This is a genomic window from Acinetobacter sp. ANC 4648 (assembly GCF_002135345.1).
GTDB lineage: Bacteria > Pseudomonadota > Gammaproteobacteria > Pseudomonadales > Moraxellaceae > Acinetobacter.
This window is the reverse complement of sequence record NZ_NEGI01000005.1, coordinates 173,014-288,356: the sequence shown is the minus strand read 5'-3', so window position 1 is coordinate 288,356 and position 115,343 is coordinate 173,014. Positions and strand designations below refer to the sequence as shown.

General features: G+C 37.5%; 98 protein-coding genes, 3 tRNA genes, 1 other RNA gene and 1 pseudogene (2 of these 103 only partly in view). 54 read left to right on the top strand and 49 right to left on the bottom strand.

The annotated features are described in order from the left end of the window. The 5 genes from odhB to B9T27_RS10835 all read left to right on the top strand — a co-directional run. Nucleotides 1-131, top strand: partial view of a 2-oxoglutarate dehydrogenase complex dihydrolipoyllysine-residue succinyltransferase gene (gene odhB / locus B9T27_RS10855; protein WP_086206837.1) — the 3' end only. 1,075 nt of this gene lie to the left of the window's left edge; 131 of the gene's 1,206 nt are visible here — the last part of the coding sequence; its start codon lies beyond the left edge, outside the window; its stop codon occupies nucleotides 129-131. A gap of 63 nt (nucleotides 132-194) precedes the next feature. Further along, a complete protein-coding gene (lpdA, locus tag B9T27_RS10850) occupies nucleotides 195-1,628 on the top strand; it encodes a dihydrolipoyl dehydrogenase (RefSeq protein WP_086206836.1) in 1,434 nt (477 codons plus the stop codon). A gap of 170 nt (nucleotides 1,629-1,798) precedes the next feature. Next, nucleotides 1,799-2,965, top strand: a complete 1,167-nt coding sequence (gene sucC, locus B9T27_RS10845; RefSeq protein WP_086206835.1) for an ADP-forming succinate--CoA ligase subunit beta — start codon at nucleotides 1,799-1,801, stop codon at nucleotides 2,963-2,965. Nucleotides 2,966-2,977: 12 nt separating this feature from the next. Beyond that, on the top strand, nucleotides 2,978-3,868 hold the full coding sequence (sucD, locus tag B9T27_RS10840; RefSeq protein WP_086206834.1) for a succinate--CoA ligase subunit alpha: 891 nt from the start codon (nucleotides 2,978-2,980) through the stop codon (nucleotides 3,866-3,868). Between the two features lie 238 nt (nucleotides 3,869-4,106). After that, nucleotides 4,107-4,460: a hypothetical protein gene (locus B9T27_RS10835; protein WP_143222578.1), complete on the top strand. Its 354-nt coding sequence runs from the start codon at nucleotides 4,107-4,109 to the stop codon at nucleotides 4,458-4,460. Between the two features lie 39 nt (nucleotides 4,461-4,499). On the opposite strand, the gene rsmD is transcribed toward B9T27_RS10835, so the two are convergent. Both rsmD and mrdA read right to left on the bottom strand, forming a co-directional pair. Beyond that, entirely contained in the window at nucleotides 4,500-5,060 is a 561-nt protein-coding gene (gene rsmD / locus B9T27_RS10830; protein ID WP_228146207.1) for a 16S rRNA (guanine(966)-N(2))-methyltransferase RsmD, read from the bottom strand. Further along, nucleotides 5,053-7,098, bottom strand: a complete 2,046-nt coding sequence (gene mrdA / locus B9T27_RS10825; RefSeq protein ID WP_086206831.1) for a penicillin-binding protein 2 — start codon at nucleotides 7,096-7,098, stop codon at nucleotides 5,053-5,055. The genes rsmD and mrdA overlap by 8 nt, the downstream gene beginning before the upstream one ends. A 239-nt stretch (nucleotides 7,099-7,337) precedes the next feature. Between mrdA and B9T27_RS10820 the strand changes: the two genes are divergently transcribed. The 4 genes from B9T27_RS10820 to B9T27_RS10805 all read left to right on the top strand — a co-directional run bounded on the left by B9T27_RS10820 (nucleotide 7,338) and on the right by B9T27_RS10805 (nucleotide 10,306). Then, nucleotides 7,338-7,856 (top strand): hypothetical protein, encoded by a 519-nt coding sequence (locus tag B9T27_RS10820; protein WP_086206830.1) that lies wholly within the window; start codon nucleotides 7,338-7,340, stop codon nucleotides 7,854-7,856. A gap of 62 nt (nucleotides 7,857-7,918) precedes the next feature. Further along, entirely contained in the window at nucleotides 7,919-9,235 is a 1,317-nt protein-coding gene (locus B9T27_RS10815; protein ID WP_086206829.1) for a hypothetical protein, read from the top strand. Nucleotides 9,236-9,330: 95 nt separating this feature from the next. Beyond that, the gene (gene adk / locus B9T27_RS10810) at nucleotides 9,331-9,984 is read left to right on the top strand and encodes an adenylate kinase (protein ID WP_086206828.1); all 654 of its coding nucleotides are present in this window, start codon (nucleotides 9,331-9,333) and stop codon (nucleotides 9,982-9,984) included. A 106-nt stretch (nucleotides 9,985-10,090) separates the two neighbouring features. Continuing rightward, nucleotides 10,091-10,306 (top strand): hypothetical protein, encoded by a 216-nt coding sequence (locus B9T27_RS10805; protein ID WP_086206827.1) that lies wholly within the window; start codon nucleotides 10,091-10,093, stop codon nucleotides 10,304-10,306. Between the two features lie 24 nt (nucleotides 10,307-10,330). Here B9T27_RS10805 and nth read toward each other — a convergent pair whose 3' ends face one another. Beyond that, entirely contained in the window at nucleotides 10,331-11,026 is a 696-nt protein-coding gene (gene nth / locus B9T27_RS10800; RefSeq protein WP_086206826.1) for an endonuclease III, read from the bottom strand. Nucleotides 11,027-11,028: 2 nt separating this feature from the next. After that, on the bottom strand, nucleotides 11,029-11,823 hold the full coding sequence (locus B9T27_RS10795; RefSeq protein ID WP_086206825.1) for an RnfABCDGE type electron transport complex subunit B: 795 nt from the start codon (nucleotides 11,821-11,823) through the stop codon (nucleotides 11,029-11,031). A 350-nt stretch (nucleotides 11,824-12,173) separates the two neighbouring features. Between B9T27_RS10795 and gdhA the strand changes: the two genes are divergently transcribed. After that, entirely contained in the window at nucleotides 12,174-13,517 is a 1,344-nt protein-coding gene (gdhA, locus tag B9T27_RS10790) for an NADP-specific glutamate dehydrogenase (protein WP_086206824.1), read from the top strand. 59 nt (nucleotides 13,518-13,576) lie between these two features. Here the strand turns inward: gdhA and B9T27_RS10785 are convergent, their stop codons facing one another. The 6 genes from B9T27_RS10785 to B9T27_RS10760 form a co-directional block, all read right to left on the bottom strand. Then, nucleotides 13,577-14,353 carry an META and DUF4377 domain-containing protein gene (locus B9T27_RS10785; protein WP_086206823.1) on the bottom strand — a complete coding sequence of 259 codons (777 nt, stop codon included), beginning with the start codon at nucleotides 14,351-14,353 and terminating at the stop codon, nucleotides 13,577-13,579. Nucleotides 14,354-14,491: 138 nt separating this feature from the next. Further along, nucleotides 14,492-15,268: a dioxygenase gene (locus tag B9T27_RS10780; protein ID WP_086206822.1), complete on the bottom strand. Its 777-nt coding sequence runs from the start codon at nucleotides 15,266-15,268 to the stop codon at nucleotides 14,492-14,494. 140 nt (nucleotides 15,269-15,408) lie between these two features. Next, nucleotides 15,409-15,891 (bottom strand): 23S rRNA (pseudouridine(1915)-N(3))-methyltransferase RlmH, encoded by a 483-nt coding sequence (rlmH, locus tag B9T27_RS10775; RefSeq protein ID WP_086206821.1) that lies wholly within the window; start codon nucleotides 15,889-15,891, stop codon nucleotides 15,409-15,411. 579 nt (nucleotides 15,892-16,470) lie between these two features. Beyond that, on the bottom strand, nucleotides 16,471-16,848 hold the full coding sequence (locus B9T27_RS10770) for a VOC family protein (protein WP_086206820.1): 378 nt from the start codon (nucleotides 16,846-16,848) through the stop codon (nucleotides 16,471-16,473). 137 nt (nucleotides 16,849-16,985) lie between these two features. Further along, nucleotides 16,986-19,412 (bottom strand): endopeptidase La, encoded by a 2,427-nt coding sequence (lon, locus tag B9T27_RS10765; RefSeq protein WP_086206819.1) that lies wholly within the window; start codon nucleotides 19,410-19,412, stop codon nucleotides 16,986-16,988. A gap of 134 nt (nucleotides 19,413-19,546) precedes the next feature. Continuing rightward, nucleotides 19,547-20,146 (bottom strand): 5-formyltetrahydrofolate cyclo-ligase, encoded by a 600-nt coding sequence (locus tag B9T27_RS10760; protein ID WP_086206818.1) that lies wholly within the window; start codon nucleotides 20,144-20,146, stop codon nucleotides 19,547-19,549. Nucleotides 20,147-20,574: 428 nt separating this feature from the next. Between B9T27_RS10760 and B9T27_RS10755 the strand changes: the two genes are divergently transcribed. From B9T27_RS10755 to B9T27_RS10725, 7 genes are all read left to right on the top strand, one after another. Beyond that, complete coding sequence (locus B9T27_RS10755; RefSeq protein ID WP_143222577.1) at nucleotides 20,575-21,837, top strand: putative solute-binding protein; 1,263 nt, start codon at nucleotides 20,575-20,577, stop codon at nucleotides 21,835-21,837. A 504-nt stretch (nucleotides 21,838-22,341) separates the two neighbouring features. Then, the gene (hutC, locus tag B9T27_RS10750) at nucleotides 22,342-23,097 is read left to right on the top strand and encodes a histidine utilization repressor (RefSeq protein ID WP_086206817.1); all 756 of its coding nucleotides are present in this window, start codon (nucleotides 22,342-22,344) and stop codon (nucleotides 23,095-23,097) included. Beyond that, nucleotides 23,094-23,678 carry a HutD family protein gene (locus B9T27_RS10745; protein WP_086206816.1) on the top strand — a complete coding sequence of 195 codons (585 nt, stop codon included), beginning with the start codon at nucleotides 23,094-23,096 and terminating at the stop codon, nucleotides 23,676-23,678. The genes hutC and B9T27_RS10745 overlap by 4 nt, the downstream gene beginning before the upstream one ends. Before the next feature lie 205 nt (nucleotides 23,679-23,883). Then, entirely contained in the window at nucleotides 23,884-25,557 is a 1,674-nt protein-coding gene (gene hutU, locus B9T27_RS10740; RefSeq protein ID WP_086206815.1) for a urocanate hydratase, read from the top strand. A 169-nt stretch (nucleotides 25,558-25,726) separates the two neighbouring features. After that, complete coding sequence (gene hutI, locus B9T27_RS10735; RefSeq protein WP_086206814.1) at nucleotides 25,727-26,932, top strand: imidazolonepropionase; 1,206 nt, start codon at nucleotides 25,727-25,729, stop codon at nucleotides 26,930-26,932. 50 nt (nucleotides 26,933-26,982) lie between these two features. Continuing rightward, a complete protein-coding gene (gene hutG / locus B9T27_RS10730; RefSeq protein ID WP_086206813.1) occupies nucleotides 26,983-27,906 on the top strand; it encodes a formimidoylglutamase in 924 nt (307 codons plus the stop codon). Nucleotides 27,907-27,947: 41 nt separating this feature from the next. Further along, nucleotides 27,948-29,219: a Glu/Leu/Phe/Val family dehydrogenase gene (locus B9T27_RS10725; RefSeq protein ID WP_086206812.1), complete on the top strand. Its 1,272-nt coding sequence runs from the start codon at nucleotides 27,948-27,950 to the stop codon at nucleotides 29,217-29,219. A gap of 433 nt (nucleotides 29,220-29,652) precedes the next feature. On the opposite strand, the gene B9T27_RS10720 is transcribed toward B9T27_RS10725, so the two are convergent. The 4 genes and pseudogenes from B9T27_RS10720 to B9T27_RS10705 form a co-directional block, all read right to left on the bottom strand. Next, nucleotides 29,653-29,937, bottom strand: coding sequence for a hypothetical protein (locus B9T27_RS10720; protein WP_086206811.1), 285 nt, complete (start codon nucleotides 29,935-29,937; stop codon nucleotides 29,653-29,655). Nucleotides 29,938-30,321: 384 nt separating this feature from the next. Continuing rightward, nucleotides 30,322-31,211: pseudogene (locus B9T27_RS10715) on the bottom strand (LysR substrate-binding domain-containing protein). Nucleotides 31,212-31,550: 339 nt separating this feature from the next. Beyond that, nucleotides 31,551-32,843 (bottom strand): salicylate 1-monooxygenase, encoded by a 1,293-nt coding sequence (gene salA, locus B9T27_RS10710; RefSeq protein ID WP_086206879.1) that lies wholly within the window; start codon nucleotides 32,841-32,843, stop codon nucleotides 31,551-31,553. A 296-nt stretch (nucleotides 32,844-33,139) separates the two neighbouring features. Continuing rightward, nucleotides 33,140-34,156 carry a zinc-dependent alcohol dehydrogenase family protein gene (locus B9T27_RS10705; protein WP_086206810.1) on the bottom strand — a complete coding sequence of 339 codons (1,017 nt, stop codon included), beginning with the start codon at nucleotides 34,154-34,156 and terminating at the stop codon, nucleotides 33,140-33,142. Between the two features lie 116 nt (nucleotides 34,157-34,272). Here B9T27_RS10705 and B9T27_RS10700 point away from each other — a divergent pair, with 116 nt between their 5' ends. Continuing rightward, nucleotides 34,273-34,626 (top strand): winged helix-turn-helix transcriptional regulator, encoded by a 354-nt coding sequence (locus tag B9T27_RS10700; RefSeq protein ID WP_086206809.1) that lies wholly within the window; start codon nucleotides 34,273-34,275, stop codon nucleotides 34,624-34,626. Between the two features lie 336 nt (nucleotides 34,627-34,962). On the opposite strand, the gene B9T27_RS10695 is transcribed toward B9T27_RS10700, so the two are convergent. From B9T27_RS10695 to B9T27_RS10675, 5 genes are all read right to left on the bottom strand, one after another. Beyond that, a complete protein-coding gene (locus B9T27_RS10695; RefSeq protein WP_086206808.1) occupies nucleotides 34,963-36,375 on the bottom strand; it encodes an amino acid permease in 1,413 nt (470 codons plus the stop codon). Nucleotides 36,376-36,448: 73 nt separating this feature from the next. Beyond that, nucleotides 36,449-37,981, bottom strand: a complete 1,533-nt coding sequence (gene hutH / locus B9T27_RS10690) for a histidine ammonia-lyase (protein ID WP_086206807.1) — start codon at nucleotides 37,979-37,981, stop codon at nucleotides 36,449-36,451. An 856-nt stretch (nucleotides 37,982-38,837) separates the two neighbouring features. Continuing rightward, nucleotides 38,838-39,019: non-coding RNA, 6S RNA (gene ssrS, locus B9T27_RS10685), on the bottom strand. 100 nt (nucleotides 39,020-39,119) lie between these two features. Beyond that, nucleotides 39,120-39,404: a cell division protein ZapA gene (locus B9T27_RS10680; protein WP_086206806.1), complete on the bottom strand. Its 285-nt coding sequence runs from the start codon at nucleotides 39,402-39,404 to the stop codon at nucleotides 39,120-39,122. Next, a complete protein-coding gene (locus tag B9T27_RS10675; RefSeq protein WP_086206805.1) occupies nucleotides 39,401-39,958 on the bottom strand; it encodes a hypothetical protein in 558 nt (185 codons plus the stop codon). Before B9T27_RS10675 ends, B9T27_RS10680 begins: the two co-directional genes overlap by 4 nt. Nucleotides 39,959-40,023: 65 nt before the next feature. Between B9T27_RS10675 and B9T27_RS10670 the strand changes: the two genes are divergently transcribed. Beyond that, complete coding sequence (locus tag B9T27_RS10670; RefSeq protein WP_086206804.1) at nucleotides 40,024-40,656, top strand: UPF0149 family protein; 633 nt, start codon at nucleotides 40,024-40,026, stop codon at nucleotides 40,654-40,656. Nucleotides 40,657-40,777: 121 nt separating this feature from the next. Continuing rightward, entirely contained in the window at nucleotides 40,778-42,094 is a 1,317-nt protein-coding gene (gene pepP / locus B9T27_RS10665; RefSeq protein ID WP_086206803.1) for a Xaa-Pro aminopeptidase, read from the top strand. Nucleotides 42,095-42,189: 95 nt separating this feature from the next. On the opposite strand, the gene B9T27_RS10660 is transcribed toward pepP, so the two are convergent. After that, nucleotides 42,190-42,798: a hypothetical protein gene (locus B9T27_RS10660; protein ID WP_086206802.1), complete on the bottom strand. Its 609-nt coding sequence runs from the start codon at nucleotides 42,796-42,798 to the stop codon at nucleotides 42,190-42,192. Nucleotides 42,799-43,197: 399 nt separating this feature from the next. Here B9T27_RS10660 and ubiH point away from each other — a divergent pair, with 399 nt between their 5' ends. The 4 genes from ubiH (at nucleotide 43,198) to B9T27_RS10640 (ending at nucleotide 46,771) form a co-directional block, all read left to right on the top strand. Further along, complete coding sequence (gene ubiH, locus B9T27_RS10655) at nucleotides 43,198-44,409, top strand: 2-octaprenyl-6-methoxyphenyl hydroxylase (RefSeq protein ID WP_086206801.1); 1,212 nt, start codon at nucleotides 43,198-43,200, stop codon at nucleotides 44,407-44,409. Then, a complete protein-coding gene (locus B9T27_RS10650) occupies nucleotides 44,406-45,659 on the top strand; it encodes an FAD-dependent monooxygenase (protein WP_086206800.1) in 1,254 nt (417 codons plus the stop codon). The genes ubiH and B9T27_RS10650 overlap by 4 nt, the downstream gene beginning before the upstream one ends. A 176-nt stretch (nucleotides 45,660-45,835) precedes the next feature. After that, nucleotides 45,836-46,087, top strand: coding sequence for a hypothetical protein (locus B9T27_RS10645; RefSeq protein ID WP_086206799.1), 252 nt, complete (start codon nucleotides 45,836-45,838; stop codon nucleotides 46,085-46,087). A gap of 60 nt (nucleotides 46,088-46,147) precedes the next feature. Further along, the gene (locus B9T27_RS10640; RefSeq protein ID WP_086206798.1) at nucleotides 46,148-46,771 is read left to right on the top strand and encodes a glutathione S-transferase; all 624 of its coding nucleotides are present in this window, start codon (nucleotides 46,148-46,150) and stop codon (nucleotides 46,769-46,771) included. Nucleotides 46,772-46,930: 159 nt separating this feature from the next. Here the strand turns inward: B9T27_RS10640 and rsmI are convergent, their stop codons facing one another. Then, complete coding sequence (gene rsmI, locus B9T27_RS10635) at nucleotides 46,931-47,773, bottom strand: 16S rRNA (cytidine(1402)-2'-O)-methyltransferase (RefSeq protein ID WP_086206797.1); 843 nt, start codon at nucleotides 47,771-47,773, stop codon at nucleotides 46,931-46,933. 12 nt (nucleotides 47,774-47,785) lie between these two features. On the opposite strand from rsmI, the gene B9T27_RS10630 reads away from it, so the two are divergent. From B9T27_RS10630 to B9T27_RS10615, 4 genes are all read left to right on the top strand, one after another. After that, complete coding sequence (locus B9T27_RS10630) at nucleotides 47,786-48,736, top strand: penicillin-binding protein activator (protein ID WP_086206796.1); 951 nt, start codon at nucleotides 47,786-47,788, stop codon at nucleotides 48,734-48,736. Further along, nucleotides 48,737-49,174 carry a YraN family protein gene (locus tag B9T27_RS10625; protein ID WP_086206795.1) on the top strand — a complete coding sequence of 146 codons (438 nt, stop codon included), beginning with the start codon at nucleotides 48,737-48,739 and terminating at the stop codon, nucleotides 49,172-49,174. An 89-nt stretch (nucleotides 49,175-49,263) separates the two neighbouring features. Then, a complete protein-coding gene (locus B9T27_RS10620) occupies nucleotides 49,264-49,935 on the top strand; it encodes a BON domain-containing protein (protein ID WP_416224402.1) in 672 nt (223 codons plus the stop codon). Continuing rightward, complete coding sequence (locus B9T27_RS10615) at nucleotides 49,925-50,815, top strand: alpha/beta hydrolase (protein ID WP_086206793.1); 891 nt, start codon at nucleotides 49,925-49,927, stop codon at nucleotides 50,813-50,815. Before B9T27_RS10620 ends, B9T27_RS10615 begins: the two co-directional genes overlap by 11 nt. Before the next feature lie 31 nt (nucleotides 50,816-50,846). On the opposite strand, the gene nudC is transcribed toward B9T27_RS10615, so the two are convergent. From nudC to dnaQ, 3 genes are all read right to left on the bottom strand, one after another. Continuing rightward, a complete protein-coding gene (gene nudC / locus B9T27_RS10610; protein WP_086206792.1) occupies nucleotides 50,847-51,602 on the bottom strand; it encodes an NAD(+) diphosphatase in 756 nt (251 codons plus the stop codon). Beyond that, nucleotides 51,602-53,245: a chemotaxis protein gene (locus tag B9T27_RS10605; protein WP_086206791.1), complete on the bottom strand. Its 1,644-nt coding sequence runs from the start codon at nucleotides 53,243-53,245 to the stop codon at nucleotides 51,602-51,604. Before B9T27_RS10605 ends, nudC begins: the two co-directional genes overlap by 1 nt. Before the next feature lie 124 nt (nucleotides 53,246-53,369). Next, nucleotides 53,370-54,773 carry a DNA polymerase III subunit epsilon gene (gene dnaQ, locus B9T27_RS10600; protein WP_086206790.1) on the bottom strand — a complete coding sequence of 468 codons (1,404 nt, stop codon included), beginning with the start codon at nucleotides 54,771-54,773 and terminating at the stop codon, nucleotides 53,370-53,372. Between the two features lie 216 nt (nucleotides 54,774-54,989). Here dnaQ and B9T27_RS10595 point away from each other — a divergent pair, with 216 nt between their 5' ends. The 6 genes from B9T27_RS10595 (at nucleotide 54,990) to B9T27_RS10570 (ending at nucleotide 65,171) form a co-directional block, all read left to right on the top strand. After that, entirely contained in the window at nucleotides 54,990-58,265 is a 3,276-nt protein-coding gene (locus tag B9T27_RS10595; RefSeq protein ID WP_086206789.1) for a lytic transglycosylase, read from the top strand. 31 nt (nucleotides 58,266-58,296) lie between these two features. After that, on the top strand, nucleotides 58,297-60,141 hold the full coding sequence (locus tag B9T27_RS10590) for an extracellular solute-binding protein (protein ID WP_086206788.1): 1,845 nt from the start codon (nucleotides 58,297-58,299) through the stop codon (nucleotides 60,139-60,141). A gap of 30 nt (nucleotides 60,142-60,171) precedes the next feature. Further along, nucleotides 60,172-61,248, top strand: a complete 1,077-nt coding sequence (locus tag B9T27_RS10585; protein WP_086206787.1) for a microcin C ABC transporter permease YejB — start codon at nucleotides 60,172-60,174, stop codon at nucleotides 61,246-61,248. Further along, nucleotides 61,248-62,261 carry an ABC transporter permease gene (locus B9T27_RS10580; RefSeq protein ID WP_086206786.1) on the top strand — a complete coding sequence of 338 codons (1,014 nt, stop codon included), beginning with the start codon at nucleotides 61,248-61,250 and terminating at the stop codon, nucleotides 62,259-62,261. Before B9T27_RS10585 ends, B9T27_RS10580 begins: the two co-directional genes overlap by 1 nt. Next, nucleotides 62,236-63,822, top strand: a complete 1,587-nt coding sequence (locus B9T27_RS10575; RefSeq protein ID WP_086206785.1) for an ABC transporter ATP-binding protein — start codon at nucleotides 62,236-62,238, stop codon at nucleotides 63,820-63,822. Before B9T27_RS10580 ends, B9T27_RS10575 begins: the two co-directional genes overlap by 26 nt. 104 nt (nucleotides 63,823-63,926) lie before the next feature. Then, entirely contained in the window at nucleotides 63,927-65,171 is a 1,245-nt protein-coding gene (locus tag B9T27_RS10570; protein ID WP_086206784.1) for an NADH:flavin oxidoreductase/NADH oxidase family protein, read from the top strand. A gap of 4 nt (nucleotides 65,172-65,175) precedes the next feature. Here B9T27_RS10570 and B9T27_RS10565 read toward each other — a convergent pair whose 3' ends face one another. From B9T27_RS10565 to B9T27_RS10535, 7 genes are all read right to left on the bottom strand, one after another. Further along, nucleotides 65,176-65,886 (bottom strand): glutathione binding-like protein, encoded by a 711-nt coding sequence (locus tag B9T27_RS10565; protein ID WP_086206783.1) that lies wholly within the window; start codon nucleotides 65,884-65,886, stop codon nucleotides 65,176-65,178. 137 nt (nucleotides 65,887-66,023) lie between these two features. After that, nucleotides 66,024-66,099 (bottom strand) — tRNA-Glu (locus B9T27_RS10560). 42 nt (nucleotides 66,100-66,141) lie between these two features. Continuing rightward, nucleotides 66,142-66,217 (bottom strand) — tRNA-Glu (locus tag B9T27_RS10555). A 116-nt stretch (nucleotides 66,218-66,333) separates the two neighbouring features. After that, on the bottom strand, nucleotides 66,334-67,248 hold the full coding sequence (locus tag B9T27_RS10550) for a hypothetical protein (protein ID WP_086206782.1): 915 nt from the start codon (nucleotides 67,246-67,248) through the stop codon (nucleotides 66,334-66,336). A 123-nt stretch (nucleotides 67,249-67,371) separates the two neighbouring features. Beyond that, nucleotides 67,372-68,808, bottom strand: coding sequence for an amino acid permease (locus tag B9T27_RS10545; protein WP_086206781.1), 1,437 nt, complete (start codon nucleotides 68,806-68,808; stop codon nucleotides 67,372-67,374). A gap of 95 nt (nucleotides 68,809-68,903) precedes the next feature. Further along, nucleotides 68,904-68,979 (bottom strand) — tRNA-Glu (locus B9T27_RS10540). 168 nt (nucleotides 68,980-69,147) lie between these two features. Then, complete coding sequence (locus tag B9T27_RS10535) at nucleotides 69,148-70,578, bottom strand: amino acid permease (RefSeq protein ID WP_086206780.1); 1,431 nt, start codon at nucleotides 70,576-70,578, stop codon at nucleotides 69,148-69,150. 383 nt (nucleotides 70,579-70,961) lie between these two features. Between B9T27_RS10535 and B9T27_RS10530 the strand changes: the two genes are divergently transcribed. Next, complete coding sequence (locus B9T27_RS10530; protein WP_086206779.1) at nucleotides 70,962-71,432, top strand: YaiI/YqxD family protein; 471 nt, start codon at nucleotides 70,962-70,964, stop codon at nucleotides 71,430-71,432. Between the two features lie 25 nt (nucleotides 71,433-71,457). After that, nucleotides 71,458-72,369 carry a DMT family transporter gene (locus B9T27_RS10525; protein ID WP_086206778.1) on the top strand — a complete coding sequence of 304 codons (912 nt, stop codon included), beginning with the start codon at nucleotides 71,458-71,460 and terminating at the stop codon, nucleotides 72,367-72,369. On the opposite strand, the gene B9T27_RS10520 is transcribed toward B9T27_RS10525, so the two are convergent. After that, entirely contained in the window at nucleotides 72,366-72,938 is a 573-nt protein-coding gene (locus tag B9T27_RS10520; RefSeq protein ID WP_086206777.1) for a PilZ domain-containing protein, read from the bottom strand. The genes B9T27_RS10525 and B9T27_RS10520 overlap by 4 nt on opposite strands. A gap of 23 nt (nucleotides 72,939-72,961) precedes the next feature. On the opposite strand from B9T27_RS10520, the gene B9T27_RS10515 reads away from it, so the two are divergent. From B9T27_RS10515 to B9T27_RS10505, 3 genes are all read left to right on the top strand, one after another. Next, complete coding sequence (locus tag B9T27_RS10515) at nucleotides 72,962-74,197, top strand: lipoprotein-releasing ABC transporter permease subunit (RefSeq protein ID WP_086206776.1); 1,236 nt, start codon at nucleotides 72,962-72,964, stop codon at nucleotides 74,195-74,197. Continuing rightward, nucleotides 74,190-74,879, top strand: coding sequence for a lipoprotein-releasing ABC transporter ATP-binding protein LolD (gene lolD / locus B9T27_RS10510; protein ID WP_086206775.1), 690 nt, complete (start codon nucleotides 74,190-74,192; stop codon nucleotides 74,877-74,879). Before B9T27_RS10515 ends, lolD begins: the two co-directional genes overlap by 8 nt. 88 nt (nucleotides 74,880-74,967) lie before the next feature. Then, entirely contained in the window at nucleotides 74,968-77,424 is a 2,457-nt protein-coding gene (locus B9T27_RS10505) for a DNA internalization-related competence protein ComEC/Rec2 (protein WP_228146206.1), read from the top strand. 3 nt (nucleotides 77,425-77,427) lie between these two features. Here B9T27_RS10505 and B9T27_RS10500 read toward each other — a convergent pair whose 3' ends face one another. After that, the gene (locus B9T27_RS10500; protein ID WP_086206774.1) at nucleotides 77,428-78,366 is read right to left on the bottom strand and encodes a lysophospholipid acyltransferase family protein; all 939 of its coding nucleotides are present in this window, start codon (nucleotides 78,364-78,366) and stop codon (nucleotides 77,428-77,430) included. A 136-nt stretch (nucleotides 78,367-78,502) separates the two neighbouring features. Between B9T27_RS10500 and sppA the strand changes: the two genes are divergently transcribed. Beyond that, nucleotides 78,503-79,525, top strand: a complete 1,023-nt coding sequence (sppA, locus tag B9T27_RS10495; RefSeq protein WP_086206773.1) for a signal peptide peptidase SppA — start codon at nucleotides 78,503-78,505, stop codon at nucleotides 79,523-79,525. A 46-nt stretch (nucleotides 79,526-79,571) separates the two neighbouring features. Next, the gene (locus B9T27_RS10490) at nucleotides 79,572-80,378 is read left to right on the top strand and encodes an alpha/beta fold hydrolase (protein ID WP_086206772.1); all 807 of its coding nucleotides are present in this window, start codon (nucleotides 79,572-79,574) and stop codon (nucleotides 80,376-80,378) included. Between the two features lie 195 nt (nucleotides 80,379-80,573). On the opposite strand, the gene B9T27_RS10485 is transcribed toward B9T27_RS10490, so the two are convergent. The 5 genes from B9T27_RS10485 to ahcY all read right to left on the bottom strand — a co-directional run bounded on the left by B9T27_RS10485 (nucleotide 80,574) and on the right by ahcY (nucleotide 87,810). Beyond that, complete coding sequence (locus B9T27_RS10485) at nucleotides 80,574-81,815, bottom strand: multifunctional CCA addition/repair protein (RefSeq protein WP_086206771.1); 1,242 nt, start codon at nucleotides 81,813-81,815, stop codon at nucleotides 80,574-80,576. A gap of 85 nt (nucleotides 81,816-81,900) precedes the next feature. Further along, the gene (locus B9T27_RS10480; RefSeq protein ID WP_086206770.1) at nucleotides 81,901-84,180 is read right to left on the bottom strand and encodes an NADP-dependent malic enzyme; all 2,280 of its coding nucleotides are present in this window, start codon (nucleotides 84,178-84,180) and stop codon (nucleotides 81,901-81,903) included. Nucleotides 84,181-84,631: 451 nt separating this feature from the next. Continuing rightward, complete coding sequence (locus B9T27_RS10475; protein WP_086206769.1) at nucleotides 84,632-85,351, bottom strand: 16S rRNA (uracil(1498)-N(3))-methyltransferase; 720 nt, start codon at nucleotides 85,349-85,351, stop codon at nucleotides 84,632-84,634. 81 nt (nucleotides 85,352-85,432) lie between these two features. Next, a complete protein-coding gene (metF, locus tag B9T27_RS10470; protein WP_086206768.1) occupies nucleotides 85,433-86,269 on the bottom strand; it encodes a methylenetetrahydrofolate reductase [NAD(P)H] in 837 nt (278 codons plus the stop codon). Between the two features lie 158 nt (nucleotides 86,270-86,427). Continuing rightward, nucleotides 86,428-87,810 carry an adenosylhomocysteinase gene (gene ahcY / locus B9T27_RS10465; RefSeq protein WP_086206767.1) on the bottom strand — a complete coding sequence of 461 codons (1,383 nt, stop codon included), beginning with the start codon at nucleotides 87,808-87,810 and terminating at the stop codon, nucleotides 86,428-86,430. Nucleotides 87,811-88,059: 249 nt separating this feature from the next. On the opposite strand from ahcY, the gene B9T27_RS10460 reads away from it, so the two are divergent. Then, complete coding sequence (locus B9T27_RS10460; RefSeq protein WP_086206766.1) at nucleotides 88,060-88,599, top strand: cysteine peptidase family C39 domain-containing protein; 540 nt, start codon at nucleotides 88,060-88,062, stop codon at nucleotides 88,597-88,599. 174 nt (nucleotides 88,600-88,773) lie between these two features. Here the strand turns inward: B9T27_RS10460 and B9T27_RS10455 are convergent, their stop codons facing one another. Continuing rightward, nucleotides 88,774-89,283, bottom strand: a complete 510-nt coding sequence (locus tag B9T27_RS10455) for a tetratricopeptide repeat protein (RefSeq protein ID WP_086206765.1) — start codon at nucleotides 89,281-89,283, stop codon at nucleotides 88,774-88,776. A 247-nt stretch (nucleotides 89,284-89,530) separates the two neighbouring features. Between B9T27_RS10455 and B9T27_RS10450 the strand changes: the two genes are divergently transcribed. Next, nucleotides 89,531-90,874, top strand: coding sequence for an amidohydrolase (locus B9T27_RS10450; protein ID WP_086206764.1), 1,344 nt, complete (start codon nucleotides 89,531-89,533; stop codon nucleotides 90,872-90,874). Nucleotides 90,875-91,029: 155 nt separating this feature from the next. Here B9T27_RS10450 and B9T27_RS10445 read toward each other — a convergent pair whose 3' ends face one another. Both B9T27_RS10445 and lipA read right to left on the bottom strand, forming a co-directional pair. Then, on the bottom strand, nucleotides 91,030-91,416 hold the full coding sequence (locus tag B9T27_RS10445; protein WP_086206763.1) for a carboxymuconolactone decarboxylase family protein: 387 nt from the start codon (nucleotides 91,414-91,416) through the stop codon (nucleotides 91,030-91,032). A gap of 187 nt (nucleotides 91,417-91,603) precedes the next feature. Beyond that, complete coding sequence (gene lipA / locus B9T27_RS10440) at nucleotides 91,604-92,617, bottom strand: lipoyl synthase (protein WP_086206762.1); 1,014 nt, start codon at nucleotides 92,615-92,617, stop codon at nucleotides 91,604-91,606. Between the two features lie 199 nt (nucleotides 92,618-92,816). Here lipA and sthA point away from each other — a divergent pair, with 199 nt between their 5' ends. After that, on the top strand, nucleotides 92,817-94,232 hold the full coding sequence (gene sthA, locus B9T27_RS10435; RefSeq protein ID WP_086206761.1) for a Si-specific NAD(P)(+) transhydrogenase: 1,416 nt from the start codon (nucleotides 92,817-92,819) through the stop codon (nucleotides 94,230-94,232). A gap of 143 nt (nucleotides 94,233-94,375) precedes the next feature. Here the strand turns inward: sthA and purN are convergent, their stop codons facing one another. Together purN and purM are read right to left on the bottom strand one after the other, a co-directional pair. Next, nucleotides 94,376-95,008: a phosphoribosylglycinamide formyltransferase gene (purN, locus tag B9T27_RS10430; RefSeq protein WP_086206760.1), complete on the bottom strand. Its 633-nt coding sequence runs from the start codon at nucleotides 95,006-95,008 to the stop codon at nucleotides 94,376-94,378. A gap of 10 nt (nucleotides 95,009-95,018) precedes the next feature. After that, on the bottom strand, nucleotides 95,019-96,089 hold the full coding sequence (gene purM, locus B9T27_RS10425; RefSeq protein WP_086206759.1) for a phosphoribosylformylglycinamidine cyclo-ligase: 1,071 nt from the start codon (nucleotides 96,087-96,089) through the stop codon (nucleotides 95,019-95,021). A 134-nt stretch (nucleotides 96,090-96,223) separates the two neighbouring features. Here purM and cxpE point away from each other — a divergent pair, with 134 nt between their 5' ends. From cxpE to ahpF, 8 genes are all read left to right on the top strand, one after another. Further along, the gene (gene cxpE / locus B9T27_RS10420; protein WP_086206758.1) at nucleotides 96,224-97,426 is read left to right on the top strand and encodes a chloramphenicol efflux transporter CxpE; all 1,203 of its coding nucleotides are present in this window, start codon (nucleotides 96,224-96,226) and stop codon (nucleotides 97,424-97,426) included. Nucleotides 97,427-97,442: 16 nt separating this feature from the next. Further along, nucleotides 97,443-98,150: a DnaA regulatory inactivator Hda gene (gene hda / locus B9T27_RS10415; RefSeq protein WP_086206757.1), complete on the top strand. Its 708-nt coding sequence runs from the start codon at nucleotides 97,443-97,445 to the stop codon at nucleotides 98,148-98,150. 112 nt (nucleotides 98,151-98,262) lie between these two features. After that, nucleotides 98,263-100,080, top strand: coding sequence for a rhombotarget A (rbtA, locus tag B9T27_RS10410; RefSeq protein WP_086206756.1), 1,818 nt, complete (start codon nucleotides 98,263-98,265; stop codon nucleotides 100,078-100,080). A 13-nt stretch (nucleotides 100,081-100,093) separates the two neighbouring features. Beyond that, nucleotides 100,094-102,508 (top strand): CSLREA domain-containing protein, encoded by a 2,415-nt coding sequence (locus B9T27_RS10405; RefSeq protein WP_086206755.1) that lies wholly within the window; start codon nucleotides 100,094-100,096, stop codon nucleotides 102,506-102,508. A gap of 174 nt (nucleotides 102,509-102,682) precedes the next feature. Beyond that, nucleotides 102,683-103,465, top strand: a complete 783-nt coding sequence (locus tag B9T27_RS10400) for a tellurium resistance protein (protein WP_086206754.1) — start codon at nucleotides 102,683-102,685, stop codon at nucleotides 103,463-103,465. Between the two features lie 8 nt (nucleotides 103,466-103,473). Next, complete coding sequence (locus B9T27_RS10395; protein ID WP_086206753.1) at nucleotides 103,474-104,601, top strand: toxic anion resistance protein; 1,128 nt, start codon at nucleotides 103,474-103,476, stop codon at nucleotides 104,599-104,601. Nucleotides 104,602-104,629: 28 nt separating this feature from the next. Next, nucleotides 104,630-105,544 carry a hypothetical protein gene (locus tag B9T27_RS10390; RefSeq protein ID WP_086206752.1) on the top strand — a complete coding sequence of 305 codons (915 nt, stop codon included), beginning with the start codon at nucleotides 104,630-104,632 and terminating at the stop codon, nucleotides 105,542-105,544. 428 nt (nucleotides 105,545-105,972) lie between these two features. After that, entirely contained in the window at nucleotides 105,973-107,538 is a 1,566-nt protein-coding gene (ahpF, locus tag B9T27_RS10385) for an alkyl hydroperoxide reductase subunit F (RefSeq protein WP_086206751.1), read from the top strand. Between the two features lie 136 nt (nucleotides 107,539-107,674). Here the strand turns inward: ahpF and B9T27_RS10380 are convergent, their stop codons facing one another. The 3 genes from B9T27_RS10380 to B9T27_RS10370 all read right to left on the bottom strand — a co-directional run bounded on the left by B9T27_RS10380 (nucleotide 107,675) and on the right by B9T27_RS10370 (nucleotide 110,932). Beyond that, complete coding sequence (locus tag B9T27_RS10380) at nucleotides 107,675-107,923, bottom strand: YfhL family 4Fe-4S dicluster ferredoxin (protein ID WP_086206750.1); 249 nt, start codon at nucleotides 107,921-107,923, stop codon at nucleotides 107,675-107,677. 16 nt (nucleotides 107,924-107,939) lie between these two features. Further along, nucleotides 107,940-109,337 carry a tRNA 5-hydroxyuridine modification protein YegQ gene (gene yegQ, locus B9T27_RS10375; protein ID WP_086206749.1) on the bottom strand — a complete coding sequence of 466 codons (1,398 nt, stop codon included), beginning with the start codon at nucleotides 109,335-109,337 and terminating at the stop codon, nucleotides 107,940-107,942. Between the two features lie 1,190 nt (nucleotides 109,338-110,527). Further along, nucleotides 110,528-110,932, bottom strand: a complete 405-nt coding sequence (locus B9T27_RS10370; protein ID WP_086206877.1) for a Cd(II)/Pb(II)-responsive transcriptional regulator — start codon at nucleotides 110,930-110,932, stop codon at nucleotides 110,528-110,530. 88 nt (nucleotides 110,933-111,020) lie between these two features. Here B9T27_RS10370 and B9T27_RS10365 point away from each other — a divergent pair, with 88 nt between their 5' ends. After that, nucleotides 111,021-111,653, top strand: coding sequence for a cation transporter (locus B9T27_RS10365; protein ID WP_086206748.1), 633 nt, complete (start codon nucleotides 111,021-111,023; stop codon nucleotides 111,651-111,653). Nucleotides 111,654-111,760: 107 nt separating this feature from the next. Here the strand turns inward: B9T27_RS10365 and B9T27_RS10360 are convergent, their stop codons facing one another. Continuing rightward, entirely contained in the window at nucleotides 111,761-112,600 is an 840-nt protein-coding gene (locus tag B9T27_RS10360) for a hypothetical protein (protein ID WP_086206747.1), read from the bottom strand. A gap of 264 nt (nucleotides 112,601-112,864) precedes the next feature. Between B9T27_RS10360 and B9T27_RS10355 the strand changes: the two genes are divergently transcribed. Beyond that, nucleotides 112,865-113,437 carry a TetR/AcrR family transcriptional regulator gene (locus B9T27_RS10355; RefSeq protein ID WP_086206746.1) on the top strand — a complete coding sequence of 191 codons (573 nt, stop codon included), beginning with the start codon at nucleotides 112,865-112,867 and terminating at the stop codon, nucleotides 113,435-113,437. Between the two features lie 426 nt (nucleotides 113,438-113,863). Here the strand turns inward: B9T27_RS10355 and B9T27_RS10350 are convergent, their stop codons facing one another. Together B9T27_RS10350 and B9T27_RS10345 are read right to left on the bottom strand one after the other, a co-directional pair. Beyond that, nucleotides 113,864-114,646 carry a DUF2071 domain-containing protein gene (locus B9T27_RS10350; protein WP_086206745.1) on the bottom strand — a complete coding sequence of 261 codons (783 nt, stop codon included), beginning with the start codon at nucleotides 114,644-114,646 and terminating at the stop codon, nucleotides 113,864-113,866. A gap of 128 nt (nucleotides 114,647-114,774) precedes the next feature. Beyond that, nucleotides 114,775-115,343, bottom strand: the 3' portion of a protein-coding gene (locus B9T27_RS10345; protein ID WP_086206744.1) for a ferredoxin--NADP reductase. Its footprint extends 211 nt past the window's final position; the window shows 569 of its 780 coding nt (coding positions 212-780); its start codon lies off the right edge, out of view — the gene reads right to left on this strand; its stop codon occupies nucleotides 114,775-114,777.

The following is a 115,343-nucleotide window of genomic DNA, read 5'->3' as shown; positions in this document are numbered from 1 at the left end:
AAATCTTGCCAATGATGTATCTAGCACTTTCTTATGATCACCGTTTAATCGATGGTAAAGAAGCTGTAGGTTTCCTTGTAACAATCAAAGAATTGTTAGAAGAACCAGCTAGACTTATTCTTGATCTTTAATACCGACCATTAAAATAATATCCAAGATAGGGCGATCCTCTATCTTGGTTTATGGAGATAAAAATGTCTCAACAGTTTGATTTAGTTGTAATTGGTGGTGGGCCTGGTGGTTATGAAGCAGCAATTCGTGCGGCTCAACTGGGTTTTAAAGTTGCTTGTATTGAAAAACGTATTCATAAAGGTAAACCATCTTTAGGTGGTACTTGCTTAAACGTGGGTTGTATCCCATCTAAAGCATTACTTGATTCTTCACATCGTTATGAAGATACAGTACATCACTTAGCAGATCACGGTATTACCACGGGCGACGTGAAGTTTGACCTTGCAAAATTACTTGCTCGTAAAGACAAAATTGTTGACCAATTAACGATGGGTATCGATGGCCTTTTAAAAGGTAACGGTATCGAGTGGTTAAAAGGTACAGGTAAATTGCTTGCGGGTAAAAAAGTTGAGTTTGTATCTCACGAAGGCGAAACTCAAGTTTTAGAACCGAAATTTGTCATTCTTGCGACGGGTTCTGTACCAATCAATATCCCATCAGCACCTGTTGATCAAGATATCATTGTTGACTCAACTGGCGCACTTGAATTCCAAGAAGTACCTAAGCGTTTAGGTGTGATTGGTGCTGGTGTAATTGGTCTTGAGCTTGGTTCTGTTTGGCGTCGTTTGGGTGCGGAAGTTGTTGTATTTGAAGCAATGGACGCATTCTTACCAATGGCTGATAAAGCATTGGCAAAAGACTACCAAAAACTGCTGACTAAACAGGGTCTTGATATCCGTGTAGGCGCGAAAGTTGCTGGCACAGAAGTAAATGGTTCTGAAGTTACTGTTCAGTACACACAAGGTGGCGAAGATAAAACTCAAACTTTCGATAAGTTGATTGTTTGTGTAGGCCGTCGTGCCTATGCTGAAGGTTTATTGGCAGATGATTGTGGTATCAAATTAACTGAACGTGGTTTGGTTGAAGTCAATGATTGGTGTGCGACTTCAGTTGAAGGCGTATACGCAATTGGTGACTTGGTGCGTGGTCCAATGCTTGCACATAAAGCAATGGAAGAAGGCGTAATGGCTGTTGAACGTATGCACGGTCACGCAGCACAAGTGAACTACGACACCATTATTTCAGTCATCTACACACACCCAGAAGCGGCGTGGGTAGGTTTAACTGAAGAACAAGCTAAAGAGAAAGGCCACGAAGTGAAAACTGGTCAATTCGGTTTCGCTGCAAATGGTCGTGCAATGGCAGCTGGTGAAAATGCTGGTTTCGTGAAGTTTGTTGCTGACGCGAAAACAGATCGTTTGCTTGGTATGCATGTGATTGGGCCTGCTGCGTCTGATATCGTTCACCAAGGTATGATTGCACTTGAATTTGTATCTTCTGTTGAAGATTTACAATTAATGACTTTTGGTCATCCGACATTCTCGGAAGTGGTTCATGAAGCTGCTCTGGCAGTGGATGGGCGTGCAATTCACGCGATACAGCGTAAACGTAAATAAGAAAAAAAGAGCGGCTTAGGTCGCTCTTTTTTGTTTTGGTGGTTGTGTTTAATTGAAAAATCATCTAAAAATAAAGATAAGAATTTTTAAAAATACCAATATTTATAAAGATAGACGTTTAAGTATTGGTAAGTAATAACAACGTAAATAAGTAGTAAAAAGGTAAATAAATGAATCTACACGAATATCAAGCTAAAGCACTGTTAAAAAAATATGGTATGCCCGTTCAAGAGGGTATTCTTGCACGTAATGCAGAAGAAGCAGTAGCAGCATTTGAACAATTGGGCGGTAAATTTGCAGTCATGAAAGCCCAAGTTCATGCCGGTGGTCGTGGGAAAGCGGGTGGTGTGAAAGTTGCTAAATCCAAAGAAGAAGTTGCTAATTATGCAAATAGTATTATTGGTACACGGCTGGTAACTTATCAAACCGATGCCAATGGGCAACCTGTGAATAGTCTTTTAATTTGCGAAGATGTCTATCCTGTAGTGCGCGAATTATACCTTGGTGCAGTGGTGGATCGTTCATCCCGTCGTGTGACTTTTATGGCATCGACTGAAGGTGGTGTTGAAATTGAAAAAGTTGCCGAAGAAACCCCTGAAAAAATTATAAAAGTTGAAGTCGATCCCTTAGTTGGATTGATGCCTTTTCAAGCTCGTGAAGTCGCTTTTGCTCTAGGTTTGAAAGACAAGCAAATTAATCAATTTGTGACGATTATGACTGGTGCATATAAAGCATTTGTTGAAAATGATTTTGCATTATTCGAAATTAATCCACTATCTGTTCGTGAAAATGGCGATATTCTTTGTGTTGATGCCAAAGTAGGGATTGATTCCAATGCTTTATATCGTTTACCTGAAATTGCAGCAATGCGTGATAAATCACAGGAAAATGAGCGTGAGCTAAAAGCTTCTGAATTTGACCTTAACTATGTGGCACTTGAAGGTAATATTGGCTGTATGGTCAATGGTGCTGGTCTTGCTATGGCAACGATGGACATCATTAAACTATATGGAGGACAACCAGCAAACTTCCTAGATGTTGGTGGTGGTGCAACGAAAGAGCGCGTGATTGAAGCCTTTAAAATTATTTTGTCAGATACATCTGTGCAAGCTGTTCTGATTAATATTTTTGGTGGAATTGTACGTTGTGACATGATTGCAGAAGCAATTATTGCAGCGGTTCAAGAGGTAAATGTAACAGTACCTGTGGTTGTTCGCTTGGAAGGGAATAATGCTGAATTGGGTGCTAAATTACTGGATGAATCGGGTCTTAAATTGATTTCTGCGAATGGCTTAGCCAATGCCGCAGAAAAAGTTGTTGCTGCAGTGAAAGCGTAAGGAGTATCAATCATGAGCGTATTAGTTAATAAAGACACCAAAGTATTGGTACAAGGTTTTACCGGTAAAAATGGGACATTTCATTCAGAACAAGCTATTGCTTATGGAACAAAAGTTGTCGGTGGTGTAACACCCGGAAAAGGTGGTCAAACACATATTGGCTTACCTGTATTTAATACTATGCAACAAGCTGTGAAAGAGACAGGTGCAGATGCTTCTGTAATTTATGTACCTGCGCCTTTTGTTTTAGATTCAATTGTTGAAGCGGTTGATTCAGGCATTAGTCTTATTGTTGTGATTACTGAAGGTGTACCTACTTTAGATATGCTTAAAGCAAAACGATATTTGGAAACATATGGCAATCATGCACGATTAATCGGACCAAATTGTCCAGGGATTATTACACCAGGCGAATGTAAAATAGGTATTATGCCAGGTCATATTCATCAACCGGGTAAGATAGGGATTATTTCACGTTCAGGTACTTTGACTTATGAAGCTGTTGCGCAAACAACTAAGCTAGGTTTAGGTCAGTCTACGTGTATCGGTATTGGGGGAGATCCAATTCCAGGGATGAATCAGATTGATTGCTTGAAATTATTCCAAGAAGATCCTCAAACTGAAGCCATTATTATGATTGGTGAAATCGGTGGGACTGCCGAAGAAGAAGCTGCAGAGTATATTAAGTCTCATGTAACGAAACCTGTTGTGGGCTATATTGCTGGTGTAACAGCACCGAAAGGAAAGCGTATGGGGCATGCAGGGGCGATTATTTCTGGTGGTCAAGGAACTGCCGAAGAGAAGTTTGCTGCATTTGAGAAAGCAGGAATGGCATATACACGCAGTCCAGCAGAGCTTGGTTCAACCATGTTGAAAGTACTTCAAGAAAAGGGTTTAGCTTAAATCACTAATATATAAAAAAGCCCTTACGGGCTTTTTTATTGATTTAATTTAATATTCGGATAGTGTGCAATATGATGAAAACTAATGTACATGTTTAAAGCAAGAAAATAAGTTTTAACTTAAAAACTTTTCGAACAAATAATAAACAGCTTGGTACAATAAAAAACTAAATACGCAGGAATTTTACACCTCTTCGGCTTATGTTAGAAAGATACAAGGTAGTAGTCGAGTATGCGCAATGATCAAAATAATTTTATTATTAGGTTTAGTTGCCGTTTCGTTAACTGGTTGTGTGTCATCACCTTATGATAATTATTCAAATGGTTATGATTATGGTAGTTATGGCGGTTATAATCTTTATGATTTTGGCGGTTATGACCGTGGTCATTACCAACCTGATTGGCATAATCATGAAAATAGATCGAGTCAATCGGAAGACAGAGATCATGACCGATCAAGTCATGATGGAGATAGATCAGACGGAGATGGAAACCGCTCTGGTGGAGGCCATTATGATGGAAGTGGAGCTCATTCAGGTGGAAGTTATTCTGGTAGAGGTGAAGGCAATTCAGATGGAGAGCGTGGACGATAATTCTAAATGTTGTAAAAAAGGCCCAATGAGAGCCTTTTTTTAAGTGTTTTGCTTTTGAAATAGGCCAGCTCGAACAGCTCCAGCTTTAGTTTGCTTGATCAACTGCCAACTGTTGGGAAGTTGTAAGTAGCGTAAATCACGATCTGCTTCAACATAAATATGACCCTGATTTTTAATGAGAGGATCTACAAGAGTTGCGAGTTGTTGCCATAAATCTAAGCTGTAGGGTGGGTCTAAAAAAACTAAATCGAAGTCAGTTTTTAATGTTGGAAGAGCCTGTTGTGCCGTTGTTAGCATTACTTGGCAATTTGACGATTTTAAGAGTTGAATATTTTCTTTTAAAATTTTAGCTTGGTTGTGATTCGGCTCAATCATCACCACATTTGCAGCACCACGAGATAATGCTTCAAAACTTAATGCACCTGAACCAGCGCATAAGTCTAATACTTGAGCATTTTGTACATCCCACATCAGCCAGTTAAACAGTGTTTCTCGAACACGATCAGGAGTTGGTCTTAGCCCTTCAATACTGGCAAAAGGAAGAACACGACGTTTCCATTCGCCACCAATAATACGAAGTTGATTTTTTCCCTTATTCACTAATTTCTGCCTGAGTCGTCTGTGCTGATGATTGAGTTTGAGTAGTCGGTTGATTTTGTATTGATGGAACATGCATTTGTGGTTTAGGTTTTGTTACCGTATTTGGCTGTGCATTTAAACTTACATCAGTACTTGCTAATTCGCCTGGTTTAATACCAGCAGTCATTAAGCCACCGCTGACCTCATGATTGGTCGGTAATACTGGATTCTTTTTCTTTTGCAATAACCAATAGTCGAAAATAGGTCGAGCCAATTGAGCCGCGGACCCACCATGCTTCCCATTTTCCCAAATCACGGAAATTGCAATTTCAGGATTTTCAGCGGGAGCAAATCCAACGAATAAGCCATGGTCAAGCTGACGTTCATTTAGTAATGCTTCGTTATAGCGTTTGCCTTGTGCAATACTTTTGACTTGGGCTGTCCCTGTTTTTCCTGCAATTTGATACATTGGTGTGCGAATACCACGTCCAGTACCAGATTGAATTACATCAACCATGGCATCACGCATTTTAATCCAATCTTCTTCAGTACCACTGAAATTAATTTTACCAGTAGGCGCATTCAATACTGGATGAATTTTTGCACCTTTTGTTGCACGTAAGACATGCGGAATAACATGTGCACCATGATTGGCAGTAATGGCAGTTGCCATGGCGAGTTGTAATGGTGTCGCGGTAAAAGCCCCTTGGCCAATACTCACAGAAATGGTTTCACCTTTAAGCCATTTGCTCTTTCGGGTACGCATTTTCCATTCAGGACTTGGATATAGACCTTCACTTTCACTCGGTAAGTCGACGCCTGTTTTTGCACCAAAACCAAACTGGCGCATCCAGTCGTTCATTTTCTCAATACCCATTTGATACGATAAAATATAAAAATAGGTATCACATGAAATAATAATCGATTTATGCATATTTACGCTGCCATGACCGGTTTTCTTCCAGTCACGGAATTTATGAGAATCGCCAGGTAGATGAAAATACCCGGGATCAGCAATAGCTGTTGACCAATCTACAATTTTATAATGAATACCACCTAGCGCTTCCATCGGTTTAATGGTTGAGCCGGGTGGATAGGAACCTTGCACGGCTCTGTTATAAAGCGGTTGATCTAAATTATCTCTTAAAGCACTATAGTCATCGTGACCAATACCCGTCACAAAAAGATTCGGGTTAAAACTAGGACTAGAGACTAAGGCCAGAATTTCACCTGTCCGTGGATCTATCGCGACGATTGCACCACGGCGACCCGCGAGTTGTTCTGCAGCTACAGTTTGTAATCCATAATCTAAAGATAGATATAAATCGTTCCCTCGAGTCGATTCTTTGCGGCCTAAATGACGTAATACATTACCATGAGCATCGGCTTCAATAGATTCGTAGCCGGGTGTGCCATGTAAAAGATCTTCATAGGATTTTTCAACCCCAATTTTCCCAATCAGGTTCGTGCCAGCATAAGATTCTTTGTCTATGGCTTTTAATTCTTTATCGTTAATACGCCCAACATAACCGACCACATGCGCAAACAATTCACCATGTGGATAATAACGCGTCATCTGCGTTTCAATATCTACACCAGGAAATTGAAATTTAATCTCACTGAAGCGTGCGATATCAGTTTCTGTTAAATTGAGTTTAAGGGTGACTCGCTCGGTTTTTTTTGCAGTTTTAATTCGACTATGAAAACGTTCGATATCTTCTTCAGACAAACCAATAATAGGGGTTAAGCGTTTTACAGTATCATCAGTATCCTCAACATCGGCTTTACTTAATGTCGCGGTGAAAACTGGATAGTTGTCTGCCAGTAAAATACCGTTACGATCGTAAATATAACCACGAGCCGGTGCTATGGGTTGCAAACGGATTCGATTTTTGTCTGCGGCTTCACTAAATTCTTGATGATGCACAATTTGTAAGTAGGCATAGCGCACCACCAGTAAGATCAAAAAGAATGAAACGATACCAATGGCAAAAAAGACACGACTACGAAAGATGCGCTTTTCTTGTTGAACATTTTTAAGAGGAAACTGCTGCTTCATACGTATTGGCTTTCGAACTGAATTTGAGGACTATGCGGGGCGCAACATTTTACCTCAGAATGAGAACAATGAATGTAAATAAAATAAAATACTTCTCGGTCAGAATATAGGTGACTTTGACTTTGCAGACAGTAAAATTCTAGCATTTTGTATATGAGTAGCGTGATAATTCTGTTAAAGTCAAAAAATTAAGGAAAATAGACTTGACCCATAAAATAAAAGGGACAATGGAGAAAATAATGAGAAAAATCTTTCCTTTAATTCTGCTTTTAGCAGTAGGGAACTGGGCACATGCTGAAATTTCCGATTATTTACCTGAAGCTAAATTAAAATCTGAAGATGCCGCTATGTTTAATATAGGTGCAGGCATGACGATGAAATTAGTGCATGTAAATGGTGAGTGGGTAAATCCTTATGGTATTGCCTATGTAAAACTTGGTGCATTTACGAATGATGATCATGAGTTTGGTGGTCAATTAGGCTTTCGATATCCTACTTTTCTTAATGGGACGGATAAAAATGGCTTCTATGTAGGTGCATATGCGGGGCAGATTAAAAGTAAATCTACAGGCAAAACTGGCGATAAGACCCAATTGGGAGTAGGTGCCGATTTAGCTTATGTTTTATTAAATAAAGAACGTATTAGCACTTTTAGTATTGGTATGGGTGCTGGTAATAAAGTTACTTCAGGGAATACTATCGTATTTGAGGCTCGACCAGAATTTCAAGCGTCTTATTCATTAAGTTTTGGATTTTAGTTACTTATTAGAATTGATAATCCGTCATCGACCGCAAATAGAAATAAATACGAGAGTCATGCATGTTTGAATACGTTAGTGATTTGTGGCAAGCCTTTACAAGTAGACCAGATCATCTCGCAATTTTAAGTATTATTCCTGTCACAGCATTTGTCACTTGGGCACATGTTTGGATGGCACTTAAAATGGTATTTTATCCAATTAAGTTCTGGGGCTTTCACATTGGACCATTACCTGTAGGGTGGCAGGGGATTGTGCCACGTAAAGCGGGACGTATATCGGGCATTATTACAGACAATACCTTATCTAAATTGGGGTCGTTGAATGAATTTCTTCAAGCGATGGATCCTGAGGATATGGCACGTATCATTGGTGAACAAGTCGGTTTTGAACTTGAACACTTAATTGACGAAGTGATGCTTGAGCGGAATGCAGTATTGTGGGAAAACTTACCGTATTCAATTAAGCGCCGAATTTATTCTCAAGCACAACGAGAAATGCCTGAAATTTTAAAAGGCCTAGTGACTGAATTAACTATGAACGTTGAGTCACTGGTGAACATGAAAGAAATGATTGTTCGTCAAATGGAAGGTGACCGTCGTTTAATGGTGCGAATGTTCCTAAAAGTGGGACAGAAAGAAATTAATTTTATTTGGCATATTAGTGCTGTGATTGGTAGTTTCTTTGGTATTTTCCAAATGTTTGTATATGTGTATGTGCCACAACATTGGACTGTGCCATTTTTTGCTGCCGTTTGGGGTTTTCTAACCAACTGGATTGCCATTTGGATGGTATTTAATCCCATTGAACCACATTTAGTACGTTATCCACAGTTTTTTGCACGAACTCAAGATCATAAATTTCCTTGGATTAAGCCTATAATTCCACGTATTGGTACGTATAATGTACAGGGTGCATTTATGAAACGCCAAGAAGAAGTATCAGATGTCTTTGCAAGTGTAGTGACAGAAGACTTGATCACGCTAAAATCCATTATGACTGAAATGATGTATGGGCCAAAGAAAGATAAGACACGCCGTATTATCAAACGTCATGTCAATGGTATTATGGAAACTCCATTAATTCGTACGGCATTACAATTGTCAATAGGGCCAACTGAGTATGCTAAGTTAAAGACAGACTTGATTGATCGCTCAATTGAAATTACGATGGTACCTGTATGCGACCCCGCCTTTAATGCGAGCCGTGCACAGAAAATTTTTCAAATGTTTAGAGAGCGAATTCGTGAATTAACACCCAAGGAATTTCAGAACTTATTGCGTCCTGCATTTCAGGAAGATGAATGGATTTTGATTGTACTCGGTGGTGTAACTGGATTTTTTGCAGGCTTAATACATTTGTTTGTGGCTTTCTTATAATTAGATGCTGAGGCGATGTTGATTTTTTCTTATAGAGTGAAAGTCAACATCGTGAAAGTTATCATACACATTGTTTTAAATGAGGATGTTTTTTTATGCGCATTATATTACTCGGACCACCTGGGGCAGGTAAAGGTACACAAGCTCAGTTGATCTGTAAGCGCTACGATATCCCACAAATTTCAACCGGTGATATGCTCCGTGCTGCAATTCGTGAAGGTACTGAATTAGGTCTTAAAGCTAAAAGTGTAATGGATGCTGGCGGTCTAGTATCTGATGAACTGATTATTGGTTTGGTGAAAGAACGTATTGCACAACCTGATTGTGTCAATGGTTGTATCTTTGACGGTTTCCCGCGCACGATTCCTCAAGCTGAAGCGCTTGAGAGTGAAGGGATTACGATCGATCACGTAATTGAAATTGAAGTCCCTGATGAAGAAATCGTAAAACGTCTTTCAGGACGTCGTCAGCATGCAGCATCAGGTCGTATTTACCACACCATCTATAACCCACCTAAAGTGGAAGGTAAAGATGATGAAACGGGTGAAGATCTAATTCAGCGTCCAGATGATCTAGAAGCAACAATTCGTAAGCGTTTAAGTTCGTATCATACAGAAACTGAACAATTGGTTGGTTTCTATCAAGGTCGTGCTGCTTCAGGTGAAAATGCACCGACTTATGACAAACTTGATGGCCTACGTGCGATTGACGATGTGCAAAAAGAATTGTTTGCGATCTTAGATAAATAAGACGACATACATAAAACAATTAAAGCGTTTGATTGAATGCTTTGACAATAAAAGAGTCCTAAGTCATATTAGGGCTCTTTTATTTTGATGATGTGGAGTAAAGGCTTTGTTGAAAGTTGCACTTATGGTGATGGTGGTCTTAAGTATCGCATTATTACTTTTTTTATTTTATCAAAGTCAAAAATTACTTCGACAAACACAGAAACAAGCAGTGCAGGAACGACGTCAGTTAAAAGGGAATTATCAGATTCATCCTCAACTTGCAGAAGAGCAAAAAAAACTTGAACAAATGAAAAAGAAAAAGGCGGATAAAAACCAGTGAGCCGAACGGGCTAAATACTAAAATTTAGCCTACATTCTCAATATTATGAATCTTGATTGGACGCGCAGCGCCAAAGTCAAACCGATCTGGCCAATTACACACATCTGAAACAATGCATTCATTACATTTAGGTTTGCGAGCAATACAACAATAGCGGCCATGTAAAATCAGCCAATGATGTGAGTCTAGAATAAATTCTTTGGGAATGACTTTCATGAGTCGTTGTTCCACTTCTAAGACATTTTTTCCGACTGCAAGTCCAGTCCGATTCCCGACACGAAAAATATGGGTATCTACAGCCATGGTCGGTTGACCAAAGGCCGTATTCAGCACCACATTCGCCGTTTTACGGCCTACACCGGGTAAGGCTTCTAAATCTGCACGATTATTGGGAACTTGGCTATTATGCTTTTCAATGAGTATTTTGCAGGTCTTAATAACATTCTCAGCTTTGGCGTTATATAAACCAATCGTTTTAATATATTGTTTAAGACCTTCCACACCGAGTGCATATATGGCCTTAGGTGTATTGGCAACAGGGAAAAGCTTATCTGTTGCTTTATTGACGCTGATATCGGTGGCTTGTGCAGACAGGGTAACAGCAACCAAGAGTTCAAATGGGCTAGAATAATTCAGTTCAGTTTTGGGGTGTGGACGTTGTTCGCGTAAGCGTTCAAAAAATATTTGAATCTGCTTTTTAGTCATATTCTTTACAGCCATACTTATACTTCCTGTAAAGCTAATAATTGTAGTTGTAATTCATGTAGTTGCTGTTGTTTTTTAGCATCAGCACGGACGCTTAATTGTTTTTCTAACTTTTTAATGTGCGTACGTAATTTTGCCAGTTCGATGGTGGTTTTAGCATCAATTTGTGGGGGTGTGATTTCTACTTTTTGTATCACTTTAATTGTAGTTAATGCTTTATTTTGCTGAGTCATTTGGGAAAAAAGTGCGGAATCAATTGCAGCACGAACGACAGGTCCTTTACGATGAGTATGTCGTTTTTCTTCACGTTGGATGTGAGCATAATAGCGATTGCGTAAATCATTTTCCTCTATAATTCGAATATGTTCCATCGGCACTGGTCGAGTATCTTCAATTAAATCAATACAATCGACCGGACAGGGGGGAATACACAGTTCACATCCAGTACATAGGTCTGTCAATATCGTATGCATAAGTTTGCCTGAACCAATAATCGCATCGACAGGGCAAGCACTGATGCATTTGGTACAACCAATACATTCATCTTCACGTATAACTGCTTTCATTCTCTGTGGTCGACCATCAGACTGAATTGGCCAAATACTTTCTTCTGCAATGAGTGCTTCTCTATGGAGTAATAGAGCCAATGCATCTGCGACAGGTTGTCCACCTGGAATGCATTTATTTGCCGCTTCGCCTTCAGCAATAGATTTTGCATAAGGTAAACAACCATCTCTATGCCCACAGAGCCCACATTGGGTTTGAGGAAGTAAGACATCAATTTGTTGAATGAGTGAAATTTGCAGTGTCATGATGAGAATAAAACTTATAAAAAACGAAAAAATTCTGAACCGAATAGTTCAAAAATATGAGGGAATATTAGCATGATTTAGCAGACTTTGCTGTGCGCTATTTCGGATCTAAAAATGCGCTATTTTAAAACAATAAAATCAATCAGTCATACAACGAAAATTGATCAAATTGACAAAAATGACTCGTTAGATTGAAAATTAAGTTATTGAAATATAATATTATTGAAAAATACTTGTTAAAAAGTGTTGTAGATTGTGTACAAAAGATATTAAATACTTTGCGCCAAAATATTACATACATTTGAATAGTTTGACCAATTTTGATACACCCTTTTGCTGAGGATTGAGCGTTGAAATATACTAACCTGAATGACTTCTTAAATTACGTGCAATCACGTGATCCAAACCAACCAGAATTTTTACAAGCGGTTGAAGAAGTAATGACCAGTTTATGGCCATTTATTGAAAAGCACCCACAATATGCAGACTATGGTTTACTTGAACGTTTAGTCGAGCCTGAACGTGCAATTCAATTTCGTGTGTCATGGATTGATGATCAAGGACAAACTCAAGTTAATCGTGCTTTCCGCGTTCAATATAATTCTGCAATTGGCCCATTTAAGGGGGGGATGCGTTTCCATCCATCCGTGAATTTGTCTATTCTTAAATTTTTAGGCTTTGAGCAAACCTTTAAAAATGCTTTAACGACATTGCCTATGGGTGGTGGTAAAGGTGGTTCTGATTTTAACCCTAAGGGTAAATCAGAAGGCGAAATTATGCGTTTCTGCCAAGCATTAATGGTAGAACTTTATCGCCATTTAGGTTCAAATACTGATATCCCAGCGGGTGATATTGGTGTGGGTGGTCGTGAAGTTGGTTACATGGCAGGTATGATGAAGAAGCTCAGCAATGACACTTCATGCGTATTTACGGGTAAAGGTTTATCTTTTGGTGGTTCATTGGCACGTCCTGAAGCCACTGGTTTTGGTACAGTTTACTTTGCTGAAGAGATGCTTAAAACACGTGGTGAAAGCTTCCAAGGTAAAGTTGTTGCTATTTCAGGTTCTGGTAACGTTGCACAGTATGCAGCTGAAAAAGCAATATTTTTAGGTGCGAAAGTGGTTTCACTTTCAGATTCTAACGGTACTGTATATTTGAAAGATGGTTTCACGGATGAACTTCTGGTTGAAGTGATGGATCTGAAAAATGTAAAACGTGGTCGTATTTCTGAATTTGCATCTAAGCACGGGTTTGAATATTTTGAAGGACGTCGTCCTTGGGGTATTAAGTGTGATATCGCATTACCATGTGCAACTCAAAATGAATTGACTGAAGAAGATGCGGTTACGCTTCTTGAAAATGGTGTGATTTGTGTGGCTGAAGGTGCAAACATGCCTTCAACTTTAGCAGCTGTTGAAAAATTCGTAGAAGCGAATATTCTTTATGCGCCAGGTAAAGCATCAAATGCAGGCGGTGTTGCAACCTCTGGTCTAGAAATGTCGCAAAATTCATTGCGTTTAGGTTGGACGTTTGAAGAAGTCGATGAGCGTTTACACGCGATTATGAAAGAAATTCATCGCAACTGTGTGAAGTTCGGTACGAAAGAAGATGGTACGGTTAACTATGTTGATGGTGCAAATATTGCTGGCTTTGTAAAAGTTGCTGATGCAATGTTGGCGCAAGGTGTATTCTAAGTTCTAGAATATTCTAAAGAAAAAACCGATGCAGTTGCATCGGTTTTTTTATGCAACGATTATTTCTTAGTGATTGTCTCACGTTCAATAATCATATCTTGCACATAAGCATATTTCGATTGATCTGCAGCTGGGTTTTTAATTTCATAGCGTTTTACACGAACAATTTGACGCTCAGAAGGCATGTGTGTGAATCCTTCAATATGGTTGTAAAATAGCGTCCAGTCCTTATCTACTGGTGACTTAACCCCATTCTCTGCATATTTGATTTCACGGACTTGTAAGCAGGTCTGTGGTGCAACCCCAGAACATTGTTTCGTTTCAGGCGAGATTTCTAAAAAGATCGTTTCTGCTTGACTCTGATATTGTGTTTCAGGGGTCATTTTTCCTTCAAATACAACTTTTTGACCTGTTGCATCAATAATCGTTAGAGTCGGTTTATTTACATCTTGTGTATCTAAAACAAAAGGAATGGTACGTTTACCAAAAAGTGAACTTGAGAATTGTTCTTGTTTCATCAATTCTGGTGAACATGCCATCATAGTCGACATTAAGTCAGCAGTGACAATTTGACCTTTTTCAATTTTCCAAGTTGTACCTTGAGTATTACAACCAGTTGCAATACTTAAACGTTGTTGATCATCAAAGTTCAACACGATTGGCTTATTCGTACCTTGTGGTTGAAATGACCATTGGTAAGCAGAAAGTGTTTTATCCGCATTACTTTGCTGTTGTAATACTTTCACGGCAGTCTCTTTGACAGTATTTATATCACTTGATTGGCAAGCGGCTAAAGCGAAAGGAAATAGGGCAATGACTAAATATTTGAATTTCATCTTTTAAATAATTTCTTACAAAACTTAAGTTTAGCTTAAAGCAAAAACATTGAAAAGATATGGATAAATTTTTGGTTTTAAGTTTCAAAATGTATCTATCGAGCTAATATTTAGACAGTAAGTTACAAAAAAATATCATTAATCAAAGCGATAGATATCCATACCTAAAGCACCCATCGAGAAACTACTGTGCACTATGCTAAAACGATGACCTGTACCCATTGCAAAAAACAGTGGGGCAAAGTGTTCTATAGTCGGATGATTACGATTGATATAAGGAAGTGTTTCCCAAGCCAAGATCGCAGCATAATCACTATGATTGAGTTTGTTGACCACATCATTTCTAAAGGTGGATGCCCATTCTGGAACAGATGAATCCTGGCCTTGCCATGAAAGTTCAGCTAAGTTATGCGTAATGCTGCCTGAACCAATCAATAGAATCTGCTGTTCACGTAATACTGCAAGGGTTTGTCCAATCTTATAAATCTCATCAGCCTTCATAAGCATTGGTAAAGAAATTTCAATGACTGGAATATCTGCATCGGGATACATATGTAGCAGTGGCATCCAGACCCCATGATCACGTGGGCGTGTACTATTGGCATGTGCAGATATGTGTGCCTCTGCTAAGAGTTTCAAAATCTGTTCTGCAAGCTCTGGATTTCCAGCTGCTGGATAACGCATTTCATAAAGCTCTGCTGGGAAACCACGGAAGTCATGCCATGTTTCAGGACGAATAGCAGTACTGACTTCTAAGGCCTTACTTTCCCAATGTGCTGACATCACTACAATTGCGACGGGTTTAGGTAAGTTTAAACTTAAACGATGCAGTGCAGGGCCAACTTGTTCCGGATCAAGCGCAAGCATAGGTGAACCATGAGAAATAAATAAACCGGGGAGTGTTTGTAAGTTCATATCTATACGCCTAATTTGTAGAACAGAGCATCATAATGCAGAAAAAAATGGTGTGAATAAAGCGCTGGGCATTCAACGTATTGTTTTAAAAATGCAACGCTATGAACAGTCGTATTTAGCCTGCACGATGATAAGGGTATTTAGCCTGCACGATGATAAGGATGATTATGATTAATACTCATGGCTCGATAGAGTTGTTCAATCAGCATGACACGAACCAATGGATGTGGCAGGGTAAGTTTTGACAGTGACCAATGCCATGCCGCAGCTTTACGTACTGTTTCAGAATGGCCATCAGGGCCACCAATTGCAAGAACGATATCATTTCCTTCTAGCATCCAACTTTGCATAGTCTCGGCGAGCTTTTCGGTGCTAAATTCACGGCCACCAACTTCTAATGCAATTAAAACTTCATTGCTTTTAACGGCATTTAAGATGCTATCGCCTTCGATTTGACAATATTTCAAAATATCCGCTTCAGAATCATTTTTGCCACGTTTAGCCATAGGTAATTCAATAATTTGAGTTTGTACAAAAGGTTGAATTCGTTTGAAGTAGTCTTCAAAGCCAGTAAGAACCCATGCAGGCATTTTTTGACCAATAGTCAGAATTCGAATTTTCATAACAATATCAACTTAAAATATTCAGCTAATTATAGCGTTGAATTGTGTGTTGAGTGACGTTGTAAAGATGAATGATTTAAAAATCAGGGTGAATTAATATGTGCAAAGATAAGCATTAGTGCAGAAAGAAACGAGAAATATATTGAGCTGTTTTACGTAAGTAATAAACAGCGTAGTTGTTGAGGCTGATCAGTACCATGTCTGTTTTAGAATTGGTTGGTATATAGTCTATGAAAAAATTGGCTTACTAAACAAAATATGTCGTCGACTTTAAATATTAATGAAATATGTAATGGATGATTAGGTACTTATAATTTTATTTGAGCAATGATCGTCGTCAATAGATAAAAAAACGCAGTCCTAAAGGGGTTAATAGGACTGCGTTTTAACGCCTCTCATTCTGGAGAAATAGAAAAGCGTTAAAAAACTGGAATTACTACAGATGTGATCTTACTGATTTATATATGGCGTTAATTAGAGGTTTTTCAAGTCAATTGTGACTAGAAAACTACGATTCTATTGAAAAAAATTGCGGATTAAGAGCCTTAATCCTTAAACGATCAAACCTTTTGTGTTGAGTTATTGCATGGAGTGGATTCCAAATATATTTCCCTCAGTATCGATGGCTAATACGATAAAACCATATTCACCAATCGACATTCTCGCTTGATGAATGATTCCACCTGCATTTTCGATACGTGATGCTTCAATCGCACAGTCTTGACTTGTAAAATAAATAATTGTGCTGTTACCACCTGCAACAATACCCTCCATTTGCACTAATGCACCGGTAGTACCATATTGATTCATATCTGATGGAAAAGCCCACATTTGCATGGTGCTATTGCTTGGGGCATTGAGTGGATTTAATTGTACATTGAGGATGGTTTGATAAAATTGTTTAGCTCGTTCCATATCATTGACATAGATTTCGAACCAACAGACTGGATTGGTCATGAGATATTCCTTTTTAGACGGGGAATGCTTTTGAACCTTCTTGTTGATATTTTAGGCTGATGTGCTGAGCTAAAACTTAAATGTACTTTTTGAAACAAAAAAATGAGAGCCGAAGCTCTCACTTTTTATTCTATTGATTAATGGCGCGCTGCTTTGCCTTCATCAGCTGCTTTTACAATAGGTGCTTTAACCAATGGAGTTGGTTTTTCAATTAAAGCAAGAGCTAGAATCTCATCGATACTTTTCACAGCTTTAATTTCTAAACCTTCTTTAACATTATCTGGAATCTCAACAAGATCACGAACATTTTCTTGTGGAATGAAGACCAGTTTAATGCCACCACGGTGTGCAGCTAAAAGTTTCTCTTTTAAGCCACCAATGCGCATAGCACGACCACCGAGGTTGGTTTCACCTGTCATGGCAATATCTGCACGAATTGGAATTCCTGTAAATGCAGAAACCAAGGCCGTAGTAAGTGCTAAACCTGCAGATGGACCATCTTTTGGAGTCGCACCTTCTGGTAAATGTACGTGAATATCTGTTTCTTCAAATCTTGAAGCGTCAATACCAAGTTCATCTGCACGAGTACGAACTACGGTCATTGCTGCGGTAATCGATTCTTTCATGACATCACCGAGTGAACCGGTAGTAATGAATTTGCCTTTACCTTTCACCGCTGCAACTTCAATTGAAAGTAACTCACCGCCTACAGAGGTCCAAGCTAAGCCATTGACACGACCTACTTGAGCTTCATCTTCCGCCATACCATAGTCGAACTTATGTACACCTAAGTATTCAGGTAAGTTCTCAGCAGTGACTTCGATATGTAAGTTTTTGGATTTTTTACTAACGGCTTCTTTTACAACTTTACGGGCAATCTTAGACACTTCACGTTCTAAGCTACGCACACCTGCTTCACGAGTATAACGGCGCACGATGTCACGAATGGCTTCTTCATGTATAGTCAATTCTTTTCCACGTAGACCATTGTTCTTAATCGCTTTAGGAACAAGATAACGGTCTGCGATATTAACTTTTTCATCTTCGGTATAACCCGGTAGACGAATCACTTCCATACGGTCAAGTAAAGCTTCAGGAATATTCATACTGTTTGCAGTACAAATGAACATCACTTCAGAAAGGTCAAGATCAAGATCTAAATAATGATCGTTAAACTTACTGTTTTGCGATGGATCAAGAACCTCAAGCAGTGCAGAAGCAGGATCACCACGATAATCTTGTGCCATTTTGTCAATTTCATCGAGTAAGAACAATGGATTCTTTACGCCGACTTTAGTTAACGATTGCACAATTTTACCTGGCATCGCACCGATATAGGTACGACGGTGACCACGGATTTCTGCTTCATCACGTACGCCACCTAAGGCCATACGTACAAATTCACGACCAGTCGCTTTGGCAACAGATTCACCCAACGAGGTTTTACCTACACCAGGAGGTCCTACTAAACAAAGAATCGGGCCTTTCAGTTTTTTCACGCGAGATTGAACTGCGAGATATTCAACAATGCGTTCTTTAACTTCATCTAAACCATAATGATCTGCGTCTAGAATTTCCTGAGCTTTGGCCAAGTTAATGCTAACTTTGCTGGCTTTATTCCAAGGCGTATCTAAAATTGCCTCGACATAATTACGCACGACAGCAGCTTCACTTGAAGCAGGTTGCATTGCTTTGAGTTTACGAAATTCACTTTCAGCTTTTTTACGCACATGTTCAGGTAAGTCTGCTTCTGCAAGACGTTTTTCAATTTCTGCAACGTCGTCTTCAGCTCCGCCGTTCATGTCAGAAAGTTCACGCTGAATTACTTTCATCTTTTCATTGAGGAAGTATTCGCGTTGGTTTTTTTCCATTTGGCGTTTTACGCTGTCATGTAAAGTTTGTTCAATTTGTTGCTCTTCAGACTGTTGCAATAAATAGACCATTAACTCTTGTAAGTGTTCTTCAAATTCATCGTGTTCTAAAAATTTTTGTTTAATATCAATATTCAAAGGTACACGTGTTGCGACAAAGAATAATAATTGCAGTAAATCTTCAATTTTATTCGCAGCAGCAATTAATTCGCGTGCATTGCGTAATTTTGCTTCAGCATATTGCGCGAATAAAGCACGTAATTCTTCGATACGAGCAACTTGAGTATCTTTATCAACAGATACTGTCATCGGGCTAGGTGCATGTTCAGCAGATAAATACTCATCATTTTCGATGATTTTAACCAGCTTAGAACGGTGTAAGCCTTCAATTAATACTTTTATACAGTTTTCATCATTTTCGTGATTCACAACTTGCACGATTTTCGCGACAGTACCGTATTGATAAAGGTTGTCGTGATCAATTTCTTCTGTAAGCGAATCTCTTTGTGCAACTACAAATACTAAATTGTCACTGTTACGCGCCACGTCAACTGCATTGATCGATTTTTCGCGACCGACAAATAACGCAATTTGCATGTGTGGATAGACCACAACATCGCGGAGCGCTAAAAGTGGTAATACGCTTGGAACCTGTGGTTCTAAGCTAGTTTCATTCATAATAATTTCAGACATGGGCACTCCTAATGAGTAACAATGGTGTTGCCATGTTTTTATAGTGATGTGTATTTGAAAAAATACAAGGGCTTTGCCAAATAAAATGTATAAAAAATGCTAAGTATTTGATTGTTTAATGGTCGTGCTAAAGCCTATTGGCTGAAATGACGTTTAAAGCGATAACCTGTAGTCGGTGTAAGCAATGCATCGATAGGTTGATCCCATGCATTGCGAATTAAAGGATGTTGACTTAACTGAAAATCATGGGCTAAACCTAAACGATAAGGCTGGTACGGAGCAGAGGCTAAAGTACGATCATAAAATCCGCCACCCATGCCGATGCGTGTACCTGTTTGGTCGTATATGAGTAACGGCATAATGAGTAGATCAAGTTGTGATACGGGAAGTCCACGACTTGCCATAGGTTCGAGCATACCTAAACGATGCATAGAAAAACGTTTATTTTTATATAATTGTCGTGTAATACGAATCCAAACCAACCGTTGGTTCATATTACAAATCATGGGTAAGTAAACTGCTTTATGTTGTGTGAAACAATATTCAATAATTTTGTGAGTAAAAACCTCTCCAAAGGCATGTAAGTACACACCAATTTTATGACTATTTTTGAATTTTGGATATTGCCTTAACCGATTGAGTATTGCATTTTCAGTCTGCCTTTGTTGAAACGTAGAGACCTTTAGACGTTTTTTTCTGAGTTTTTGTCTTAAGGCTAAAATCTGGTTCGACATACTTAAGTAGTTAATGATGATGCAATGATTCAATCATAATTGAAAATAGCTTAAAAAAGAAAATAAAGTGGGGGATACTCATCATTGAATGGTCATTCTCAATAAGATACTTTTAATTTAGCAATGAAATATGCATGAAATGATGAGTGCTTTTATCCGTTATTTTGAATTAATTTTAGAATAAAAAGTTATTTTTATGGATGAATATAACTTTAGAGTAGGAGTATTAGGGGGGATATTTCATGAGATTATTCTAATGCTGATGACTCTTAATTAAATTAATTTAAACATCATCTTAAATAGGTTTTATCTTTTCTGACCAAAGTTGGGTTGTGGAAGCCAATTCAAGTTGAAAATAATTTATATATGGTAAACATGAATTTCCCGTCAAGTGTTATGGATGATAAACAAAAATAATAGGATAAAATATGACACAGTTTAAGCTTGTCGAGCATGATATTTCGCAATTAAAAGGGTTTAAAGTTTCGTTATTGGCGTTGGCATTAACAGCGATAACGGTATGTTGTAATTTTTCACATGCAGCTGCGGTTGCAACAAAACTAGATTTAACCTTATCGGAACATTCTAAGAAAAAAATTAAGAGCTTAATGAATGATCCAAAAGTTTGGCAACAAATTCCTAAACAAGTGACGTTATGTGTGTACTCACCTGATGGTGCGAATGGCGAGGCATTTGAACAAGCCACCTCTTATATTAGTGAATTACCTCGAATGGCATCTGTCGCAAAAGAGTTGGGGGTGGATATGAAATTAACCCGTCCCTCAAAATTACAAATGAATATTGATTTAAATTATCCAAAACTTAAAAAAACAGCATCAACAACGATTAACTTGAAAGTGTATACCGATGAACGAGTACTGACTGAAGATTTCCGTAGTAAAAAATGTGATGGAGCCGGTATTAGTAATATTCGAGCACGTCAATTTAACCCATTTGTTGGCAGTATTGATGCTATTGGTGCTGTACAAAATTATAAGCAATTAACCACAGTGATACAGATTTTGGCACGGCCTGAGTTTGATGCCAAAATGGTCAATAAAGATTATGAAGTAGTTGGTATTGTTCCTCTTGGCGCTGCATATATTATGGTTAATGATCGTCGAATAGATACATTGGCAAAAGCTGCGGGTAAAAAAGTAGCAGTTATGAACTTTGATGGAACACAGAAAAAATTAGTGCAAAATGTTGGGGCACAACCTGTATCCGTTGATCTATTAACGGTGGGTGGGAAGTTTAATAATAAAGAAGTTGAGGTAATGGCAGGCCCCGCACTATTATTTAAACCGCTTGAACTGTACAAGGGAATGACTGATAAATCAGGTAAAGTTGTCGGTGGAATTATTAAATTTCCATTAATTCAAGTGACTGGCACACTGATTATGCATCGCAATAAATTCCCTGTAGGCATGGGATCGATTGCGCGTGAAATTATATCAAAACAATTAAGTCCTGCTTTTCAGTTTGTAGAAAAAATAGAGAATGATATCCCTAATAAGTACTGGATGGATATCTATGAGTCTGATAAACCTGGTTATATAAAAATTATGCGTGAAGCTCGGATTCAAATGACCAAAGAAGGTTTTTATGATGCATCAATGATGAAAATTTTGAAAAAAGTACGTTGTGGGCAAAATCCAAGTAGTTTTGAATGTGCGTTAAATGATGAGTAATAGTAATGATTAAATCCTCATTTTTGTAATGAGATAATTTTCTTCCCTGTCAACTTGAGGGTTTATGGAGGGATTTTGTTTAATGAGTATTTATATTTTAATGGGGAGTAAAACAGAATAACTGATCTATTTTGATCTTATTTTTAATTAAACGGTTACAGCATATTTTTTAAAGTTCTGACGATAATTATCTTTTCGGTCAAAGTAGCTGAGACAGTTGCTTTACATGAGGATTTTGAATTTTTGGTTGATCCAATGGTTTAAAAATATTGAAATTTATCTGCGAGTTTTGAATCAATCTTGATACTTAAATCTTATAAAAAGTATCTCGATAAAAGAATATACAGATTTATATATCTTCTTTTGTTTTTCACAGGTTATATTCAAAATTAAATATCAATATCCAATATTACGTATTAAATGTACTTGTGTTTATATGTATATACCTTTAATTGTGTACAGCGTAAACTAATCAAAATAAGTGTCTTGTAAACGAGTATATACATGTCTAATATAAAGAAGCCTAAATCTGATTTAGAGCTTTCAATTGATGAAAATAGTCCAATCCCAATTTATATGCGGGTCAAGCAATTGATTTCATCCCAAATTAATAAAGGCGTTTGGACAACAAATCAAAAAATTCCTTCAGAAAGTGAATTGGTAAAACAACTTGGCTGTAGCCGAATGACAGTCAACAGAGCACTGAGAGAATTAACAGCTGAAGGGATGTTAGTGCGTGTACAAGGTGTGGGTTCTTTTGTGGCAGAAAGCCAAGGTCAAACGGCATTATTTCAAATTCATAATATTGCAGATGAAATTACAGCCCGTAACCATCAGCATCGTGCAGAGGTATTGGTTTTAGAAAGTATTCAAGCGGATTCGTTACAGAGTTTGCAAATGCAAGTCCAAGAATATCAACCTTTATTCCATTCTATTATTGTACATTTTGAAAATGATATTCCAATCCAAATAGAAGACCGACTCGTTAATTCATTTTTGGTACCTGATTATTTAAAACAAGATTTCACGCAGATTACACCGAATGCTTACCTCATGGCGCATGCACCAGTAACTGAAGGCGAACATATTGTTAAAGCCGTTTTAGTTTCAGCGCAAGAATCGAAATGGTTAAAAATTAATAAAGCTGAACCTTGTTTACTTATTTGTCGTAGAACATGGTCAAATAAAAATTTGATTTCTAGCGCACGTCTTATTTATCCAGGTCATCGTTATCATTTGGAAGGAAAATTTACGCTATGATCCAAGTGCTTACACAACAGCATTATAAAAAAATGCCTTGGAAAAATGGTCTGGGTTTCACTTTAGAAGTTGCTCGAAGTCATGGTGTAGGCTTAGATGATTTTGATTGGCGCGTATCGATTGCCGATGTCAAAACGGCAGGACAGTTTTCATATTTTAAAAATAAGCAACGGATTCTTGGGGTGCTTGAAGGTCAGGGGCTGACTTTACAGATTGATCAAATTAGAAAAGTGAGCTTAGAACAAAAACAATTTTTTGCATTTCATGGGGAAAGTGAGGTCTGCGCAGAATTATTGTCTGGTGAAATTAGAGACTTTAATCTGATTTATAATCCTCAAAAAATTGCTGCTCGATTACAATGGATTAATAGTACTCAGGTGTCATCAGTGATCAGTGATGCAAAACACATTCTGATCTTCAATGCCGCTAAGCAGCTCGATATTGAAATAGGTATAACAACGCAATCATTATTAGCGTATGAGACTTTAAATATTACCTCTGTATCTGCTCAAGCAACGTGTTTAAATTTCAACTCAAAAGATTCTTTCGATTTTTGTTTGATTGAATTATTTCCAGCATAAATACATATTTGTATATCTTTAAAGGTGTGTAATTTTTATTACATGCCTTTTTTTATTTATAAAAATCAAAATTATATAAAATAATTTAAAAAATTGATTTTAAAGTGAGTTTTTATATAGTATATATATGTATATACAAGTTAATACATTTTAATTTTCATAGTCACGATCACTATGGAACAGTTTGTAAGAAAGGAGTCTTTTTATGATTAATGCTGAACTTTATCGAGATGTAGAAATTCGTGCACCAAGAGGCACAAAACTAAATGCAAAGAGCTGGCTCACTGAAGCACCTTTACGCATGTTGATGAATAATCTTGACCCTGATGTTGCTGAAAACCCAAAAGAATTAGTGGTATATGGTGGTATTGGTCGTGCTGCGCGTAACTGGGAATGCTATGACAAAATTGTTGGAACACTAAAACAATTAGAAGATGATGAAACCTTATTAGTTCAATCGGGTAAACCAGTCGGTGTATTTAAAACGCATAGCAATGCGCCACGTGTTTTAATTGCGAACTCGAATTTAGTACCGCATTGGGCAAATTGGGAACATTTCAATGAGCTAGATGCGAAAGGTTTGGCAATGTATGGCCAAATGACTGCAGGCTCGTGGATCTACATTGGTAGCCAGGGTATTGTTCAAGGGACTTACGAAACATTTGTTGAAGCTGGTCGTCAGCATTTTAATGGTGACTTAACTGGTCGCTGGGTGCTTACTGCTGGTTTAGGTGGTATGGGTGGTGCTCAACCCCTTGCTGCAACTTTAGCTGGTGCATGTTCTTTAAATATTGAGTGTCAACAAGTCAGTATTGATTTTCGTTTACGTACTCGTTATGTAGATGAGCAAGCAACTGATTTAGATGATGCTTTAGCACGAATTGCAAAATACACAGCTGAAGGTAAAGCAGTTTCAATTGCATTGCATGGTAATGCTGCAGAAATTCTACCTGAGTTGGTCCGTCGTGGGGTTCGTCCAGATATGGTCACTGACCAAACAAGTGCACATGATCCATTAAACGGTTATTTACCGATTGGTTGGACTTGGGAAGAATATAAGGAACGTGCAAAAACAGAACCACAGGTAGTAACTAAAGCGGCAAAACAATCAATGGCGCAACACGTTCAAGCCATGCTCGATTTTCAAGCACAAGGCATTGCAACATTTGACTATGGTAATAATATTCGTCAAATGGCAAAAGAAGAAGGCGTGGAAAATGCGTTTGATTTCCCAGGCTTTGTTCCAGCATATATCCGCCCATTATTCTGTCGTGGTATTGGGCCATTCCGTTGGGTTGCACTTTCAGGTGATCCTGAAGACATCTATAAAACCGATGCGAAAGTAAAAGAGCTAATAGCTGATGATGCACATTTACATCATTGGTTAGATATGGCGCGTGAACGCATTAGCTTCCAAGGTTTACCAGCACGTATTTGTTGGGTGGGTCTAGGTTTGCGTGCGAAACTTGGTTTAGCATTTAATGAAATGGTACGTAGTGGTGAATTATCTGCACCAATCGTGATTGGTCGTGACCATTTAGATTCAGGTTCAGTTTCTAGTCCAAACCGTGAAACAGAGTCTATGCAAGATGGTTCAGATGCAGTTTCAGATTGGCCATTATTGAATGCATTGTTGAACACAGCTGGTGGTGCGACTTGGGTATCATTGCATCATGGCGGTGGTGTAGGTATGGGCTTCTCTCAACATTCAGGCGTGGTAATTGTCTGTGATGGTACAGATGAAGCCGCTGAACGTATTGCTCGCGTACTGACTAATGACCCTGCAACAGGTGTGATGCGTCACGCTGATGCTGGTTATGACATTGCAGTGAACTGTGCCAAAGAACAAGGCTTAAACTTGCCAATGATTACGGGTTAATCTAGTCATTAATGAGTTATCCAACAGGTTGTTATCGATGCGTTCGGTAACAACCTGATTAGATTGTGATGAAACAATTCCAAGTAGTACTTGGGCTGTTTCCTCAAACATGAAAAAATAAAAAGTAAGTCACTTTGCATAGTTAGGTCAAAATCCTAAGGCGGATGTTATGAAAAAACTTTGGCACAATTGTCATATCGCAACCATGCAAAATGGTCGATATTCCATGATTGAAAATGCAGCGATTGTGACTTTAGGAAATATGATTCATTGGATTGGATCTCAACAGGATCTGGTTGAAGATCAATATGATGAAATAATTGATTTACAGCAAGCTTGGGTAACACCAGGTTTTATCGATTGTCATACGCATAGCGTTTTCGGTGGCAATCGTAGTGTTGAATTTGAAAAAAGACTACAAGGTGTCAGCTATGCTGAAATTGCTGCCCAAGGTGGTGGTATTGCCAGTACAGTACGCGCGACTCGTGAAGCAACAGAAGAACAATTATTAAAGAGTGCATTAAGACGGGTAAAAAGCTTACTCAAAGATGGTGTGACCACCATTGAGATTAAGTCGGGTTATGGTCTTGACTATATCAATGAAAGAAAAATGCTGCGCGTGATTCGTGAAATTGGTCGATGTTTACCAATAACGGTTAAAAGTACTTGTTTAGCTGCCCATGCTTTACCGCCAGAATATCAAGATCAAAGTGATGCCTATATTGAGCATATCTGTATTGAAATGTTGCCGAAGTTACATCAAGAAGGTTTGGTTGATGCTGTTGATGCGTTTTGTGAATATTTAGCATTCTCACCAGAGCAAGTTGAGCGTGTATTTAAAACAGCACAAAGTTTAAATCTGCCCGTGAAGATACATGCAGAACAATTATCTTCTTTAGCGGGTTCAAGTTTAGCGGCGCGTTATCAAGCATTGTCAGCAGACCATCTGGAATACATCACCGAAGATGATGTCAAGGCGATGGCTGCATCAGACACAGTGGCGGTGTTATTGCCAGGTGCATTTTATTTTTTAAGAGAAACAAAAATTCCTCTGATTGATACTTTGAAACAACATCAAGTTCGGATTGCATTATCAACAGACTTAAACCCAGGTACATCGCCAGTTTTGTCTTTACGCTTAATGTTAAATATGGGCAGTACTTTGTTCCGTCTAACGCCGGAAGAAACTTTAGCTGGGGTAACGATCCACGCAGCGCATGCCTTAGGTTTACAAGATTCACATGGCAGCGTAGAGCAAGGTAAGGTTGCTGATTTTATTGCTTGGGATATTGAGCATCCATCTGAACTAACTTATTGGCTTGGTGGTGATTTATCTAAACGTATTATTTATCAAGGTCAAGAGATCAGCGTTTAAATATTTAGGTTTAAGTAAAGTGCATAAAAGTTTTTCAGTAGAGAATTAAAATGACCAGTACATTTGATTGGAATGGACGAAATGATGGTACAGCTGTCAACCATCAACGCATTTTTCAAATTATGAATCAATCAGAATCTGCAAAATTTGCCTTAATTGGATTTGGTTCTGATGAAGGTGTACAGCGAAATAAAGGGCGTATTGGCGCGGCGGATGCTCCGAATGCAATTCGTAAACAACTTGCAAATTTACCTGTGCATCAACCGATGAGCATTGCTGATCATGGTGATGTGATTTGTGAAAATAGTTTGTTAGAACAAGCCCAATCGCAATTGGCAGAACGTGTTGCACAGTCGTTAAGACAAGGTGAGCAGCCCATCGTTTTGGGTGGTGGGCATGAAGTGGCTTTTGGTAGCTTCAGTGGTTTATTTCAATATTTACAAGCCCATGAACCTGAAAAAAATATCGGGATTATTAATTTTGATGCGCATTTTGATTTAAGAGAAGCGGAACAAGCATCATCAGGTACGCCATTTTTACAAGCAGCACAATTATCTGAGCAAAATGCTAAACCATTTCATTACTTATGTATCGGTGTAGCAAAACATGCCAATACTAAGATTCTATTTGAAACTGCTGATCGTTTAAATTGTGAATATATCTACGACCGTGATGTACACATTTTGCACATCGAAAGTTTGCTAGAAAAAATAAATCATTTTATTGAAAAAGTTGATTATTTATATATTACCATCGACTTGGATGTTTTTAGCGCAAGCATTGCCCCTGGTGTAAGCGCACCAGCAGTTAAAGGCATTGATTTAACAGTCTTTGATCCGATTCTTCAATCGATTAAGAGCTCTGGAAAAATTAAAGTATTTGATGTAGCTGAGTGTAATCCAAAATTTGATGTAGATAATAGAACCGCGAAATTGGCTGCTTATATCATATTTAACTATATATTTGATTTATAAGGTTAAAAAACAAACACATAATAAATGATCAAGGATGAATAATGTCTAACTTATCGTATATCAACGACAATGATGGTGCATGGCAAACGTACTTAGCACAAATTGACCGTGTTGCACCCTATTTAGAGCATTTAAAGGAATATATTGATACTTTAAAACGTCCTAAGCGTGCTTTGATTGTCGATGTACCGATTGTCATGGATGATGGTTCTATTCGTCATTTTGAAGGTTATCGAGTACAACATAGTTTGTCACGAGGGCCTGGAAAGGGCGGAATACGTTATCATCCCGATGTTGATTTAAATGAAGTCATGGCACTCTCTGCATGGATGACGATTAAAACTGCTGCATTAAACTTACCTTTTGGTGGTGCTAAAGGTGGGATTCGTGTTGATCCTAGATCACTATCATTACGTGAGTTAGAACGTTTAACACGTCGATATACCAGTGAAATTAGTCATATTATTGGTCCGCAAAAAGATATTCCAGCACCAGATGTCGGTACAAATCCACACGTGATGGGCTGGATTATGGATACTTACTCATCTGGTCAAGGACATACGGTAACGGGCGTTGTAACGGGTAAACCTGTACATTTGGGCGGTTCTTTAGGCCGCATTAAAGCCACTGGGCGTGGAGTATTTATTACAGGCCAACAAGTGGCGCAAAAAATTCAATTACCGCTAAAAGATGCCAAAGTTGCTGTACAAGGCTTTGGTAATGTGGGTAGTGAAGCAGCCTATTTATTTGTTCAAGCCCAAGCAAAAATTGTCGCTATTCAAGATCATACTGGCACAATTTATAATCCAGAGGGTATGAATGTTGATGCGTTAAAGTTACATCTAGAACAACATCAGGGTGTTGCTGGCTTTACAGATGCTAAAGCAATTAGTAATGATGAGTTTTGGACTGTAGAGATGGATATCTTTATTCCTGCGGCATTAGAAGGACAAATTACGGCCGAACGCGCTCAGAACCTAACTGCTAAGTTAGTCTTAGAAGGGGCGAATGGCCCGACCTATCCGCAAGCAGATGATATTTTGACTCAACGCGGTGTGACAGTTGTACCTGATGTGATTTGTAATGCTGGTGGTGTCACGGTAAGTTATTTTGAGTGGGTTCAAGATATGGCGAGCTTCTTCTGGTCAGAAGAAGAAATCAATCAACGCTTAGATGCACTCATGATTAAAGCTATTCATGATGTGTGGCAAACAGCAGAAGAAAAAGTATGTAGTTTAAGAACCGCTGCTTATATTTTAGCGTGTGAGCGTATTTTAAGAGCACGTAAAGAGCGAGGGATTTTCCCCGGCTAAGTATAAACTTGCTTTTTCACGCTATCTGTTGCAACAGTAAAATATTCTTATTCTATAGTTTGCATCAGGTAGTGAAAAATTGGATAAGTCATTTTATTACATATTAAAATATTTTAGCGATTTATTTTATTTTCGAGCTATTTGCATTTTAAAGGTGGGATTTTAACCTATTCCACCTTTTTTATTCTTTAGAGTTTTAGTTGAGCAGATATGATACGTAATTAATTTGTGTCATAAAGCTAATGAAAATCCAAAAAGAGGCTTAAATGCCTCTATATATAATGGTTATATTAAGTCTTGCTTTTCAAGTAATTCATTTAGCTTTTTTTCAAAATCTGAAGGTTTAGACTTAACTTTAAAATAATGCCATGTTTTAGGGCTAATACAGTTTAAAACCTACATCATTTTCATTCGGTTTGGACGGGATGAAACCTTATTTGGCTTTTTCCATTTTCATCATTTTCATCATTTCATCATGATGAGCTTTTTCCATTTTCATCATTTCCTCATGTTGTGCTTTTTTCATTTTCATCATTTCATCATGATGCGCTTTTTTCATTTTCATCATTGCTTCAGATTCATGTTGCGTTGTCGCTTTATGCGTAGTTCCCATCATTTCTTTAGATTGTGTTTGAGTGGTTGGTGTGGCCGCTATAGCTGAGCTTGCTAATATTGCGGTTGTTACGCTAGCTAATAATGTCTTAGTCAGTTTATTCATGATACTAATCTCAATAGTTAGGAAGTCTAGTCGACTACTTCATATACTTAGCTCTTTTAGTAATAAACACAATGGATATGGTGTAATTGATCAGCATGCTTAGATTACAATGTGATTAAAATTACATGAAAAATTATTATTTTTTTGTGCCATTTTTTGTCATTTTATAAAATATTATTTTAAATAGTAAGTGCTTAAATTTTATCCAATAAATTTTTTTTAGAATATTTATAAATGGTATCAAAATATTTCTTCTGAGGTAAAAGAGTCAAAATAAAAATATTGAATAGAACGTTTTTGAACATTATAGAAATTTTATGATGGTGAAGTTAAAAGAAAAAAGGGCGCAAATTTAAGAAGTAAATTGTATTAAATATCAGTTTTTTATAAGAGTTGAAAAATATGTTTTAAAGTTTTGATAAACCATTTACGTGCTTCTAAATCATCACTATGATTATACCAATGTACGCTAACACAAAATGGTTTTAATTGAAGCGGTAACTCAAAAATATTGATATCACTATTTTTTTCATAAACGCGTGCTGCACGTGAGGGAAGTGTGACTAATAATTCAGAGTGAGTTACAACATCTTGTAAAACGCTAAAGTGGGGCACTTCAAGCATAATATTTCTGTTTAGTCCCAATTCTTTGAGTTTTTGGTCTACTGCAATATGCCCTGTAGATGACTTGATTGCAGCATGTTTTTCTTGTAGATAATTTTCTAAACTGAGTTGTTGTTGAATACGAGGATGTAGTTTATGTGCAATGCACATATATTGTTCTTCAAATAAATGTTCTGCTTCTATTTTAGGCATCAGGGTAGAGCGACTATTAAATACAGCCACATCCAAAAGCCTTCTATTAACCAATTTTCTACTTGATTCGATTGAATTTCTTCTATTTCAAGTTTAATAAGGGGAGCTTCTTTAGACAAATATTGAATTAGAGAGGGTAGTAAGCAGATTTCCCCTAAATCTGATAATCCTAAGCGGAATGTTTTAGTTGATGTTTTGGGATCAAAATTTTGAGCCGCGGCAATTGCAACCTCAATATCGGAAATTGACTGGCGAAAGGTTGGATATAAGCTTTGTGCGAGTTTTGTAGGTTTAACTCCAAATTTATCTCGAATAAATAAAGGGTCATTTAAAAATTTACGTAAGCGGTTTAAATTATAAGTTACAGAGGGTTGACTTAAATTAAGGCGATCAGCAGCATGACTAATATTCTTAGCTTCATAAATAATAATAAAAACTTTAATTAAGCTCAGGTCAATCAAGGTGAAATTCCTATTCAGACTGCGGAAAAAAGCATATTGCGTGTCGATTGCGTTATATTAATGATCGTTAAATAACCACACGAATTGAATGATTTACTCATTATTTATGGCTAAGTTATTTTGAGCAGTGGTGATCTTATAATAGTAGCTTAAGTATTGAAACTATATTTAGTGGTCAAGTTTTTGTGAGTTTTCCTATCAATTTGATAAATCAACTTCATCTTCAAAGAAAAGTAATTCAAAATTTTACTAATTAAGAAGTATTACTTTAATAAGAATAAGATTGTATAAAGTAATACTTCTCTATCTGAATATGAGTTTTAATCAATTCGCTTACTAAGCTGAATAAGATTGTCGCTGTGATTGAATTATTTGATGAAATGACTTTTGAGCATTGATCAGCTCTTGTTCAAGATCATGCTGCCATAACCAGTCAAAACGTTGTTCTAAATGCGCAGCAACCGTGTCAAAATTTTGAAAATCTGGGGCATATAATTCATAAATTTCCCCAGCTTCACGTGATGTCGTTTGGACTTGTGATGCACGTTTTTTTCGAAAGTCTTCATATATAGTGGAAACTAAGTGAATATTTTGCCGATCAAGATGTTCTGAAGCTAATAAATGTGACAGTAATAATGCATCTTCAAGCCCCTGACCAGCACCAGCACCTTGATGGGGCAACATTGCATGAGCTGCATCACCTATTAAAATCACATTTTGGTTTTTATTTTTATATGTCTCAAGTGGCGGAATTTCATGTAAAGCCCAAATGGTGGGTGCTTCAATTAAGTTTAGCAGTGCCTTACAGCTATTACTCCAATCTGAAAAATCATCTAACATTTCTTGTTTAGTCATGGATCGAGTCCATGCTGTATTCTCAGGTAAAACGGTATTCATTCGGTCTGATTTAAAAGCAACAATATTAATTTCTTCTCCTTGGCGAATTGGAAAGGTCAAAATATGCTTGTCTTTACCCAGAAACATTTGCGGAATTTCAGCCAATGCTAAGTCATGATCCAGCTCAATCAGTGTTTGCTTAAAATCTTGAAATTTAATAATTCCACGATAAGCCCAAGTACCAGAAAATTGGGGTGTAACACGAGGTAGTTGTTGTGAATTGAGTACATGGTCTCTGACTACCGAGTGGATACCGTCACAACCAATTACATAATCACATTCAATGGTTTGTCCATCTATAAAAAGAACTTGTACTTGATCAGGTGAAGCATTTACCTGTTTTACACGTTTATTAAAATGTACATGCGTTGAAGGAACAAATGGAATGAGGCTTTCTAAAAAGTCTGCGCGGTGTACGGAGGATTGCCCAACATCTGGGGCAATAGAAGCCGAAAAGTATTGATCGGTATATCCATTTCGCCATTGAAACCAAATATCTGTATATGGTGCTTTGACTTGGTCTGCAATTTTTTCATACTGGGTGGCTAAGCCTAATAAATAGATGGCTTTAACGGCATTTGCCCCAAATGAAATACCAGCTCCAATTTCTGAAAACTGTGGTGCAGCTTCATAGAGATGCACATCAATATTTTTATTTTTAATCAATTGTGTCATCAGTGCTAATCCTGCGATTCCGCCGCCAATAACTGCAATTCTAATTCTTTGCTTCATCATCCATCATCCTTGTTGAAAAGCTTGTTCTATGCATCATTGAATATTTTTATTATTTAATCCAATTTATATTTTTAGGATTAAACTATTTAAATTATTGATATTTTGAAAGGCCGTTATTGCCTTTACTCGCTATTGAGATTTATTTTTTAAGGTGATCTTAGCGTTAATGGTTCAGATAAAAGGCATTTTTCATATAAAAATACAACTTGGAAATATAGTTTATCGAATGGATTGCAGCTCGAGATAAAGCTCAATATTGGATTGGGCTTTATCATTTAGCTGGAAATATTTAATTATTTAACATTTGCATCATGCGGGATGTTAATTACAATTTTACCTAAAGCTTTGCCTTCAGCCAAATAATGATGAGCTTCCACTGTTTGCGTGATATCAAACTCTCTAGGATCAACGAGTGGTTTAAGCTTGTTTTCCTCCGCAAGTTGCGTAGCAATTTTTAAAATATCACCATGATGTTGTCTTCTGTTATTTTCAAGCATTGGCCATAAGATAAATACGCCTGAAATAGTTACATTACGTAGTGAACTTGGCGCTAAGTTAATCTCTGAGAATGCATTACTACTGATAATATGACCATAAGGAACAGTAGCTTCAAGGACTTGTTCTAATTGTTTGCCACCGTTGGTGTTGTAAATAACATCAAATCCTTTCCCCGCAGTAAATTCAGTTACACATTCATGAATGGTTTGTTGGTTATAGTCAGAAAATATTGCGCCATAACTTTCAATAATTTCTTTTTTTGCCTGCGATGCGATTGCATAAACTTTTGCACCATGTGCTACAGCAATTTGTACTGCCATATGTCCAACACCACCAGCACCACCTTGCACTAAAACCGTTTGTTCTGGTTGTATGTTCGCTTTATCAATTAAACCTTCCCAAGCTGTTAAAAATGTTAAAGGAATGGCCGCAGCTTCTCGCATGGTCAAGTTTTTAGGTTTTAGAGCAATTAGACGAACATCAGCTAACACATATTCTGCTAGTGTTCCTGGTAAACCTCGGACACCTCCAACCAAACCATAAACCTCATTACCCACAGCAAAATGATCAACGTCATCTGCAACAGCAATGATGGTTCCTGCCATGTCTGTTCCAATAATCGCTGGAAGCTCGGGCATCGCATATGGGGCTTGCCCTGTCCGAATTTTATTATCAATTGGATTTGTACCACTGACCGCAATTTTTACTAAAACATGACCGTTAACAAGCTTAGGAATATTTATATTTTCTAAATGCAGTGTTCCGGTTTCGTAGCTTTTTAGAATTAAGGCTTTCATTTTACCTGTATTCATTTGTATTCAACTCGTAAGAATATGGCTTATTTTTTATCAAAATGTTAGTGTTGGCAACTAGTTACCTTTTTGTACCGTGGTGGTAAAAAAGTTACCGTGAGTGAGGTTGTTAATAGATGTCATTGATTCTTTTGGAAAATTGTCCTAGGCGCAGAATTCATAAAATTTTAGAGCATAAGTGGAATTCGATGATTTTGTATGTGCTTTCCCATAACTCATTACGAACTGGAGAGCTACAACGCTGTATGCCCGGTATATCAAAAAAAATGCTAATACAAAGTTTAAAAGAGTTGGAGCGCTATGGTCTGATTGATCGAAAAGTGTATGAAGTCATTCCACCTCATGTGAGTTATTCTTTGACTGAGATTGGAAAAAAAGTCGTTGAACCACTATTTATGCTTTATGAATGGGCGGATAAAAATGAAGATATTTTAGATATTATTGAACAAAATATGGAAAAGGCAAATTAGGCTTATCTTTTTAATTATGTATGATTTTTTTAAATAGGTATTATGCGATAGAGTTAAGCACGTATCATTAATGATTCTAGTAAACAACTTAGTTGTGAAATCACACTCAATTTTTGTGAAAATAATGTTGATTATTAATTCAATAAAAAATTAATTTAAGATTTGAGTGAAAACGGGTGGAAACAAGAGGTAGGGGATTACAGAATCAGTTGAAGTCTAAAAAGCATGACTGAATAACATATATTTCAAGTACAGATTGTTGTTATATGTACTATCATCGACCTGATATAAAAATATTTGATCAGCCCAATTTTTTAAAATTGGGCTGATTGCTTCTTAGCCTTTTATTTCTAAGTTTTGTTGTGGCGTTAATTCACTTTCAAAAGCTTTCAATTTAGGTTTAACTTTAACAATATAAGCAACCCATAAAATAGCCAGCCAACCGAATCCAACGTAAATTGCAGGTCTAGAATCTGGAAAATAAGCCATCATCGCTAAAATAAACAACATGAATATAATGGCAAATGCTGGAGCATATGGCCAACCAATCACAGGAAAATCTAAAGCTTTAATTTCTTCCGTTGAGAGTTTACGACGCATTGCAATTTGCGAAACAAGAATCATCAACCAAACCCAGACTGTGGCAAACGTGGCAATTGAGGCAATAATTAAGAATATATCTTTAGGAATAAAGTAATTCAGCACAACCCCAATCAATAACACCCCTGCCATAACAACTACAGTCATCCAAGGCACACCATTTTTAGACACTTTGGTAAATATAGTCGGTGCTTGGCCACTTTGAGCCATGCCATATAACATACGACCTGCACCAAAAACATCACTATTAATTGCTGAAATTGCTGCAGAAATGACTACAATATTTAAGATTGTTGCAGCAGATTTAATACCTAAGCTTTCAAAAATTTGTACAAATGGACTGCCTTGTGTACCAATTTGATTCCAAGGGAAAATTGACATGAGTACAAAAATAGTCAAGACATAGAATAATAAAATACGAACTGGAACAGCATTAATAGCTTTAGGAATCGATTTCTTTGGATCTTCAGATTCACCGGCAGTAATACCAATAATTTCAATCCCACCAAAGGCAAAAACTACCACAGATAAGCAGGCGACTAAACCGCCAATCCCATGAGGCATGAAACCATCATACAACCATAAATTTTGAACACCCGATACGATCGCACTTTGATCGTTATGGAAGCCATAAAACATGAGTCCAAAACCACCTACAATCATGGCAATAATGGCGGTTACTTTAATAATGGAGAGCCAAAATTCTAATTCACCAAAGACTTTTACGTGAATTAAATTGATTGCACCCAAAAATAAAATTAACGATAAAATCCAAATCCAGCGCGGTACATCGGGATACCAAAATCCCATGTAAATCCCAAATGCAGTGACATCTGCCAATGCTACTATGATCATTTCAAATACATAGGTCCAACCTGTGGTGAAACCCGCAAATGGGCCAATATATTTGGATGCATAATGACTAAAAGAACCTGAAACTGGATTATGTACAGACATTTCACCCAGTGCGCGCATGACAATATAAATTGCAATCCCAGCAACAATATAAGCAATTAATACAGAAGGTCCTGCCATTTGAATGGCAGTTGCAGAACCATAAAACAGACCTGTTCCAATCGCTGAGCCTAAAGCTAAAAAGCGTATGTGGCGGGTGTTCAAGCCTCTTTTTAAAGCAGAATCTTGTGACATGTGAATCTCCAATCCTTGAGGAAATTTTTGTTTGATAAAAGGTCACATCATGTGACCTTTTTTTAATCACAACTTATGCAAGACTAGGTAATAATTTGGCAATAACTAATTCATTTAAACATCCACTTGCCAATAAATCACTGGCTTGTTCAATATCTGGTGCAAAGAAACGATCTTCACTGTAATAAGGTACTTGATCACGTAAAATATGACGTGCGCGCTCCAATTTCACTGTGCTTTTTAATCCCTTACGGAAATCTAAGCCTTGGCATGCACCTAGCCATTCAATCGCTAAAACACCACGTACATTTTCCGCCATTGGCCATAAACGCTTACCTGCATTTGGCGCCATAGACACGTGATCTTCTTGATTGGCAGAGGTAGGTAAGCTGTCTACGCTTGCTGGATGTGCCAATGCTTTATTGTCACTGGCCAAAGCTGCTGCTGTGACTTGTGCAATCATAAAACCTGAGTTGATTCCGCCATTTTCTACTAAAAATGGTGGCAATTGTGACATATGGCGATCCATCATCATCGAAATACGACGTTCAGATAATGAACCAATTTCTGCAATTGCCAATGCTAGATTATCCGCAGCCATTGCGACAGGCTCTGCATGGAAATTACCACCTGAAATTACATCACCTTCTTTCGCAAAAACCAATGGGTTATCTGAAACAGCATTTGACTCAATTTCAAGAACTTCAGCAGCCTGACGAATTTGCGTTAAACATGCACCCATAACTTGTGGCTGACAACGTAAAGAATACGGATCTTGTACTTTTTCACAACCTTCATGTGATTGACCAATTTCACTATGATCTAGGAGTAAATCACGATAAGCAGCAGCAACATCAATTTGACCACGTTGACCACGGACTTCATGTACACGTGCATCAAATGGTGAGCGTGAGCCAAGCATAGCTTCAACACTTAAGCCACCACAAACAACAGCAGCTGAGAATAAATCTTCCGCTTCAAATAAACCGCGTAAAGCATATGCTGTAGAGACTTGTGTCCCATTTAATAGTGCAAGACCTTCTTTTGCAGCTAAAGAAATTGGTTCTAAACCCGCAATTTTTAAAGCTTCAACAGCAGGTAACCATTCACCTTTGTAACGTGCTTTACTTTCACCTAATAAGACCAAAGACATATGTGCGAGTGGTGCTAAGTCACCTGATGCACCGACTGAACCTTTCAGTGGAATATGTGGATAAACTTCAGCATTAATTAATGCCAATAGCGCATTAATTACGCTTAAACGAATACCTGAAAAACCACGAGCTAAGCTATTTGCTTTCAGCAACATGATTAGACGAACCATGTTATCATTTAGCGGCTCACCAACACCAGCTGCATGTGAAAGAACTAAAGAACGTTGTAATTGTTCTAAATCTTCAGGTGCAATTTTAGTAGAAGCTAATAAGCCAAATCCAGTATTAATTCCATAAGCTGTACGACCTTCATGAATGATTTTATTCACACAATCAACACTTGCTTGAATTGCAGGAAGTGCACTTTCATCAAGTTTGACTTGAATAGGATTTAAATAAGCCTGACGTAGATCAGCAAGATTAAGTTTACCTGGTTGAAGAAGAAGTTCCATTTTCGTTTACCTTTTTATCATTTCGTATATCCTGCTAATATTTTATTTTCCTTAAAATATTAGCAGGTGAGTTCAATCATTTTTAATCTATGAGTATCAATTAATTGTCACTTTTAAGATGAAGGTATCGCACACCATCTTTGTCACACTACCTATCTATTCATGAGTCCATTTAATTGTGTATCAGATAATGTATTCACTTTTTCATTACTGAAATTTGTGATGATCACTTTCAGACTCCTGTCTTTTGGTCATGTTTTATATTGACTAATAATTTTAACGTTTGTGTGGATACGTATAGTCTTGTATATACAGCAAACTTTACACAAATATTTCTGATTTTGAAAATAGATTTTTTATAAAAATGTTAAAAAAAACTTAAGCTAATGAATATATTGATAATTAATTTTAAATAAAGTTGGGATTATGGGCTGATTCAGCAAATTCTAAAAAAATGTAGTAACGAATATGATAGTTGTTTACTGGATTAGTAAGCAGCTCTTGATATGATCAGAGTTATTTTAGGTGAATAGTAACATGATTTTTATAATTTAAGAATCATCTAAACTAGAGCCTAAGTAACGTCTATAATGATGGATCTTAAAAGAAGAAATGCTGAGCTGACGTTTTTCACTGCTACTTGATTAACCTCTTTATCTATTAACTATATTTAATAAAGATTCTCAGTGACAGAGTATGAGTAACCCTTTTTACCAATTATTTTTTATTTAAATTCAAGGTACATGAAGCAGTAATACGATGAGGTGGTTTTTAGACTCTAATTATCAGGGGGATATTTTTGAATATCTAAGGGAGTAGTCTATTTTTAATAAGTTATTGTTTTTATTTTAAATAAAACACTCCGAAGATGCCGCTGCAATGTCGTTACCCTGAACCCGATGAGTTCAAGGTGGACGTGACGTACACTTAATAGGTTTCCCACTCGGGGTGGGCATACACTCAAAATATACAGAACACATCCGTAAGTTTAAGTATCGGCAGGGGAATTAGACCCGCTGGCGAACATCTCAGAGATGTAATTAGTATACATAATCTATCGTGAGAGGCAAATCGTCATCGGTTAAATTATATAAATTTAATACCATAATCACATTTGTTTGCACAAAGAAAAAGCGGTTTATACCGCTTTTTCAACATCTTCAAGCATGGTACTGAGTAAGCGCTCACAATGTGAATACTCTTGTAACGATTTATTCATGGTGAGAATTTCTTGCATTAATTCCAAAGCCACCATAATCATGAGCTTGTTATGTTCCATGTTAGGGGCTTTACGACGAAATTCCTGAAATTTTTCGTTTAAAAGTTGCCCAGCACGTTCTAAGTCTGCTTTTTGATTAGTAGTCGTAGAAAGGCGAAAAATTTGTTCAATTAAACGTAATTCAACAGTCACAACTTCAGTCATGATGATGCCTCCTCATTATTTTCAGTCGGATGAGCAAGTTGCTGAATTTCTTGCGCATGATGATCTTGTTCCGTACCCAAAATAGCAAGACGCTGAATAATCGCTTCAACTTTCGCTTTTGCATGATCATTTTTTTGAATTAAGCGTTCACGTTCAGCGTGCAAATCAGTAATCTCTTGCTGAGCATGCCGTTGTTCATTCAACACTTTTTCTTTAACAATCCTTAATTCATTACGTTCGGCAAGAATTTCTTGGAACCGTGTTTTCAAGTCAGTACAACTTTTTTCCAAACGTCCATAGCGTTCTGCAAGAGCAGTCGCATCTGTATTCAAGTGTTGGAATTGAGATTGTAGCCCAGAAAGTTGTTCTGTAAGATTATCTACTTCATCTTGCTTGTGTGTAATGATGCTGTTTTTATGCATAATTTGGGCATGAGACTTCTCTTCACTGTTATCCTTTTCTTTTAACAGTGATCGGTTTTCATTCTCAACAGTTTCAAGGCGTGTTTTTAAGGCGCCAATATGCGTCTGTAGACGCTGTAATTGTTCTAACATAACGTGGTCGCACAGATTTGCAATCAAAGGTAATATATACAGAAGTATAGAGGTTGGATAAACGAATGCAAGACGATATTTCAGGTTGGTCAGATTGGAAGCATAATTTTGAGGGTATTGAAGAGATTTCAAGTCCTAGTGAGTTACATGGTCTTTTAACTGGTATAGTTTGTGTAACCGAAGCGCCTACTCGTGATGAATGGTTACAAATTTTATCAACACTTAATATTCCGAAATTAGATGATGAGGCTTTAGCTTTACTTGAAGAAGAAGCTAATGATGTTGCCCATGCTTTGTCTGAAGATGAATTGGATTATCTTCCAATGCTTCCAGATGATGAGCATTTTCTTTCAGAACGTGTTCAAGCACTCGCAGATTGGTGTGCGGGCGTAGTTTTAGGCTTTGGTTTAACTTCAGGTCATATCCGTGCCAATGAACAAGAACTAATTGAAGGTTTGCAAGATGTTGCATCAGTCGAGTTTGAGGAAACTGATGAGGATGAAGAAGGTGAACAGAGTTATCAGGAACTTTACGAATTTGTTCGTTTGATTCCTGTTTCATTATCGGTTGGACGTAAGAAAATTCCAGTTTTAGCTAGCTCTTTATTGCAAAATTTTCAGAGTAAATTGAAGCAAGATATTGAAACATCAGAAGGTAGTAATCTGGTTGAAATGTTTACACCCCATCGACCAAGTTAATTTTCTCATCGCATAGATTTAAATAAATCCATCTATGCGATGAACTCAATTATCCAAGATGATTTTGTGGGTTAGATTAGACGCAAAATCATTAAATATTTGAAAATAAGCTGAATAGACAATGAAACTGACGCAAGCAGATTTTCAGGAACGTCGTGACCGCCTAGCAAAACAAATGGGTCCCAATAGCATCGCAATGATTGCAACTAGTCCTGTGGCAATGCGTAACCGAGATGCAGACTATAAATTTCGTGCGGATAGTAGTTTTTTCTATCTCACTGGGTTTGCAGAGCCAGAAGCAGTGGCTGTCATTGAAACTGCGGATTCAGGTGTAGAATATACCTATAGTTTATTTTGCCGTGAACGAAACCGTGAGATGGAAATCTGGAATGGCTATAGAGCGGGAACTGATGGCGCAATTCAGGATTATGCAGCAGATCAAGCTTATGCTATTGAGCAACTTGATATAGAAATCATTAATAAGTTATTGAATAAAGAAAAACTCTATTTTCGTGTTGGGCAACGCACAGATTTTGATACTAAAGTCACCATGTGGTTAAAACAAGCTCTTGAAAAAAATCAAGGACACGCGATTCCAACTCAAATTCAGCAGCTTGATATCATTGTTGATGAAATGCGTTTGCATAAATCCGCGAAAGAAATAGAACTTATGCAAATTGCATCGAATATTAGTGCTGAAGCACATACTCGTGCGATGCAAAAAGTACGACCAGATATGATGGAATATGCACTTGAAGCCGAATTGAATTATATCTTCGGACAAAATGGTTGCGTACCCTCATATAACAGCATTGTTGGTGGTGGTAAAAATGCCTGTATTCTGCATTATGTGGAAAATGATCAAGTTCTCAAAGATGGTGATTTAGTCCTGATCGATGCTGCATGTGAATATGAATATTATGCTTCGGATATTACCCGTACTTTTCCGATTAATGGTCAGTTTAGCCCAGAGCAAAAAGCACTTTATCAAATAATTTTGGATGCGCAAATTGCAGCGATTAATGCAATTCAGATTGGAAACTCATATAAAGCACCGCACCATGTAGCAGTACGTATTTTGGTACAAGGTTTACTAGACTTAGGTTTGATGAGCGGTAACATTGAAGAAATCATTGAAACTGAAGCGTATCGGCAATTTTATATGCATGGTACAGGGCATTGGTTGGGAATGGATGTACATGACGTTGGTTCATATAAAGTGGATGGCGATTGGCGTGTCTATGAAGAAGGCATGGTGGTGACCGTAGAACCTGGTTTATATATTGCACCTGATGATGAAACTGTAGATGCTAAATGGCGTGGTATTGGTATTCGTATTGAAGATGATATTGTGGTAACCGCCCATGGGCCATTGGTATTAACTCAGAATGTTGTTAAGTCAGTTGCTGATATTGAAGCGTTGATGGCGCAGTCATAATAAATTTGTTATTGAAAAGCCGATTAAGCGATTGGCTTTTCAATCATTTGGAATGGTTTTATGTCTCAGACTTCGCATAACGATCATTATGTATTTCAAAGCTGATCATGTCGTTTCGATAACATTTCACAATATTTCTGTCTTATCTTATTTTTTAAGTCCAAATCCTCAGTAATAAGATCTAAACCACCATCATACGGTGCAATAATTATCTTTTTCTCAAAAGAAATTAAAAATGCACGAGTTTCATCATTAGCAATTTTAATTAATAAGTCATTATGTAAGTTTGGTTCCCATACTGTTTCAGTAAACATGGGTATAAAACATGAATCATTACTTTCGCCATCATCAAAATATTTTGGATCAAGTTTATGTAAATTTATACGTGATCCAGTAATAAAATCATATTGAAGTATAGAAGCTTGATCATAGCTCGGTGTTGATGAGTTACCTATGAAATAATTACCCGAAACAATAAAAATAGGTATTCCTGATGTTAAGCAATCACTAATAACTTGATTTTGTCGTCTAAGTAATAAATCAATTTCTACAGCATGATTTGCATATCGTTTTGAATTAGGTAGGCTATGTACGCGCAACCAATTATTTTGAAAATAATATTTAAAGAGATATGGAATAGGGGCTTTGTTTGGAAAATATTTATTCCATTTGCATTCAAAATTACTAACCATACTATCTGCCATATCATTAACTCTATATTTATTAAAATAGCTAAAATAAATATAATACTGCTTATTTGAAAGTATTTTTTATAAACGCTTCATGCTTCATGCTTCATGCTTCATGCTTCATGCTTCATGCTTCATGCTTCATGCTTCATGCTTCATGCTTCATGCTTCATGTATGAATTTTTAGCTATGTTCCACAAATTTAATGGGATGTCGCTAATAAGAGGTTCTCATTTTTTGATTTAATATTTTAAAAATAAATGACTTTAGATATTTTAGTACAAAGCATCAGTACAACAAGAATAAACACAATTAACTATTTCAATATAAAAATCACTGACCTTGATGTAATATAAAATTAATCAAGATTATAAGTATTCAGTAAGCTGGATAGCATCTAGAAAGGATCAAAGCATGCAACAAGAAGTCATCATCGTTGGCGGTGGAATGGTCGGTTTAAGTCTAGCTTTGATGTTAGCGAAAGCAAATATTGGGGTAAAACTTTTAGAAGCCGTTAAGTATCCAAATTATGATGATGCGAATCTTGCGCCATATCACTCGAGTTTCGATGCACGAAATACAGCCTTATCGCGTCGCAGTGTACAAATTTATCAAAAGCTTGGCCTTTGGAATGCATTACAAGAACATGCGACCCCTATTTTAGAAGTACATATTACTGAGCAAGGTGGTTTTGGTAAGGCGCGCTTATTGGCAGAACAAGAAAAAGTCGAAAGCTTTGGCCAAGTAATTGAAAATGCATGGTTAGGACGGGTGTTATTGACGCAGGTTCGTGAGGAACCCTTAATTGAATTGATTGATGGAGTACAAGTAACCTCACTGAACCAAGATGCTGATAATGTCTATATTGAAGCAACACGTGAAGGAGAGTTCATTCATCCACTGAAATCCAAATTGGTGATTGCGGCAGATGGTCGAGATTCATTCTGTCGTCAAGCACTAGGTGTAGGGGTGGATGTACATGATTATGATCAAGTTGCGATAGTGACAGCTGTGCAAACCTCTAAACCTCATCAACAGGTTGGTTTTGAACGTTTTAGCCCACTGGGCCCTTTAGCGTTGTTACCACTTCCAGGTGAGTGTCGTCGTTCAGTAGTTTGGCCAGTGAAAAAAGGTACTGAGCACGAATGGTTAGGTGAAGAAAATGATCAACATTTCTTAGGTGCCTTACAACAAACTTATGGCGATCGTGCCGGAAAATTCATTCAAACAGGCAAACGATTTAGTTTTCCATTGTCACAAGTACTGGCAGAAAAACAAGCCGTAGGTCGTGTCATCCTGATGGGAAATGCAGCACATACCATTCATCCTGTTGCAGGCCAAGGTTTTAATTTATGTTTACGTGATGCTGATGTCTTAGTGCGTTTTATACAGCAACAATTGTCTAAGTCGGATGATATTGGTCAGCCTGAAATGTTGAAAGCCTATGAACAAGCACGTCTAAGTGATCAGCAACGCGTTATTAAATTCTGTGATGCCGTGGTTCGTGGTTTTAGCAACCAAAATCCATTGTTAAAACTCATTCGAAATACAGGATTAGTGGCTTTTGATGTGATTCCAGGGATTAAGCCATTGGTCGCTAATTATGCAATGGGGCTAAAAGCATGAGTCAAGTTAATCAAGCTAAAACAGATCTTTTGGATGTGGTGATTGTCGGTGGTGGTTTGGTTGGTGGATTGACTGCGTTACTTCTAGCTCAAGGTGGGGTGCAGGCGACAGTACTGGATGCTGCCCCTATTTTGGATGAACAGCAGGTTTTAGCTGTGGCGAATCCACGAGTTTTAGCCTTGAGTCAAGCTACGATTCATTTGTTGAAAACGGTGCATGTGTGGGATGAGATTGCTCGGCAGATGCCATATACAGGCATGCAGGTTTGGAATAAAAATGGCTACGGTGAAATTAATTTTGGGCAGGCATCAGAAAATTTTCCATCAGCTGAACAAAGTTTAGGTTCAATGGTTGAACCCAGCGTATTGAATTTGGCTATTCAACATAAAATGCTGGAGCAATTGCAAGATTACCGTACGCAAGTAAAAGTGGTACGTGTTGAACGTGGCGTGGGGTGTTGGATAATACAACTTGCAGATGGGACTCAACTGAAAACCAAATTGCTGATTGGTGCAGATGGCGCAAATTCGTTTGTCCGTGAGCAGGCTTTAATTGATTTAGATGTTTTGGACTATCAACAAGCAGGTTTAACTTGTGCAATTCGCACGGTCCAACCACACCAATATGTGGCTCGTCAGATTTTCTTACCGACAGGACCTTTAGCTTTTTTACCAATGGCTAGTTTGGACCTTGAACAAAATCAGCATTGGATTTCTATTGTTTGGACATTACCAGATGATTATGCAGATGAATATGCAGCACTAGATGATGACGGTTTTACACAATTATTAACACGTGAAAGTCACCATATGCTTGGTGAGGTCATTGAGGCAACGCCGCGTGCTAAATTTCCGTTAAAAGCACGTGCAGCCAAACATTATGTCAAAGAAGGCTTGGCCCTGATTGGTGATGCTGCGCATGTGATTCATCCTTTGGCTGGGCAAGGCGTCAACATTGGTTGTCTAGATGCCGCTGTACTCTGTGATGTGCTGCTGCATGATCAAAAACGGGGTGTTTGGGCACATGAACAGACATTAAAGCGTTATGAACATACTCGAAAAGGTCAAAATGAGGCAATGATGCATGCGATGTCAGCAATCGGATGGATTGAAACCGCTGAAATATTTCCATTGGTTTGGGCTAGAAATTTTGCTTTAAAACAAGTGGAACAACAGGCTTTTTTAAAAGATCGTTTTATGGCACAGGCGAAGGGTTTTAGTGCATTGCAAGACACGCGTTATGCTGTTTAATGTGTGAAAGAGATATAAATTAGCCATTCATTTATATAAATTAACCATTTTGATTAAAAAAAGCACATTTTTGTGGGGTTAACCTCTAGAAGAAATGAGCAGAGCTTGGTACATTTCTCGGTAAAACATCACCATTGTTGGGATGGTAACTTGACGTCACTGATGGGGAGCTAAAGATGACAGATACAAATGATTATGATGATAATACTGAAGACAATGCGGTAGATGATGATGAAGCGCAAGCCGCCGAAAAAGGTGCAGCGACAAGTGATTCAACTGTATCAGATGCAGATTTAGCAGAAGCAGAAACATTAACGGTCACTGCTAAAAAAAGACAGCGTGAAGCTTTAGAAGATGAAGTTGCTGCCTTTTTAGCGCGTGGTGGAAAAATTCAAGAAGTTCCACCCGATGAATCTGCTAAAGATTAATCATAAAAAAGCATCACAATCGTGATGCTTTTTTATTGGATGATGAAAATAGGATGATCAATGCTTAAAATTTTAGGACGTGCTGATTCGCTCAATGTTAGAAAAGTGCTTTGGTTATGTGATGAGTTGAATCTGAACTATGAGCGTGAGGATTGGGGAAGAGGTTTTCACTCGCCTCAGTTACCTGAATTTATTAGTTTGAATCCGAATGCGACGATTCCTGTTTTGATCGATCAGGACTTTGTGCTTTGGCAATCTAATAGCATTATTCGATATTTGGCGAATCAATATAATGGAAGCATATTATATTCACAGCATCCACAGAGGAGAGCGCTCATTGATCAATGGATTGATTGGCAAGGCATTGAACTCAATAATAGTTGGACCTATGCCGTGATGCATTTGGTACGTCATTCACCTTTACATCAAGATCAGATTTTGGTCGAAAACAGTATTCAAGCATGGACGAAAACCATGGAAATTTTGGATGCTCAATTGGCAAAGACTCAAGCCTTCGTAATAGGGCAGGAGTTTACACTTGCAGATATTCCTATTGGTTTATCTGTTCAACGTTGGATGCTGACACCCTTTGAACATCCTCATTTAGAACATGTACAACATTACTATCATTTACTCAGCCAACGTCAGGCATATCTGAGTTGGGGGAATAATGGGCAGAATTAATAGGGCATGGCTTTGAATCAATTTAATGAGACATCTATAAGTATTCAAAGCCGCTTTGTTTTTTTCCTTTAAGAAGGATAAATAAAGCGGCTTTATACAAAAAGCTCATTAATCAGTCTATTGGTGAAAATAAACTGATTAATGTGTATTTAGAGAATCTTAAGCGTCTTTTTGAGTCAGTTCTAAAGCACGTTGATAAGCCACTTTCTTTTTAATATTGAATAAATCTGCTGCCATTTGTGATGCTGCTTTGACAGATAAATCTTCAAGTAAGCGCAGCAATACTTTATCAAGTTTTTCCTGATCTAAATCTTTTTCTTCAACTGCGCCACCAATTACTAAAACAATTTCACCTTTTTGCTGGTTACGATCACTTTCAATAAAAGCAACTAATTCAGACAAGGTCATTTTTTTGATGGTTTCAAATGTTTTGGTAATTTCACGGGCAAAACCAACAGGACGATCCGCACCGAAAACACTGACCATATCTTTGACACTGTCTAAAATACGATGGGGTGCTTCGTAGATGATTAAAGTTTGTGTTTCGTGCTTGAGTTTTTCGAGTTGAAGCAAACGTTGTGATTGCTTAGAAGGTAAAAAACCTTCAAAGCTGAATCGGTCACTCGGTAAACCTACAGCGCTTAATGCCGCAATGGCTGCGCATGCACCGGGAACCGGAATGACCCGAATTCCATTTTCTTGTGCAGCACGGACAAATTTAAAACCAGGATCACTAATTAGCGGTGTTCCTGCATCACTGACCAGTGCAATGCTGTCACCATTTTTTAATTTTTCAATTAGTATATCAATTTTGTTACTTTCATTGTGATCATGACAAGCTGTCAGTGGAGTTGATATATTATGGTGTTTTAATAACTGAGCAGATTGGCGTGTGTCCTCTGCCGCAATAATAGAAACAGACTTTAAAACTTCAATAGCACGAAAAGTCATATCATCTAAGTGCCCAATTGGGGTTGCTACGACAAATAATTGAGCACTCATAGGGGATTCTCCATGATCAAAAAAATAAAGTTAAGTGGTAACAAGAAATGGCTCAGTTTGGGGCTTTTGAGCCTAATGATGAACGTTCAAGCAGAGGTATTGGTTATTTTACCTGAATCTGGCCCAATGGCGCGAGCTGGATTAAGCATTAAGCAAGGGATTATGAGTGCTTATCAATCTTCAAGTGCAAAGATCCCATTAAAATTTGTAAATTCAGATCAAAAAAGTATCAAAAGTATTTTAAAGCAGAATGTTGGTAAAAAAACTACGATGATTATTGGGCCGCTGGCCCGCGGTGACGTCGAAGCTTTGATTCATGAAAATCCTAAAATTCCTGTTTTAGCTTTGAATGAAGTTACGATCCAACATAAAAATGTATGGCAATATAGTTTATCTAAAGAAGATGACTCATTAGCATTAATTAATAAATTAGAAAAAGATGCTATTGATACAGTCTATATTCTACGTCAATCAGGCACTGAAACAGATTCTTTAAGCTTTGTGAATGCACTACATCAGAAATATGCAGCACAAATTGAACCAATTGATGTTATGCCCAATAAAATTGGCAAAAATCAGGGCTTATTACTTTTGGGCAATAATCAGTGGCTAAATAGTCTAAAAAAATTACCTAAACAGCATATCTATACTGCCGCATTTGCAGTTGAAGACAGTCAACCACTTCCTCTCGGTATTAAATTTTGTGATGTGCCTGCGGTGTATAGTGCAAAATGGGATGACGTGATTCAAGCTTACAAAAAAAATCCAACGAGCATGCCTTATCAGCGTTTACTGGCATTTGGAGGAGATGCTTGGCATATTGCTGAGCAATTTGTGATGTATCCTCAAGTGAAAAATCTCAGTTTTAGTGGTCGAACTGGACAGATTAAAATATTGAGTCAGCGTGTGGAACGAACGCCACAGTGTTTTGAAAAAACCTCAAAAGGATTAGACTTTTTATAAATGACGTTAAATCAAATAAAAAATCATGTAAAGCCACTTGGGCAATGGGCTGAACTCGAAGCAGTACGGATGCTTAAACAGGCGGCTTATATAATAATTCATCAAAATTTTCACAGTCGTTTTGGGGAGATAGATATTCTTGCTATAAAAGGACAGGAATTAATTTTTGTCGAAGTTAAAGCCCGTTCAGCCACTCAAAGAGGGCAAGCGATAGAAGTAGTTACATCATCTAAACAATTAAAAATATTTAAAACAGCACTGTGTTTTATCGAGAAAAACCCCGAATTTCATGATTTTTATTATCGTTTTGATGTTTTTTGTTTTGATTTTCATCAAGTGTTTGCAAAAAATATACAGCAAGATTTTTCAAAATACTCATATGATTCTCAATGGATTGAAAATGCATTTACTTTAGATGCAGACTTAATTAATCTGTGAATATAATTTAAGTGCAGCAGTTTAAGAATTATAGAACTATGGAATTCAATAAGGAGTTTTGCGGAGTGTTTAACCGTATTGTTTTAACGATGCTTTGTGTTGCAAGTCTATCGGGTTGCGCAAGTTTTATTTCAGGTGGAACCGGTACTACACCAGTAGGTACTGAAAGTGGTGTACGATCTTTAGGACAAGTATTTATTGATTCTTCTATTGAAAGAACTGCAAAAATTAATTTATATAAATTAGATAGTCGTTTTAAACAATCTCGCATAAATATTAATAGTTTTCATAGTAATGTTTTATTGACTGGACAAGTTCCTGATGCACATTTGAAGCAATTAGCTGAAGATAATGTACGTTCAATGAGTGATGTTAAGGCCGTACATAATTATATTACTGTCGGGAATCAGATTAGCTATAGCAGTATTATGCAAGATGCGACAGCTACGGCAAATACGCGTGGCTTAATTATGAAAGCACCTGTTGTTTCAGATAATAAAGTGCTGATTCATACTGAAGATGGTGTTTTGTATATATTGGGCCGCTTAAGTAATCCTGAAGTTACAGATTTAAATGATGTTTTACAGAAAGTAGGCAATGTGACTAAAATCGTGACACTGATTGATAATATTGATCAGCCGAATAATTTAGCACAGACTTCATCGTTTACTGCACCTGTTGTCGGTGCTGTTCAAGCAAATGTACAAACACCTGTAGCAATTGATCCTGATGCAGTAGAGCCGAGTAGTAATGTTCAGTAATAAAATTTTAGATGTGCAGCAGCAATTGCAGAAAAAGTATGTATTGATTAAAAATTTCTATCGAGATTTTCGTTTATATGACTTAGGCAGTGTGACTTTAAATAGATTAACCCCTCGGAAAGGTTATTCTATTCGTAAAAATGTTGCTTATGGTTTAAAAGCACGTCAAAGATTAGATTTATATATTTCAGAACATACGACCTCCAAACCACTGATTGTATTTGTGCATGGTGGTGCTTGGACACATGGTGATAAAAGTGCATATAAGTTTGTGGGAGAAGCATTTACCCGTTTTGGTTATGATGTGGCGGTGATGAATTATCATCTTGCACCACAGCATAAATTTCCAAGTTATATTGATGATTTAGCAATTGCCCTAAGTTATTTAGAGTCGCAACAGTCTAAATTGGGAATTTCAACGCAAAAAATAGCATTAATGGGGCATTCAGCGGGTGCATTTAATATCGCATCTTTGCTGTATCATCCGCAAAGTTATGCGGTGGCTGTAAAGAAAAATATTAAAGCTATTATTGGTATTTCTGGGCCTTATCATTTTGATTATAAAGGTGATCCTTTAGCTGAAGAAGCCTTTGATCAAACTGTACCTTATCAAAATGTAATGCCTTATTATTTTGTAGAAAAAAATGAGATTCAACATTATCTATTTGTAGCTGCAAATGACCAAGTGGTTAAGGATAGTAATACACTCGATTTACAAGAAAAACTAAAAGAAGCAGGAAATCATTGTGAAATTAAAGTGATTCCGAAAACAGGTCATATTTCTATTATGGGCAGCGTTTCAAGTTTATTTAGCCGTTTTTATCAAACGCGATTAGAAATTGTAAAGTCACTCGATGAAACATTAAAAAAAGATGCCTGAAGTGGCATCTTTTGATGAGTCGGGAGTAGTCTTATTGAGGCATATCTTTCTGGTGAATGATATGTTCAATCATGGCATGTGCGATGCTGCCAGCAAAAGGTATTTCAGGTAACTGATTGAATTTAAAAAATTGTGCATCACTAATTTCATCTTCTTGCAACACAATTTCACCTGATTGGTATTCTGCTTTAAATGCGAGCATCAAGTTGCTTGGAAACGGCCAAGGTTGGCTAGCTAAATATTGAATATTATTCACATGTAGCCCGACTTCTTCCAGTGTTTCTCTGCGAACAGCTTCTTCCAGCGTTTCTCCAACCTCAACAAAACCTGCGATTAATCCATACATATTACTCTGTGTTTTGGCATTTTTTGCCAACAAAATTTCATCTTTACCACGAGTAATAATTGTGATAATGCAAGGCTGTACCCGCGGATACTGATGATAGCTACAGGCGGGGCAGACCATGGCGTATTCGGTTGGATGGACTAGAGTTTCATGCCCACAGTGTGAGCAAAATTTATGATTTCTACGCCATTCTAATAATTGTACTGCGCGACTTGCTTGTACGAATTGTGCAGCAGGCCACAGAGTAATTAAGTGACGTATTGGGATCAGTTGAAAACCTTCAGGAATAGCCTCTTGTAAGCCTAAGTCACGGGCAATCACTTGATCACCCGCATAGAAACTAAGGTCACTTACTAATTTTTCAACTTTGGGAAGTTGATAGTTTGCATCAACTAACAATTGTTGATGTTGAAAAATGTAGGCAAGCGATAATTCTGACATTAGGCAGTTGCCGCTAATTTCTGGCTACTGGCTAAAGCTACATCAAACATAGCTTGTAGCACTGGTTGCTTACTTTGCAAATTCTCAATCATCATATCTGCACTTGCTAAGACATCGAGAAGCAAATTGATTTGTACATGATTTGGTTGAATCCCTTGTTCCAGTGTTTTTTGTAAATAATCAGCACTCTGTAATAGGGCTTGTTGACCATTTTTTTGCCCAAGGAACAGCAGAGCACCACTGATTTCTCTCAATTGAGACGGGATGAATTCTAAATTTGTGGTTTCACTTTCTTGAATAAACTGAACGAGTGTTTGTGTACTTAAGTCAATCAACGTTTTAGATTCAGCCAATAAAGCCTGATGTGCTTCATCTAAACGATCGAGAGAGATGTGCATATTGTTGACACGCAGTTGTAACCGGCTAGAAGTGTAGTTACGCTCAAGAATTCCAATTGAATTCATTGCTGATAAAATACTATTCATCAACTGCTGTGCATAATTTTGATCTTGCAGTATATTTTGTTGAGAAAGTAAGTCAGCCTGTTGTTTTAATTCAACATAAGCTTCATTTAGATTGAGCACTTTGAAGACGTGTGCTAAGTCAATCAATTTGGTTTTTAATTCTTGAGTTTTTTCTTCCGACATATTCTGATAGTTGTACTCAATATCATTACGAATTTGTGTCATTTCTTCAGTAATCAAATGACTGACACTATGTACTGTATTGTAATCTGGGCCATATAGGTGACGACTAAAGACTTGTAATTGCGTATCTGAAAGAAGATCTTCCCCGACATTCATTTGTTCGCGAATGTGTTGAGAAATTTCATTATCTTGGCTGATACATAGGCTCAAAATATTGGCCAGATCATTTACTGTTGGCTGAAATTCATGCGGTGTTTTGAAGAGCTGTGCAATATTAGTTTCGATTGAAATAAGGGTTCTTAGACGCGCATCATTTAATACCAAGGCATCTATATGATTCAATGCGACAAAAACAAGATTCCAATATTGTGCGCTTGGTGTACCGGTCGATAAATTGGCAAGATATGTTCCAACCAGTTTAAAGCCTTGTAGATCAAATTCTGTTTCTGCTTGCTTTAATAATTTATTTAAGCAAATTTTATATAGCTTATGAATATAAATCGATTTTTCTAATTCTGGTGCTTGTGGAAGGTTGAAACTTGGTGAAACACAATCTAATAGTGGAACAATAGCTTGACCATCTTGAGTTAGAGGCTTGTCTAAAGATAACTCTAAGCGGTTTAACGTATCGTGTAAAAATTGTGGCACTTTCACTTCACGTAGACAACTAAACTCAATATAGCGCTTAAGCATAGTAGTGCCTTCGCTTAATGCAATGACATCTGGAATATGAAGTTGCTGTGGATCTTGCATGATCTTACGCATTAGTTGAGCAGAATATTCAGCAATTTGAGCTAAATATGGCATGTCGATTAACATGAGTACGTGTGCGCATTGCTCAAATTGAGCCAGTGCATCCTCAATACCAAAAGGTAATGTTTGATCTTCCACTAAGCTGCTAACGACGGATTCAACTTGCTGTATGGAATTGTCGACTTCTTTTTTAATTATTAATAAAGCCGTTGGATCAAAATGAATAGAGGTTTGGTAAGACATTGATCTGCACCTTTCCTAGGTATATAAATGTTTTGTTGTAGTCTCAAAAGAGACCAAATGTTCTATGTTTTAATATAACGTAACTGTAAAATCTTTACATATAAAAACACATTTAAATTTGATTTTATTTGGCAAAAAGACAGGCTTCGCTGTGTTTCTCTTGAAATTGTTTGACCCAGTTCTCATGTGCAGTTAATTCGTCTTGTGAAGGCATAATCACGGGAAGAACGACATTACTGCTTGAATGATATTTTTGCTCGTTGAATTGATCCTGAGATATAGTTGAAGTGTCAATATCTAACAGAACCTGACCACCAGTCATGGCTAAGTAAACGTCAGATAAAATTTCCGCATCGAGTAACGCACCATGGAAGGTACGATCACGTTGTGGTACTTCATAGCGTCGGACGAGAGCATCCAGAGAGTTTTTTTGTCCAGGATGTTTTCGTTTGGCTAAAGCTAGAGTATCGGTAACTTCACACACTTCAGATAAGGTTTGTAGACCACTACGTTTAAACTCCATATTTAAGAAGTTCATATCGAAGGCCGCATTATGTGCGATGATCTCTGCGCCTTTTAAGTAGTCAAACAGGATCTGTGCAATTTCGTCATATTTGGGTTTGTCTTTGAGGAAGTCATCGCTAATTCCATGCACATTTTTAGAGTCACCGACTGGTTTTTCTGGATTAATGTAAATATGAATTGAACTACCTGTTAGTTTACGGTTGATCATTTCAACCGCACCGACTTCAATAATTCGATCACTATCTTGGTAGTAAAAACCAGTAGTTTCAGTATCCAGTATGAGCTGGCGTGGACCTTGTAAGTTTAGTGTTGCTGGTGTAATTACAATTTGTGGATGCGTATTTTGAACCTGTGGTGTTGGATTTTGCACTGAAATAGTCACTTCAATGACTTGCTCAAATGCCTGTGTCTCTATAATTTCATTGTCAATGAATGTTTCATCTTCTAAGTCAGCTTCAGCCAAATCAAAACCAAAAGGATCATCTAAGAGCCAATCTTTCTCATCTTTTTTTTTATCTAGCTCATCTATGCTAGGCATATTGTTGGTTGTGGTGACCAAAGTCCCATTTTTCATCTTTTCAATAGTCTTTTCGACCCCTAGGTTGGCCAGTTGATCCGCCATTTCGTTGCCTGAATGACCGGAATGTCCTTTAATCCAATTCCACTCAATACTCCGATTTTTACAGACTAAATCCAACTTTTTCCACAGGTCAGGGTTTTTGACATCTTTCCAGTTTTTCTTTTTCCAACCTTCAATCCACTCGGTAATGCCGCGTTTAACATAGTTGGAGTCTGTCCAAATGATCAGTTTTGCTTCCACAGGACAAAATGCAATCCCTTCGATTGCAGCAGTAAGTTCCATACGATTATTGGTCGTTTCAACTTCACCACCACATATTTTATGCTCGTCTTTATTCTCCATGATGATATAAGCGCCCCATCCACCTAGACCGGGATTACCTTTACAAGCGCCATCAACATAAAGAGTGATTGTTTGAGACATAATTTGGACCAATGCGTTGAATTTAGTGTTGAACAAACTGTTTGAAGATTTTATTGTATACTTAAATGAGCGTTTTCAGGGTGTGATCTAGAAGTTTTTTAATTTCTTGTAACATTTATATGTATTAAGCACTCAATTAATGTCTTGTGTGAGTCGTTAGCTTCTCTAAAATGGCATTTATAAAATAAATCTATTATATGTTGTTCGGAATCTTGTATGTATAAACCAACCACAGCAGTGTGGCATTCCTCTGCATCTGTTTTATTCAAATTATCTATTCTTAGTTCAGCTGTAGCAGCAATGGGTTTAGTCACAGGTTGTACGTCGACGACAGGTGTTACGAAGTCGCATAGTGCTAAACATACAGGGATGCTCGATTCGAATAGCTTAGATTCGTTAGAAGACTTGCTTTCTGCAACAGATATGCGTGCAGTTGAAGGGGATCGCTTACTTGTTTTAAAACATGGTGATGTGTGGAAGCGCATGACTGTAGGTTTTAAAATGGATGAAACACATTGGGATCCACGTATTGATGCACAGCGTAGTTGGTTTGTATCGCGTCAACCCTATATAGATCGTTTGAGTGCCCGTGCTTCACGCTATTTGTATCATACCGTTAAGGAAGCTGAGCGCCGTGGTTTACCCACCGAGCTGGCATTGTTACCGATTATCGAAAGTTCTTATGATCCAGCAGCAACCAGTAGTGCAGCGGCAGCAGGAATGTGGCAATTTATTCCAAGCACTGGAAAAATTTATGGTTTAAGACAGACCAATTTATATGATGGTCGCCGTGATGTGGTGGAATCCACGCGTGCTGCTTATGAATTTTTAGGCAGTTTATATAATCAGTTTGGTTCATGGGAATTAGCGTTGGCAGCCTATAATGCGGGCCCCGGACGTATTCAACAGGCGATCAATCGTAACCAAGCTGCAGGATTACCCACTGATTATTGGTCACTTAAATTACCTCAAGAAACAATGAATTATGTGCCACGGTTTATTGCTGTTGCACAAATTATTAAAAAACCACAACAATATGGTGTGAGTTTACCTCCGATTGCAAATCGTCCACATTTTAGAGAGATTTCTGTACCTGCAGGCATTCAATTGAATCAAATTGCAATGACAACTGGATTAAGTCGTGCTGAATTGTATCAACTTAATCCTGGGCACCGGGGTGAAATCGTAGATGCGGCAAGTCCAATGCGTATTTTAATTCCAGCAGATTTAAATCCTAATATTGATAACAAAATTAAAGTATTAAAACCGAGCTCAGAGACTTTTTGGGCCAGTACAGCTGTAGGTAATAGTACGACAACGTCATCAACAACCTTAAATCCTACTCCTGTTTCGAATCTAAATAATCAAGTCATGAATCCAGTTAAAACTACGCCACCCGTTTTAACTGCGACAACGACTATTGTGAAAACCAGCAATACTGAGACTACCGCCAGTGCCGCAGCTAAGTTAAAAACCACACCACAAGGTTCCAATGCTCTAGCGTCTTTTGCAGCGAGTGCAGATATTCCAAGCGCGCCACGTATTCCAGTCGCAGTGACTCAAGCTATTAATATTAAACCGATTGCAATTGAGCCACCGATTTCAAGTAAAGAGCGTCAACAAATTGTAGCGGCGGTAAAAGCAGAAGGTGTAAAAGAAACGGTTAAGCAGGTTTTAGAACCGCAAGCAACGTTGGCTGAAAAAGAAGAAGTTGTAAAAGAAATTAAAGCAATTGCACCACAAGGGACTGAAATTGTAGATCCTTTTGATGGGAAAATTAAGTTAACAGCAATTCAAACCAGTCAATCAGTGGCTGAACAGCAAGGTAAGGATAATTCGGTAAGATTTGCATATCCTAAAGGACTTGCGGAAAACACGTCTAATAATTCGGTTGAAGCTCAATTAAATCGTTCCAAAGTATTTGAAAAAACCAGTACCGAAGTTGTTGTTGTTCCACCAAAAGGTAAACGGAGTACGTATATTGTCTTGCCAGGTGATAATTTAGCCACGATTGCTGCAAAGAACGGGGTAAATTGGCGTGATATTGCGAACTGGAATCAAGTTGATCCGAATAGTACTTTGTATGTTGGTGCCTCATTATATTTATATGATGCTAAACCTGTCGTAGAGAGTCCATCTGTGAAATCCTTGAAAGAGGATAAGCTGAGCTTGTATGTGGTTAAACCGAATGACAGTTTAACTGCGGTGGCAGATCAGTTTGGATTGTCTGTGCAACAGTTGGCAAATTATAATAATGTGCCTGTTACGAGTAATTTATGGGTAGGTCAAAAGTTAAACCTGAAAGAGGGGCGTGATGAAAAGCTAAATGCAACTCATAAAGCGCTGGTTCAAGCAGATACAGCTAAACCCATAGTGAAGACTAAGACTAAAACTTATATTGTAAAGCGTGGTGAATATTTAAAGATTATTGCCGATCGTTACGCATTATCAGTGCCAGAGCTTGCTGATTTAACGGCAGGTTTAGATGTCAGTAATAATTTGTCTGTGGGGCAAAAAATTAATGTTCCATTGCATGAAGTCAATCATGCAGCAGATGTGAAAGTTGACACAAAATTAAATACTACTAAATATGATACTGTTAAAGCTGAAACGAGTATTAAGACTGAGAGTTATAAAGTTCAGCGAGGTGATACTTTATCCAGTATTGCAACGCAAACCAATATGAGTTTGGCAGAATTAGCAGAGTTGAATAAATGGTCTACGTCAAAAGTCTTACTGGCGGGTCAAACTCTGAAAGTGCCAGCGGGCAGCACTATTCCAGAGAGTTATATTGTGCAATCGGGTGATAGTTTAATTGCAGTTGCCAATAAATATAATTTGCCAGTTAATAAAGTTGCAGATTTGAATGGACTCACTTCAACATCTGGTTTGTTGGCAGGTCAAAAATTAAAATTAACTGGTGAGCCTGAGCAAGCAGTAAAAGTCAAAAGTAATGTGAAGGCAATTAATGAGCCTGATATACATACTGTAAAATCGGGTGAAACACTTGCAGGTATTGCAAAAAAATATCATTTACAAGTGGCATTTTTAAGTGAATTGAATGGTCTTTCTCGTAATAGCAATGTCAACGTTGGACAACGCTTGAAACTGGATGGTGAATTAGCAAGTAAAGTTACTGAAAAAGAAGAGCTAAAAGCTCCTCCTAAAGTGAAATTGAGTACAGCAACTAAAAGTACTGAGAAGTATGCGGTGCAGTCTGGGGAGTCTTTAAATGCGATTGCAAATCGTATGGGAATGTCCGTTCAAGAATTGGCAGAGTTAAATAATTTGAGTGCAAAAGCTGGGCTACAACGTGGTCAAAGCATTCTTATTCCCAAAAAAGCCACTGAATATAAAATTAAAAGTGGAGACTCATTGATTCGTTTGGCGAGTAAATATGGTATGGATACTAATGAGTTGGCAGAAATGAATGAGATCAAGCCGAATACACAATTACGTATTGGGGAAATTATTAAAGTGCCAAACTTGTAATTACTGCAATGAATATTGGGGATAGTTGTTGATGCACCAGAGATTTGCGTATGCAAAGCCGATGCTTTTTGCATGTGGGGTATATCTGTTTAGCTCGAGTGTGTGGTCAGTGGTACAGACCACACCTTATATTGCGATTCATAGCCTACCCAAATATGCTTCAGCGCAGGTCATGCCATATGCAAATCTGAATGCCCCCAAAGGCGGTTCTATTAGTCAAGCTGGGAATGGTACTTTTGATAATCTAAACTCCATGAATGGTAAGGGGAGCTCTACAGACGGCGTAAACTTTTTATTTGATTCTTTAATGGATCAGTCATTAGATGAACCAGATGTGATGTACCCGCTGTTGGCTGAGAAGGTCACCTTTGATCCTGAACATACTAATTTTGTTATTTTTCATATTAATTCCAAAGCGAGATTTAGTAATGGGATGCCTGTTACGGCCGAAGATGTAAAATTTAGTTTTGATATATTCCAAACTAAAGCGAATTTAGGTTTACAGATGTATTTGTCTGATTTGGCAAAAACGGAAGTTTTATCTCGATATGAGGTAAAAATGACTTTTAAATCAGCGCATAACTCCGAAATGCCTTCAATTTTGGCACAAATGCCAATTTACTCTAAAGCAGATTGGAAAAATAAAGATTTCACTAAAATGACTTTGCAGCCAATTTTAGGTTCTGGCCCTTATTTAATTGATCGGATTGATGCTGGTCGAAGTATTACTTATAAGCGTAATCCAAACTATTGGGGACGTGATTTAGCCATTAATCGTGGGCGTTATAATTTTGATCGGATGAAATTTGTCTATTATCGAAGTCTTGATATCGCTTTCGAAGGATTTAAGTCGGGACAGTATACCTTACATAAAGAAAATAGCTCTCGAGCATGGGTCACTGAGTATAATTTTCCTGCAGTTAAAGCCGGAATGGTTGTAAAGTATTTATCCAAAACCGAACAACCCATACCGACACAAAGTTTTGTATTTAATACGCGTAGAACACCCTTTAATGATATTCAATTTCGGAAAGCACTAACTTATGCTTATGATTTTGAATGGTTAAATAAAGCATTATTTTATGGTGAGTATCAACGGCTACAGAGTTATTTTCAGAATAGTGAACTTGCAGCCAAAGGGCGACCCAGTGCTGAAGAATTGGCCGTATTACAGCCTTATCTAGCGAAGTTAAATCCCACTCAAAGACAAGGAGTGTTAGAAGATTGGAAATTCCCTGTAACAGATGGTAGTGGATTTAATCGTAAAGGTTTATTAGAAGCACGCCAGATTTTACTAAACGCTGGTTATCAATATAAAAATGGTCAATTGATTGATTTATCTGGGAAGCCTGTTCGTATCGAATTTCTTATTCATCAAGAAGGTCTACAGCGTGCTTTAATGCCTTTTATACGCAATTTAAAAAGATTAGGGATTCAAATTAGCATTCGTCAAGTGGATCTACCTCAGTATATTGAACGTAAGCGTAAGACGGACTTCGATATGACCACGGATGTGATGCCGCAGACTTTAAGTCCAGGCAATGAACAAGCACAAATGTGGGGCAGTAAATCTGCCGATGAGGCGGGTAATTACAACTATTCTGGTATCAAGAATCCAGTCATTGATGATGTCATTCAACAAATTATTCAAGCGCCGAATCGTCAGCAATTAATTATAAAGACTCGGGTTTTGGATCGGTTACTTCGTGCAGGCTACTATAATATTTTAACTTATGGGAGTGAAGAGGATCGATACGCATATTGGAATATGTATAAACAACCAAAAGTGAAGCCAAAACTATCTTTAGGTTTAGAGTACTGGTGGGTTGATCCACAGCAAGCCAAAAAAGTAGGACTTTTTTTAAGAAAAAAATAATACTTTCAGGTCACAAGGAATGTCATCTCAATGGGCACATATATATTAAAAAGACTGTTACTGATCATTCCAACATTGTTTTTTATCTTATTAATTAACTTTATTGTGGTTCAAATCGCACCCGGTGGTCCTGTGGAACAAGCAATTCACCAAGCTGAAAGTTTTCAAGGTTTGGGTGCGACAGCAGGAGTTGAAGTTGCAAGTACATCAGGAAAGACTTTAAGTTACCAAGGTGCACGAGGCTTGAGTCCAGAAATGGTCGAAAAAATTAAAGCGCAATATGGTTTTGACAAGCCTGCGTATGAACGTTTTTGGATTATGCTCAAGGGCTATTTAAGCTTTGATTTTGGTACCAGTTTCTTTAAAGACAAGCCTGTGACTCAGTTACTCTTAGAGAAGATGCCAGTTACGGTGTCTTTAGGGCTATGGAGTACTTTACTGATTTATTTAGTGTCTATACCTTTGGGGATTAAAAAAGCCAAACAACATGGCCTGTTTTTTGATAAATCGACTTCTTTGTTGTTGGCAGTAGGCTATGCCGTCCCATCTTTTGTTTTTGCGATTTTATTGATTGTATTTTTTGCGGGTGGTTCATATTTTCAATGGTTTCCATTACAAGGCTTGGTTTCAGATGAGGTTCAAAGTCTAAGCGTGCTGGGTAAAATTAAAGACTATTTCTGGCATATGACGCTGCCGTTAACCACCATGCTTTTAGGTGGGTTTGCAGCTTTAACTTATTTAACAAAATATTGTTTTATGGAAGAGTTGGGCAAGCAATATGTACTTGCAGCACGTGCCAAAGGCTTGAGTGAAAATAAAGTGCTGTATGGGCATGTGTTTCGTAATGCGATGTTGATCGTTATTGCAGGTTTACCTGAAGCTTTAGTCGGCATCTTCTTGGTTGGAAATTTATTCATTGAAATTATTTTTAATTTAGATGGTTTAGGCTTACTTGGTTTTGAGGCTATTTCTCAGCGTGATTATCCAGTGATTTTTGGTACTTTATTTATTTTTACATTATTGGGTTTAATTTTACGTTTAATTAGTGATGTCTTGTATCAAATGATTGACCCTCGGATTAGTTTTGAATCACGAGGTGCAAAATAATGTCACCGATGATGCAAGTACGGTTGCAGAGATTTAAAAGAAATCGCTTAGGTTTCTTTTGCTTAATGCTCTTTATGCTTATTTTTGCCATGACTCTGGTCGTGGAGTTGCTTGCCAATGATAAACCGATCTTGGTCAAATATGAGCATTCCTATTACACACCCATTTTTAAAGTTTATCCTGAAACGACCTTTGGTGGCGTATTTGAAACAGAAACAGATTATAAAGATCCAGTAGTTCAAGCTTTGATTCAAGCCAAAGGTTGGGCAATTTGGCCACTGATTCCTTATTCGTACCAAACGCCAAATTTAGATTTAGCTGTCCCTGTTCCATCGCCACCGAGTCGAGCAAATTGGTTGGGTACCGATGATCAAGGACGTGATGTACTCGCACGTATTTTATATGGTTTAAGAGTCTCGTTGCTTTTTGGTTTGGCACTAACTTTATTTGCATCCTTTATTGGTATCATTGTGGGTGCGATTCAAGGTTATTATGGTGGTTGGGTTGATTTAATCGGACAGCGTATTTTAGAGGTCTGGGGGGGCTTACCAACTTTATTTATGGTCATGATTTTGGTCAGTATGTTTACACCAAGTGTCTATTGGTTGTTTTTAATCATGTTGATATTTGGTTGGCCAAGTTTAGTGGGGTTGGTTCGTGCTGAATTTTTACGTACTCGGAATTTAGATTATGTGCGTGCTGCACGTGCCTTAGGTGTTCGAGATTACACCATTATGTTTCGGCATATTTTACCGAATGCGATGAGTTCCAGTTTGTCGCAACTCCCTTTTATGCTCACAGCAAATATTACCGCACTGACAGCATTAGACTTTTTAGGCTATGGATTACCACCCGATGCAGCCTCTATTGGAGAATTATTACTTCAAGGTAAAAATAATCTTAATGCGCCGTGGTTGGCTTTATCGGGCTTTTTTACGTTGGCACTGGTTTTGTCTTTGCTGATTTATATCGGGGAGGCAACACGTGATGCATTCGATCCAAGACAGCACTAAAACATTATTACTTTCGGTTAAGCATTTAAAGATTGAAAATACACAACAGTCCTTGGTACAAGATTTAAATTTTGATTTACATGTCGGTGAAATTTTATCGATTGTTGGCGAAAGTGGTTCAGGGAAATCGATTAGTGCTTTAGCAATTTTAGGCTTATTGCCAGATTCTTTAAAAATTACAGGTCAGGTCGAATTTTTAGCACAAAATTTACTAAGTTTGGATCAAAGGCAGCTACAAACTATCCGTGGTCAGAAAATTGCGATGATTTTTCAAGAACCGATGACGGCATTGAATCCTTTGCATCGCGTTGAAAAAATTATTGGTGAAACTTTATATCTTCAAGGCTGGTCTAAAGATAAAGTTCAAAAACGAGTGCTGGATTTATTACATGATGTGGGTATGCCTGATGCTAAAGAAAACTTATGCCGCTATCCACATGAGCTGTCGGGTGGGCAAAGACAACGGGTGATGATTGCTGCGGCATTGGCACTGGAACCAGACATTATTATTGCTGATGAGCCAACCACGGCCTTAGATGTCACGTTGCAGGCACAGGTTCTAAACTTATTGCAATTGTTGGTGCAAAACTCAAATATGGCAATGATTCTCATTAGTCATGATTTGAATTTAGTGAAACGTTATGCCAATCACGTTATCGTCATGAATAAAGGTCATGTTGAGGAGCAGGGAGAGGTTAAGCAGATTTTTCAAAATCCTCAATCTGGCTATACCCAACATTTACTCAATCATGACTTTGGTGCTGCAAATAGTATTCCAGAAAATGCTGACCTGCTATTGTCTTTATCGAAGTTAGCGGTCAAGTTTCCCATCAAGCAAGGTTTGTTAAATCGCGTTAAAGATTATTTTGTTGCACTAGAGCCTTTAGACTTAAAAATCAATCAAGCCGAGTCGATTGGTATTGTTGGTGAAAGTGGTTCAGGTAAAACATCGATGGCTTTGGCAATTGCCCGACTGATTAAAAGCAGTGGAAAAATTGTTTTACTCAATCAAGATTTAAATCTCTTGAGGGAGGGTAAATTACGCCCTTTGCGTTCTGAATTCCAAATGGTCTTTCAAGATCCTTATTCGAGTTTAAATCCGCGGATGAGTGTGGAGCAAATTATTGGTGAAGGTCTTGCACTTAAAAAATTAAAAAAAGTAGAAATTGAATCATTAATTACTGAAGCTTTACAAAAAGTTGAATTGCCTGTTGAGTTTAAAGGTCGCTATCCACATGAGCTGTCAGGTGGTCAGCGTCAGCGTGTGGCATTGGCTCGTGCTTTGGTGTTACATCCGAAGCTGATTATTTTAGATGAACCAACTTCTGCTTTAGATCGCAGTACCCAACGTGCAATTGTTAAACTATTGCGTCAGTTACAAGTTGAATATCAAATAAGTTATTTATTTATTAGTCATGACTTGCAAGTCATCAGAGCTTTATGTCAAAAAGTTCTAGTATTACGCCATGCTGAAGTGGTCGAATTTCAAGAGACCCATGCTTTATTTACCTCACCTCAGAGTGAGTATACCAAGACTCTAATTGCAGCCAGTCACTACTAAGTAAAGTATTGGATGAGTTTGACAAAATGGATTGTCAATTTTACACTGATGCTACACGCAATTTTTAGAGCGAATGCTCTAAATAAAAAACAGAGATAATGAGCATGAGCCATATTGCAGAAGCTATAAAAGTTCGAAATACCACATTTAAAAACCGTATTATCAAAGGGGCAATGAGTGAGGCATTGGCAAACTATGCAGGTCAGCCAAATCAATTGCACTTAGGTTTATATGATGCATGGGCAAAAGGTGGTTTAGGCTGTGCGATCACAGGCAATGTGATGGTTGATTTCCGCGCCAAAAATGAACCTGGTGTAGTGGTGATAGAAACTGAACGAGATTTGGCTAAACTTAAAGAGTGGGCAAATGTTGGTAAAAAATCTGGCATGGTACAGCTGATTCAATTGTCTCATCCTGGGCGTCAGTGCCCAAAGGGCTTAAATAAGGAAACCGTTTCGGCATCAGCAGTGCCATTCAGTTCTTTACTCGCAACCACCTTTGGTACGCCACGTGAATTACGTGAAGAGGAAATATTAGAGATTATCCAGCGTTTTGCTGAATCAGCACGTATTTGTGAAAAAGCTGGTTTTGAAGGAGTGCAATTACATGGTGCGCATGGTTATTTAATTAGCCAATTTTTATCGCCATTAACCAATAAGCGTCAAGATCAATGGGGTGGTTCTATTGAGAATCGGATGCGCTTCTTACTTGAAATTTATAAAGCAGTTCGTGCGACGACCTCTGAAAACTTTATTGTCTCTGTGAAATTAAACTCAGCTGATTTCCAGCGTGGGGGGATTACTGAAGAAGAAGTCATTGCCGTGTTTAAAGCGATTGATGCGGCAGGAATTGATTTGATAGAAGTGTCTGGTGGAACTTATGAAGCACCGGCCATGGCAGGTGCTAAAGCAGATAAACGTAAAGTCAGTAGCATTGCGCGTGAAGCTTATTTCTTAGATTTTGCTGAAAAAATTCGTAAAGAAGTTCAATGTTATTTAATGGTGACAGGTGGCTTCCGTACGGCAAAAGGTATGAATGCTGCTTTAGACAGTGGTGCGTGTGAGTTTATTGGTATTGCACGGCCTTTAGCTGTTGAAACTGATGTCAGTAACCGTCTAATGGCTGGGCAAGATGTACGTTATGCTGTGGCACCGATTAAAACAGGTATTCCTTTTGTTGATAAAATGGCAATTATGGAAATTCTCTGGTACGCAGCGCAATTTAAGGCGATTGGTGAAGGTAAGCAACCTAATCCCAAATTATCTCCACTTAAGGTTTTCTTTAACTATGCCAAGAATAATGTAAAAGCGGTCATTCGCGGTCGTGTGAATTCACGTAAAAGTGCTTAAGTTCTTATGACCATGCTTTAGACCAATACAATTTAAATATCGGCGCAGACCATTGTCCTTTCTCTAATGCACGTTGAAAGGCGGGTCTGCTTTGTATTTGTAATAGATAGCATTGAATGTGCTGTAAACGTTCAAATGTCGGACTTGATTGGACACAAGCTAACAAGGGAAACCATAATAGAAGATCTGCAATGGTGAAGTGGTTACCTGCTATATATGCGTGGTCTTTTAAATGTTCATTAATTTTGAGCATATGCTGATTGAGAGCATTGTTTAAATATCCGCGATCAAATCCAAACTTAAGCAGTTGGCTAACAGGGCGTATAACCAAAGGGGTTTTTGCAATAATTGCAGTAAAAATTTGTTTAAGTGCTAAATCAGGCATAAACGTTGCTTCAGTAAAATTTTTCCAATAATAATATAAATGTACTTCTTGGGGGTTAAGCTGAGAGATGCCTAGGTCGTTTGATAAATAGCTTAAATAATCTGAAATTGCAGCTGTTTCAGCAAGGGTAATGATATCTGAAGGATCATTTCCATAAATTTTTACAGTCGGAAATTTAGTGGGCAGGTTTTGATTTTCAATTTGGTCTAAGTTTGAATTTTCTGGATCGTTATTGCAAAAAATTAATTCATAATCGAGTTGTAATTCTTCTAATAACCATAGAATGCGTTGAGAGCGTGAATTGGTTTTATGAAATAGACGAATGTGCATGAAATGATTATTTTTGGTGATGTCGTGCTTGAGTATAAAGCAAAAAATTATTCTAAATCTAATTAGACTGAAAACAAAAAAAACCTGAGTCAATAATATGCTCAGGATTTTTTGTTGAGATTTTTCAATCTCGAATGTGGCGACCCTACGGGGATTCGAACCCCGGTTACCGCCGTGAAAGGGCGATGTCCTAGGCCTCTAGACGATAGGGTCAATAGATGAGGCATACTTCTGAAAACTAAACCATAAATTAAATGGCGACCCTACGGGGATTCGAACCCCGGTTACCGCCGTGAAAGGGCGATGTCCTAGGCCTCTAGACGATAGGGTCGTTTCAGAGGTGGGCGTATATTAGGGCGAATTTTAAAAAGTGTCAAACCTTTTTCAGAGATATAACGTGAAAAATAGATCAGTTGAGTAAAAACACATCAAAGCAAGCCATTGTGATTAAAAATGACACGGTTTAAGTGTTGTGGGTTTTAAAATGGGTTCTAAAATACACTTAATGACTGCTGGATGTTGTAAATAGCCTACAATTTTATGCGGCATATTGGTAAAGGTTGAAATCTTTTTATTTCTAATGGCTGGGCGGAAGTTAAAAGGCGCTTCAATGAGTGGAAATGCTGTTAAAAAGTCATCGTCGGAATAAAAATTATACCAATCCCCACATAGACTTTTCGGATGGATAATAGGGTGTATAACTTTGCATTGAATCATGCGAAAGGCCAATGGTGAGCCTAATGTGATAAACCGTTGGATACAAAACTTAGGGTCGAGTTGTTGTAGAAGATTGTATGCGATCACTGTGCCTAAGGAGTGGGAGACAATAATATGTTCTTCACCTTCCTCTAAACTCTCTAAAACACGTTGATTTACTTCCTGCATAAATTCAGAACAGGTGAGATACATGTAAGTTTCTATTAGGAATTTATGAATCAGACTTTCTTGGAGCTTCGGGAAGTTATTGAGTATGGTGAAAAACTCTTTGAGTGCGATGTCTTTGGCAAATTGTGAGGCGAGATATAAACGTGTAGAGAGTGATAATATTTGTGTTTTGGTGAAAATAGGAAGTTCAGGGATATTTAAGTTTGAGAGTTGAATATCAGGCTCTATCGCTCGGTGGTGGTTTAAATGAAAATTAAGAATAGATTTGGGTAGAAAAGCATCTAAGTCAAATTTATTGCTTAATTGGTGCTTGGTCATTAAATCACCATAAAATGGTAGTACGATATTAAGTTGTTCAACATTTACTTTAAGGCAAAGTTCATCTATGCCTTTGGCAAAAATACTGGTCCAGTGTTCTTTAAGTGAATCTGCGGTGTAATTTTGCTGATTCATGCCATGCAGGAAAATAATTTTCATCGTATTTTGTAATTATTCTTGGCAAGGTTTGTACTTTAATTTACTGCGTTATTTGTAGGTATTCTAGTCTTTGGAAGTACAAGAAGTGTAGCTATTTGCAACACTTCTTGAGCTAAAGATATCTTATGCTTTATTGATTTTCTTAGGTTTGTAGAAAGCAGCATAACTGATATAACAAGCAGCAATAAAAATTAAGCACCCAAAAAATCCAGGGAGCATTTCTTTATCTGTCGCCATACTTACACCGGTTATAAAACAGAAAATAAAACCGAGGATTGGAACGATTGGAAAGAGTGGGGCAACAAATTTGAGTTCTGTATTGGTGCGACCAGCTTTGTACCAACGACGACGGAAATTAAATTGTGAAAGACAAATACTCATCCATACCACCACCATGGTAAATGCAGCAATACCCAATAAGTTTTTGAAGATCGTTTCAGGTGCAAATTGTTCTGAAAGTAAGCCGGGAAGCGCGCCAAACATGGTGACAATAATTGCAATAATTGGTGTTCCGGATTGAGATAATCTTGAAAATATTTTAGGTAGCTGTTTTTTCATGGAAAGTGAATACATCATACGAGATGCTGCGTATAAGCCGGAGTTTGCTGCAGAAAGTAAAGCGGTAATAATTACAAATCGAATAATATCTTCGGCATGAGGAATGCCAATAAATGAAAATACAGTAACGAAAGGGCTGCTACTAATACTATGATTTGCATTTAAACCCGTATCTTGATATGGCAGTAGTGCGCTAATCACAATAATTGTGCCTACAAAGAAGATTAATAAGCGCCAAATTGCGGCATTAATCGCTTTAGGTACATTCTTTGCGGGATCTTGGGTTTCACCTGCTGCAACACCAATTAACTCAGTGCCAGAGAAAGCAAAATTTACAATCAGCATCGTTGCAAAAATAGGAAAGATCCCTTGTGGAAACCAACCTTGAGCTGTCAAATTGCTAAATAGTGGGGCAGAGTCATAACCTTGGAAAGGGATAAAGCCAAAAATAGCCAATAAACCAAGAACAATAAAGATGATGACCGTGATGACTTTGACTAAAGAGAGCCAAAATTCAGATTCTGCAAATAAGCGTGTTGAGCTGATATTGAGAATAAAGACAATCGCTGCAAAAACAATGGTCCATAGCCAAACAGAAACTTGTGGAAACCATTCTTGCATGAGTAATGCGGCTGCAGTAAATTCTGTACCAAGGGTTGCAGTCCATGTTAGCCAATATAACCATGTAATCATATAGCCTGTGGCTGGACCAATGAATTGATTGGCATAACTACCAAAGGAGCCTGATTCAGGCATATGCACTGCAAGTTCGCCCAAACAAAGCATCACCATGTAGGCAATTAAACCACCTAAAATATAGGCGATAATGGCACCGACGGGGCCTGTTTGTGCAATAACCTCTCCTGAACCTAAAAACAAACCTGTTCCTATGGCTCCACCAAGTGAAAGCATCACAAGATGGCGAGTGCTCATTGCCCGTTTTAAAGGTGCATTAGGATGTGCTTGATTAGATGCATCATGCTGAGATTGAGGAGAAGACATAGAAGTGGAGTAGAAGATGTTGCGAAGCGACTTATTGTAGTGTAATTAATAAATAGTGCAATTGGCAAATGAGGATAATTTATAAGAATAATAAATGGCGACCCTACGGGGATTCGAACCCCGGTTACCGCCGTGAAAGGGCGATGTCCTAGGCCTCTAGACGATAGGGTCGTTCTGAGGTGTGGTTATAATAGGTATATTTGAACGAGCTGTCAAACCTAGAAATTCATTATTTTAAAATAATGGAATTGATTGAATAAAAAATGATTCATTACATGAAAAATAAATATAAAAAGGGAGCAATATGCTTTGCTCCCTTGGTTGTGTTCTAGATTGATTTTAGTTTTTAGGATGATATAACCAATAATAACTGGCATAACAAAGTGCCATAAAAATTAAACAGCCAATGAAACCTGAGAGCATTTCAGGATCCGCAGCCATACTTAGTCCAGTGACTGTACAGGTAAGGAAGCCTAAAATAGGTACCAGCGGAAACCAAGGGGTTTTAAATTTCAGTTCTGCTAAAGTTTTACCTTGCCGTAACCATTGGCGACGGAAATTGAATTGACTCCAACAAATGCTCATCCATACGATGACCATGGTAAATGCAGCAATACCCAATAAGTTTTTGAAAATTACATCTGCACTAAATTGCTCAGATAATAATCCAGGTAAACCACCAATCATGGTCACTAAGATAGCAATCACAGGTGTACCTGATGCAGTTAATTTAGAAAATATTTTGGGTAATTGTTTTTGTACAGATAAAGCCCACATCATACGTGATGCTGCGTATAGCCCAGAGTTTGCCGTAGATAATAATGCGGTGATAATGACGAATCGCATGATGTCTTCAGCATAAGGAAGACCAATCAAATTAAATACTGAGACAAATGGGCTATTACTTAAACCACTACCATGAGCGGCATTTAATCCAGCTTCTTGATAAGGGAGTAAAGAGCTAATCACAATAATTGTGCCGACAAAGAAAATCATTAACCGCCAAACAGCGGCATGAATCGCTTTAGGAACATTTTTTTCAGGATGTTCAGTTTCACCTGCGGCAATACCAATCATCTCGGTGCCATTAAAGGCAAAGTTTACAATCAGCATGGTAGCAAAAATGGGAAATAAACCATTTGGAAACCATCCATGTGAGGTTAAATTACTAAATAGTGGTGCAGAGTCATAACCATCGAATGCAATAAATCCAAAAATTGCTCCTAAGCCTAATAAAATGAAAATAAGCACTGTTGAGACTTTTACAAAAGAAAGCCAAAATTCTGATTCAGCAAAGAAACGAGTAGAGGTGAGGTTTGAAATCAATACGGCACTCGCAAAGATTAATGTCCAAATCCACACTGAAATAGACGGAAACCATTCTTGCATGAGTAAAGCCGCAGCGGTGAATTCTGTCCCCAGTGTTGCAGACCATCCCAACCAATACATCCATGAGACCATATATCCTGTACCAGGCCCAATATTATTGGCTGCGAATGCACCAAATGATCCTGTCACAGGTTGATTAACGGCAAGCTCACCTAAGCATAGCATTACCATATAAGCAATTAAGCCACCAATAATATATGAGATGACTGCACCAATAGGGCCCGCTTGTGCAATAACTTGACCTGAGCTTAGAAATAAACCTGTACCAATTGCACCACCCAATGACAACATAATCAGATGGCGTTGGGTCATGGTCCTTTTTAAAGAAACAGAATTTCCCTCAGCAACATGGAGCTGAGTAGATGGATCGGGAGATTGCATATTCGTTGTCAATGAATTCTAAAGCAGTAGTTTAATAGAAAGCATGAATTTTCACAAAAATTCATCAAAGTACATGTTGAATTTTTCATAAAAATGAATCTAATTTAATCAATATTTGCTGAATTTGTGTTCGGGTAGGGCTTTTTTTGTTTTTTAGTTTAGATAGTTTTGAATATTTTAACTTTTAAGTTTTTGTAAAGTATTAAAAAATTATTAGGTTGGTTGGTATTGTTTAAAATTTTTACAGACTTTAGTCGAGTTTTTGATGTGAAATCATCAGTTTATTTTGAAATAGGTAGCGCTGTTGCAGAATTCTTGTTTTTCTCATTATTTGTCATGATCTTTTGTTAAACTATAATTCATGTAAATTTTCGAGATAACGTGTGCTGCCTTTTAAACTTTGGGTTGATGCTGATGCGCTGCCTAAAATTCTTCGTGATGTCATTATTCGTGCTTCAGATCGTTATCAATTAGAAGTCACTTTTGTTGCAAATCAAAATGTGGGGATCACTCCCTCTATTCGGATTAATTCGATTCAGGTGATGAATGGTGCGGATCAAGCAGATAAAGAAATCATTGAGCGAATGAAAGTCAATGATATTGTGATGACACAAGATATTCCTTTAGCTGCACAAGTGATTGAAAAAGGGGGTGTTGCAATTAATCCTCGTGGTGAAATTTATACGGAAGCCAATATTAAAGCACGCTTACATCTGCGTGATTTTATGGATACGTTACGTGGAGCTGGGGTGCAAACAGGTGGACCACCACCACTCTCTGAACGGGATAAACGAGAATTTTCAAGTAGTTTAGATCAAACTATCATGAAGCAAAAACGTAAAACCGCTATTTAACGTATTTTCGGAATGAAAAAGCTGTATGCCATCTAAAAGTAATATCGTGATGACTTATGCATTATTAGTCTTCATTTGGTCGACCACACCTTTAGCGATTGTCTGGAGTGTGTCCGATTTGCATTTAATGTGGGCTTTAGTACTACGCTTTTTTATCGCGTTACCAGTGGCAATCGCAATATTACTGATTCTTAAAATTAAATTTCCAACTGATAAAGTGGCATTACATAGCTATTTGGCAGGTTCATTTAGCTTGATTGGTTCGCAAACTTTTACCTATGCAGCAACTCCATATTTAAGTTCTGGCATGATTGCTTTAATGTTTGGTTTGGCACCGATTATGGCAGGTCTTATTGGTCGCTTTGGCTTTAATCAAAAATTACAGGCTTTACAATGGTTCGGAATGTTGGTTTCCTTATGTGGGTTAGGGCTGATTTGTACCAGTGGTGGAGAAAGTCAGCAGATTCATCCGATTGGAATTGGATTGATGTTGATCAGTGTTTTTAACTATGCACTTTCAATTTTTTGGGTAAAAAAAGTCAATGCAATGGTTGAACCCATGGCACAAGCCACTGGTTCTATTCTAGTTTCAACACTGGTGGCAATGTGTCTTATTCCATTTATTTGGCAATATCTACCTAATCATATTCCAGAAGCAAAATCTTTATTAGCTTTGCTCTACACAGTGGTGATGGCGTCGCTGATTGCGATGTTTTGTTATTTCAAGCTCGTGCAAAATATTAAAGCAACAACATTGTCGCTGACAACCGTTCTCACACCAATGTTAGCTATGCTTTTTGGTGCAATTTTAAATCATGAACGGCCGACAGCAATGGTCTTTATTGGTGCAATGGTGTTGTTGTTTGGACTATTTTTATATTTTTATAAAGATTTAAAAGCAAGTCGTAAACTTGCATCTAAACTGAATCAATCTTAAATCACTGTGTTTGAAGTCACTTGTATACAGTTGGCGAGTTTGACTTTATCTTGTGGATGCAAGGTAATAAAGTAAGCCCCAATTCTAAATTGACCATCTCCTTCATGTTCTGAATATGCAATTTGTGCAGTAACAGCAATATGAAAGAAATTTTCAGGATGGCTTAATGTTACATGTATATAAGTGCCTTGTTTTAGATTTTGATTACTATAAAAACTAAAACCACTCTCTGAAAAATTTACATTTTGTGGAACTGGTAACAGGGTTTGTACAATTGAATCGTAAAGAGAACCAGTAATGAGGTTTAATTTTTGATTAAATAAGGATAGTATTCGAGCAATTTGTTGATCTTTTTCATTTAATTGTTCTATTTCGTAGTGAAGCGCATGATCAAATTGATCTAATTCTGCAAGTAGTAGAAAATAGCGCGGTAATACAAAATTAGAATCATATGGATCATTAAGTGCCGTCTCATCAGGAATCACCTGATAGTTGATCCTTAATGCAGCATCGATACGAGACATAACACGACGCTCGTTTTCTTCGTTTTGATGCTGTAACGTTTCCATAAAATCACCTCGGACTAGATGGTATGTTTAAACCAATCTCGCTGTATATAGGGTTGAGATACACTCGCGCACGGCGTAGTAATCACTTTATTTCTTTTATTGCTTTAGTTTCCATGGTCGGTCTAACCTTAGGAGTTGCTGTACTTATTACAGTATTATCTGTTATGAATGGTTTTGACCGAGAGTTGAAAAACCGTGTGTTGGGGATGATACCTCAAGCCACTGTTTCATCAACACAAATTCTAACAGACTGGCCAGTACTTGCAAAGAAAATTGAACAGCATAAACATGTAACTGGTGTCGCGCCATTTACGCAATTACAAGGCATGCTCACCGCACAGGGACAAGTCGCTGGAATTATGGTGACTGGGATTGAACCTGAATATGAGAAAAAAGTTTCTATTATCCAGAATCATATGGTTGAAGGTAGTATCGATCAGCTGAAAAAAGGTGAGTTTGGTATCGTGCTTGGAAAGCAAATGACCGATGCTTTAGGTTTAAGCTTAAATGATAATGTCACTTTAGTTTTGCCGGAAGCAACACCATCTCCTGCAGGTGTTGTACCGCGTTTTAAACGTTTTAAACTGGTTGGTATTTTTAGTATTGGTGCGGAAGTAGATTCCAGTTTAGGCTATATCGCATTGAACGATGCATCAACTTTATTACGTCTTCCCGATGGTGCACAAGGTATACGCTTGAAACTGGATGATATTTTCCTTGCACCGCAAGTTGCCAATGAGATTGTGAAAGAATTACCTGGTAATTTTTATGCATCAGATTGGACTTATACACATGGCAATTTGTTTAGTGCGATTCAGATGGAAAAAGCTATGGTGAGCTTGTTACTATTCTTAATTGTCTTGGTTGCCGCATTTAATATTGTTTCATCCTTGGTCATGGTGGTGACGGATAAAAAGTCAGATATCGCTATTTTGCGGACACTTGGTGCTTCTCCTGCAACGATCACTCGAATTTTTATGGTGCAGGGCACAATTATTGGTGTTGTGGGTACCGTTGCTGGCGCAATCTTGGGGGTTATTTCTGCTTTAAGTATTAGTCATTTAATTGATTGGTTGAATACAACATTTGGCTGGCATTTATTTGATGCATATTTTATTAATTATTTACCGTCTTATTTGAGATGGCAAGATGTGGTGGTAATTGTTGGTTTATCATTAATATTAAGTTTTTTAGCAACGATCTATCCTGCCTTTCGTGCAGCAAAAATTCAACCGGCAGAGGCACTTCGTTATGAGTAATGTGGTGTTAGAAGCGCAGAATATTTTCAAATCTTTTACCGATGGAAAATCAACGGTTGAAGTGATTAAAGGGCTTTCTCTGCAAGTTAATTTGGGTGAGTTTGTTTCGATTGTTGGCTCAAGTGGCTCGGGTAAAAGCACCTTATTGCATGTTTTAGGTGGTCTAGATTGTCCTACTAAAGGGATGGTATATCTGAATGGACAACGCTTTGATAATTTGGGTGAAGCTGAACGAGGTTACTCACGTAATCAGCATTTAGGTTTTGTCTATCAATTTCATCATCTACTGCCTGAATTTTCTGCCTTAGAAAACGTGTGTATGCCTTTGATGTTAAGAAAAGAGGTCTCTTTTAAACAGGCAAAAGAACGTGCAGAGTATTTATTAGAACGTGTGGGTTTAACCCATCGTCTAACGCATAAACCAGGTGAGCTATCTGGTGGTGAGCGTCAGCGTGTTGCATTGGCACGTGCTTTAGTCACTCAGCCGAAACTCATGTTAGCAGATGAGCCCACAGGTAATTTAGACCGTAAAACAGCAGCAAGTATTTTTGATCTACTGACCGATTTACGTAATGAATTCAATATGGCGATGCTCATTGTGACTCATGATGAGCAATTGGCGCAGAAAGCAGACAGAATTTTGCATATGCAAGATGGTCTTTGGTCTAACACTGCACATTGATTTATCTATTATCCGATAAGTTGCCTTGTTAAAGCTCATGTAAATGGGCTTTAATTCTTTATATAAATACAAAATTGATAATAACAATATGGTTTGGCTTTTTATTTTATTGGGATGGATTTTTGGAATTTCGATGATGGGGCGGGAGTTACCCGATTTTATTTCCAGTATTATCCCCATTCTAATGGTGTTTAGTGGAATCATTATTGGTCTTTTATGGATCAAACATCGTCTTAGGCAGTATCTGTTCTTTCAATTTTTTCAAACGCTGGTATTGGCCTTGACCAGCTTTGTTTTGGCCGCTAGCTATGCAGATCATGCATTAGAGCAGCGGATGGAAACAAGGGTTACCCATGTTACAGAAACGGATGCGATTATTTATATTGCAAAAATAAACCAACTCACAGCAGATGAAAATGGGCAAAAATTAAAACAAAGCGCGATGGTACTTAGTGCAGAAAAACTGAATTCATCCCCTCGGTCAATACAATTACTGCTCACGACACAGTTAAATCATCAGCAGCCACAATTTGAACTGGGACATTATTACAAAGTTAGTGGAATCGTAAAACCAGCACATAGTTACGCAGTTGCTGGCGTTTTTGATGTAGAGCAATGGTATTTACAAGATAATATTATGGGGATGATGCAGATTCAATCGATTCAATCGATTCAGTCATTGTCAAAAAGTGAAATAGCTCAATTGGGGTACACTACATTTATCCATGCTCAGGATACTTGGTTAGCAAAAATAAGATTATCGATAGAGCGCCTACGGCTCCATTTTAGAAATTTTATAGAGCAACAACCTTTAATGCATAAAGGCTTAATTCTAGCGTTACTGACAGGTGATGAAAGTCTACTTTCGAAACAGACTCAAGATTTATTTAAACGGCTCGGAATTTCACATCTACTCGCAATTTCGGGGCCACATGTACTGATCTTTGCAGTGATTTTTTGTTTTGTATTCGTGCAATTAATTCAGCGATTTCAGCTCAACCTCTATTTACGTTATCCCAAACCATATTTGGTTATTTTTCCATTTATATTCTGTGTATGGATGTATACCGCATTTGTGGGGTTTGAAATTCCAGCACTGAGAACTTTATTCACAGTCACGTTAGTGAGTATTATTTTGCTTTTGAATCAACAAATTCAAGCATTAAAATTACTCTTGTGTAGTGCTAGTCTTCTATTACTCTTTGATCCTTTTAGTATTTTATCGGCAGCATTTTGGTTGTCGTATGGTGCATGTTTTATTTTAATACGAGTTTATCAAACGCTACAGGACAATACATTGGAACCAGTTTCATCGTGGCTATCTCGTGTTGGACTATTTGTTCGCATATTAATTGAATCACAGTGGAAAGTTTTTATTGCACTATTTCCATTGGTAATCTTAATTTTTCAGCAAGTGTCATGGGTTGCACCATTAACCAATTTAATTGCGATTCCATTGATTGGTGCCATTATTGTGCCATTAGAAGTAATGGGTGCATTATTGAGCGTATTGATTGAACCTTTGGGACTATTTTTCTTTCATATCGCAGATTGGGTGATTCAACTCTTATTGGGTATGTTGCACTTTATCGATCATATTTTTAGTCTCAAATTACAATGGCTAGCTTTTACGCCATGGGTGCTAGTGTGTTTAGGGGTGGCAGTAGCTATTGTTTTTTTACCGCGTGGCATTGTTCCTAAAGCGTGGGCTTTCGTCTGTCTTCTTCCAATTTTTTTCTCAGCTAAAGTAGATCATGAATTTGAACTCACTATCTTAGATGTTGGGCAGGGGCAAGCAATATTTTTAAACCTACCGAAGCAGAAAATGTTGATTGATACAGGTGGTTATTATGATGAAACTAAATTTAGCATAGGTAAACAAGTGCTGATTCCATATTTGATGCAGCAAGGAATTTCACAGTTAGATCAAATTTTATTATCACATTTAGATCAAGACCATAGCGGTGCTTTTGAGGCGATCAATGCTGTTATTAAAACTCATCAGGTTTATTCAAACGAACAGGATCAACGCTTTAATGCTGCCAATTTTCACTATTGTTATGCGGGACAAAAATGGCAGTTTGATCAAGTGACTATAGAGGTTTTATCACCACCCGAAAATAGCCTAAGTTATGTTAAAAACAATCAGAATGAACTGTCCTGTGTCGTGCATATTCACATTCCTCATGCGGTGAACTATCAAAACTTTCTTATCATGGGGGATGCTGGATGGGAAGCGGAATATCAGCTTTTACAGCAGTATCCTGATTTAAAAGTGGATGTGCTGATCTTAGGGCATCATGGTAGTCAGCACAGTTCATCATTTGAATTTTTAAAACGCTTACATCCGAAATTGGCGATTGCTTCTGCAGGATTTAATAATCGCTATGGGCATCCACACCCGATTGTGCGGGAAAGGTTAAAAGCCCTTTCCATTCCAATGTATACGACTATTCAGCATGGCAGCATAAAATTTGCATTATTAGCCCAAGGGCAGATGCAGATTGAAGCTTATCGTGATGGACGTAAATGGTTACAACGTTGAAGTTCACGACGATGCTGCTCTTACTGACTCTATTTTTTTCATGGCATCCAGATGTGGCATATTATAAATTCCATCTAATGCTGGATTTGCCTTAAAACGTTTATAACTCCAGTGATAATGCTCCGGATATCGTTCAATTAAATGTTCAATGGTGGCATGAATAACCTGTGTGCCTTCTATCGCAGTACCCTCATAAATACGTTCATCAATGGGTTCAATAAACATATCAAAATCAGCACTTTCATTGCGGATCGCATAAATTAAAAGGGTTCTCGCTTTGGTTTTTTGAATCAATTTAGAACTCAAACTACTTGAAGCTAAAGGGATATCAAAATAATTGACCATTTCACCCCCAACTTGGGGCGTATGATCAGGGAGGATAACGGTTGTCCCTCCTTGTTTTAATGCTTTGAAAATTTGGCGCACCCCAGATTCATCAGTGGGGACTAAATGTGCTTGTTCACGGCTACGTGCAGAGCGGACAAATTCATCTGCTTCAGTATTTTTAATTGGCTTATATAAGATTGTCATTTGTGTATATTGAGCGAACCATGCATTCATGATCTCCCAAGTCCCAAAATGTGGCGCAATAAGTACTAATCCTTTTTGTGCTGCAAGTGCTTCATGAAAAAAATGTTCACCTTCTATATGGCGAATTCGAGAGATATTTTTAATATTTGTACTCCCCCAAATACTAAAAAATTCCATATAGGACTGTAATTCATTGCGTATGGCGGTGTGAGTAATGTGTTCTCTAATGTTTTGATCGAGTTGAGGTAAACAAATTTCAATATTTAAATGAATTGTTTTTGAGGTTTTTGTAATTCGTAATAAATTCACGATGGCTGCAAGAGTTTTTGCAAAAAAACGTGAAAAAAGAATAGGTCGTCGACTAAAGAAGTTTAAGGCACGAGTCGTAATAGTATTTTGTTTTTCAGTCATCGTTCTTCAAAATAAAATGCTGAGGTGAATGGATGCTGTGATTTAAAAATATTATCAGTTAAATCGCAATGTTTAAACAGTTTAACTGGTTTCAGTGTATATAATGAAGCCTTAAAAATTAATTTGGATGGTATTTATGTCCGATTGGCCACCTAAACCACAAAATGAAAATACAAATGCCAATACTCAAACTACTGGAAAAGAATGGCAGCTTTTAGAAAAAGCGGTTCTTGCTTCAGTTGAGGAACAACGTCGGAGTCGTCGTTGGGGAATTTTCTTTAAAATTTTGACGTTCCTATATATCTTTATTGTATTGGTATTAATGGGTAAAAGTTGCTCAATGACTTCGAGTGATGACGCGAACATTACCACCTCAGATACGCACTTAGGTGTCGTTAATGTGATTGGTACCATCGATGCGAGTAGTAAGGGCGTTAATAGTGCTGATACGATTAAATCGCTAAAACGTGCTTTTGAGGCAAAATCAAATAAAGCCGTGGTTTTAAATATCAACTCACCTGGTGGTTCACCTGTGCAATCTGATGATATTTGGCAAGAGATCCAATATCTGAAAAAACAGCATCCTGAAAAGAAAGTCTATGCCCTTATTGGTGATATGGGGGCTTCAGGTGCGTACTATATTGCATCTGCGGCAGATGAAATTTGGGTGAATCCGTCTAGTTTGGTTGGATCAATTGGCGTGATTATGCCGAACTATGGTGTTAGCGGTTTAGCACAAAAGTTAGGGGTAGAAGATCGCACCATGACCTCTGGTTCGAATAAAGATATCTTGAGTATGACCAAACCAATTACCCCTGAACAGAAAGCACATATTCAGGCACTCTTGGATAATGTTCATTTGCATTTTATTGATGCTGTAAAACAAGGGCGTGGTGCAAAACTTAAATCACAAGACCCTGCAATTTTCTCTGGACTGTTTTGGACTGGTGAGCAAGCGATTAAATTAGGTGTTGCTGATAAAGCGGGTAATATTGAAACTTTAAAACGTGAACTTAAAGTTAATAAAACGGTGAACTATACAGTCGAACATAGCCCAATTGATTCTATTTTAGGTCGTGTAGGATCAGAAATGGGACATGGATTAGGTGAAGCTGTGAGTCAACAGTTAGGCATGAATCAAGATGCAAAAGTGCAGTAGTTAAACTCCTGTATGTGGAATGATTAAATGTTTTAAAAAGGAAGTTATGAGCACGAAACCCTTAATACACTTTGCGCATGCCAATGGCGTGCCTTCAAAGGTTTATCAAAAACTCTTTGAGTATTTAAAAGATGACTATGACATTATTTATATTCCTTTGATTGGTGTAGATAAACGTTATCCTATTAACAACCATTGGCGATATTTGGTTGATCAAGTAGTTGATAATATTGAACAGCACGCACAAGGTCGTAAAGTTATTGGTTTAGGGCATTCATTAGGTTCAGTTTTAACTTTGCTGGCTTCTTATCAACGGCCAGATTTGTTTGAACAAGTACTTATGCTTGATCCACCTTTGATTGTAGGTAGAGCTTCATTTTTATTTGATTTAACTAAGATTTTTTATCCGAAAATGGTGGATAAAATTACCCCAGCAGGCTTAAGTATTCGCCGTCGTGATCATTGGGATTCTCGTCAACAAGCATACGATTTGTTACGTCCAAAAGGGCTGTACCAACAGTTTGATGAAGAATGTTTTCAAGCCTATATTGATCATGCATTAGTTGATGATTTAGAGCGTGGTGGGGTAACACTCACTATTTCTAAAGCGGATGAAGTTTCTATTTTTAGAACAACACCTTCGAAGTGGTGGTTACCGATGTCGAAGCCAGTGTTACCTATTCATTTGGTGGTGGGTGATGAAAGTCCATTCTTAAAGAAAAAATTTCCACAAATGACAGAAAAGAAACTAGGTATTCCATTTACAGTCACCAAGGGGGGGCACATGTTCCCATTGGAGCATCCACAAGCAGTGGCACAATTAATTAAACAACGACTCAAAAATGAGTTGTAAGTTCAATATGTTGAGGCCAGAGCATAAATTAGTGTAAATCTTTTGATCGTGATTTGGATATATTGATTGATATTGAAAACACATTAAAGTGGCTATTAAAAAACCAACGCAGCTGCGTTGGTTTTTTAATTTTTTAACTTAATAGTTTTGGATGCTATACAACAGGCATAGGACTTTCATGTTGAAAGTAAAGCACTAAACTGGATGTGCTGTATCCGAATGTTGCTGTTTAAATTCAGCAATAGCTTGTATACGTTTATGAATTAGCATTTCTCCAATATCTGGACCTTGAATCTCAGCAGGTAAATCTGCTGCCTTAATAGCACGTACAATATGCATAATTTCTAGAAGGTATTGTGCTTGGGGGTAACTACGATCTTCTAAACCTAAGCGACCACGGGCATCACACTCACATGCTTGTACAAAAGCTTCAACGCGTTCAGGGCGACGTAATACATCTAAACGCTGTAATAAACGCCATAATGTCCCTGCTTTTAAGGTAAAAGCTTGATGACATTTTAAATGCTCCTTGCAAACGGCTAAGGCCAACTGTTTGGTCTGGGTAGGAACTTTTAAGAGATCAGACACTGCTGTAACTGGTTGAATTCCACGTTCTTCATGCATGATATGTCGTGGTAATTCTTCTTTTGGTGTAAGTGCTTTACCTAGATCATGTACTAAAACCGCATAACGCACATCTAGAGAATAGTTGGCTTTACATGCTTGCTGTAATGACATTAGTGTATGAATACCACAGTCGATTTCAGGATGATATTCAGGTCGTTGTGGAACCCCAAACAGGGCATCAATTTCAGGAAATAAGACCTTTAATGCACCGCATTGACGTAATACTTCAAAGTACACGTCGGCATGCTTTTCCATGAGTGCCCGAGCTGTTTCTTTCCAGACTCGTTCGGGTGTTAATGCTTGTAATTCACCTGATTCTGCTAACTGTTGCATTAATGCAAGGGTTTCATTTGCAATGGTAAAGCCATATTGTGTATAGCGTGCAGCAAAACGTGCAACTCGGAGCACACGTAATGGATCTTCAGCAAAAGCATCAGAGACGTGACGTAAAATTTTATGCTTTAAATCGGCTTGCCCATGATAAGGATCATAGATATGACCAGCATCATCCATCGCCATCGCATTAATAGTTAAATCTCGACGAATAAGATCTTCTTCCAAAGTGACCTTCGGGTCGGTAAAAAATTCAAAACCGTGATATCCCTGTCCTGATTTACGCTCTGTTCTCGCGAGGGCATATTCTTCTTTTGTTTCGGGGTGCAAAAAAACAGGAAAATCTTTACCCACAGCTTGATAGCCTTGTGTAAGGAGCTGTTCAGGCGTTGCACCAACAACGACATAATCTTTTTCGTGATAGGGGTGTCCGAGTAAATGATCTCTGACGGCACCGCCTACTAAATAAACTTGCATGAAAAAAACCTCTATTCTTCAAGCAATCATGCTACAGAATAGAGGTTTTCTCAAGTAAAGAACTTTAGCTTTGACTAAAGATTCATTACATTGCGTCTTGTTCAGCCTGTTGAATCTCTGCAACAGTTAAAGCTGTCATATTCACAACACGACGCGTAGTGGCTGTCGGCGTTAAAATATGTACAGGTTTTGCTGCACCCAGTAAGATTGGGCCAATTGTCACGTTGTTACCAGATGTTGCTTTTAATAAATTGAATGAAATATTAGCAGCATCTAAGTTCGGCATAATTAATAAATTTGCAGAACCTTTAAAACGTGAATTTGGGAATGCAAAATGGCGGATGTTTTCATCCAATGCTGCATCACCATGCATTTCGCCTTCAACTTCAAGTTCAGGTGCAATTTCAGTTAAAATGTTGAAGACTTGACGCATTTTCTGTGCACTTGAGTCATGCTGATCAGAGCCAAAACTCGAGTGTGAAAGTAAAGCAACACGAGGTGTCATACCAAAACGGCGAACTTCTTCAGCAGCTAAAATGGTCATCTCAGCTAGCTGTTCAGCTGTTGGATTGGTGTTGACATAGGTGTCTGCAATGAAAAGATTACGATCTTCCAACATCAATGCATTCAAGGTAAAGAAGTTACTACGACCTTCTTTTAAGCCAATAATATTTTTAACAAAGTCTAAATGGATGTCGTAGCTGGAATAGGTACCACACAACATGCCATCAGCTTTACCAAATTTAACCAGCATTGAAGCAATTAAAGTTGAGCGGCGACGTGATTCACGCTGTGCATATTCAGGCGTTACACCTTTGCGTTGCATGATAGTGTAATAGTCATCTGCGAACATTTCGTAATCAGGATTTTTCTCTTGATCGACGATTTCAATATTGGTTCCGTTTTCAAGACGCAAACCTAATTTCTTAATATTCGCTTCAATAACTGCGGTACGGCCAACCAGAATTGGTAAAGCTAAACCTTCATCTACAGCAATTTGCACACCACGAAGGACACGTAAATCTTCACCTTCAGCATAAGCGATACGTTTAGGATTCGACTTTGCTTGAGCAAAGATGGGTTTCATCATGAATGCAGAGTTGTAGACAAACTCGGATAAACGTTGACGATACGCCGAAAAGTCTTCAATTGGACGCGTTGCAACACCTGAATCCATTGCTGCTTGAGCAATAGCAGGTGCAATTTCTAAAATTAAACGTTGATCAAGTGGGCGCGGAATTAAATAATCACGACCAAATGATGCAGATTTCTCACCATAAGTTGCAGCATCTGCCTCGATATGTGCCATGCGTGCGATTGCATGAACACAGGCAATTTTCATTTCTTCATTAATCGTGGTTGCACCAACATCTAGTGCACCACGGAAAATGTACGGGAAACAAAGCGCGTTATTTACTTGGTTTGGATAGTCTGAACGACCCGTCGCCATAATCACATCTGGACGCACTTCGTGTGCATGTTCAGGTAAAATTTCAGGATCTGGATTGGCTAATGCAAAAATGATTGGATCAACAGCCATTTTTTTAACCATTTCTTTAGTTAAAATTCCAGCGGCAGAAAGACCCAAGAACATATCGGCATTTGCGATGACATCTGCAAGTTGTGTACCTTCTATATCTTGAACATAACGTTGCTTAGAGGCATCTAAGCCTTCACGTTTCGTCGTTAGTAAGCCACGTGAATCAGCAACAATAATATTTTCTTTTTTCGCACCAATCGCACAGAGTAAATCTAAGCAAGAAAGGGCAGCTGCACCAGCACCTGAGGCAACAATTTTGATTTCATCAATTTTTTTGCCATTTAATTGCAATGCATTCAGAAGCGCAGAACCCACAATAATTGACGTACCATGTTGATCATCGTGGAATACTGGAATATTCATGCGTTCACGAAGTTTCTGTTCAATATAGAAACATTCTGGTGCTTTGATATCCTCTAGGTTAATTCCACCAAAAGTAGGCTCTAATGCTGCAACAATATCGACAATTTTATCAGGATCATTTTCGGCAATCTCGATATCAAAAACATCAACACCCGCGAACTTTTTAAAGAGTACGCCTTTACCTTCCATAACAGGTTTTGATGCCAATGGACCGATATTACCCAGACCTAAAACTGCTGTACCATTTGTAATAACTGCAACCAAATTGCCGCGAGCGGTATATAGCGCCGCTTTGGAAGGGTCTTTTTGAATTTCAAGACATGGTGCAGCAACACCAGGAGAGTAAGCCAGTGCTAAATCATGTTGATTGATCAGTTGTTTACTTGGCGTAACGCTGATTTTTCCTGGGGTTGGAAACTCGTGATAGTAAAGGGCTTGCTGTTTTAAAGATTGATCATCCATCTGAATCTCGATTATTACAATGTTCCAGCGAGGCTGGTAGTTTTGGCCAAATTTTCTCGAATATATCATTTGTTGAGCATTCGGGACAGTCAAAAAGTAGATATTTCGTGCAAAACAAGGCTTAAAAACGATTTTTGGAGATGAATAAAGCAATTTATTTCTGTTGTTTGAAAGTTAAAGTTTATTTTTGAGAAGGTATGATTTTGAAGAACAGAGCCCTTGTAAAATATAACGATTATTCGATTATAATTTTTTCTATGCAGGCCATATGTGCAGCAATACATATTCAGTTGATTGATTAAGCTAGAGTAGTCACTTAGTAAATAGTTTCACTAGATTGAGCTTACTGTAATGAAAATTTGGCTGAATTTTCAGTAGTGCCATGAATCAAACGTTTCAATCAGTAAAGTGAAATGAAGCATAGTTGTTTTACGAAATGTTTTAAGTCTAATTATTTGAGGCTGGCGTGATATAAAAGTATTGATAATGCAACCACAGGAGCAGTCTCTGTACGCAATACTCGTTCACCAATACACCAGTTTTGAAAACCTACGTTATTTGCTGATTCAATTTCTGCTTCACTCAAGCCACCTTCAGGGCCAATTAGAAGAGCAATATTTTTGCTTGCCTTGGCTAAGACATCAACTTGATCTTTATTGGGTGCAAGTACTAACTTAGTTTCGGGTAATTCATTTGCTAACCAGTCCACTAATGCTAAGGGAGGAAGTATTTCTGGAACGCGATTCATCCCACATTGTTCGCAGGCAGCAATTGCAATACCTTGCCAATGGTCAATTTTCTTTTGGTCACGGTCGTATTTGAGTCGCATTTCACAGCGATCTGAAGTTAAAAGTTGAATCTTGGAAACCCCTAATTCGACTGCTTTTTGAATGGCATAATCCATACGGTCACCTTTACTCATCACTTGTCCAAGTAAAGTGGTAAAAGCAGGGGTACGATCATCAGAGTTAAAGCTATTCACTAAAACAATAGCAGATTTTTTTGCGACTTCAGAAAGTGTGACTTGATATTCACCACCTTGTCCATTAAACAAAGTAGCACTTTCACCGACTTGTGCCCGTAATACTTTCACCCAATGGTGAAAAACGGTTTCTGTTAATTCAACATGCGTATCAACAGTTAATTTAGCTTCAATAAAAAAACGCGGCATGTGATATTACTCTCAGAAAATCGGTGAAAAGAAAATGAGTTTTAGCCCAATATTGTATTAAGCTAAATCAAGTATTAAAAATTAAGCTAAACCAAGATCAAGTACAATTTGACGATTTGGCTCAACGTGGTTCATGGTGTAGAAGTGTAAACTTGGTGCACCGCCAGCAATCAGGCGTTCACAGAGTTTAACCACTACTTCATGGCCAAAGGCTTTAATGCTTGCGCTATCATCACCATAAGTGGCTAATTGTTTGCGAATCCAGCGTGGAATTTCAGCCCCAGTACCATCAGCAAAGCGAATCAGATTGCTCGCATTCGTAATTGGCATAATGCCCGGTGCAACAGGAATATCAATACCCTCTTTTTGCAAACGGTCTACAAAGTAGAAGTATGCATCTGGATTGAAGAAGAATTGAGTTAAGGCTGCATTGGCACCTGCACGTGCTTTGGTGATAAAGTTTTGAATATCTTTATCGAAGCTTTCTGCTTGTGGATGCATTTCAGGATAAGCCGCCACTTCAATATGAAAATGATCACCAGAATGTTGACGAATGAATGCAACTAGATCAGATGCATAGGGTAATTCACCTAAGCCGACTTGACCTGAAGGTAAATCTCCACGTAAAGCAACTATTCGATTAATGCCTTGTGATTTATACAAATCCAGTAATTCAGCAATCCGAGCTTTGTCATCACCAATACAGGATAGATGTGGCGCAACAGGTGTACCTTTACCATTAAAATCATTAATTGCAGCAAGTGTACGTTCACGAGTTGAACCACCAGCACCATAAGTTACAGAAAAGAACTCAGGATTCAGCAATTGTAACTCTTGATGAACAACACGTAGTTTTTCCGCACCGACATCAGTTTTGGTTGGGAAAAATTCAAACGAAATTGGAATGCGTTTGGTCATTTTTCAAATCCTTTTTAATTTGTAAATACTTTGGTTTTCTTTTTATTGACCCTCATTCCACCTTCTGCTTGAACTGACTTTAAGCAGAGCTTAAAGCAAAGCACAAGAGAAGGTATTTTCCTCTCCTAACGGAGAGTTAAGAGAGGGGAAATTAAAACTTAGTATTTATAAGTGTCAGACTTAAATGGACCTTCAACTGGAACGCGCAAGTAGTCTGCTTGTACTTGAGTGAGTTGAGTCAATACGCCACCAAAACCAGCAACCATTGCCGCAGCAACTTCTTCATCTAATTTCTTAGGAAGAAGTTCTACTCGGATCGCAGCTTGTTTTTGATCTTCAGCAAGATCAGCAAATTTCTCAGCGAACAAATGCATTTGACCCAATACTTGGTTGGCAAATGAACCATCCATAATACGTGATGGGTGACCAGTCGCATTACCTAGATTAACTAAACGACCTTCTGAAAGAAGAATTAAGTAATCATTTTCATTTTCGGTACGATACACTTGGTGTACTTGAGGTTTAACTTCAACCCATTTGTAACCACGTAAATAGTTGGTATCAATTTCAGTATCAAAATGACCAATATTACATACTACTGCGCCTGCTTTAAGGGTATCAAGCATTGCAGCATCACAAACGTGGTAGTTACCCGTTGTCGTAACGATCAAGTCAGTATTTTGTAGAAGATCAGCATTTACATCTTCTTTTTTACCCGTTTGTACGCCATTTTTATATGGAGATACAACTTCATAACCGTCCATACATGCTTGCATTGCACAGATTGGATCAACTTCAGTAACACGTACAATCATACCTTCTTGACGAAGTGATTGTGCAGAACCTTTACCTACATCACCGTAACCAATAACAAGCGCACGACGACCAGACATTAACATATCCGTACCGCGTTTGATGGCATCGTTTAGAGAGTGACGGCAACCGTATTTGTTGTCGTTTTTAGATTTCGTTACTGAATCGTTTACGTTGATTGCAGGAACTTTAAGTGAACCGTCTTTCCACATTTCTAGAAGACGTTGAACACCTGTCGTGGTTTCTTCAGTAATACCATGAATTTTAGCAATGAGAGCTGGGTATTTGTCATGTACAACAGCAGTTAAATCACCGCCATCATCCAAGATCATGTTGGCATCCCAAGGTGTGCCGTTTACATTGATTTGTTGTTCAAGACACCACATGTATTCTTCTTCAGTTTCGCCTTTCCAAGCAAATACAGGAACACCTGAAGCAGCAATCGCAGCAGCAGCATGGTCTTGAGTAGAGAAGATATTACATGAAGTCCAACGAACTTCTGCACCCAATTCAACTAGGGTTTCAATAAGAACCGCAGTTTGAATAGTCATGTGGATACAGCCGAGAATTTTTGCGCCTGCAAGTGGTTTTGCAGCAGCATAACGACGACGTAAACCCATAAGTGCTGGCATTTCTGCTTCAGCAAGTTTGATTTCTTTACGGCCGTAATCAGCAAGTGTGATATCAGCAACTTTGTAATCTGTAAATGAAGCAGTAACCGCGTTCATCTGGATCTCCTAGATAAAAATAGATTGGATCGTTATGTTCGCGGATGCCGTTGTTGATCAAAGTCAGTATTTCACAGAAGTTTTGACCGAATTGTCGAGCCTAGCGATTTCACATTACTGTTTTTGAAAATCAGCCTGTGAAAAAGTCGCAGCACCCCTCGACGAGTCGCATATTGTACTTGGAAATAGTTGTAGTTCCAATGTCGTTTTGCTTATTATCAGCACAATCATCTTTTTTTGAATTGTGTTATGGCTTTGAATATCCCTGAATCTTTGTTGAGTCTTGAGGCAAATTGTGGTGTTTTTGCACTATGGATGATTTTCCAGCAGCATGGTATACAAATAGATATTGCTGAGCTAGTCAAGTTAAGTGGACATGATTATGAGCATGGTACATTTACCATTGCACTCGCAGTTGCCTTGAAAAAGTTGGGTTTTGAAGTGTCTTTTTATACAGATATCGATCCAAATATTGCGGATCAAGAAATCACTGTTTATGAAGATGCAAAAAAATTACAGATTCCAATTCAGGCGGCATTAAATTATCAGGATATTCAAAAAGCATTTGAAGATGGGAAATTGATTATTGTCTATTATGATACTTTGCAAGGTATAGGTAATCAGTCATTGGTCTATTCCATCGATGAGCAAGAAATTTGTTTTTTTGATAGTTTTGATCCAATGCCAGCGGTTGTATTTGAACAGCAACGTAAAGTAGATGGAATTTGTCAGCAAGTGATTGTGATTGATGATACTAATTTTAATATGCAGTCTTTAAAGATGAGCTGATTATTCATAACATCATTAAGGTAAATTTTATTTTTGTTGTCATCAACCCTAATAAGCATGACAAATACTTCATATTTTTTGACCTAGATTCAATTATTTAGAAGTGTTTGATTTTTATATTTTGGGTTAATGAATTTAAAATTTTAAAAGCCAATCTTTCAATTGGCTTTTTTATTAACTAAACTTTTGAGCTTTTAAAGACCATTCTTCAGCCTTTGCTTCGTCTATATCAATACCTAAACCGTGTTCATAGATACACGCTAAATCACGCATCGCTTGAACTTCACCCAATTCGGCTGCTTGTTGAACCAATCCAATCGATTTCGCAACATCTTTTGTAACGACATCACCACGACGGTAGAAATTAGCCAATTCCAAAAGTGCAGAAGGGTGTTTTAACTTACTGGCTTGCTCTAACCAACGATAAGCATGTTCAAAATAGACTTTTGATTCAGCAGGATCTTCTTCTAACAATTCTTTGGCATAAAAAGCATAGCCTTCACCAAGCCAATACATCGCTTCTACATTACCCAGTTGTGCTGCTTTAAGTGCCCATTCTTCAGCATGTTCATTATCATCTTCATCTTCACTTTGCATATAAAGCTCAGCAAGATCAAATTGAGCTGCAGCATTGCCTGCAACAGCACGATTGAATAAGTCGGTTGGGATAGAGATTTTAGACATAAAAATCCAAAGAAAAAATTATTTGCTATAGCCTAAAATGTTTAGCGTAAAAAAGCCAATCGTTCTGTTCGTTATTAGGTTTAGTTTCTTACATTTTTAGTCAATGGTAATGCTGCTCTTCATCTTGTACACCTATATTGTATAAATATAAAAATATACTTCTAAAGTTGGCCTTTTTTACTCGTTAAATTTTATGCTGACTAGGCAATAAATGAGTAGTTTAAATTTAGAGGGAAGTAAGAATATCATGAAGATAAGTGGTCAAGTTTGTGCAGCAGTTGTGTTGCTGAGTATTGGTAGTGTTAGTTTTGCAGATTGGGTGAAAGACTCTGTACAGAATGTGGAACAAAAAACAATTCAATTACGTCAGCATATTCATGAGAATCCTGAACTAGGTAATATGGAGTTTAAAACTTCTGAATTGGTGCAAAAAGAACTTAAATCTTATGGTGTTGAAGTTAAGGCAGGTTTTGCAAAAACAGGTGTAATTGGTATTTTAAAAGGTGGTAAATCAGGTCCTGTAATGGCTTTACGTGCAGATATGGATGCTTTACCAATGCCAGAAAAAACGGGCTTACCTTTTGCAAGTAAAGTCAAAGCTATTTACCAAGGCAAAGAAACATCAGTCATGCATGCCTGTGGTCATGATGCACATACCGCTATGCTATTAGCTGCGGCTAAAGTATTAGCGGCAAATAAAGACAAGATTGCTGGAACGGTCATCTTTGTGTTTCAACCTGCGGAAGAGGGTGGTGCTGATATAGAAAATTTTACTCAGGGACGTCAAATTGGTTCTCGTAAAATGATTAGTGATGGTGCTTTTAATCATCCGAAGCCTGAAGTAATGTTAGGTTTGCATGTTATGGCTGGCATGCCAAGCGGAAATATTTTTTATAAAGATGGGGTTATTTTAAATAGTGCCGATTCTGTTCGGATTACTTTAAATGGTCAACAAGTACATGGTTCTACACCTTGGTTAGGACGTGATCCTATCGTAGCAGCAGCTCAAGTTATTACTAATTTACAAACTTTAATTAGTCGCCGTGTGGATTTAAGTAAAGGTATGGGGGCATTGAGTATTGGAAATATTCAGGGGGGTACAGCAGGGAATATCATTCCTGAGCAAGTGACTATGGTGGGAAGTATGCGCTCTAATCATGAAGATATTCGTCAAAGTATGTTAAAACAGCTACCTATAATGGTTGAGCATGTTGCACTTGCTAACGATGTTAAAGCAAAAGTTGAATTATCATCATACGCACCTGTGACTGATAATAATAAAGTTTTAACTGCACTTATGACTCCGACGTGGAAGTCAGTAGTGGGGAATTCTAAACTGCACCTTTTAGAACATAATGCCAGTCCAAGTGAGGATTTTGCTTATTATGGAAAGTTGATGCCATCTTTGTTTATATTTCTTGGTGCAACGCCACTGAATCAAGACTTAGCTCAGGCTGCGCCAAATCATAATCCACTTTTTGTTGTTGATGATGCAACTTTAAAAACGGGTGTCGAGGCGCATGTGCGTTTTATTTTGGATTATCCAGCAGTTGCTGAGCAAGTTCAGGTAGCTTGGAAAGTGAAGTCTTAAGATTCAGCGGAGTTTCACAACAATTTTAAAAAATTAAGCCAAGTTGGCTTAAAACAGCGAATACTTATTTGAGTATTCGCTGTTTAGGTGCATTTTATGTGTTTTTAAAATTATGAATATGATGCTCTAAAAGCAAAAAAAGATCTCGAGATAAATTATTTACTCTGTTGATATTCATTAATGACTTCCAGTGCAGCACGGAAAGCTTCTTGAGTCGCAGGTGCACCACAATACAGTAGACTATGTAACAGCACTTCTTGAATTTCTTCGACGGTCGCACCATTGTTTAAAGCACCGTGGACATGACCTTTTAGTTCAGTTGGACTTTTTTGTGCAGTTAAAAAAGCAATGGTAATGAGTGAGCGATACTTAAGTGGTAATACCCCTTCACGTTGCCAAGTTGAACCCCAAGCGTGTTCATTAATCCAGTCTTGCAACGGTTGGGTAAAGGGTACTGTATTGTCTTGAGCACGCTGAACAAAACTTTCGCCCATTACTTGGGTACGAACTTTTAAGCCATTTTCATAATCTTGTTGTGACATTCTAAATTTCCATTTTTTGATGTATTTATGGCAATAGCATAAGATATTGAGTTTTAAAAACCATTGGCGATTGGTTGTAAAATTTGCAAGATCTAGTGATAAGATTGATTTTTTTTATTTGTATAGATCAATAAAAAAGCCCTCAAGGAATGAGAGCTTTTCTGGTATTTAGGGGGCTAAGGCAAATTTATGCTTCGATGGTTTGTACTGCAATTTTTTTGGCAGGATCAGCTTTACGACGTACTGCTGGCACAGGTTCGCCATAATATTGACGATCTGCAAAATAACTTGAACGTACCATTGGTGCCGCCCAAATATTTCTAAACCCTAACTTTTGACCATGTGCGGTATAACGCTCAAATTCTTCTGGAGTGACAAAACGATCCAGTGGAGCATGTTGTTTCGATGGCTGTAAGTATTGACCAATCGTAATATAATCAACATCGTGGGCACGAAGATCATCTAATAAAGCCAGTACTTCCTCTTCGGTCTCACCAAGTCCCACCATCAAGCCACATTTGGTTGGTACATCTGGGCAATATTCTTTAAACATTTTTAAAAGCGTTAAGGAATGTTGATAGTCAGAACCTGGACGCATGGCTTTATATAGACGTGGTACAGTTTCAATGTTGTGGTTAAACACGTCTGGTGGGCATTCAGTCATGATGCGTAAGGCAACATCCATACGACCACGGAAGTCAGGCACCAGAATTTCTAATAATGTTTTTGGGCTTAAAGCACGAGCTTCTTTAATGCAGTCAACAAAGTGTTGAGCGCCACCATCGAGAAGGTCGTCACGGTCTACAGAGGTGATGACTGCATATTTTAAACCTAGATTCGAAATGGTTTCAGCCATGTGGCGAGGTTCATCAGTATCGAGCGCATTTGGTCGACCATGTGCAACATCACAAAATGGACAGCGACGGGTACAAATATCACCCATAATCATAAAGGTTGCAGTACCACCACCGAAGCATTCTGGAAGATTTGGACAAGCGGCCTCTTCGCAAACGGTATGGAGTTTTTGCGCGCGCAATGTTGTTTTTATACGTTGAACTTCATCAGGCGCAGCCATTTTTACCCGAATCCAATCTGGCTTTCGAGGCGTTTCAACCGTTGGGATAACTTTTACAGGAATACGGGCAACTTTTTCTGCACCGCGTAGCTTAACACCCTGTTCAGGTTTACGGTTCTCTGACATATTCAACTTTTCCACTGTTTTTTGACGGGGGATATTTATTTATATTATAGCGGAATTGAAAAATGATAGGGTAAAAACACTATTCATTTACTAAATGTGCTCATCACGTAATATATCCTAGGTAAATACAGAAAAATGGTAAAGATTAGGTCATAATATAGATAAGATATATACAGAATTTGAGTATAAGGAGCTTTGAATGCCACGTAAAAAAGAAGTCGTTAGTGGGAATTTTTCAAAATACGATGCTGTCGTAATTGGTTCAGGACCTGCTGGTGAAGGCGCGGCAATGAAGCTTGCTAAATCTGGTAAGCGTGTTGCAATAGTTGATATTCGTGAGCAATTAGGGGGTAATTGTACCCATGTTGGCACAATTCCAAGTAAAGCATTACGTCAAACTGTTTCTAGCATTATTCGATATCAACGTGATCCAATGTTTAAAAAAGTGGGGGATTGGAAGCAATTCACCATGAAACAAGTTTTACGCAATGCACATAAAGTGATTCAACAACAAGTCGATACACACTCACGTTTTTATGATCGAAATAAAATTGATATCTTCCACGGTCGTGCTTATATCCAAGATAAAAGTACCGTATTAGTTTTTAGTGATGATGGCATCAAAGAAACCCTGAGTTTTAAGCAATTGGTTCTAGCTACTGGTAGTCGTCCATATCATCCACAAGGTTTAGACTTTAACCATCCACGTGTATTTGATTCAGATAAAATCCTAGACTTAGATTTCCCAATTCATAAAATCATTATTTATGGTGCGGGTGTTATTGGTTGTGAATATGCGTCCATTTTCATTGGGCTTGATCATAAAGTTGATTTGATTAATACCCAGCATCAATTGCTCAGTTATTTGGATGATGAAATTGCAGATGCGTTGTCATATCACTTACGTGAGCAGGGTGTACTGATTCGTCATAATGAACAAATTGAACGTTTGGAAACATTTGATGACCACGTGGTGATGCATTTGCAAAGCGGCAAAAAAATTAAAGCCGATGCGATTTTGTGGTGTAACGGGCGTTCTGGCAATACCGATGGTTTAGGTTTAGAAAATGTGGGTATTACACCAAATAGCCGTGGTCAGCTTGCAGTCAATGATCAATATCAAACTGAAGTTGAAAATATCTATGCAGCAGGGGATGTGATAGGTTGGCCATCTCTTGCTTCGGCTGCGTATGACCAAGGTCGCTGTGCTGGCTCAAATATGAGCGGTGAAAAAGATGTGAAGCCTGTGAAAGATATTCCAACAGGGATTTACACTATTCCTGAGATTTCTTTCTTTGGTAAAACTGAAAGTCAGTTAACTGCTGAAAAAATTCCTTACGAAGTTGGACAGGCATCCTTCCGTCATTTGGCGCGTGCACAAATTACGGGTGATACAACTGGTGAACTTAAGCTTTTGTTCCATCGTGATACTTTAGAGTTACTGGGTGTGCATTGTTTTGGTAATAATGCAGCGGAAATTATTCATATTGGTCAGGCAGTGATGCAAAGTGGTAATAACACCATTAAGTATTTTGTTGAAACGACTTTTAACTATCCAACGATGGCGGAAGCGTATCGTGTGGCGACACTGAATGGTATGAACCGTTTGTTCTAATATTTAAACGATTTGATTAAATTAAATCCGTAAGTGATCACTTGCGGATTTTTTTATGCTTAAATATTTATATTCTTTAAAAAGATAAAGCCAGCTATTTACATAACTGGCTTATTTATTCGGATAAATTTATTTTGAAATGCTCAAAGCTTGCAGAACTGGATGGGCTCAACTAAGGGCTGACCTTTGTACAGGACTTGACCTTCTGGTGTATGTTGTAGTGTACCATTACAAATCCACTCTACGGCTTGAGGGTAGATGAGGTGTTCCAATACATGAACGCGAGTTGCTAAAGAAACCGCATTATCATGCAAATGAACTTTCATTACACCTTGCGTCAGTGCTTGGCCTGCATCTAATTCCGCCGTGACATAATGCACGGTACAACCATGCATCACATCACCCGTATTGAGTACGCGCTGATGAGTATGCATACCTTTATAGTGCGGCAAAAGAGAAGGGTGGATGTTTACCATTTTCCCTTCCCAAGCCTGCACAAATTTGGCACTTAAAATACGCATGAACCCTGCAAGAATTACTAAATCAATATTCCAGTCAATTAATTGCTGATGCATAACATCATCAAAAGCTTCACGGTTGGGATATTGTTTGTGCTCAATAACAGTCGTTGCAATTCCAGCATTTTTTGCACGTTCTAAAGCATAAGCTTCAGGCTTATTGGAAATGACCCCAACAATTTGACCTGACAGATTGGCATCTATCAGGGCTTGTAAGTTACTTCCACTGCCTGAAACGAGGACAGCAATTTTGATCATGCGTTACTCTTTATGCAAAAATTACGCGAATCTTTTCATCAGCACCGTCAACAGATTCAGCATTATCGACAATGTGACCCATTGTCCATGCTTTTTCACCAAGACTTGTCAATAATTCAACAGTTTTTTCAGCATCTACTGCATCAACTACGATGACCATGCCGACGCCACAGTTAAATGTGCGGTACATTTCGAATTGCTCAACACCGCCTTCACGTTGAAGAAGTTTGAACAATTCTGGCCATTCCCAAGATGACTCATTAACCACTGCTTGAGCACCGTTTGGAAGTACACGTGGTAAATTACCTGGTAAACCGCCACCAGTAATGTGCGCCATCGCATGAACATCAACTTCTTTACAAAGTTGAAGTAAAGATTTTACATAAATACGTGTTGGTTCCATTGCTACATCTGCAAGTGGACGACCATCGACAATTTGAGTTAAATCTAAGTTTTTGACATCAATAATTTTACGAAGTAAAGAATAACCATTTGAATGCGCGCCAGAAGAGGCTACACCAATCAATACGTCACCAGCTTTAACTTTGGTTCCATCAATAATTTTGCTTTGCTCAACGACACCTACACAGAAACCTGCAAGATCGTAATCTTCACCTTCATACATACCTGGCATTTCAGCAGTTTCACCGCCAACTAATGCACAGCCTGCAAGCTCACAACCAGCGCCAATACCTGTGACTACATTTGCAGCGACATCTACATTTAAGTGACCCGTTGCGTAGTAGTCAAGGAAGAACAATGGTTCAGCACCACAAACAAGAAGATCGTTCACACACATTGCAACCAAGTCTTGACCAATCGTGTCATGACGGTTTAAGTTGAGTGCTAAACGTAATTTTGTACCCACACCATCTGTGCCAGATACAAGAACAGGTTCTTCATAACCTTTAGGAATTTTACAAAGTGCGCCAAAACCGCCTAATCCGCCCATTACTTCAGGACGTGATGTGCGTTTAGCGACAGATTTGATTCGGTCGACGAGAGCGTCTCCCGCTTCAATGTCGACACCTGCATCTTTGTAGCTTAAACCAGTGTTTGGGGTAGAAGTTGAGTTGCTCATAATGAAGTCTCCGCATTCGCGCGGCGATTATACCTGAATATACGAAACTCTTATGTTATTTATGTGCCAAAATGCTATCTTTACTAAAATATTTTACTTTTTATAACGATTAAATCTGAATAAGGCGTGATTACATGCACGATCGGACATTAAAACGAATTTTTATTCTTGCGGGTATCGCATTAATTTTATGGGTTTTATACCTATTAAAACCTGTGGTTATACCTTTTGTAGCAGCTTTTTTAATTGCCTATCTGTTTAGCCCATTGGTTGAGAAACTGCATCGCTTTTTACCGAGATGGATTGCGATAGCGATTGTTTTTATTGTCATTGTTGTGGGCGTGACATGGGCAATGTGGTTTGTTGTTCCGTTGGTATGGAAGCAGCTGATTTATGCGCGGGATAGTATTCCTGAAGGTATTCATTGGATTAATGCTACTTTATTGCCGTGGGTTTCACATCAATTTAATGTTGCTCCGATGGAAATTGATACTGAACAAATTTCAAAGGTAGTGATGGATTATGTTCAGACCAATTATAGTGCAGATAGTATTCAGGCGATGGCCTTAAAAATTGCGCAATCAGGTTTAAGCTTTATTCAAATTGGTGGAACAGTTGTTTTAATTCCAATCATTGCATTTTATTTCTTACTCGATTGGAATCGAATGCTGCAAAACTTTAAAACTTTAATTCCACTGAAATACGAACAAAGCACCTTAGAAATTGTAGCTGAATGTCATAGTGTGTTGGGAGCATTTGTCAAAGGTCAGTTCTTGGTCATGGTTCTACTTGGCATTGTTTATGCTGTTGGTTTGCAATTGATTGGTCTAGAAGTTGGTTTGATCATTGGCATGGTGGCAGGTTTAGCCAGTATTATTCCTTATTTGGGTTTTGGTGTTGGAATTATTTCTGCTGTTATTGCGACATTCTTTCAGTTTGGTCTAGATTGGACGCATTTGGCTTTAGTCGCTGTGGTTTTTGGTATTGGTCAATTGCTTGAAGGTTATGTTTTACAACCCTTTTTATTGGGTGATAAAATTGGTTTATCTCCAGTAGCGGTTGTATTTGCAGTGCTGGCTGGTGCGCAATTGGGCGGATTTATGGGGATGTTAATTGCACTTCCAGTCGCTGCTGTTATTGTAGTTTTATTAAAACATACTAAGAGTTGGTATCAACAAAGTCAGTTTTATCAATCTACTCCTTCGACCGTTGTACTACACCATCATGGTGATACCAGCACAGTTTTAGTCGAAAGTGATCAAGTCAATCTTGATATTGAATTTAAAAACACGCAAGATACTGAAGAATCAGTCAAAACTGATAAAGACCCATTATAGAACTGAAGAGTAAATTATGCGTCAATTGCAGTTGAATATAGAACCACTACTGGACGCTAGAATTAGTGATTTTTCTGGCCCAGGATGGGGGCCTGTAATTGATGCAGTGAGACAATTGCATGCAGGGCTCATGAATCGCTTCTATATTTATGGAGGAGCGGGAACAGGAAAAAGCCATTTGTTGTCCGCAATCTGTGACTCATATTTAGATGTGGGTAAAACAGCTATTAAAGTCTCTTTGTTAGAGTTGTTAGATGCACCGATTGAAGCAATTACTTCGCTTGAAACTTATGATTTGGTTGCACTTGATGATATAGAGTCTATAAGCGGCGTGCTGCATTGGCAAAAAGCGGTTTTTCATTTAATTAATAATAATAATGAAGGTGGTGGGCAATTGGTGTTCTCTTCAAGAGTTGCACCCATTGAATTAAAACTAGAATTACCCGATTTACAATCTCGATTGACCCAAGCCGTTAGTGTGAAAGTTCCTAGTGGACATTCACATGCAGATCGTCAGGCCTTGATTTGTTCAGTATTAGAACGCCGGGGTGTACATTTTGACTCGCAGATTACAGAATATTTGCTATTACATGGTCCACATCAAACGAGTACACTCTTGCAATCTCTGGATCAACTTGAAAAATTACTGAAAGGTGAAAAAACAAAATTATCAAATGCAACTTTAAGACAAATATTTGCATTGATAGATGAGTACCGACAGTAATTAAAATTCTTGTGAATTTTTTTAAGCTGTGACAAAGTACGCAAAAGGATTTAGAGCTACACATTTGTGTTGGCTAATGAAGAAATAATTAAAATAAATCAAGGAGACGATAATGCTCAAACGGGGCATAGGCTTAGGATTATTGTGTTTTGCTGGACATGCATATAGTGCCAATATTACTGTTACGACAACAGAGGATGTGGTCAAGGCAGATGATCAGTGTTCACTACGTGAAGCAGTTGAATATGTCAATCAGGGAATGCCTGAAGCTGGCTATAATGGTTGTGGCGGTAAAGAGGCAACGAATACCATTATTCTAAATGGAAAATCTGAATATAAACTGAATAACCAGATTGCAATCTATAAAACTGTTCAAATTAAATCAAGTTATGAAGCCAATGTAACTGAGAATAATATTCTCGGTAAAAATAATGCTGTCATCAAAATGGTAGGCAAAGACCGTTTATTCTTGGTAGACCATACCTTAGCACCGCCAATAACGAATGCCGATGGTACTATTGTTGATAATAGTTCTTTGATTTTAGTCCAGTTTAATGAAGTGTCCCTAGTGGGTTGTGGCCAAAGTAGCTGCGTTGATCAGGGTGGACTCATTTATAATAAAGATGCACTTAGTATTCAATATGGTCAATTATTAAAGGGTAACGCACGTCAAGGTGGTGCAATTTATAACTCAGGTATATATGACAAAAATAAAGCACTGAGTTCAGTATCTTTAACGAATACTTTAATTAAAACCAATAAAGCCAATCAGGGTGCGGTTATTTATAGTGAAATTCCACAGTTTATTGTTTCTCAATCTGTTGTTCAAGATAATGAAGTTATAGATGCTGAGGCGGCTTTATTTGATGTAAGAGATGGTTTTGATGAAGAAACCAGTAAAAATGCGGGTATCGTGCTGAGTCGAGGGATTTGGAATAGTACTATTTTTAATAATAAAGGTTATATCGTTAAAGTCTTTGATGGCATGTTAGTGAATAACGTGACCATGATCATGAATACCATGGGATTAATTTTTAATGCGCCATTTAATCAAGCTTATGTTGCCAATAGTATTCTTGCTAAAAATGGAGTAGAGGACTGTAAAATAATTGCTGGTGGTGACGCGACACATATCAGTAATAACTTATATTCGGTCGGTTGTGCTGGTACAGGCTCACAAACATTAGGTCAAGTGAATTTAATTGCAGGAAGCAGCACTGAAGGAAAATGTGATACTAGTTCGGATGGAATATTGTGTCCATTTAAAGATTATGCAGATACTCCATTGGGTTATTTTAAACCGAGATTATTGTCGACAGCCAAGCAATTATCTGACTCACTGATTGTGAATCATGGCCCTCAGTCGAATAAAGATTTAGTTAGTTGTGAAGCTGCTGATCAACGTGGCAAAGCTAGATCTGTTAATTCAGAGCTTTGTGACATTGGTGCAATTGAGCTAGTGGTGAATACGTCTACAGGCTCTAATATTGGTTCTGACTTATTTTATGGTGAAACCGGAAAAATGTCGATTGCCGACCAGTTACAAGATGGCGAATTGATTTCTGCCGATCAATGTCAGGCATTATTGGGTAATAATCCGAATGGACAACCTTGGCAAGCAGGTTGTATGAAAATCGTACAAACCAATACTATTTCTAAGGGAATAACAACGATTGATCAAGAGGGTAATGTGATCTATGTTCCAAATGGAAATTGGCATGGCTCAGATGAATTTAAACTTTTGGTGATTACATCTACAACCCGTTTTAGTGATTCAAAAAATCCTTATATCGAAATACCAACTCGCATTGTGCAGAGTCCAAAAAATAATTTTGAAAATAAGAAGGTTAAAACATCTGGTGGTAGTGCTGGTGTAATCACTTTAATTTCACTGTTCGGTTTAATGGGTTTTCGTAGATTCAAAAAATAAATAGGGAAAGCTAATGAAAAACTATAAAAAGGGACTATTAACCCTCACAATTTTATCTGCAATGTCGCTCATGGCAGCAGATGATAAGACCATTTATGTTAATACTTTTGATGATGAAGATGGTGAAAATACCAGTAAATGTTCCTTACGAGAGGCAGTAACCGCAGCATCGTTACATAAGGCATATGGTGGTTGTTCAGCTGGCCAAGCTTATGCAACGGTCACTAACGTTATTCAGTTAGAAGGTGGTGAATATAAGCTGAATAAGGAGCTACAGCCGAATTCCTCTATGGTTATTCAAGGGAAATCACCAACTGATTATAGTCGGACTGATGTGTTAACAAATGCTTATCCTGCCATTGTAGAGTTGAAAACGACGATTAGTGGACAAGGTAAAGTACGTATTATCAATACGACCAATTTGAATAAACCCTCTATCACACTAAATAATATAGTTTTAAAAGAGGGGTTTAGTTCAACAATGGGGGGGGCTTTATATATGGGTGGAGGAACCACGCTGAATAATGTATCTATACTGAATTCAAAGGCTCAAGTTGGTGGTGCAATTTATTTAAACGATGTTAATAGTAGTTTGACGATAGCAAGAGGAAATTATCAGTCAAATGATGCAGTACAAGGCAGCGTACTTGCCATGACCTGTAATGATAATTTAATTTACACGGCACGCACCATCACAATTTCTGCTGCGAGTTTTTTAAATAATGGCTCTTCAAACAGTGTTAGTACTTTTGGATTTTGTGGACAGCCTACAGTTAATTTGACTGCGAATACCATTACTAAAAATATTGCCAATTCAAATTCTGGCAGTATTTTACAATTTAGCTCAATTACTCCTCAAGGTAAGGGCTATTTAAGTGCATCATCAAGTTTGGTGCTATTAAGTAATACCATTGTTAAAAATACAGCGTGGTCAGCATTTTTGTATGATTCCTTTGGTGTTAAAGCTTTAAGTAATAATATCCTTGCATACAATGGTGCTGGAAAATCTTGTCGTTATGCGGATGGTGATGTTACTGAAGTCAAGACGACAAATTTAGGTTTAAATAATAATGCATTGATTTTAGCTGTAGGTGATGATCAATGTGATTTGCCCGCAGAAACCGTGAAAGCGATTAAAGAAAGTACGATTGATTTAAGTGGTATTGATTTCACTACGGTATTAAGTACGTTACAAGAGCCGTCAGAATATACTGCATTTATGTCAATGTATTTCCCTATAGACAATGCAACTAAGACAGATTTAGTTGATATCGGGTCATTAGGTTGTAGTATTCAAGATCAACGAGGAATAGCACGAGTCTCATCGACAAACTCAACAGGTGAAGGTGAGAGCAGCAACACTTGTGATGTGGGGGCGACAGAGGTTTTACGGCTAACGGCAGGTAATGTCGGTACGCTAAATCAGTCTAAAATTACGCTTTTAAATAGTTATCAGCGTGAATATGATACTTTTAAAGCATTAATTGATAATCCTCAAACTAATCCAGAGTTTTTAGCCTATTACAAACTTCAGTTGGCTTTATATGATAATTGGAAAACAATTATTAAAGATGAGCCACATTACAGAACAATATTTGTAGATCCATTTGTTTCAAATACACCAGATGAACATGTATTACCGAATGGTGGTCGTGAAATTAAGCATCTTAATGTTGATAATTATGATGTAACGGTGAAAGCATTAGGTGTGGGAAAATTAAATAGTCAAAACCAATTTGAAGGCAATCTGGATGACCATTTAAAATGTGAATGGAATCCGAGTCTAAAACAGATTGTGATGTATCGCTTGGATGATCGTATTACTCCTTCAGGTGATACTGAGTTTTGTAGTTATACATTGACATTAAAAAATTCGAACCCTATTAAAGCATCAAGTGCTTATATTCTTTCTAATTTTGCGAATATTGCACCGATTGCAACAGATGCAAGTTATACGATTCAACATGGTGGAAGCCAAAGTGTTGATATAAATTTACTGGATTATGCCAATGATGATGGTGATGGATCTACTCTAGAGTTAGTGAATAATCCGAATAAATCAAAAGTCTATCTGAATGAAAAAGGTGAAGAGTTAGCAATACGTATTGGTAAATTACCCGATCCTATCTCAATCACTGCAGAACGGACTGGGCCATGTCCAGGAAGTGATTTAAAAAGCACATGTTATGGCGGAAAGTTACATATTCAAATTAAAAATACATTAGATCCATTTAACTATAAATTCACCTATTTTGTATATGATGCGAATGGTTTGGTTTCGAATGAAGCGACTGTATATTTAAATAATTCAGAAATGAAACCGGATGGAGTGCGTAAAAGTGGGGGCGGATCAATGGGCTGGTTAAGTTTATTCGGTATTGCGGGACTATTTGGCTATCGTAAATATCAAAGCCAAAAATCAGCATAATCCCTTGGGAAATAAAAAAGTCAGCGAAAGAAGCTGGCTTTTTTATTTAAAAAATACTTTAAAAATTCTAGTAATCATCCTGTAGAGATAAATTGCAATTCAGAATTGCAATTTGCTACATTCAACCTTATATAAACAATTACTATTAATTTGATTTATTTTGATTAAAACGCTATGCAACAATTTAAAGCACTCATTCCACTTGAAAAAATCGAAATGAATCGTGACGAGCTATTGGCGATTAAAAGAAATGATTTAGTTCCATTATTGGATGATCAAATGCGCATGAACTTGTATGCTGATCAGCTTATTCAAGCGCAATCTGTGCTATTAAAGGGTGTGGATCGTCAATTAACGCAAAAGTTAAGTCAAATTATTTCTGATTTAATTCAACAATTAGCTCAGTCTAAAAAGTCACTACAGCCTAAAAAATTTAATGCGCTACAAAAATGGTTAGGTTTAGATTTAGAGTTTGATACTGATAAAATTAAATATTTAAAGAATTTAGATCAACTCATTGATGAAGCGAATACACTGAGTCAAAGACTAAAAATTGAAATTCAAAAATCTCAAGCTCGTTTTCAACAAGCTATGGGTTATCGGGAACATATGGCAAAGTATATTGTCGCAGCGCAAGAATTTTTACATGAGTATCCCCATTTTGTGAATAATCGTCATCCTTTAGATGATTTTTCAGAACGATTATCAAAAAAGATCAATACCTTACAAACCTTGCAAGCCAGTAATGATATTGCATTGTCGCAAATGCAATTAACTCAGCAGTTGTCATTGGGTTTAATTGATCGCTTTAAGGAGGCACAGCAAGTGCTAATTCCTGCGTGGCAATATCATCTCAAACATACTGCGGAAAACCAATCGCATAATTCATTGGCTGAATTAGATCAAAGTCGTGATAAATTAATTCAAACATTAAAGCAATCATTAGAGCAAAAATAAGGTGAACTATGAACGATTCAAATCAAAATTTACCCATTGAGTCAGCAACTGAATTACAACTACAGCAATTTGAACAAATGAATCTTAAAGAAATCGGGCTTGAAGCAACAGATTTCACTGCTGTGATGAATGCACGTAAAGAGTTAGCTGAAATTAATCATAGCTCAGTAGCGGAGTATGGTAAAAATATTGCGACTAAAACCTCATCTTATACCGATGATTTATTGAACTTAGTTAAGAATAAAGACTTAGATGTGACCGGGCAGAAACTCACTGAAGTGGTACAAGTTGCGCAACAATTAAATACCTCCAGTATTTTAACGCAGCCGAAAAATTCGGGTTTTATTGGTAGCATTTTAAGTAAATTTAAAGGTGCAAAACAAAGTTTCGATCAGCACTTTAATAGTACTAAAGAACAAATTGATAGTTTAGTGAAGGAAATTGAAACATCTCAGTCAGGACTCAAAGCCCGTGTAGAGATCTTGGATAAAATGTTTCATGGTGTGCAAGATGAATATAAGCAATTAGGGATTTATATTGCAGCGGGTCGAATCAAGCAGCAAGAAGTGCAACATGAGATCGCGACTTTATCTGCGCAAGAGCAAGATCAACAAACCAATCAGCGTGTGTATGATTTAAATCATCTTGCTAATAATTTAGAAAAGCGAGTCAGTGATTTACAGGTATTACAGCAATCAGCCATGCAAACCTTACCCATGATTCGAATTATTCAATCCAATAATATGATGTTGGTGGATAAATTTTATGCCATTAAGAATATTACATTACCCGCATGGAAAAATCAGATTAGTTTAGCTATTTCATTACATGAGCAAAAAAATAGTGTACAGCTTGCCAATACGATTGATGATGCTACCAATGATTTATTAAAGCGGAATGCAGATTTATTGCATCAAAATTCAGTTGATACAGCGAAAGCCAATCAACGTTCAGTAATTGATATTGAAACGCTTGAACATGTACAAAATACCCTCATTAAAACTGTTAATGATGTGATTCAGATTCAAAAAGAGGGGATGCAGAAGCGTGAAGAAGCATCGACTCGAATTCGTGCTTTGCAGTTGAATTTGCAAAAATTAGTTTTAGATTCAAGCTCAAATAATACGAATCCATAGGCATAATTTTAATCTTTAGGAGAAGGTATTGACCACTGAGCAAGATTATCTTGTCAATATACAGCCGATTGAAAAACGATTGCTGGCATTGCAACAACGTCATAATAAGATCAAACTTTTAAGTCTTGGTGGTGGTACTCTTTTTCTTGTTGCTTTAATTACCTTATTTTTTCAACACGAGATTATTTATAGTTATTTGGGGCTGAGCCAACAGCTTAAGCAACTACATATCCCATTTAGTGTGGATTTGGTGACCCAGCATTCACCATCAGATTATTTTGTGAATTTACTGTCATGGTTAGGTTGGTTAATTCTCAAATTTATTGTGGCATTTGTTGGGGCTTTTTTTGTGATTAGCCTATTAAAGAGAATTCGTTTTTTTTATCTCAGATTGCAAAAATTCAGCTTGAAAATAGTGGCTTGGCTCATTGCTTTCATTGTGCTTTGGTCTGGCTTAAGTTATGTACAATACGATTTAAGCAATGATGATCAAGCAGCATATTCTACTTTGACTCATTACGATCAGAATATTCAGCAAAGTGAAATTTTTCAATATTTACAACAGTCCAATACACAGCCAGCCGTGCAAGATTATCTATTGGCACAAACGGCACTGTTACATAAACCTGTTGATAAAGATGTAGCAACGGCCTATGTTTCAAAACTGATTCAAGCTGAACGAACTGATCCCTACTTTCTTGAATATGGATTTAAGCCTGAGCAAATTTGGATTATGCAACATCAATTGTATGCGAAATCGATTACTCCAATCGCTCAAGCTGTTGAGCCGCTGGTTGTAAAAGCAAATCGTTGGGTACAAGTTTCACAGTTTATTCTTATTGGGGTTGCAGGTCTGAGTTTGATTGTTAGCCTTATTTTGTATCTTATTGCTTTACGATTAAAAGGACGCTTAATCCGAGTGACCCAACATTTAGATCTTTAAGCATAATCAATATTGCCTATCTTACTTTGAGGATTTGTCAGTTATGATGTGAATGACAGATTGTATGGTGGGGGAATCAAATCATCAGGCTATTTGTACTTCACAGTATTTAAAGGCAGCTTATGTAGTGAAATTTTTGAACTGATTATAATAATAATGAGTGTTTAAAATATGAGCATGTATCTTTAGACAGGTTTGAATTTTTCAAGACTGGCCTTATATCTATTCTAGATTAAATTTTAATGATTGAATTATAGTCGGTTTTTATTCAGTGTAAATTGCTAATCGAGTTTTGAAACTTATATTTGATTAAAATTACATGATTTAAAAAACCGATTATTTTTATAAAAACAAACTGTTTTATCTATTTTTTAAATTATCGTATGATTAACTTAATGAATGAACTTTAACTCTTATGGAGCTGAGACATGTTAGATCAAAATACTACTGCACAATTAAAAACATTGTTAGAGCGCTTAGAAAGTCCAATTGAGATTGTCGCTTCTTTAAATGATTCGGACAAATCAGATAAAATTAAAGAACTTGTTACTGAAATTGCAGCACTATCTGAGCAAGTTACAGCGCGTTTTGATGGTCAGAATGCTCGTAAACCAAGTTTTGGTATTGCCAAAGTGGGTGAACAGCCTCGTGTATTTTTCGCAGGTTTACCGATGGGGCATGAGTTCACTTCTTTAATCTTGGCATTACTTCAAGTATCCGGTTATGCACCAAAAGTATCTGATGAGCTCTTGGCACAGATTAAAAACTTAAACTTAGCAGCCAATTTTGATGTCTTTGTTTCTTTAAGCTGCCATAACTGTCCAGATGTGGTACAGGCATTGAATTTGATTGCAATTAATAATCCCGGTACAACAGCGACCATGATTGATGGTGCATTTTTCCAAGATGAAGTGGAAGAACGTAAAATTTTAGCTGTACCGATGTTATTTCAAGATGGTGAACATATTGGTCAAGGTCGTATGACTTTGGAAGAAATTGTTGCCAAACTGGATACTAATTCTGCTGCGAAAGATGCTGAAAGGTTGAATGCGAAAGATGCGTTTGATGTACTGGTGATTGGTGGTGGTCCAGCAGGTGCAACGTCAGCTGTGTATGCAGCACGTAAGGGTATTCGCACAGGTATTGTTTCTGAACGCTTTGGCGGTCAGGTGATGGATACCATGGACATTGAAAACTTTATTTCGGTACAAAAAACCCAAGGTCCGAAGTTTGGTGCAGATATGGAAGCGCATGTCCGTGAGTACGGTGTAGATATCATGAACTTACAACGGGTAAAAAACATTGTAGGTGCAGATCAAACAGCCAATGGTTTAGTTGAAGTTGAGCTTGAAAATGGGGCAAAACTTGAATCTAAAACAGTCATCTTATCAACTGGTGCACGTTGGAGAGAGATGAATGTACCAGGTGAGAAAGAATATAAAACCCGTGGTGTTGCATATTGCCCACACTGTGATGGCCCGCTTTTCAAAGGTAAACGTGTTGCAGTCATAGGTGGTGGTAATTCGGGTGTAGAAGCTGCAATTGATCTTGCTGGTATTGTTGAACATGTCACTTTAGTTGAGTTTGATACAAAACTACGTGCAGATCAGGTATTGCAAGATAAGTTGAACAGCTTGCCAAATACAACAGTCATCTTGAATGCACTTTCTACAGAAGTAATTGGTGATGGTTCACAAGTGACTGCGCTGAAATATAAAGATCGTGCAACAGATCAAGAGCATATTATTGAGTTGGCTGGAATCTTTGTACAAATTGGTTTATTGCCAAATACTGATTTCTTAAAGGAAACAGCAGTTGCGCTTTCAAACCGAAATGAAATTGTAGTGAATGATCGTAACGAAACCAATGTTAAAGGTGTATTTGCAGCGGGTGACTGTACCACTGTACCTTATAAGCAAATCATCATTGCTGCTGGTGAGGGTGCCAAAGCATCATTATCTGCATTTGATTACATTATTCGTAGTGGTCAATAAGTCATAAAAAAGCCAGAGTATCCCCAAGTACTCTGGCTTTTTGTCCCCAAAAAGTTTTTGTTTTAACTCTTTTAAGAATTGAGACTTTATTACTCAATTCCTTTTTTATTTATTGTTATTTACTCACTCCCCATTTTTAAAATAAATTGAGTCCTTCAAATTTTTGCATTAGTTGTTCCTGCGTTTCCACATGTTCCGGATGCGGATGAATACATTCAATGGGACAAACAGCAATACAGGTCTGATGTTGATAAAAACCTATACATTCGGTGCAACGTTCGATATCAATTTCATAGACTTTCTCTCCTTCAAAAATGGCCTGATTTGGACACTCAGGGACGCACATATCACAATTGGTACATTGCTCGGTAATCATTAAAGCCATACTTTTATCTCTCAGGTTAACGTGCAACATAAGCCAAGGAAGGGGCTGAAATATCCATTGTTGAATTGGGTAGATTACGAATTAATAAGCCAAAATTAATATTGATATCATCGGGTATCGGGATTTCAACAATATGACCTGAGCCTTTAGCTTCAGTTATTGAGTTGCCTTTTTTGTCTAAAATTTCAGTCAAGGTGAAGGTGATATTGCCTTGAGGGGTCATTAATTCGAGTGAGTCACCCACAATAAAACGATTTTTCACATCAATTTTGATGTAGTTCCCATAACGTTCTAAAACTTCACCACAAAATTGTTGATGATCAAAACGGGATGAACCTGTTTCATAATTTTGATATTCACTATGCACATGACGACGTAAGAAACCTTCGGTATAGCCACGATTTGCGAGACCATTTAATTGGGTCATGAGTGATGGATCGAAAGATTTTCCATCCCTAGCATCATCAATTGCTTTACGATAAATCTGTGCGGTACGGGCACAATAAAAATAAGATTTAGTTCGTCCTTCAATTTTTAATGAGTGAATGCCCATTTTTGACAAACGATCGACATGTTGCACGGCACGTAAGTCTTTCGAGTTCATGAAGTAGGTACCATGTTCGTCTTCTTCGGCTGCAAATATATCTTCGTTATTACGCTGTAATAATATGGGCTCGCGAAACTGGTGTTGTGCGATGGCATGCTGCTCATCAGTATTGGCATGTTGGCAGTAAGAAGTAGTTTGTAGTTGTTGAACAGGGATGATATCTCCGACTGTATCTTCTGCTGCTGTGTGAATTTTATAATCCCAACGACATGCATTGGTACAGGCACCTTGATTGGCATCTCGTTTATTCATATAGCCTGAAAGTAAGCAACGACCAGAATAGGCCATACAAAGTGCGCCATGTACGAAAACTTCAATTTCCATATCGGGTACATTGTGTTTAATTTCTTCTATTTCTTCGAGTGAAAGCTCGCGTGATAAAATCACTCGCGTTAAACCCATGTTTTTCCAAAATTTTACAGTTGCCCAATTCACGGCATTGGCTTGTACCGATAAATGAATTGGAATTTCAGGAAAGCTTTCGCGCACCATCATAATCAAACCCGGATCGGACATAATTAAAGCATCGGGTTGCATCGCAATTACAGGTTCAAGATCGCGAATAAAGTTTTTTAATTTACTGTTATGCGGTTGAATATTTGCTACGACATAGAATTTTTTGCCTAAAGCATGTGCCTCAGAAATCCCGAGATTTAATTGCTCATGATCAAACTCATTATTACGAACTCGTAAGCTATAGCGAGGCTGACCTGCATAGACTGCATCTGCTCCATAAGCAAATGCATAACGCATATTCTTAAGTGAACCTGCGGGTGATAGAAGTTCAGTAACGTGAGAAATAGTCATGACTCAAATAAAGGCATACAAAAAACATGGCTTTATTGTATGGATATAAAAAAATGATTCAACCTAGTAAAAAGCTCGGAATTCATCAAGCTGTCATCGTAATTAAATGAGATTTTAATCGTAATATATGGGTTTTCGAATATTGATATATTGCCTGTGAATTAGGTTGATTCTTTCAAATATTTCTTCGATCAAATACGATTTAATATTCTATTATTGACTGTGGAATAGGACAGAGGTTGCATCTGTAATTTGACTGAAATTTTGTAATTTGCTTAGCCTAAAATGTCATAAAATTTGGAGCTATTATAGGCAGTACAAATTTTGCAAGATCGATACCTAGGATAGTAGTTTTTTACAGTGAGTAAGCTAATTTATCTGCGTACTATTTTATTGTTTTACAACATAGAGCAGAATCAGACTCACGCTTTAATTATGTTCAATTAAGTACATGTGAAAATGAATCTATTGTAACTAAATGATTGGAATAAAGATGATTTTTTGATTTTTATGGATGTAGAATAGTAGTCTTAGTATTCTTTCAAATGCTCTATTTAATGTGCGTATAGTTGAAGGTTTTGGTGCGTTTTTACAGGTCGTTAACTGGCGACTAAAGTTTATTCTTTGACTTTAAGAACCTTGCAAAGTTTAGAATTTTTACTCAGAGTTTATCCAGTCGGATGGTGTGATTTTATGAGAATTTTTAGCCTGAAATTGTAGTAACCATTTGTGATTGAGTCGCATGAAAATTATGTCTACTCTATTTTGTAAATGCTATAAAATTACACTAGCATATGATTGATCTATCATAATTCTGTGTGTTTGAAGAAGAAAGACTACAAGTATTTATACAAAGGGTTAAGCCAATCTAACGTCATTTTAATGCTTTTTAAAAATTGGATTTAGCACGTTTAAGTCGTGAAATTTTAATCAATAGGGCATATTACTTACATAATAACAACATTATATTTTTATTTCTGGCACTCTAAGGTTTTATTTTTAGATCAAAATATATTCTTATAAGTTTTCTATGATAATGATAAGTATCGCTATTAGCCTTTAACTCCTATAGTTTTAAGACGAGGAGATTACATGATTAAGAGTAGTCAATTTTCCAATTAAATTTGGATTCCTTTGAATAAAATAAGGTAAGCATCATTCTCCAAAGTCAATTTAAGCTATACATGACCTTACTTAGCTGCTTTTAATTGCTTTAAAATTTGGCAATGATCAATGGTGGTATTGCTCGAACAGCTCAGTCGTAGGTCTTGAAGCTGTGTGTGAAAAGTCCTTAACTCAGCAATTTTTTCTTCAACTTGTTGGATATGTTGTTCAATCATTTGATCAACTACTTGGCAACCAGCTTGAGGTTGTTGTACTAATTCAATGAGCTGACGAATTTCTTGTAATGACATATCCAAAGCACGGCAACGTTTAATAAATATGAGTTGTTTGAGTGTTTCATCATCATAATAGCGATAATTATTAGCTGCTCGAAAACTGGGTTGAATCAGTTGTTTTTTTTCATAAAAACGAATTGTATCTGTACTGAGTTGGGTTTTATTTGCTAGATCTTTAATTAAATAATTTCTCATATCTTTCATTGAGTCGCTTGACCTTGGAGTTAGACCATAGTTTTAAATTAGAATAATACAGAATCAGTGAAAAGTAACGAGGTGAAATATGACATGTCATTGTAATCCTGAACCAGCAATTCCAAAACCAAATAGCAAATTTAGAACCGCATTATGGATTGCATTGGTAATCAATCTTATGATGTTTTTGGTTGAATTAATTGGCGGCTCTTATGCACATTCTGCTGCTTTGTGGGCAGACTCACTGGATTTCTTTGGTGATGCAGTAAATTATGGGATTTCACTTGCAGTATTGGGTGCAAGTTTATATTTGCGAGCAACAGTGGCCTTATTAAAAGGTTTAACGATGGCATTGTTTGGTTTGATTGTGATTGGAAAAACCATTTATGCCTATGTGCAAGGTATTCCACCTGAAGCAATGACTATGGGGGCTATTGGCATCTTGGCTTTAATTGCAAATGTGATTTCTGCAGTAGTTTTATATGCTTTTCGAGAAGGGGATTCGAACATGCAATCTGTTTGGCTATGTAGTCGGAATGATGCGATTGGAAATGTAGCAGTAATCTTTGCAGCAATTGGTGTATTTGGAACAGGCAGTCTGATTCCAGACTTAATTGTTGCAGTTGTTATTGCAAGTCTAGGTTTAACTGCGGGTTATCAAGTTATTCAAAAAGCACGCAAAGAGCGTAGTCAAAATAGACAACTTGAACGAGCATGTTAAGGCTGAAATGGGGAAGGGCTTCATTTGAAATGTTAATAGAAAGATATTAATTATCTTTTTATATACTTGAATGAAGTCTATTTCCAAATGTATGGAATCAATCAAAGTTAAAGCGTTAAACTATTTAATTTGTGCCAAAAATCATTCCAGACCTTCAAGTATTGATATAACAATTCTTCAAACTGAGGATATTTTTCAGTTTCAAAAACTTGGGTGAACAGTGCCCAAATATCATCTTCATGGTTATCGTCATTGGCGAGCTTTTGGCTGTGATCAACAATGCCATGACAATCATAATAACCTTGGGTATATTCGGGACTAAATTTTTCCATATTACACCTTAGGGCTTCACTATACTTAATGACCTGAAGTTCAGTAACAGCAAGAATAAGAAGTAAATTTACATAGGAATTGAGATGCTGCTGTATAAAATTTTGTACATCAAAAGCTTCTTGAGTGACATTATATTGGCTTGATGGATTTATATTCAGTTTTTCGAGAAGGCTTAAAAAATAGATTAAATGAGATTTCGTAGGAGAGCTCAACTCTAAACTATACGTATTGAAACCAAGTTCATCAATTAAGTTCAGTGATAATAAATAGCGTGCGTAAATTTTGGCATGAAATTGTTGAGAAGGTAGCAGATTTTTATGATTTTCGATTTGATGAGCTTGGTAAATCAACATACTTAGTGCATCTGTAAATATTTTTACAATGGCATTAAAGTAGTTAATGTGAATATCTTTAAGTTGCTCTAATTGTAATTGTTGTGCATTTAAGCGCACTAAAATAGGCGATGAAAATAGTGGATGTTGACTCGCCAGCATCTTCAGCTTTTGAATGTCATTCGTATTATTTTCCCAAATTATTTTTGGAATAGACTCTTTAATAAAACTTAATGACTCAGAGCGTGCATTTTCTGATTGGGTGAAAGATAGTTTACTCATTATACGATTACGATTAGATTGATACTTTTAATAGTAGAGAAAAAATTAAAAATAAGATATATGGTGGATCTAGGTAAATTATTTTATTGCATATATTTTTCTAGTATGCACTCATTATATTTAAAAGATATATTGTTAATATATTTTATCAGATGATAAATAATGATATAATGTTACGTATTATTGTATGACCAATTTAATAAAATTACATTACTGAGTTCAGGCAAATCATAAAGATGAAGATAAGTCGGGTAGGCAAGTAGCATGTCAAAAAAAGATGACATAATTAAGACTGCTCTTAATCTTTTTAACTCATATAGTTATAACTCTATTGGCGTTGACAGGATCATTAGTGAGTCTGGTGTAGCGAAGATGACGTTTTATAAATACTTTCCGTCAAAAGCTAAACTTATTGAAGAATGTTTAAATCGAAGAAATATGAATTTACAAGAATCGTTAAATGCATCAATTGAAAAGTGTAATGCAACTGATTGTTTAGATCACATAAAAACAATTTTTTTCTGGTACCACGCATGGTTTCATAGTCCTGACTTTAATGGCTGCATGTTCCAAAAAGCCGTAGAAGAGGTTTCAAAAATCTATCCATCAACTATTTATCCAGCAATTGAGTATAAGAATTGGTTAACAGAACGTATTCGTATTGCCTTAGAGGGCTTAGGAATTGCGGTTAAACAATCCTTACAACTCGCGAGTATGTTGGTTAGTATTTTAGATGGTATGACGATGCAAGCACAAATTGATCAAGATTCTGTCCATATAGATGAATATTGGAAACGGATTAGTCGTTTAATTCAATTTGAACTGACTGATATCTGAGGCAAAAAAAAGCGTGAATTCAATAAAAATTGATCACGCTGCGTCTGAATAATTTTACTTTTTAATATTTTAATATAATCAATGGGGTCGATTATATTTAAAATATTAATAGTGATGAGTTTAAAAACTCATTTTCTTATGATTATCTTTATTGATTTAAAAGTGGTTGCCCTCTGGATGTTTTAATTTAACGCAATCCAAACATAATGTCTCTTTACAACCCGTATATACAGACCTGTCTGTTTGTGTTTTTGATTATATTAATTTTCTTTATGAAAGACAATCCTATTTAAAGAAAAATTTAAAATTATTTGTATTTTATTTATCTCAATGATTGTAAGGAAAATAAAATATAAAGCTGTGCCTATAAACGCTGTAGGTGTATTTTTGCAATGCACTTGACCAGATTGACCAATAAGTTATGTTTTACTCGAGCGCGCTGGGTGGTAAGTAAATTGTAAACTCATTGATTGGTTCAATAAGTACACTATAAGGTTTAAGTTGATCATTAAAGGACACTAAATTCAGGCGATTGAGCAGTTCGAATTTTGCATGTAGAAGTTTTGCTGGTGTGGGGTGTAGCCGATCATGCCAAACGCGATAGGTTCCCAATTTACCATCACGACGATGATAAAACCCCGCCAATGGATGGGTTAAATATACCAAATAGCTTTCTAAATCTGGAAAGCCCGCGTAATACCATTCCTCTTGCCTCGACTGAGTGAGATGGACTTCTGCGGCAGCCCATTCACTGTAGGTCGTCATTTTATAAGATTGGTAGTTACCGTGATGATCTTGTTGACAATCAAAGTGAATTTTAGCTTTATGCCAAGGAAGTAACCATACAAAGCGTGGTACAAAAACAGTCCATGAGTCTAATGTTGTTCCGATAAACCAGACACCGTGTTCTTGAGTTTCTTGATCAATGACATAAACTCGATAATTGGTTTGTCCCATATTAAACTTTGGGAATGGGTAACATGCGGAAGTAAAATCTATATCAATAAAGGGCACAACGGAGAGTAAGGCTTTTTCATGGCCGTGTACAAGAATGGTGTCTAATTTAAAACGTTTGGGAATAATTTGGCTAAATCGATCTGGGTCAATTGCATAACTAATTAATGCAAAGTGTTGCAATTTACATTGAACATCGATGCCAGTTGGTTGTGGTCGCGAGTAAAGTACGGTGCTAAAGTTTAAATACTTCATGTGTGATTTTTAAATTATAGTTCTTAATTAAATATTACGAAAAAAACAGTGAAGGGTCTATTATTTAAATGAATTTTTTCAAAAAGAAACCGAGATTATGACCTCGGTTTCTTTATTACGATCAAATTTTATTTTTCAACAAAAGCACGTTCAATTACATAATCGCCTAATTGTCCCATGCGTGGAGATTCTTTTAAGCCATGTTGATCTAAAAGTGCAGCAACATCTTTTAAGAATGCAGGGCTACCACAAAGCATAGCGCGGTCAACTTCAGGGTTGAAACGTTCTAAGCCAATTTTTTCAAAAATTTCACCTGTTTCAATCGCAGTGGTGACACGACCTTGGTTTGGGAAATCTTCACGAGTGACCGTTGGGTAGTAAACCAGTTTGTCTTTAATGCCTAATTCTTCAAAAAACTCATGGTTTGGCAGTTCATTATGAATTAAGTCTTGGTAGGCTAATTCTGAAATGAAGCGAGTACCATGTACGACAATCACTTTTTCAAAGCGTTCATAGGTCTCTGGATCACGAATCGTGGCTAAAAATGGTGCAAGACCAGTACCTGAAGAAAGTAAGTATAAGTTTTTACCAGGGTTTAGGTCATCAAGGACTAAAGTTCCTGTTGGCTTTTTAGACACGAGAATGTCATCACCAACTTTAACTTTTTGCAAAATAGAGGTTAAAGGGCCATCTTGAA

What these genes read in the sequence shown, in the direction of transcription:
- hutH (WP_086206807.1), bottom strand. Translation starts at nt 37,981, where the DNA reads ATGGAACTTCTTCTTCAACCAGGTAAACTTAATCTTGCTGATCTACGT.
- salA (WP_086206879.1), bottom strand. Translation starts at nt 32,843, where the DNA reads ATGAAGCAAAGAATTAGAATTGCAGTTATTGGCGGCGGAATCGCAGGA.
- B9T27_RS10700 (WP_086206809.1), top strand. Translation starts at nt 34,273, where the DNA reads ATGTCATTGATTCTTTTGGAAAATTGTCCTAGGCGCAGAATTCATAAA.
- B9T27_RS10565 (WP_086206783.1), bottom strand. Translation starts at nt 65,886, where the DNA reads ATGCACATTCGTCTATTTCATAAAACCAATTCACGCTCTCAACGCATT.
- hda (WP_086206757.1), top strand. Translation starts at nt 97,443, where the DNA reads ATGCGTCAATTGCAGTTGAATATAGAACCACTACTGGACGCTAGAATT.
- rlmH (WP_086206821.1), bottom strand. Translation starts at nt 15,891, where the DNA reads ATGAAAATTCGAATTCTGACTATTGGTCAAAAAATGCCTGCATGGGTT.
- B9T27_RS10835 (WP_143222578.1), top strand. Translation starts at nt 4,107, where the DNA reads ATGATCAAAATAATTTTATTATTAGGTTTAGTTGCCGTTTCGTTAACT.
- rsmI (WP_086206797.1), bottom strand. Translation starts at nt 47,773, where the DNA reads ATGAGTGCTCAATTATTTGTCGTAGCAACCCCAATTGGGCACTTAGAT.
- B9T27_RS10575 (WP_086206785.1), top strand. Translation starts at nt 62,236, where the DNA reads ATGCATTCGATCCAAGACAGCACTAAAACATTATTACTTTCGGTTAAG.
- hutG (WP_086206813.1), top strand. Translation starts at nt 26,983, where the DNA reads ATGACCAGTACATTTGATTGGAATGGACGAAATGATGGTACAGCTGTC.
- B9T27_RS10745 (WP_086206816.1), top strand. Translation starts at nt 23,094, where the DNA reads ATGATCCAAGTGCTTACACAACAGCATTATAAAAAAATGCCTTGGAAA.
- B9T27_RS10615 (WP_086206793.1), top strand. Translation starts at nt 49,925, where the DNA reads ATGTTCAGTAATAAAATTTTAGATGTGCAGCAGCAATTGCAGAAAAAG.
- metF (WP_086206768.1), bottom strand. Translation starts at nt 86,269, where the DNA reads ATGACCAAACGCATTCCAATTTCGTTTGAATTTTTCCCAACCAAAACT.
- pepP (WP_086206803.1), top strand. Translation starts at nt 40,778, where the DNA reads ATGAAACTGACGCAAGCAGATTTTCAGGAACGTCGTGACCGCCTAGCA.
- B9T27_RS10675 (WP_086206805.1), bottom strand. Translation starts at nt 39,958, where the DNA reads ATGTTAGAACAATTACAGCGTCTACAGACGCATATTGGCGCCTTAAAA.
- B9T27_RS10590 (WP_086206788.1), top strand. Translation starts at nt 58,297, where the DNA reads ATGCACCAGAGATTTGCGTATGCAAAGCCGATGCTTTTTGCATGTGGG.
- purM (WP_086206759.1), bottom strand. Translation starts at nt 96,089, where the DNA reads ATGAGCAACTCAACTTCTACCCCAAACACTGGTTTAAGCTACAAAGAT.
- B9T27_RS10570 (WP_086206784.1), top strand. Translation starts at nt 63,927, where the DNA reads ATGAGCCATATTGCAGAAGCTATAAAAGTTCGAAATACCACATTTAAA.
- sthA (WP_086206761.1), top strand. Translation starts at nt 92,817, where the DNA reads ATGCCACGTAAAAAAGAAGTCGTTAGTGGGAATTTTTCAAAATACGAT.
- B9T27_RS10650 (WP_086206800.1), top strand. Translation starts at nt 44,406, where the DNA reads ATGAGTCAAGTTAATCAAGCTAAAACAGATCTTTTGGATGTGGTGATT.
- hutC (WP_086206817.1), top strand. Translation starts at nt 22,342, where the DNA reads ATGTCTAATATAAAGAAGCCTAAATCTGATTTAGAGCTTTCAATTGAT.
- B9T27_RS10780 (WP_086206822.1), bottom strand. Translation starts at nt 15,268, where the DNA reads ATGAACTTACAAACACTCCCCGGTTTATTTATTTCTCATGGTTCACCT.
- B9T27_RS10500 (WP_086206774.1), bottom strand. Translation starts at nt 78,366, where the DNA reads ATGACTGAAAAACAAAATACTATTACGACTCGTGCCTTAAACTTCTTT.
- lpdA (WP_086206836.1), top strand. Translation starts at nt 195, where the DNA reads ATGTCTCAACAGTTTGATTTAGTTGTAATTGGTGGTGGGCCTGGTGGT.
- B9T27_RS10725 (WP_086206812.1), top strand. Translation starts at nt 27,948, where the DNA reads ATGTCTAACTTATCGTATATCAACGACAATGATGGTGCATGGCAAACG.
- B9T27_RS10795 (WP_086206825.1), bottom strand. Translation starts at nt 11,823, where the DNA reads ATGACACTGCAAATTTCACTCATTCAACAAATTGATGTCTTACTTCCT.
- B9T27_RS10545 (WP_086206781.1), bottom strand. Translation starts at nt 68,808, where the DNA reads ATGTCTTCTCCTCAATCTCAGCATGATGCATCTAATCAAGCACATCCT.
- nth (WP_086206826.1), bottom strand. Translation starts at nt 11,026, where the DNA reads ATGGCTGTAAAGAATATGACTAAAAAGCAGATTCAAATATTTTTTGAA.
- B9T27_RS10505 (WP_228146206.1), top strand. Translation starts at nt 74,968, where the DNA reads ATGGTTTGGCTTTTTATTTTATTGGGATGGATTTTTGGAATTTCGATG.
- B9T27_RS10480 (WP_086206770.1), bottom strand. Translation starts at nt 84,180, where the DNA reads ATGGATGATCAATCTTTAAAACAGCAAGCCCTTTACTATCACGAGTTT.
- ahcY (WP_086206767.1), bottom strand. Translation starts at nt 87,810, where the DNA reads ATGAACGCGGTTACTGCTTCATTTACAGATTACAAAGTTGCTGATATC.
- cxpE (WP_086206758.1), top strand. Translation starts at nt 96,224, where the DNA reads ATGCACGATCGGACATTAAAACGAATTTTTATTCTTGCGGGTATCGCA.
- B9T27_RS10695 (WP_086206808.1), bottom strand. Translation starts at nt 36,375, where the DNA reads ATGTCACAAGATTCTGCTTTAAAAAGAGGCTTGAACACCCGCCACATA.
- purN (WP_086206760.1), bottom strand. Translation starts at nt 95,008, where the DNA reads ATGATCAAAATTGCTGTCCTCGTTTCAGGCAGTGGAAGTAACTTACAA.
- B9T27_RS10705 (WP_086206810.1), bottom strand. Translation starts at nt 34,156, where the DNA reads ATGAATACAGGTAAAATGAAAGCCTTAATTCTAAAAAGCTACGAAACC.
- B9T27_RS10630 (WP_086206796.1), top strand. Translation starts at nt 47,786, where the DNA reads ATGATCAAAAAAATAAAGTTAAGTGGTAACAAGAAATGGCTCAGTTTG.
- adk (WP_086206828.1), top strand. Translation starts at nt 9,331, where the DNA reads ATGCGCATTATATTACTCGGACCACCTGGGGCAGGTAAAGGTACACAA.
- sppA (WP_086206773.1), top strand. Translation starts at nt 78,503, where the DNA reads ATGTCCGATTGGCCACCTAAACCACAAAATGAAAATACAAATGCCAAT.
- B9T27_RS10625 (WP_086206795.1), top strand. Translation starts at nt 48,737, where the DNA reads ATGACGTTAAATCAAATAAAAAATCATGTAAAGCCACTTGGGCAATGG.
- B9T27_RS10350 (WP_086206745.1), bottom strand. Translation starts at nt 114,646, where the DNA reads ATGAAGTATTTAAACTTTAGCACCGTACTTTACTCGCGACCACAACCA.
- B9T27_RS10595 (WP_086206789.1), top strand. Translation starts at nt 54,990, where the DNA reads ATGTATAAACCAACCACAGCAGTGTGGCATTCCTCTGCATCTGTTTTA.
- B9T27_RS10680 (WP_086206806.1), bottom strand. Translation starts at nt 39,404, where the DNA reads ATGACTGAAGTTGTGACTGTTGAATTACGTTTAATTGAACAAATTTTT.
- B9T27_RS10515 (WP_086206776.1), top strand. Translation starts at nt 72,962, where the DNA reads ATGTTTAAACCAATCTCGCTGTATATAGGGTTGAGATACACTCGCGCA.
- nudC (WP_086206792.1), bottom strand. Translation starts at nt 51,602, where the DNA reads ATGTCAGAATTATCGCTTGCCTACATTTTTCAACATCAACAATTGTTA.
- dnaQ (WP_086206790.1), bottom strand. Translation starts at nt 54,773, where the DNA reads ATGTCTCAAACAATCACTCTTTATGTTGATGGCGCTTGTAAAGGTAAT.
- B9T27_RS10365 (WP_086206748.1), top strand. Translation starts at nt 111,021, where the DNA reads ATGACATGTCATTGTAATCCTGAACCAGCAATTCCAAAACCAAATAGC.
- rbtA (WP_086206756.1), top strand. Translation starts at nt 98,263, where the DNA reads ATGCTCAAACGGGGCATAGGCTTAGGATTATTGTGTTTTGCTGGACAT.
- B9T27_RS10760 (WP_086206818.1), bottom strand. Translation starts at nt 20,146, where the DNA reads ATGTCGAACCAGATTTTAGCCTTAAGACAAAAACTCAGAAAAAAACGT.
- B9T27_RS10490 (WP_086206772.1), top strand. Translation starts at nt 79,572, where the DNA reads ATGAGCACGAAACCCTTAATACACTTTGCGCATGCCAATGGCGTGCCT.
- B9T27_RS10445 (WP_086206763.1), bottom strand. Translation starts at nt 91,416, where the DNA reads ATGTCACAACAAGATTATGAAAATGGCTTAAAAGTTCGTACCCAAGTA.
- B9T27_RS10535 (WP_086206780.1), bottom strand. Translation starts at nt 70,578, where the DNA reads ATGCAATCTCCCGATCCATCTACTCAGCTCCATGTTGCTGAGGGAAAT.
- B9T27_RS10720 (WP_086206811.1), bottom strand. Translation starts at nt 29,937, where the DNA reads ATGAATAAACTGACTAAGACATTATTAGCTAGCGTAACAACCGCAATA.
- sucC (WP_086206835.1), top strand. Translation starts at nt 1,799, where the DNA reads ATGAATCTACACGAATATCAAGCTAAAGCACTGTTAAAAAAATATGGT.
- hutU (WP_086206815.1), top strand. Translation starts at nt 23,884, where the DNA reads ATGATTAATGCTGAACTTTATCGAGATGTAGAAATTCGTGCACCAAGA.
- B9T27_RS10355 (WP_086206746.1), top strand. Translation starts at nt 112,865, where the DNA reads ATGTCAAAAAAAGATGACATAATTAAGACTGCTCTTAATCTTTTTAAC.
- B9T27_RS10460 (WP_086206766.1), top strand. Translation starts at nt 88,060, where the DNA reads ATGGCTTTGAATATCCCTGAATCTTTGTTGAGTCTTGAGGCAAATTGT.
- B9T27_RS10785 (WP_086206823.1), bottom strand. Translation starts at nt 14,353, where the DNA reads ATGAAATTCAAATATTTAGTCATTGCCCTATTTCCTTTCGCTTTAGCC.
- B9T27_RS10475 (WP_086206769.1), bottom strand. Translation starts at nt 85,351, where the DNA reads ATGCCGCGTTTTTTTATTGAAGCTAAATTAACTGTTGATACGCATGTT.
- B9T27_RS10455 (WP_086206765.1), bottom strand. Translation starts at nt 89,283, where the DNA reads ATGTCTAAAATCTCTATCCCAACCGACTTATTCAATCGTGCTGTTGCA.
- B9T27_RS10450 (WP_086206764.1), top strand. Translation starts at nt 89,531, where the DNA reads ATGAAGATAAGTGGTCAAGTTTGTGCAGCAGTTGTGTTGCTGAGTATT.
- B9T27_RS10550 (WP_086206782.1), bottom strand. Translation starts at nt 67,248, where the DNA reads ATGAAAATTATTTTCCTGCATGGCATGAATCAGCAAAATTACACCGCA.
- B9T27_RS10605 (WP_086206791.1), bottom strand. Translation starts at nt 53,245, where the DNA reads ATGTCTTACCAAACCTCTATTCATTTTGATCCAACGGCTTTATTAATA.
- B9T27_RS10485 (WP_086206771.1), bottom strand. Translation starts at nt 81,815, where the DNA reads ATGCAAGTTTATTTAGTAGGCGGTGCCGTCAGAGATCATTTACTCGGA.
- yegQ (WP_086206749.1), bottom strand. Translation starts at nt 109,337, where the DNA reads ATGACTATTTCTCACGTTACTGAACTTCTATCACCCGCAGGTTCACTT.
- ahpF (WP_086206751.1), top strand. Translation starts at nt 105,973, where the DNA reads ATGTTAGATCAAAATACTACTGCACAATTAAAAACATTGTTAGAGCGC.
- B9T27_RS10580 (WP_086206786.1), top strand. Translation starts at nt 61,248, where the DNA reads ATGTCACCGATGATGCAAGTACGGTTGCAGAGATTTAAAAGAAATCGC.
- B9T27_RS10380 (WP_086206750.1), bottom strand. Translation starts at nt 107,923, where the DNA reads ATGGCTTTAATGATTACCGAGCAATGTACCAATTGTGATATGTGCGTC.
- B9T27_RS10645 (WP_086206799.1), top strand. Translation starts at nt 45,836, where the DNA reads ATGACAGATACAAATGATTATGATGATAATACTGAAGACAATGCGGTA.
- B9T27_RS10405 (WP_086206755.1), top strand. Translation starts at nt 100,094, where the DNA reads ATGAAAAACTATAAAAAGGGACTATTAACCCTCACAATTTTATCTGCA.
- mrdA (WP_086206831.1), bottom strand. Translation starts at nt 7,098, where the DNA reads ATGAAGCAGCAGTTTCCTCTTAAAAATGTTCAACAAGAAAAGCGCATC.
- hutI (WP_086206814.1), top strand. Translation starts at nt 25,727, where the DNA reads ATGAAAAAACTTTGGCACAATTGTCATATCGCAACCATGCAAAATGGT.
- B9T27_RS10395 (WP_086206753.1), top strand. Translation starts at nt 103,474, where the DNA reads ATGAACGATTCAAATCAAAATTTACCCATTGAGTCAGCAACTGAATTA.
- B9T27_RS10815 (WP_086206829.1), top strand. Translation starts at nt 7,919, where the DNA reads ATGTTTGAATACGTTAGTGATTTGTGGCAAGCCTTTACAAGTAGACCA.
- B9T27_RS10620 (WP_416224402.1), top strand. Translation starts at nt 49,264, where the DNA reads ATGCTTTGTGTTGCAAGTCTATCGGGTTGCGCAAGTTTTATTTCAGGT.
- B9T27_RS10820 (WP_086206830.1), top strand. Translation starts at nt 7,338, where the DNA reads ATGAGAAAAATCTTTCCTTTAATTCTGCTTTTAGCAGTAGGGAACTGG.
- B9T27_RS10640 (WP_086206798.1), top strand. Translation starts at nt 46,148, where the DNA reads ATGCTTAAAATTTTAGGACGTGCTGATTCGCTCAATGTTAGAAAAGTG.
- B9T27_RS10360 (WP_086206747.1), bottom strand. Translation starts at nt 112,600, where the DNA reads ATGAGTAAACTATCTTTCACCCAATCAGAAAATGCACGCTCTGAGTCA.
- B9T27_RS10670 (WP_086206804.1), top strand. Translation starts at nt 40,024, where the DNA reads ATGCAAGACGATATTTCAGGTTGGTCAGATTGGAAGCATAATTTTGAG.
- lipA (WP_086206762.1), bottom strand. Translation starts at nt 92,617, where the DNA reads ATGTCAGAGAACCGTAAACCTGAACAGGGTGTTAAGCTACGCGGTGCA.
- B9T27_RS10660 (WP_086206802.1), bottom strand. Translation starts at nt 42,798, where the DNA reads ATGGCAGATAGTATGGTTAGTAATTTTGAATGCAAATGGAATAAATAT.
- B9T27_RS10585 (WP_086206787.1), top strand. Translation starts at nt 60,172, where the DNA reads ATGGGCACATATATATTAAAAAGACTGTTACTGATCATTCCAACATTG.
- B9T27_RS10400 (WP_086206754.1), top strand. Translation starts at nt 102,683, where the DNA reads ATGCAACAATTTAAAGCACTCATTCCACTTGAAAAAATCGAAATGAAT.
- B9T27_RS10370 (WP_086206877.1), bottom strand. Translation starts at nt 110,932, where the DNA reads ATGAGAAATTATTTAATTAAAGATCTAGCAAATAAAACCCAACTCAGT.
- sucD (WP_086206834.1), top strand. Translation starts at nt 2,978, where the DNA reads ATGAGCGTATTAGTTAATAAAGACACCAAAGTATTGGTACAAGGTTTT.
- B9T27_RS10520 (WP_086206777.1), bottom strand. Translation starts at nt 72,938, where the DNA reads ATGGAAACGTTACAGCATCAAAACGAAGAAAACGAGCGTCGTGTTATG.
- B9T27_RS10525 (WP_086206778.1), top strand. Translation starts at nt 71,458, where the DNA reads ATGCCATCTAAAAGTAATATCGTGATGACTTATGCATTATTAGTCTTC.
- lon (WP_086206819.1), bottom strand. Translation starts at nt 19,412, where the DNA reads ATGTCTGAAATTATTATGAATGAAACTAGCTTAGAACCACAGGTTCCA.
- ubiH (WP_086206801.1), top strand. Translation starts at nt 43,198, where the DNA reads ATGCAACAAGAAGTCATCATCGTTGGCGGTGGAATGGTCGGTTTAAGT.
- lolD (WP_086206775.1), top strand. Translation starts at nt 74,190, where the DNA reads ATGAGTAATGTGGTGTTAGAAGCGCAGAATATTTTCAAATCTTTTACC.
- B9T27_RS10755 (WP_143222577.1), top strand. Translation starts at nt 20,575, where the DNA reads ATGACACAGTTTAAGCTTGTCGAGCATGATATTTCGCAATTAAAAGGG.
- B9T27_RS10770 (WP_086206820.1), bottom strand. Translation starts at nt 16,848, where the DNA reads ATGACCAATCCAGTCTGTTGGTTCGAAATCTATGTCAATGATATGGAA.